Origin of the sequence: Actinomyces sp. SKVG-SVH-4(1), from assembly GCF_048514265.1 — a bacterium.
Classification (GTDB): domain Bacteria; phylum Actinomycetota; class Actinomycetes; order Actinomycetales; family Actinomycetaceae; genus Actinomyces; species Actinomyces oris.
Window position 1 is genome coordinate 8,603 of sequence record NZ_JBGEVE010000007.1, and the last position, 112,460, is coordinate 121,062.

113 protein-coding genes, 1 pseudogene and 1 riboswitch (1 of these 115 cut by a window edge) are annotated in these 112,460 nt (G+C 69.8%); of the genes and pseudogenes, 50 read left to right on the plus strand and 64 right to left on the minus strand.

Features of this window, described 5'->3' with window-relative positions:
* Window positions 1-2,413 (minus strand): NAD-dependent DNA ligase LigA (ligA, locus tag AB7V09_RS07255; protein WP_419143358.1); only part of this gene is annotated, 2,413 nt, incomplete at its 3' end.
* A 42-nt stretch (window positions 2,414-2,455) separates the two neighbouring features.
* On the opposite strand from ligA, the gene AB7V09_RS07260 reads away from it, so the two are divergent.
* Window positions 2,456-6,178: an FtsK/SpoIIIE domain-containing protein gene (locus AB7V09_RS07260; RefSeq protein WP_419143359.1), complete on the plus strand. Its 3,723-nt coding sequence runs from the start codon at window positions 2,456-2,458 to the stop codon at window positions 6,176-6,178.
* Window positions 6,179-6,384: 206 nt separating this feature from the next.
* Window positions 6,385-6,633, plus strand: a complete 249-nt coding sequence (locus AB7V09_RS07265) for a WhiB family transcriptional regulator (RefSeq protein WP_003779481.1) — start codon at window positions 6,385-6,387, stop codon at window positions 6,631-6,633.
* A 98-nt stretch (window positions 6,634-6,731) separates the two neighbouring features.
* Here the strand turns inward: AB7V09_RS07265 and AB7V09_RS07270 are convergent, their stop codons facing one another.
* The gene (locus AB7V09_RS07270; RefSeq protein WP_070511887.1) at window positions 6,732-8,207 is read right to left on the minus strand and encodes a sensor histidine kinase; all 1,476 of its coding nucleotides are present in this window, start codon (window positions 8,205-8,207) and stop codon (window positions 6,732-6,734) included.
* Window positions 8,208-8,383: 176 nt separating this feature from the next.
* On the opposite strand from AB7V09_RS07270, the gene AB7V09_RS07275 reads away from it, so the two are divergent.
* The 5 genes from AB7V09_RS07275 to AB7V09_RS07295 all read left to right on the plus strand — a co-directional run bounded on the left by AB7V09_RS07275 (window position 8,384) and on the right by AB7V09_RS07295 (window position 11,748).
* Entirely contained in the window at window positions 8,384-8,878 is a 495-nt protein-coding gene (locus AB7V09_RS07275; protein ID WP_419143360.1) for a DUF2505 domain-containing protein, read from the plus strand.
* A 175-nt stretch (window positions 8,879-9,053) separates the two neighbouring features.
* Window positions 9,054-9,494: an OsmC family protein gene (locus tag AB7V09_RS07280; RefSeq protein WP_003789729.1), complete on the plus strand. Its 441-nt coding sequence runs from the start codon at window positions 9,054-9,056 to the stop codon at window positions 9,492-9,494.
* A 75-nt stretch (window positions 9,495-9,569) separates the two neighbouring features.
* Window positions 9,570-10,268, plus strand: coding sequence for a hypothetical protein (locus AB7V09_RS07285; RefSeq protein ID WP_009747504.1), 699 nt, complete (start codon window positions 9,570-9,572; stop codon window positions 10,266-10,268).
* On the plus strand, window positions 10,265-11,158 hold the full coding sequence (locus tag AB7V09_RS07290) for a thymidylate synthase (RefSeq protein ID WP_419143361.1): 894 nt from the start codon (window positions 10,265-10,267) through the stop codon (window positions 11,156-11,158). The genes AB7V09_RS07285 and AB7V09_RS07290 overlap by 4 nt, the downstream gene beginning before the upstream one ends.
* The gene (locus AB7V09_RS07295) at window positions 11,155-11,748 is read left to right on the plus strand and encodes a dihydrofolate reductase (RefSeq protein WP_419143362.1); all 594 of its coding nucleotides are present in this window, start codon (window positions 11,155-11,157) and stop codon (window positions 11,746-11,748) included. The genes AB7V09_RS07290 and AB7V09_RS07295 overlap by 4 nt, the downstream gene beginning before the upstream one ends.
* A gap of 40 nt (window positions 11,749-11,788) precedes the next feature.
* On the opposite strand, the gene AB7V09_RS07300 is transcribed toward AB7V09_RS07295, so the two are convergent.
* From AB7V09_RS07300 to AB7V09_RS07330, 7 genes are all read right to left on the minus strand, one after another.
* Window positions 11,789-12,196, minus strand: coding sequence for a winged helix-turn-helix transcriptional regulator (locus AB7V09_RS07300; protein ID WP_081379288.1), 408 nt, complete (start codon window positions 12,194-12,196; stop codon window positions 11,789-11,791).
* A gap of 147 nt (window positions 12,197-12,343) precedes the next feature.
* Window positions 12,344-12,967, minus strand: a complete 624-nt coding sequence (locus AB7V09_RS07305; RefSeq protein ID WP_075415511.1) for an NADPH-dependent F420 reductase — start codon at window positions 12,965-12,967, stop codon at window positions 12,344-12,346.
* Window positions 12,968-13,122: 155 nt separating this feature from the next.
* Window positions 13,123-14,133, minus strand: a complete 1,011-nt coding sequence (locus AB7V09_RS07310) for an ABC transporter substrate-binding protein (RefSeq protein WP_419143363.1) — start codon at window positions 14,131-14,133, stop codon at window positions 13,123-13,125.
* A complete protein-coding gene (locus AB7V09_RS07315) occupies window positions 14,130-14,810 on the minus strand; it encodes an ABC transporter permease (RefSeq protein ID WP_204472551.1) in 681 nt (226 codons plus the stop codon). Before AB7V09_RS07315 ends, AB7V09_RS07310 begins: the two co-directional genes overlap by 4 nt.
* A complete protein-coding gene (locus AB7V09_RS07320; RefSeq protein WP_279013729.1) occupies window positions 14,807-15,511 on the minus strand; it encodes an ABC transporter permease in 705 nt (234 codons plus the stop codon). The genes AB7V09_RS07315 and AB7V09_RS07320 overlap by 4 nt, the downstream gene beginning before the upstream one ends.
* The gene (locus tag AB7V09_RS07325; RefSeq protein ID WP_279013728.1) at window positions 15,508-16,377 is read right to left on the minus strand and encodes an ABC transporter ATP-binding protein; all 870 of its coding nucleotides are present in this window, start codon (window positions 16,375-16,377) and stop codon (window positions 15,508-15,510) included. Before AB7V09_RS07325 ends, AB7V09_RS07320 begins: the two co-directional genes overlap by 4 nt.
* A gap of 256 nt (window positions 16,378-16,633) precedes the next feature.
* Window positions 16,634-17,074, minus strand: a complete 441-nt coding sequence (locus AB7V09_RS07330) for a VOC family protein (RefSeq protein WP_314919672.1) — start codon at window positions 17,072-17,074, stop codon at window positions 16,634-16,636.
* A gap of 209 nt (window positions 17,075-17,283) precedes the next feature.
* Here AB7V09_RS07330 and AB7V09_RS07335 point away from each other — a divergent pair, with 209 nt between their 5' ends.
* Entirely contained in the window at window positions 17,284-18,051 is a 768-nt protein-coding gene (locus AB7V09_RS07335) for a DeoR/GlpR family DNA-binding transcription regulator (RefSeq protein ID WP_314919670.1), read from the plus strand.
* 30 nt (window positions 18,052-18,081) lie between these two features.
* Here the strand turns inward: AB7V09_RS07335 and AB7V09_RS07340 are convergent, their stop codons facing one another.
* From AB7V09_RS07340 to AB7V09_RS07355, 4 genes are all read right to left on the minus strand, one after another.
* Window positions 18,082-18,210: a hypothetical protein gene (locus tag AB7V09_RS07340; RefSeq protein ID WP_314155993.1), complete on the minus strand. Its 129-nt coding sequence runs from the start codon at window positions 18,208-18,210 to the stop codon at window positions 18,082-18,084.
* Window positions 18,211-18,299: 89 nt separating this feature from the next.
* Window positions 18,300-20,126 carry a subtype A tannase gene (locus AB7V09_RS07345; protein WP_419143364.1) on the minus strand — a complete coding sequence of 609 codons (1,827 nt, stop codon included), beginning with the start codon at window positions 20,124-20,126 and terminating at the stop codon, window positions 18,300-18,302.
* A 230-nt stretch (window positions 20,127-20,356) separates the two neighbouring features.
* The gene (gene fumC, locus AB7V09_RS07350; RefSeq protein WP_075404361.1) at window positions 20,357-21,793 is read right to left on the minus strand and encodes a class II fumarate hydratase; all 1,437 of its coding nucleotides are present in this window, start codon (window positions 21,791-21,793) and stop codon (window positions 20,357-20,359) included.
* Between the two features lie 95 nt (window positions 21,794-21,888).
* The gene (locus tag AB7V09_RS07355; protein ID WP_075254116.1) at window positions 21,889-22,482 is read right to left on the minus strand and encodes a TetR/AcrR family transcriptional regulator; all 594 of its coding nucleotides are present in this window, start codon (window positions 22,480-22,482) and stop codon (window positions 21,889-21,891) included.
* 84 nt (window positions 22,483-22,566) lie between these two features.
* Between AB7V09_RS07355 and AB7V09_RS07360 the strand changes: the two genes are divergently transcribed.
* The gene (locus tag AB7V09_RS07360; RefSeq protein ID WP_314155987.1) at window positions 22,567-22,947 is read left to right on the plus strand and encodes a nuclear transport factor 2 family protein; all 381 of its coding nucleotides are present in this window, start codon (window positions 22,567-22,569) and stop codon (window positions 22,945-22,947) included.
* Between the two features lie 39 nt (window positions 22,948-22,986).
* On the opposite strand, the gene AB7V09_RS07365 is transcribed toward AB7V09_RS07360, so the two are convergent.
* Complete coding sequence (locus AB7V09_RS07365; RefSeq protein ID WP_419143365.1) at window positions 22,987-23,871, minus strand: purine-nucleoside phosphorylase; 885 nt, start codon at window positions 23,869-23,871, stop codon at window positions 22,987-22,989.
* The gene (locus AB7V09_RS07370; RefSeq protein ID WP_419143366.1) at window positions 23,868-25,316 is read right to left on the minus strand and encodes a purine-cytosine permease family protein; all 1,449 of its coding nucleotides are present in this window, start codon (window positions 25,314-25,316) and stop codon (window positions 23,868-23,870) included. The genes AB7V09_RS07365 and AB7V09_RS07370 overlap by 4 nt, the downstream gene beginning before the upstream one ends.
* Window positions 25,317-25,576: 260 nt before the next feature.
* Between AB7V09_RS07370 and AB7V09_RS07375 the strand changes: the two genes are divergently transcribed.
* Window positions 25,577-25,765 (plus strand): CsbD family protein, encoded by a 189-nt coding sequence (locus AB7V09_RS07375; protein ID WP_020991836.1) that lies wholly within the window; start codon window positions 25,577-25,579, stop codon window positions 25,763-25,765.
* A 74-nt stretch (window positions 25,766-25,839) separates the two neighbouring features.
* Here the strand turns inward: AB7V09_RS07375 and AB7V09_RS07380 are convergent, their stop codons facing one another.
* The 3 genes from AB7V09_RS07380 to AB7V09_RS07390 form a co-directional block, all read right to left on the minus strand.
* A complete protein-coding gene (locus tag AB7V09_RS07380) occupies window positions 25,840-27,051 on the minus strand; it encodes a hypothetical protein (protein WP_419143367.1) in 1,212 nt (403 codons plus the stop codon).
* Between the two features lie 38 nt (window positions 27,052-27,089).
* On the minus strand, window positions 27,090-27,737 hold the full coding sequence (locus AB7V09_RS07385) for a peptidase (RefSeq protein WP_201444741.1): 648 nt from the start codon (window positions 27,735-27,737) through the stop codon (window positions 27,090-27,092).
* A gap of 167 nt (window positions 27,738-27,904) precedes the next feature.
* Window positions 27,905-28,582, minus strand: a complete 678-nt coding sequence (locus tag AB7V09_RS07390; RefSeq protein ID WP_256694692.1) for a ferritin-like fold-containing protein — start codon at window positions 28,580-28,582, stop codon at window positions 27,905-27,907.
* A gap of 264 nt (window positions 28,583-28,846) precedes the next feature.
* On the opposite strand from AB7V09_RS07390, the gene AB7V09_RS07395 reads away from it, so the two are divergent.
* The gene (locus AB7V09_RS07395; protein WP_419143368.1) at window positions 28,847-30,523 is read left to right on the plus strand and encodes a DEAD/DEAH box helicase; all 1,677 of its coding nucleotides are present in this window, start codon (window positions 28,847-28,849) and stop codon (window positions 30,521-30,523) included.
* Window positions 30,524-30,590: 67 nt separating this feature from the next.
* On the opposite strand, the gene AB7V09_RS07400 is transcribed toward AB7V09_RS07395, so the two are convergent.
* Window positions 30,591-31,220: a MarC family protein gene (locus AB7V09_RS07400; protein WP_279015694.1), complete on the minus strand. Its 630-nt coding sequence runs from the start codon at window positions 31,218-31,220 to the stop codon at window positions 30,591-30,593.
* A gap of 56 nt (window positions 31,221-31,276) precedes the next feature.
* Entirely contained in the window at window positions 31,277-32,122 is an 846-nt protein-coding gene (locus tag AB7V09_RS07405; protein ID WP_419143369.1) for a PHP domain-containing protein, read from the minus strand.
* Window positions 32,123-32,179: 57 nt separating this feature from the next.
* Here AB7V09_RS07405 and AB7V09_RS07410 point away from each other — a divergent pair, with 57 nt between their 5' ends.
* From AB7V09_RS07410 to AB7V09_RS07425, 4 genes are all read left to right on the plus strand, one after another.
* On the plus strand, window positions 32,180-33,280 hold the full coding sequence (locus AB7V09_RS07410) for a Gfo/Idh/MocA family protein (RefSeq protein ID WP_279014419.1): 1,101 nt from the start codon (window positions 32,180-32,182) through the stop codon (window positions 33,278-33,280).
* Window positions 33,281-33,347: 67 nt separating this feature from the next.
* On the plus strand, window positions 33,348-34,973 hold the full coding sequence (locus tag AB7V09_RS07415; protein ID WP_314155976.1) for a Xaa-Pro aminopeptidase: 1,626 nt from the start codon (window positions 33,348-33,350) through the stop codon (window positions 34,971-34,973).
* Window positions 34,974-35,037: 64 nt separating this feature from the next.
* Window positions 35,038-35,409, plus strand: coding sequence for an ArsR/SmtB family transcription factor (locus AB7V09_RS07420; protein ID WP_279014415.1), 372 nt, complete (start codon window positions 35,038-35,040; stop codon window positions 35,407-35,409).
* Entirely contained in the window at window positions 35,406-36,380 is a 975-nt protein-coding gene (locus tag AB7V09_RS07425; RefSeq protein WP_419143370.1) for a cation diffusion facilitator family transporter, read from the plus strand. The genes AB7V09_RS07420 and AB7V09_RS07425 overlap by 4 nt, the downstream gene beginning before the upstream one ends.
* A gap of 6 nt (window positions 36,381-36,386) precedes the next feature.
* Here AB7V09_RS07425 and AB7V09_RS07430 read toward each other — a convergent pair whose 3' ends face one another.
* Window positions 36,387-37,235, minus strand: coding sequence for a sugar phosphate isomerase/epimerase family protein (locus AB7V09_RS07430; protein WP_419143371.1), 849 nt, complete (start codon window positions 37,233-37,235; stop codon window positions 36,387-36,389).
* Between the two features lie 29 nt (window positions 37,236-37,264).
* A complete protein-coding gene (locus AB7V09_RS07435) occupies window positions 37,265-38,071 on the minus strand; it encodes a general stress protein (protein WP_314155970.1) in 807 nt (268 codons plus the stop codon).
* Between the two features lie 80 nt (window positions 38,072-38,151).
* On the opposite strand from AB7V09_RS07435, the gene AB7V09_RS07440 reads away from it, so the two are divergent.
* The 3 genes from AB7V09_RS07440 (at window position 38,152) to AB7V09_RS07450 (ending at window position 41,221) form a co-directional block, all read left to right on the plus strand.
* The gene (locus tag AB7V09_RS07440) at window positions 38,152-39,444 is read left to right on the plus strand and encodes a magnesium transporter MgtE N-terminal domain-containing protein (protein ID WP_003789676.1); all 1,293 of its coding nucleotides are present in this window, start codon (window positions 38,152-38,154) and stop codon (window positions 39,442-39,444) included.
* A complete protein-coding gene (locus tag AB7V09_RS07445) occupies window positions 39,437-40,009 on the plus strand; it encodes a DUF1003 domain-containing protein (RefSeq protein WP_101559366.1) in 573 nt (190 codons plus the stop codon). The genes AB7V09_RS07440 and AB7V09_RS07445 overlap by 8 nt, the downstream gene beginning before the upstream one ends.
* 69 nt (window positions 40,010-40,078) lie before the next feature.
* Window positions 40,079-41,221: an Mrp/NBP35 family ATP-binding protein gene (locus AB7V09_RS07450; protein WP_314919107.1), complete on the plus strand. Its 1,143-nt coding sequence runs from the start codon at window positions 40,079-40,081 to the stop codon at window positions 41,219-41,221.
* A 93-nt stretch (window positions 41,222-41,314) separates the two neighbouring features.
* Here the strand turns inward: AB7V09_RS07450 and AB7V09_RS07455 are convergent, their stop codons facing one another.
* Window positions 41,315-42,259, minus strand: coding sequence for a twin-arginine translocase TatA/TatE family subunit (locus AB7V09_RS07455; protein WP_314155966.1), 945 nt, complete (start codon window positions 42,257-42,259; stop codon window positions 41,315-41,317).
* Window positions 42,260-42,418: 159 nt separating this feature from the next.
* On the opposite strand from AB7V09_RS07455, the gene AB7V09_RS07460 reads away from it, so the two are divergent.
* Window positions 42,419-43,054, plus strand: coding sequence for an O-methyltransferase (locus tag AB7V09_RS07460; protein WP_009406302.1), 636 nt, complete (start codon window positions 42,419-42,421; stop codon window positions 43,052-43,054).
* A gap of 148 nt (window positions 43,055-43,202) precedes the next feature.
* Here AB7V09_RS07460 and AB7V09_RS07465 read toward each other — a convergent pair whose 3' ends face one another.
* Window positions 43,203-43,370, minus strand: a complete 168-nt coding sequence (locus AB7V09_RS07465; RefSeq protein ID WP_009396029.1) for a DUF3117 domain-containing protein — start codon at window positions 43,368-43,370, stop codon at window positions 43,203-43,205.
* A 105-nt stretch (window positions 43,371-43,475) separates the two neighbouring features.
* Window positions 43,476-44,231 (minus strand): TIGR00730 family Rossman fold protein, encoded by a 756-nt coding sequence (locus tag AB7V09_RS07470; RefSeq protein WP_075377752.1) that lies wholly within the window; start codon window positions 44,229-44,231, stop codon window positions 43,476-43,478.
* A 300-nt stretch (window positions 44,232-44,531) separates the two neighbouring features.
* On the opposite strand from AB7V09_RS07470, the gene AB7V09_RS07475 reads away from it, so the two are divergent.
* Complete coding sequence (locus AB7V09_RS07475; protein ID WP_075415487.1) at window positions 44,532-46,271, plus strand: phospho-sugar mutase; 1,740 nt, start codon at window positions 44,532-44,534, stop codon at window positions 46,269-46,271.
* A gap of 69 nt (window positions 46,272-46,340) precedes the next feature.
* Here the strand turns inward: AB7V09_RS07475 and AB7V09_RS07480 are convergent, their stop codons facing one another.
* The 16 genes from AB7V09_RS07480 to AB7V09_RS07555 all read right to left on the minus strand — a co-directional run bounded on the left by AB7V09_RS07480 (window position 46,341) and on the right by AB7V09_RS07555 (window position 62,833).
* The gene (locus AB7V09_RS07480; RefSeq protein ID WP_075415486.1) at window positions 46,341-47,231 is read right to left on the minus strand and encodes a metal ABC transporter permease; all 891 of its coding nucleotides are present in this window, start codon (window positions 47,229-47,231) and stop codon (window positions 46,341-46,343) included.
* The gene (locus tag AB7V09_RS07485; RefSeq protein ID WP_075415485.1) at window positions 47,228-48,286 is read right to left on the minus strand and encodes a metal ABC transporter permease; all 1,059 of its coding nucleotides are present in this window, start codon (window positions 48,284-48,286) and stop codon (window positions 47,228-47,230) included. Before AB7V09_RS07485 ends, AB7V09_RS07480 begins: the two co-directional genes overlap by 4 nt.
* The gene (locus AB7V09_RS07490) at window positions 48,283-49,110 is read right to left on the minus strand and encodes a metal ABC transporter ATP-binding protein (RefSeq protein ID WP_009406025.1); all 828 of its coding nucleotides are present in this window, start codon (window positions 49,108-49,110) and stop codon (window positions 48,283-48,285) included. The genes AB7V09_RS07485 and AB7V09_RS07490 overlap by 4 nt, the downstream gene beginning before the upstream one ends.
* 8 nt (window positions 49,111-49,118) lie before the next feature.
* Window positions 49,119-50,303, minus strand: coding sequence for a metal ABC transporter substrate-binding protein (locus tag AB7V09_RS07495; protein WP_075415483.1), 1,185 nt, complete (start codon window positions 50,301-50,303; stop codon window positions 49,119-49,121).
* 164 nt (window positions 50,304-50,467) lie between these two features.
* On the minus strand, window positions 50,468-51,121 hold the full coding sequence (gene deoC, locus AB7V09_RS07500; RefSeq protein WP_003789650.1) for a deoxyribose-phosphate aldolase: 654 nt from the start codon (window positions 51,119-51,121) through the stop codon (window positions 50,468-50,470).
* 47 nt (window positions 51,122-51,168) lie between these two features.
* Window positions 51,169-51,399 (minus strand): hypothetical protein, encoded by a 231-nt coding sequence (locus AB7V09_RS07505; protein WP_314133084.1) that lies wholly within the window; start codon window positions 51,397-51,399, stop codon window positions 51,169-51,171.
* Between the two features lie 289 nt (window positions 51,400-51,688).
* Window positions 51,689-52,492: a hypothetical protein gene (locus tag AB7V09_RS07510; RefSeq protein ID WP_419143372.1), complete on the minus strand. Its 804-nt coding sequence runs from the start codon at window positions 52,490-52,492 to the stop codon at window positions 51,689-51,691.
* Window positions 52,489-53,835 (minus strand): thymidine phosphorylase, encoded by a 1,347-nt coding sequence (locus tag AB7V09_RS07515; RefSeq protein WP_419143373.1) that lies wholly within the window; start codon window positions 53,833-53,835, stop codon window positions 52,489-52,491. Before AB7V09_RS07515 ends, AB7V09_RS07510 begins: the two co-directional genes overlap by 4 nt.
* A gap of 39 nt (window positions 53,836-53,874) precedes the next feature.
* Window positions 53,875-54,309 carry a cytidine deaminase gene (locus tag AB7V09_RS07520; protein WP_419143374.1) on the minus strand — a complete coding sequence of 145 codons (435 nt, stop codon included), beginning with the start codon at window positions 54,307-54,309 and terminating at the stop codon, window positions 53,875-53,877.
* Entirely contained in the window at window positions 54,306-55,598 is a 1,293-nt protein-coding gene (locus AB7V09_RS07525; protein WP_419143375.1) for an ABC transporter permease, read from the minus strand. The genes AB7V09_RS07520 and AB7V09_RS07525 overlap by 4 nt, the downstream gene beginning before the upstream one ends.
* A gap of 3 nt (window positions 55,599-55,601) precedes the next feature.
* Window positions 55,602-56,921 carry an ABC transporter permease gene (locus tag AB7V09_RS07530; protein WP_419143376.1) on the minus strand — a complete coding sequence of 440 codons (1,320 nt, stop codon included), beginning with the start codon at window positions 56,919-56,921 and terminating at the stop codon, window positions 55,602-55,604.
* Window positions 56,918-58,447 (minus strand): ABC transporter ATP-binding protein, encoded by a 1,530-nt coding sequence (locus AB7V09_RS07535; protein WP_419143377.1) that lies wholly within the window; start codon window positions 58,445-58,447, stop codon window positions 56,918-56,920. The genes AB7V09_RS07530 and AB7V09_RS07535 overlap by 4 nt, the downstream gene beginning before the upstream one ends.
* 57 nt (window positions 58,448-58,504) lie before the next feature.
* The gene (locus tag AB7V09_RS07540) at window positions 58,505-59,605 is read right to left on the minus strand and encodes a BMP family lipoprotein (RefSeq protein ID WP_419143378.1); all 1,101 of its coding nucleotides are present in this window, start codon (window positions 59,603-59,605) and stop codon (window positions 58,505-58,507) included.
* Window positions 59,606-59,843: 238 nt separating this feature from the next.
* On the minus strand, window positions 59,844-61,085 hold the full coding sequence (locus tag AB7V09_RS07545; protein ID WP_390883579.1) for a mannose-1-phosphate guanylyltransferase: 1,242 nt from the start codon (window positions 61,083-61,085) through the stop codon (window positions 59,844-59,846).
* Between the two features lie 66 nt (window positions 61,086-61,151).
* The gene (locus AB7V09_RS07550; protein WP_419143379.1) at window positions 61,152-62,174 is read right to left on the minus strand and encodes a YihY/virulence factor BrkB family protein; all 1,023 of its coding nucleotides are present in this window, start codon (window positions 62,172-62,174) and stop codon (window positions 61,152-61,154) included.
* The gene (locus AB7V09_RS07555) at window positions 62,171-62,833 is read right to left on the minus strand and encodes a 2'-5' RNA ligase family protein (protein WP_075415473.1); all 663 of its coding nucleotides are present in this window, start codon (window positions 62,831-62,833) and stop codon (window positions 62,171-62,173) included. Before AB7V09_RS07555 ends, AB7V09_RS07550 begins: the two co-directional genes overlap by 4 nt.
* Before the next feature lie 313 nt (window positions 62,834-63,146).
* On the opposite strand from AB7V09_RS07555, the gene AB7V09_RS07560 reads away from it, so the two are divergent.
* The 5 genes from AB7V09_RS07560 to AB7V09_RS07580 all read left to right on the plus strand — a co-directional run bounded on the left by AB7V09_RS07560 (window position 63,147) and on the right by AB7V09_RS07580 (window position 68,764).
* Window positions 63,147-63,944, plus strand: coding sequence for a DeoR/GlpR family DNA-binding transcription regulator (locus AB7V09_RS07560; protein WP_075375285.1), 798 nt, complete (start codon window positions 63,147-63,149; stop codon window positions 63,942-63,944).
* A 73-nt stretch (window positions 63,945-64,017) separates the two neighbouring features.
* Window positions 64,018-65,295, plus strand: coding sequence for a galactokinase (gene galK, locus AB7V09_RS07565; protein WP_419143380.1), 1,278 nt, complete (start codon window positions 64,018-64,020; stop codon window positions 65,293-65,295).
* Between the two features lie 180 nt (window positions 65,296-65,475).
* The gene (locus AB7V09_RS07570) at window positions 65,476-66,543 is read left to right on the plus strand and encodes a biotin/lipoyl-binding protein (protein WP_003789614.1); all 1,068 of its coding nucleotides are present in this window, start codon (window positions 65,476-65,478) and stop codon (window positions 66,541-66,543) included.
* Window positions 66,540-67,331, plus strand: coding sequence for an ABC transporter ATP-binding protein (locus AB7V09_RS07575; RefSeq protein ID WP_009406267.1), 792 nt, complete (start codon window positions 66,540-66,542; stop codon window positions 67,329-67,331). The genes AB7V09_RS07570 and AB7V09_RS07575 overlap by 4 nt, the downstream gene beginning before the upstream one ends.
* Complete coding sequence (locus tag AB7V09_RS07580) at window positions 67,328-68,764, plus strand: ABC transporter permease (protein WP_075415471.1); 1,437 nt, start codon at window positions 67,328-67,330, stop codon at window positions 68,762-68,764. The genes AB7V09_RS07575 and AB7V09_RS07580 overlap by 4 nt, the downstream gene beginning before the upstream one ends.
* Before the next feature lie 69 nt (window positions 68,765-68,833).
* Here AB7V09_RS07580 and AB7V09_RS07585 read toward each other — a convergent pair whose 3' ends face one another.
* Window positions 68,834-69,667, minus strand: a complete 834-nt coding sequence (locus tag AB7V09_RS07585) for an exodeoxyribonuclease III (protein WP_279013379.1) — start codon at window positions 69,665-69,667, stop codon at window positions 68,834-68,836.
* Window positions 69,668-69,743: 76 nt separating this feature from the next.
* Here AB7V09_RS07585 and AB7V09_RS07590 point away from each other — a divergent pair, with 76 nt between their 5' ends.
* Window positions 69,744-70,019: an acylphosphatase gene (locus AB7V09_RS07590; RefSeq protein WP_378075015.1), complete on the plus strand. Its 276-nt coding sequence runs from the start codon at window positions 69,744-69,746 to the stop codon at window positions 70,017-70,019.
* 12 nt (window positions 70,020-70,031) lie between these two features.
* On the plus strand, window positions 70,032-70,256 hold the full coding sequence (locus tag AB7V09_RS07595) for a hypothetical protein (RefSeq protein ID WP_075375238.1): 225 nt from the start codon (window positions 70,032-70,034) through the stop codon (window positions 70,254-70,256).
* A 94-nt stretch (window positions 70,257-70,350) separates the two neighbouring features.
* Here AB7V09_RS07595 and AB7V09_RS07600 read toward each other — a convergent pair whose 3' ends face one another.
* Window positions 70,351-71,493: a choice-of-anchor L domain-containing protein gene (locus tag AB7V09_RS07600; RefSeq protein WP_419143381.1), complete on the minus strand. Its 1,143-nt coding sequence runs from the start codon at window positions 71,491-71,493 to the stop codon at window positions 70,351-70,353.
* A gap of 384 nt (window positions 71,494-71,877) precedes the next feature.
* On the opposite strand from AB7V09_RS07600, the gene AB7V09_RS07605 reads away from it, so the two are divergent.
* Window positions 71,878-73,788 (plus strand): glycoside hydrolase family 68 protein, encoded by a 1,911-nt coding sequence (locus AB7V09_RS07605; protein ID WP_279013365.1) that lies wholly within the window; start codon window positions 71,878-71,880, stop codon window positions 73,786-73,788.
* Between the two features lie 102 nt (window positions 73,789-73,890).
* Here AB7V09_RS07605 and AB7V09_RS07610 read toward each other — a convergent pair whose 3' ends face one another.
* The 4 genes from AB7V09_RS07610 to AB7V09_RS07625 all read right to left on the minus strand — a co-directional run bounded on the left by AB7V09_RS07610 (window position 73,891) and on the right by AB7V09_RS07625 (window position 79,350).
* Window positions 73,891-75,633 (minus strand): glycoside hydrolase family 32 protein, encoded by a 1,743-nt coding sequence (locus AB7V09_RS07610; protein ID WP_419143382.1) that lies wholly within the window; start codon window positions 75,631-75,633, stop codon window positions 73,891-73,893.
* A gap of 42 nt (window positions 75,634-75,675) precedes the next feature.
* Window positions 75,676-76,572, minus strand: coding sequence for a bifunctional methylenetetrahydrofolate dehydrogenase/methenyltetrahydrofolate cyclohydrolase (locus AB7V09_RS07615; RefSeq protein ID WP_003789598.1), 897 nt, complete (start codon window positions 76,570-76,572; stop codon window positions 75,676-75,678).
* Entirely contained in the window at window positions 76,569-77,879 is a 1,311-nt protein-coding gene (glyA, locus tag AB7V09_RS07620; protein WP_419143383.1) for a serine hydroxymethyltransferase, read from the minus strand. Before glyA ends, AB7V09_RS07615 begins: the two co-directional genes overlap by 4 nt.
* Before the next feature lie 65 nt (window positions 77,880-77,944).
* Window positions 77,945-78,030, minus strand: a riboswitch (ZMP/ZTP riboswitch).
* Between the two features lie 114 nt (window positions 78,031-78,144).
* Window positions 78,145-79,350 carry a GTP-binding protein gene (locus AB7V09_RS07625; RefSeq protein ID WP_419143384.1) on the minus strand — a complete coding sequence of 402 codons (1,206 nt, stop codon included), beginning with the start codon at window positions 79,348-79,350 and terminating at the stop codon, window positions 78,145-78,147.
* Window positions 79,351-79,405: 55 nt separating this feature from the next.
* Here AB7V09_RS07625 and rpmB point away from each other — a divergent pair, with 55 nt between their 5' ends.
* The 22 genes and pseudogenes from rpmB (at window position 79,406) to AB7V09_RS07735 (ending at window position 96,798) form a co-directional block, all read left to right on the plus strand.
* Window positions 79,406-79,645 carry a 50S ribosomal protein L28 gene (gene rpmB / locus AB7V09_RS07630; RefSeq protein WP_003789593.1) on the plus strand — a complete coding sequence of 80 codons (240 nt, stop codon included), beginning with the start codon at window positions 79,406-79,408 and terminating at the stop codon, window positions 79,643-79,645.
* Window positions 79,642-79,815 (plus strand): 50S ribosomal protein L33, encoded by a 174-nt coding sequence (rpmG, locus tag AB7V09_RS07635; protein WP_003789591.1) that lies wholly within the window; start codon window positions 79,642-79,644, stop codon window positions 79,813-79,815. Before rpmB ends, rpmG begins: the two co-directional genes overlap by 4 nt.
* Window positions 79,815-80,120 carry a 30S ribosomal protein S14 gene (gene rpsN, locus AB7V09_RS07640; protein WP_070660171.1) on the plus strand — a complete coding sequence of 102 codons (306 nt, stop codon included), beginning with the start codon at window positions 79,815-79,817 and terminating at the stop codon, window positions 80,118-80,120. Before rpmG ends, rpsN begins: the two co-directional genes overlap by 1 nt.
* Window positions 80,121-80,265: 145 nt before the next feature.
* Complete coding sequence (locus AB7V09_RS07645) at window positions 80,266-80,517, plus strand: type B 50S ribosomal protein L31 (RefSeq protein ID WP_003789587.1); 252 nt, start codon at window positions 80,266-80,268, stop codon at window positions 80,515-80,517.
* Between the two features lie 73 nt (window positions 80,518-80,590).
* Entirely contained in the window at window positions 80,591-80,713 is a 123-nt protein-coding gene (gene ykgO, locus AB7V09_RS07650; RefSeq protein WP_003782012.1) for a type B 50S ribosomal protein L36, read from the plus strand.
* A 139-nt stretch (window positions 80,714-80,852) separates the two neighbouring features.
* Window positions 80,853-81,278 (plus strand): hypothetical protein, encoded by a 426-nt coding sequence (locus AB7V09_RS07655; RefSeq protein WP_009406036.1) that lies wholly within the window; start codon window positions 80,853-80,855, stop codon window positions 81,276-81,278.
* Window positions 81,279-82,529 carry a glutathionylspermidine synthase family protein gene (locus AB7V09_RS07660; RefSeq protein ID WP_009747537.1) on the plus strand — a complete coding sequence of 417 codons (1,251 nt, stop codon included), beginning with the start codon at window positions 81,279-81,281 and terminating at the stop codon, window positions 82,527-82,529.
* Between the two features lie 12 nt (window positions 82,530-82,541).
* On the plus strand, window positions 82,542-83,915 hold the full coding sequence (locus AB7V09_RS07665) for an APC family permease (RefSeq protein ID WP_139018920.1): 1,374 nt from the start codon (window positions 82,542-82,544) through the stop codon (window positions 83,913-83,915).
* A gap of 75 nt (window positions 83,916-83,990) precedes the next feature.
* Window positions 83,991-84,593, plus strand: a pseudogene (locus AB7V09_RS07670) (formyltetrahydrofolate deformylase); the annotation flags it as partial.
* Between the two features lie 56 nt (window positions 84,594-84,649).
* Complete coding sequence (gene ykgO / locus AB7V09_RS07675) at window positions 84,650-84,772, plus strand: type B 50S ribosomal protein L36 (protein ID WP_003782012.1); 123 nt, start codon at window positions 84,650-84,652, stop codon at window positions 84,770-84,772.
* Window positions 84,773-85,058: 286 nt separating this feature from the next.
* Window positions 85,059-85,373, plus strand: a complete 315-nt coding sequence (locus AB7V09_RS07680) for an urease subunit gamma (RefSeq protein WP_009406366.1) — start codon at window positions 85,059-85,061, stop codon at window positions 85,371-85,373.
* Window positions 85,370-85,681: an urease subunit beta gene (locus tag AB7V09_RS07685; protein ID WP_009405845.1), complete on the plus strand. Its 312-nt coding sequence runs from the start codon at window positions 85,370-85,372 to the stop codon at window positions 85,679-85,681. The genes AB7V09_RS07680 and AB7V09_RS07685 overlap by 4 nt, the downstream gene beginning before the upstream one ends.
* A 17-nt stretch (window positions 85,682-85,698) precedes the next feature.
* A complete protein-coding gene (gene ureC / locus AB7V09_RS07690; RefSeq protein WP_419143385.1) occupies window positions 85,699-87,411 on the plus strand; it encodes an urease subunit alpha in 1,713 nt (570 codons plus the stop codon).
* 21 nt (window positions 87,412-87,432) lie between these two features.
* Window positions 87,433-87,924, plus strand: coding sequence for an urease accessory protein UreE (ureE, locus tag AB7V09_RS07695; RefSeq protein ID WP_003789580.1), 492 nt, complete (start codon window positions 87,433-87,435; stop codon window positions 87,922-87,924).
* On the plus strand, window positions 87,905-88,693 hold the full coding sequence (locus AB7V09_RS07700) for an urease accessory protein UreF (RefSeq protein ID WP_419143386.1): 789 nt from the start codon (window positions 87,905-87,907) through the stop codon (window positions 88,691-88,693). The genes ureE and AB7V09_RS07700 overlap by 20 nt, the downstream gene beginning before the upstream one ends.
* A 34-nt stretch (window positions 88,694-88,727) precedes the next feature.
* Entirely contained in the window at window positions 88,728-89,405 is a 678-nt protein-coding gene (gene ureG, locus AB7V09_RS07705; protein WP_180806239.1) for an urease accessory protein UreG, read from the plus strand.
* Window positions 89,402-90,217, plus strand: coding sequence for an urease accessory protein UreD (locus tag AB7V09_RS07710; protein ID WP_419143387.1), 816 nt, complete (start codon window positions 89,402-89,404; stop codon window positions 90,215-90,217). Before ureG ends, AB7V09_RS07710 begins: the two co-directional genes overlap by 4 nt.
* Before the next feature lie 60 nt (window positions 90,218-90,277).
* Complete coding sequence (locus AB7V09_RS07715) at window positions 90,278-91,213, plus strand: urea transporter (RefSeq protein WP_419143388.1); 936 nt, start codon at window positions 90,278-90,280, stop codon at window positions 91,211-91,213.
* A 4-nt stretch (window positions 91,214-91,217) separates the two neighbouring features.
* Entirely contained in the window at window positions 91,218-92,090 is an 873-nt protein-coding gene (purU, locus tag AB7V09_RS07720) for a formyltetrahydrofolate deformylase (protein ID WP_075254165.1), read from the plus strand.
* A gap of 1,185 nt (window positions 92,091-93,275) precedes the next feature.
* The gene (locus tag AB7V09_RS07725) at window positions 93,276-93,917 is read left to right on the plus strand and encodes a DUF6318 family protein (protein ID WP_419143414.1); all 642 of its coding nucleotides are present in this window, start codon (window positions 93,276-93,278) and stop codon (window positions 93,915-93,917) included.
* Window positions 93,914-94,753 carry a zinc transporter gene (locus AB7V09_RS07730; RefSeq protein WP_419143389.1) on the plus strand — a complete coding sequence of 280 codons (840 nt, stop codon included), beginning with the start codon at window positions 93,914-93,916 and terminating at the stop codon, window positions 94,751-94,753. The genes AB7V09_RS07725 and AB7V09_RS07730 overlap by 4 nt, the downstream gene beginning before the upstream one ends.
* Before the next feature lie 1,520 nt (window positions 94,754-96,273).
* On the plus strand, window positions 96,274-96,798 hold the full coding sequence (locus AB7V09_RS07735; protein ID WP_419143390.1) for a DUF664 domain-containing protein: 525 nt from the start codon (window positions 96,274-96,276) through the stop codon (window positions 96,796-96,798).
* Window positions 96,799-96,915: 117 nt separating this feature from the next.
* On the opposite strand, the gene AB7V09_RS07740 is transcribed toward AB7V09_RS07735, so the two are convergent.
* From AB7V09_RS07740 to AB7V09_RS07820, 17 genes are all read right to left on the minus strand, one after another.
* Window positions 96,916-98,151, minus strand: a complete 1,236-nt coding sequence (locus tag AB7V09_RS07740) for an N-acetylglucosamine-6-phosphate deacetylase (protein ID WP_419143415.1) — start codon at window positions 98,149-98,151, stop codon at window positions 96,916-96,918.
* A 108-nt stretch (window positions 98,152-98,259) separates the two neighbouring features.
* Entirely contained in the window at window positions 98,260-99,516 is a 1,257-nt protein-coding gene (locus AB7V09_RS07745) for a DNA glycosylase AlkZ-like family protein (protein WP_419143391.1), read from the minus strand.
* Between the two features lie 10 nt (window positions 99,517-99,526).
* On the minus strand, window positions 99,527-100,222 hold the full coding sequence (gene nucS / locus AB7V09_RS07750) for an endonuclease NucS (RefSeq protein ID WP_009405946.1): 696 nt from the start codon (window positions 100,220-100,222) through the stop codon (window positions 99,527-99,529).
* 414 nt (window positions 100,223-100,636) lie between these two features.
* Window positions 100,637-101,053, minus strand: a complete 417-nt coding sequence (locus AB7V09_RS07755; protein WP_009406496.1) for a DUF2550 family protein — start codon at window positions 101,051-101,053, stop codon at window positions 100,637-100,639.
* Window positions 101,054-101,056: 3 nt separating this feature from the next.
* Entirely contained in the window at window positions 101,057-101,323 is a 267-nt protein-coding gene (locus AB7V09_RS07760; RefSeq protein ID WP_419143392.1) for a F0F1 ATP synthase subunit epsilon, read from the minus strand.
* Between the two features lie 45 nt (window positions 101,324-101,368).
* Window positions 101,369-102,805, minus strand: a complete 1,437-nt coding sequence (gene atpD, locus AB7V09_RS07765) for a F0F1 ATP synthase subunit beta (RefSeq protein WP_009406285.1) — start codon at window positions 102,803-102,805, stop codon at window positions 101,369-101,371.
* A gap of 93 nt (window positions 102,806-102,898) precedes the next feature.
* Window positions 102,899-103,843, minus strand: coding sequence for a F0F1 ATP synthase subunit gamma (locus tag AB7V09_RS07770; protein ID WP_419143393.1), 945 nt, complete (start codon window positions 103,841-103,843; stop codon window positions 102,899-102,901).
* A gap of 1 nt (window position 103,844) precedes the next feature.
* The gene (gene atpA, locus AB7V09_RS07775; protein ID WP_009406263.1) at window positions 103,845-105,476 is read right to left on the minus strand and encodes a F0F1 ATP synthase subunit alpha; all 1,632 of its coding nucleotides are present in this window, start codon (window positions 105,474-105,476) and stop codon (window positions 103,845-103,847) included.
* 105 nt (window positions 105,477-105,581) lie between these two features.
* Window positions 105,582-106,397, minus strand: coding sequence for a F0F1 ATP synthase subunit delta (locus AB7V09_RS07780; RefSeq protein WP_419143394.1), 816 nt, complete (start codon window positions 106,395-106,397; stop codon window positions 105,582-105,584).
* Entirely contained in the window at window positions 106,394-106,978 is a 585-nt protein-coding gene (locus tag AB7V09_RS07785) for a F0F1 ATP synthase subunit B (protein ID WP_009405854.1), read from the minus strand. Before AB7V09_RS07785 ends, AB7V09_RS07780 begins: the two co-directional genes overlap by 4 nt.
* A complete protein-coding gene (atpE, locus tag AB7V09_RS07790; protein ID WP_009395854.1) occupies window positions 106,978-107,187 on the minus strand; it encodes an ATP synthase F0 subunit C in 210 nt (69 codons plus the stop codon). The genes AB7V09_RS07785 and atpE overlap by 1 nt, the downstream gene beginning before the upstream one ends.
* Before the next feature lie 77 nt (window positions 107,188-107,264).
* Entirely contained in the window at window positions 107,265-108,254 is a 990-nt protein-coding gene (gene atpB / locus AB7V09_RS07795; RefSeq protein WP_009747361.1) for a F0F1 ATP synthase subunit A, read from the minus strand.
* 100 nt (window positions 108,255-108,354) lie between these two features.
* A complete protein-coding gene (locus tag AB7V09_RS07800; RefSeq protein ID WP_009405627.1) occupies window positions 108,355-108,816 on the minus strand; it encodes a hypothetical protein in 462 nt (153 codons plus the stop codon).
* Window positions 108,813-110,063, minus strand: coding sequence for an MraY family glycosyltransferase (locus AB7V09_RS07805; RefSeq protein WP_419143395.1), 1,251 nt, complete (start codon window positions 110,061-110,063; stop codon window positions 108,813-108,815). The genes AB7V09_RS07800 and AB7V09_RS07805 overlap by 4 nt, the downstream gene beginning before the upstream one ends.
* Window positions 110,060-110,830 (minus strand): L-threonylcarbamoyladenylate synthase, encoded by a 771-nt coding sequence (locus AB7V09_RS07810; protein ID WP_419143396.1) that lies wholly within the window; start codon window positions 110,828-110,830, stop codon window positions 110,060-110,062. Before AB7V09_RS07810 ends, AB7V09_RS07805 begins: the two co-directional genes overlap by 4 nt.
* Window positions 110,831-110,967: 137 nt before the next feature.
* Entirely contained in the window at window positions 110,968-111,681 is a 714-nt protein-coding gene (locus tag AB7V09_RS07815) for a response regulator (protein WP_010614650.1), read from the minus strand.
* Between the two features lie 83 nt (window positions 111,682-111,764).
* Window positions 111,765-112,460, minus strand: partial view of a PspC domain-containing protein gene (locus AB7V09_RS07820; RefSeq protein ID WP_419143397.1) — the 3' portion only. 672 nt of this gene lie beyond the right edge of the window; 696 of the gene's 1,368 nt are visible here — the last part of the coding sequence; the start codon falls outside the window, past its right edge; it ends in the stop codon at window positions 111,765-111,767.

A 112,460-nucleotide genomic window follows, 5' to 3' on the forward strand; every position in this document is an offset into this window, starting at 1 on the left:
CCTCCTCGTCAAGGATCGTCAGCCCCAGCTCGCGGGCCTTGGTCTCCTTGGAGCCCGCCTTGTCCCCCACGACGACGAAGCTCGTCTTCTTCGAGACGCTGCCCGAGGCCTTGCCGCCGCGCGAGACGATGGCCTCCTTGGCGCTGTCCCGGGTGAATCCCTCCAGGGAGCCGGTGACGACGACGGTCAGGCCCTCCAAGGTGCGCGCCGGCTCCTCCTGCTCCTCTGAGGCCTCCTCCCGGGTGCGGACCCCGGCGGCCTCCCAGCGGCTGAGGATCTCGCGATGCCAGTCGACCTCACGCCACCGCACCCAGGACTCGGCGATGGTGGGTCCGACGCCGTCGACCTCGGCCAGCTCAGCAATGTCTGCCTGGCACAGGGCCTCCAGGGACCTGAAGCGCGCCGCCAGGGCCCGGGCGGCGGTCGGGCCGACGTGGCGCACGGACAGGGCCACCAGGATGCGCCACAGCGGGCGGCTGCGGGCCTGGCGGAGCTGGGAGAGCATGGCGGTGGCGTTCTTCCCCGGAGCAGTCGCCTTCTTGACCCGCCCGTCGGCGTCGTAGGTCTGCTTGGTCCAGAAGAACCGGCTCAGGCGCCAGTCCCCGGTGGGGACGCCGCGACGGGAGACGGGGCGCCAGACGAAGACCTCGCGCAGGTCGTCCTCGGTCAGGTCGAACAGGGTGGCCTCGCCGGTGAGTACCGGTGTCTGCTCGGTGATCCCCGCCTGCCTCAGGAGCTCCTCAACGGCCTCCACCCGTTGGGAGACGTGGAGGGAGTCGAGCTCGCCGGGCGGGAGGCTAAGCCGTCCGCCTTCGGTCTCCAGGCTCCGCCCCGCCGCGAGCGCGGTCAGGGCCTCGCGGCGTCCGGCGTCGGGTCGGGTCAGGGCGCCGGCGGCCTCGTCCCCCAGCCCTTCGACGTCCAGAGCGCCCCGGGAGCCGATGTGAGCGATCCTCTCGGTGAGCTGGGCGGGGCAGGACCGGGTATTGGGGCAGCGCAGGTCGACGTCGCCGTCCTTGGCCGGCGCCAGCTCGGTGCCGCAGGAGGGGCAGTGCGTCGGCATGACGAAGTCCCGCTCGCTGCCGTCACGCAGGTCCGCGACCGGCCCCAGGATCTCAGGGATGACGTCGCCGGCCTTGCGCACGATGACCATGTCCCCGATGCGCACGCCCTTGCGGGCCACCTCGGTGGCGTTGTGGAGAGTGGCGCGGGCCACCGTCGAGCCGGCGACGAGGACCGGCTCCATCATGCCGAAGGGCGTGACGCGGCCGGTGCGTCCGACCTGGACGGCGATGTCCAGCAGGCGGGTACGGACCTCCTCGGGCGGGTACTTGTAGGCGGTGGCCCAGCGGGGCACTCGGGAGGTGTGGCCCAGGCGGCGCTGAAGGGAGTGGTCGTCGAGCTTGAAGACGATGCCGTCGATCTCGTGGATGAGGTCGTGGCGGTGGGCGGCGTAGCGCTCGATGTAGGCCTCACGCTCGGCGCGCCCCCTCACCACGGCGTTGTAGGGGGACACCGGCAGCCCCCAGCCGGCCAGCAGCTCGTACCACTCGTGCTGCCGGGTGGGGAGGCTCTCCCCTGGTGCGGGGGTGATCGCACCGACTCCGTGGGCGATCATCGCCAGAGGCCGGGAGGCGGTGACAGCGGGGTTCTTCTGGCGCAGCGAGCCGGCGGCCGCATTGCGGGGGTTGGCGAAGACCTGCAGGAGGGGGGCTCCGTCGGCCTGCCGCTGCACGTTGCGGGTGCGGCGCTCCTCGTTGAAGGCCTCGAAGTCCTGGGTGGGGAAGTAGACCTCTCCGCGCACCTCGAGCAGGGAGGGGTGGGCGTCGCCGGCCAGGACGAGGGGGACCGAGGCGATGGTGCGCACGTTACCGGTGACGTCCTCACCGGTGGTGCCGTCGCCGCGGGTCGCGGCCCGGGTGAGGATGCCGTCCTCGTAGGTCAGGGCCACGGCCAGGCCGTCGATCTTGACCTCGGCTGTCATGGCGAGTTCGTCGTCGCCGACCCCGGTCTCGGCGACCATGCGCTCGGCCCACTCCTGGACCTCGTCGAGGGAGAAGACGTCCTGAAGGGAGTACATGCGCTCGTGGTGCGGGGCGGGGGCGAAGTCGGTGACGGCGCGCCCGCCCACGGAGCGGGTCGGTGACCCGGCTCGAGCCAGGAGGGGGTGGGCCGCTTCCAGTCCCTCCAGCTCCCGATAGAGGGTGTCGTAGTCGGCGTCGGACAGGGGGCTCTCGGCATCGATCGCGTTGTAGTAGGCGTCGCGGGCGGCCTCGATGTCACGCACCAGCTCGCTCCAACGCTCCCGGGCGGCGGTGGGGATGGCGCTCAGATCCACGGGGCCACGCTGATCGGAGCGTGCCGAGGAGGGGGCCGGGGCGAGAGCGGATCCGCGGGGCGCGTCGGTGTCAGTCATGGGGTCATCTTCCCCCAACCGGGTTCACACCGGGATCCGCCCGTGTCCACAGTGACCATGAACATCCCCGAACGCCGAGGTTGTCCACACCCGGGGCTGACCGACGGCGACGCGACGGTCCCCAGCGGCGATTCTGGAGCAATGAGCACTCCCACCGCCGTCCCGGACCTCCACTGGCTCCTGCCGGCAGAGGCCTCGGCCTCGTTGCGCCGGCGCTCGGCGGGTGAGGCAGCCGCGGAGGCGGCTCTGGCCGCCTTGGCCGGTCCGTGGCACCTCGCGGTCCTGGACGGTCCTGACCGTGGCCTGGTGATGGCCGTCAGGGACGGCGCTTTTCTGGGCCGGGGCGAGGTTCTCAGTGACCCCTTGGTCTCCCGCCATCATCTGCGCCTGCGCCTTCACGGCGGCCGAGTCCTGGCGCAGGACTGCGGATCGGCCAACGGCTCCTACCGCTACTGGCACCTGGGGCTGTGGCTGCGTATGCGCCGGGAGACGAGGATGAAGGAGGGGACGCTCCTGCGGCTGGGAGACAGCCTGCTCGAGCTGCGCAGGCGCCCCTGCGACCTGGTAGTGGCGGCCCCTGCGACACAGGCCTCGTCAACGGCATGGTTGATGGTGGGCTCACTGGTCTGCGTCCTGGTCATGGGCGGCTCAGCAGTGATCGCGCTCAGGACGGGCAGCCGCGGTGCAATGGGCATGATCATGGTGGCGCCGATGGTCACGATGACGATCATGCGTCTGGTGCCCTTCCTGCAACAACGGCGAGCCCAACGTGCCGGGCGCGCCGGGCGTGCCGGTGGGGCCCGATGGCGCGCTCGCCGGTACCACCGGGGACGCCGACCGGGGTGGAGGCGCAATGAGCCGGACCCTGCCACGATGCTGCTGGCCGTCGCCGCGCGCTCCAGCATGTCTCAGGCCGTCCGGGACTCCCGGTCCGAGGGCTCAACGCCCGCCTCCGCCGCTCAGGAGGTCCTGGCCGCGTGGAGTGCCGCTCGCCGACGACGCTGCGTCCTGACGCTCTGCGACGGCGAGAGCCTGGCCCTGGTGGGCAAGGGCGCCGGCAATGCGCTGCGATGGTGGTGTGCCCAGCTTCTGGCCCGCGACGAGGTCCGGGTGACCGTGTTGGATGCCCCGTCAGGAGCCCTGCCACATGAACGCGCGGGCCGTCGGGACAGTGCGCAAAGTGAGGGATGGGAGATGGCGAGCGGCCGGCTGGGGCTACGCCTCGCCTGGGGCCCGCAGGCCCACCCTCACAGCGCACAGATAGTGACTTGCGCCCACGATAAGGTCCCGCCCCAGGCTCTGAGCACACGGCCCGCTCCGGCCGGGGCGCCGTCGTGCTCACCGACCTGGTGGGAGGCGGTTCAGCACCTGAGCCGCTCCCGGATCACGGAACCGCCCCGGTCGTCGTCCCGGGTCGATGGCGTCCCCGACGTGGTCCCCCTCAAGACGGTCATGCACGACCTCGACGCCCACGAGCTGCGGGAGCAGTGGCAGGAGCAGGCGCACTCGCCGACCCGGGGCGCCCCGGTGCTGTCAGCGGTGCTCGGCGTGGGACCCCAGGGGCCGGTACGTGCCGACCTGGTGGCGGACGGCCCGCACGCCCTGCTGGCCGGGACAACGGGTTCGGGGAAGTCCGAGCTGCTCATCTCGTGGCTGGTGCAGCTGGCACTGAGCCGAGCGCCGGACCGCCTCACCCTGGTCCTGGTCGACTACAAGGGCGGTGCCGCCTTCGGCCCCCTCGCCGGCCTGCCGCACACGGCCGGGGTCCTGACGGATCTGGATCCCGCCGGCACCCAGCGCGCCCTGTCCTCCTTGGAGGCCGAGGTGCGCCGCCGCGAGCGGATCCTGGCCGCCCACGGCGCCAAGGATCTCTCCTGCCTGCCACCGCAGGTCGTCGTCCCCGATCTGGTGGTGGCGGTGGACGAGTTCGCCACCTTGGCCGGCGAGCACGCCGAGGTCCTGGAGTCACTGGTGCGTATCGCCGCCCAGGGGCGCAGCCTGGGCATCCACCTCATTCTGGCCACACAGCGCCCTCAGGGGGCCGTGTCCCCGGCGATTCGGGCCAACACCTCCTTGCGAGTATGCCTGCGGGTGCTCGACGCCGCTGACTCCAGGGACGTCCTGGGGCACGACGGGGCCGCCCGGATCGGTCATCATCCCGGGCGGGTCCTGGTCAGTGGCGCCGGCGGCGCTCAGGAGAGTGCCCCTGACCGGCAAGGTCTCTCCGACGGAGCCAGTGGTGCTCCCAGCCCTGGCAGTCAGGTGCTTCAGGCCCCCTGGTGCGGCTCGACACGTGAGGTCCAGAGGATCGTCGACCTCATCTCACGCGCAGCCCAGGGGCACGCCTCCCCGTGGCGCCCCTGGGCGCCGGCCCTGCCCGCCTCGATCAGCGCGGCCGAGGCGCTCGAGCTGGTTCGGCTCCGGGGCCCCCGGGCACCGGGTGATCGTGAGGAGCAGGGAGCCGATGGGGCACTCGCCCCCACGGAGCCTGCTGACCACGCAGGACTGTCCGCGTGCGAAGACGACCATCTTCTCCTGGCCGTGACCGACCTTCCTCGCCAGCAGAGCCTGGGGCTGTGGCACTGGCGGGTCACACGCCCGCTGCTGGTCCTCGGGGCCTCAAGGTCAGGGCGGTCCACAGTCATCGCCTCAGCCGCGACGGCAGCACTGGGCGCGGGCCGAGGAGTGCACCTGTGCGGCTTCGCTTCCCCGACCTTAGACGCCTCCGGCCAGGCCCCGGACGAGGCCTCACCCATGCGCGAGCTCCTCACCCACCCCGGGGTGGGCACGGTGGTCGGCACGGAGGACCCGCGACGCCTGGCCCGGCTGTGGGGACTCGCCGCCAGCGGGCACCTCGGCACGGACCTGCTGTGCCTCGATAACGTCGACGCACTCATCGCGACCATCGATGAGGTGCTGGGCCCCGGCCAGGGCAACGCCCTGTTGGAGGCCGTTATCCGCACCACGTCCGCAGCGGGTACTCCCCTGCTGCTGACCGCGCCCTTGGTCGCCTCCACCGCCCGGTGGGCCGGTTCCATGGGCCTCAGGCTGGTTCTCGGTGCGGCCACCGGCACACAGGCCGCTCTGGCCGGTCTTCCACGCGGGGTGGTCACCGGCGGCGCCCCGGGGCGCGGCGTCATCCTGGACGGGGCGACGACGACCGCCTGCCAGATCGTGCTCCGTGCGGACTTCCCGGTATCCGCCTCCGAGCGCGACGGCGCCCGCACGCTGCGGCTCGAGCCGCTGCCAACCCGGCTCACCTGGGAGGACGTCCCGGAGGGCACCTGGGCTGTGGGAGGAGACGCGGCGGCACCGGTCACGCTTCCGGCTCACACCAGCGTCCTGGTCGCCGGGCCTCCCGGCTCGGGGCGCTCCACGGCACTGCGGGCTCTGGCCCAGGCGATGGCCTCCGACCCCCTCGTCGTTGACGACCTGGACCTGGCGGACATCGCCACCGCCACTCAGGTGGAGGCCGCGCTAGCGCGCTCCGAGGTGGTCCTGGCCTCCGCCTCGACGGAGAAGGTCGCCACGACCTTCCGTGGCGCGATCTCCACGATGCGTGAGCGTGAGGCACTCGTCGTGCTGTGGCCCGGTATGCGCCCTGCCGATCAGGCCGCCGGCATCTCCTTGCGGACGGTCACCGACCCCAGAGCGATGACGCTGCCCGGTCGTGGGGCACTCGTCTATCGCGGAACGTGTCTGCCCATTCAGATCGTGCTACCCCGGCCCGAAGACAATGATCGTCCTATTGAACACCCTGTTTAACAGGCATTCTCAATGAAGGAAAGTGGTGTTATCTCAACAGCTCAGCATCCTGTGAGGATCACGACAGGGTATCGGCACAGGTCTCATGATCGAGGTCTTGCCCACCGCCCCCCGTCGTGTGAAAGTTGTTCTCGGACGCGGCCGCCGTTCCCTGACAAGTTGGGTCGGCGCCAACCGCATGACCGATGACCTTGTAGGGGGCCCTTATGGACTGGCGCAGCCAAGCCGCATGTCTCACCGTTGACCCGGAGCTCTTCTTCCCCGTGGGGAACACAGGTCCCGCCATTGCCCAGATCGCCAAGGCAAAAGAGGTGTGCGGCCGCTGCGAGGTGGTGGACACCTGCCTGAAGTGGGCACTGGAGAACGGCCAGGACGCCGGCGTCTGGGGAGGCATGAGCGAGGACGAGCGTCGTTCTCTCAAGCGCCGGGCGGCCAGGGCCCGCCGGTCCTCCTGAAAACTGATCGAGTTCTTGACACTGCGGTGTTCGCACGGTTAATCGTGCGAACACCGTTTTGTTGATCCAGTGGTTCTCTACAGCGAGAAAAGGAAAGGTCAGGCTTCAGCCCTGGCAGCCCGCTGATGAAGGCGGGCATGAATGACGACGTCGGTGCCCCCTCCGCTCAGAGGCTCCCAGTCAATGACCCCGCGCAGCTCTCCTCGCACGAGCGTGGTGACGATCCGTGTTCCCAGTCCGGTCATGAGGGTGTCCGGCGCCAGGCCCGCACCGTTGTCCATGACGTGGACCTCGAGCCGGTCCTCGTCACGGTGGGCCGTGACCGTCACGCGGCCGTCGCGGCCATCGAGGCCGTGCTCGACGGCGTTGGTCACGAGCTCGGCCAGCACCGTGGCCAGCGCCTGCGCCGTGTCAGCGTCAACCACCCCGAAGGAGCCCTCCAGCTTGGTGCTGACCTCGCCCGTGGGCGTGGCCACGACCGCGGCCATGCGCAGGATGGAGGAGAAGACCTCGTCGAAGTCCACGTGCTCGTTGACGTTGTGGCTCAGGGCGTCGTGGACGGTGGCGATAGTGGTCACCCGGCGCTCGGCCTCGGACAGGGCCTGACGGGTCTCCTCGTTCGAGGCGCGGCGGGCCTGCATGCGCAGCAGCGCCGAGACGGTCTGCAGGTTGTTCTTGACCCGGTGGTGAACCTCCCGGATGGTGGCGTCCTTATTGAGCAGAACCTGCTCACGCCGACGCACCTCGGTGACGTCACGCACCAGGAGCACCGCCCCGGAACGGCGCCCCTTGAGCGTCAGCGGGATGGAGCGCACAGACAGGAACACTCCCCCGACCTCGACCTCGGTGAGCCAGGCCTGTCTGCCCATGAGGACCACGGCCAGCGTCTCATCGACGGGGGTACGAGCAGGAATGATCGAGGTGACGGCCTCAGCCAGCAGGATCCCCTCCAGCTCGCCCTCAATCCCCAGGCGGTGGAAGCAGGAGCGCCCGTTGGGGCTGACGTAGACGATCCGCCCCTCCTCGTCCAGGCGCAGGACGCCGTCGGCCACGCGCGGCGTGCCGTGGCGGATCGTGGTGCCGGCCCCCTGGATGGGGAACTCGCCCGAGGCGGTCATCTGGCACAGGACCTCGGCGATCTCCTCCATCTCCCGCTCAACGATGCGCCCGCCCCGGATAACACCCACCGAGGTCTCCCGAGTCACGACGGCGATCGGCGTACCGGCGTGAACAACCGGGATGTACTCCTCCTGGACCGCGGCGGTACCGGTCCAGTAGGGCTCAGCCGCGTCCTGGATCTGGGCGGTGGACAGTGACTCCATGGCCATGGCCTCACGCGAGGCCGGCATGCGCCGCCCGACGACGTCCTCGAGGTGAACGGTGGTTCCCCCCGAGGGGCGGGTGTGGCCCGCGGCGATGAAGCGCCCCGCACGGGTACGCACCCACAGGACCAGGTCGGAGGTGGATAGGTCCGCAATCAGCTGCCAGTCAGCCACCAGCTGGTGGATCCAGTCAAGGTCGGCCTCGGCGAGGTCGACTGCGTCTCTCAGGGCGCTAGGCAGAAGATTAGGCACCTCTCAAGGTTATCGGCAGTGAGCGGAACCGGCTCGTTGAGCCGGCTAATTGCCAAGCAGGACACATGTTCGGGAACTGAGCGATCCCGCATTCAACCGCACGAGCACGCCTTGGCTTCCGTCCCCACGGGGGTCGGAACATGCCCCGGACTAGCGAAACATGACAGGATCGCACCATGAGGAAGACCATCACCATCACCTATCCCGCATCTCCAGTACGCACCGCGCAGATGCTCGCCGACCCCGCCTACCAGAAGGCGCGGGTCTCACGGGCCGGGCTCGACAACGCCTCGGTGGACGTCGCCCAGCGCGGCCAGGGCTTCGTGTCCACCATCGCCGGAAGCATCCAGCCCTCCCAGCTGCCCTCGGTCGCCTCGAGGTTCGTGCGCTCGGCGGTGGCCTTCTCCGTGGCCGAGTCCTGGGGCGAGCCGAAGGATGACGGCTCACGCTCCGGCGGCTACGACGTGACGATCAAGAACGCCCCGGTCAAGGTCAGCGCCACCTCCACCATGTCTCCCGCCGGTGAGGCCACCACCGTCACCGTCGACGTCGACCTCAAGGTCACCGTGCCGTTGGTCGGCAAGACCATCGAGGAGAAGGCGATGGGCATGGTGGGCCGAGTCGTGGCGGACGAGGAGCGCCGGGCCGCCGCCTGGCTCGCCGAGCACTGATTCGCGTTTCATCACGCCCCGATCACTCGCGGATCACGCACGGATCACTGACTGTGCGCTGCGTCGCCCAGCGGCGTTATTCCCGTGCTGCGCCCCTGTCCGCCAGTGGCGCAGCACGGGGCTGTACGCCGATTCCACCGCCGAGTCTCGCCCGGTTTCATGGCACGATCAGGCCATGAGCACTTCTAACGCAGCCGCCTCCGCCCCTAACGCCGTGTGGGCCGAGCGCGCGGGCACCCGCCAGTACATCGGTCGCAACTCCTCGGGCGCTGAGGTCCGCATCGGCATGGGCCCGGGCGAGTTCTCCCCCGGTGAGCTGATGAAGATCGCCCTGGCCACCTGCAACACCCTGTCCGCCGATCACCGTCTGGCCAAGGCCCTGGGCGAGGACTTCGAGGCCACCGTGGGCTGCTCGACCGTCAAGAACGACGCCGAGGAACGCTACGAGTCCTTCCAGGTCGAGATCGTCACCGACCTGTCCTCGCTCGACGCCGAGCAGCGCGAGCTGCTCAGCCAGCGGGTCGCCGGCGCCGTCGACCGTCACTGCACCGTGGGCCACACCATCGAGCACGGCGCTTCCTACACAACCACGATCGTCGACCCCAACGAGGACTGAGCCCTCAAGCACTCCGGCCCTTGAACCGGCCGCGCTCCCCGAGGCCCCCTGCGTCACTCAGGTAAGGAGACCACTGTGAACACCTCCCGCTCCGGGCGCTCCACAGCGCTGGAACGTGCCCTCGACAAGGCGATCGCCATCCCGGCCTCCCGCATCGAGGAGCGCGTCGCACGGATGCGCCGGGACCGCCCCGGGGCCGACGCCGCCGAGCTCGTCGAGATGGCCGGCGCCCGCTTCCGGCGGGACGCAGGGTTGTCATCGGGGGCGGTCGGGGCCTCGGCAGCCATCCCGGCCATCAGTACGGGCGCGGCCGCTGCCCTGACGGTCGGCCAGAGCGCCGCCTTCATCGCCTCGGCCGTCACCTACGTTCTGACTGTCGCGGAGATCCAGGGGGTCCACGTCGTCGACACCGAGCGCCGTCGGGCCCTGGTCCTCTCCGCCCTTCTGGGCAAGGAGGGATCCGAGGCGGTTCAGGGCCAGCTGGGTCTGTCCTCAATGTTCTGGGCGGCTCAGCTGCTCATGCAGATGCCCCTGCCATCGGTGAAGTCGATCAACGCCCACCTCATCAAGCGGGTGGCCAAGCGCTCGGCCGCCAAGGGCGGGGCGCTGGCACTGGGGCGCCTTCTCCCCTTCGGGATCGGGGCCGCCATCGGCTGGAAGGGGGGCCGGGCACTGGCCAACCAGGTCATCGAGGGAGCGCAGGCGGCGCTAGGGCCCCAGCTCGCTCTGAGCGACTACGTCGACAGCTCCCACGTCGAGGTGATCGAAGCGTGAGCGGTATCGGCAGCGGCAGCGATCCCTCACCGTCAGCCGCTCAGTACCCGGCCCTGGCGCAGATGGGGCTCGTCCCCCCACCAGGTGTCGACGTCGCCTACGAGAACCTCCTGGCCGAGGTCCTGACCAACGGGACCGCGAAGTCCGACCGCACCGGCACCGGGACGCGTTCACTCTTCGCCCGCCAGCTGCGCTACGACCTGCGCCGCGGCTTCCCGCGCATCACCACGAAGTTCGTGGCCATGAAGGCCGTCAAGGGTGAGCTGCTGTGGTTCTTGCGCGGGGAGACCAACGTGCGCTGGCTCCAGGAACGGGGCATCACCATCTGGGACGAGTGGGCCGACGACTCCGGTGAGCTGGGACCGGTCTACGGCTCGCAGTGGCGCTCCTGGCCCACCCGGGACGGGGGCACGATCGACCAGATCACCGGGCTCATCGACACGCTGCGCACCGACCCGGACTCGCGGCGCATGCTGGTGTCGGCCTGGAACGTCTCCGAGCTGGGGTCCATGGCGCTGGCCCCCTGCCACGCCTTCTTCCAGTGCTACGTGGCCGACGGCCGCCTGAGCCTGCAGATCTACCAGCGCAGCGCCGACCTGTTCCTGGGGGTGCCCTTCAACATCGCCTCTTACGCGCTGCTGGCCCACATGCTCGCCCAGCAGACGGACCTGGAGCCCGGAAAGCTCATCTGGACCGGCGGAGACTGCCACATCTACGACAACCACATCGAGCAGGTCCGCACCCAGCTCTCCCGGGTGCCCAGCGCCCACCCCTTCCCCACGCTGCGCCTGGAGCGGGCCGAGTCCATCGACTCCTACGACATGGACGACATCGACGCCTCCCAGGGCTACGAGCACCACCCCACGATCAAGGCCCCGGTCGCGGTATGAGCGGCCTGGGGATGATCTGGGCCCAGGACGTCACCGGCGTCCTGGGAGCCGACGGCGGCATGCTGTGGCGCGTGCCGGCGGACTTCGCCCACTTCAAGGCCACGACCATGGGCTGCGGGCTGGTTATGGGCCGCACCACCTGGGACTCACTGGGAGGCCGCCCCCTGCCCGGGCGGCGCAAGGTGGTTCTCACCCGTGACCGCTCCTGGCGGGCCGAGGGGGCGGTTCGCGCCGGCTCGCTGCGCGAGGGGCTCTCGCTGGCGTCACGGGGCCTGGCCGCCGAGCTGGGGCACGATCCCCGTGACGGGGATGCTGCGGGGCTGCCCCGCCTGTGGGTCATCGGTGGCGGGAGTGTCTACGAGCAGGCGCTGGCTGACGGCCTGCCCGATGTGCTCGTCGTCAGCGTCCTGGACCTGGATGCCACGCAGCGGGCCCGCGAGCGCGGCCTGCCCGACTCGGCGCTCGTGCGCGCGCCGGGGATCAGCACTCAGGAGTGGGCCATCGATCCGGTCCTCTCCGACCCGCGGGGGCAGTGGCGCCCCACATCCGGGGACGCGCGCTGGCGCGTGGAGACCTGGCGGCACCTGTAGACGCGCTCGAAACGCCCTCGGCGAGCGTTTCAGCGGATGCTCAGTGCTCGGCGTCGTAGCGCGCCCGGGCCTGGCTGACAGCGCCGAGGTGCTCAGTGGCCCAGGCCTCGACGTGAGCCAGCGCCTCCGCCAGCCCCTTGCCTGAGTCGGTGAGCTCGTAGGTCACTCGCGGTGGGATCTCAGGGTACTGATGGCGCTCGATGAGTCCATCACGCTCAAGGCCCCTGAGGGTCTGGGTGAGCATCTTGGTGGAGATACCGTCGACGCGGGTCGATATCTCCTTGAATCGTTGCGGCTGGCCCGCTTCGTGAAGCGCCCCGACGACGAGCACGGTCCACAGGTCGCCGAGCGACTTGAGCAGGCCGCGTGAGGGGCAGCTGCGGCTATAGGGGTCGGGCGCCATCTCCCCCGCCTGCTGCGTGCCGGTCGGCTGCTCAGTGTCGGCCACGTCGTCTCCTCGTGTGCTTGGTCGCTGATCCGTCGTCGGCCACCCACGCGTGTGAGCGGCCGACGACGGGCATAGGCGACAGGTTACCTGCGAACCGGGAGCCTTACTCGAGGCTTACTCGGGGCATACTCGGGGCTCACCCGGGGCTCACTCTGACACGACGGCGAGGCCGCCGGTCCAACCGACCTGCTCCGTGACACCCAGGGCGATGTTCAGTGCCCCGAGCGCCTCCATACGCTCTGCCCGCTTGAGCTCGCCGGCGTCGGCCCACGCCAGTCCGGCGGCCTCGACGAACGAGCGCAGGCCCGCCTTGGCCTCTGCGGAGTCGGAGGCGGCCAGGACAGTGGCCGGGCGAGCGCCGATGGTGCCGCTCGCCAGGACGGCGGCGAAGACAGTGTTGAAGGCCTTGACCACCTGGGCGTCCGGGAGCTTCGCTGCGAGCTCGGCGCTCGCGGAGCTACCGGCCGGGACGAGAGAGTCGAGGGAGGTGAAGTCCAGGGGGTTGGTCGGGTCGACGACGACCTTGCCGGCGAATGCCTGTGCGCCGTAGGTGGCGATGACCTCGTCGATGGCGGCGTAGGGCAGGGCGAGGACGACGATGTCACCGGTCAGGGGTGAACCGATCTGGGCGACGTCGACGCCCGACAGGCCGGTGGCCTTGGAGGCGTCGCGCACCAGGACCTGAGTACTGGCACCGGCCTTGACCGCCAGACCCGCGACCGCCGATCCGATGTTGCCGGCGCCGATGATGGAGATGGAGGGGACGGACATGAGAGCTCCTTGAGCATTAGTTGTTGAACGAACAACTAAACTCTCTCACGCGCACTCACTTTCCGAAAGAGAGTGACTGCATGTAAGAGATCACAACCGTTGTCCGCACGCTCTCCGCCAGCCTGACACACCGGACACCGCGGCCCTCTCGCCGCTCAGAGCAGCTTCTTGGAGGTGAGCCAGTCGGTGGCGATGGTCTTGGAGCTGAGCTTCTCTCCAGTGGAGCGCTGGTTGAGGGAGCGCAGCTCGTCGGGGGTCAGCAGGGCCGAGACCCGGTTGATGGCGGTGGCCGCGATGGCCGGCAGCGAGGCGGAGACCAGCGGGGTGACGTTCTGCGGGAGGATCAGCATCTGAGGGTCGGAGAGGATGACGAGGTCCTTGGCCCCGATGGCGGGATCGGAGGAGTAGATGTCGGCGACGTCGACGGTGCCGTCGGTGAGGGCCTTGACGGTCAGAGGCCCGCCGGAGTCCTCCACCGGCGTGACGGAGGCGTCGACGCCGTAGACGGCCTTGAGGCCCTTGGGGCCGTATGGGCGGGTGGTGAACTCCGAGTTCGCGGCGATCGTGACGGACCGCCCCAGCGAGGCCAGGTCGCCGATGGAGGTCAGGGAGTGGGCCTGGGCGGTGGCCTTGGTGACGGTCAGGGAGTCCTGATCCGTCGCCTCGGCCGGGTTCAGGACGGTCAGCGAGTGCGGCAGGGTCCTCAGCAGGGCGTCCTGGATGGAGGCGGTATCGCCGGCGGCGCGGGAGGGGGTCGCAGTGGCGGTCACGGTGGCGGTCGTGGCAGTCGGGCCGCCTGAGGCGGAGGTCTTGCTGTAGTACTCCAGCAGGTTGCCGCCGTACTCGGGGATGACGTGGATCTTGCCGGCCTCGAGCTCGGGCAGGTAGACCTCCCGCTGGCCGATCTGGTACTGGCGGGTGACGGTCAGGCCCGTCTTCTCCATCATCTGGGCGTAGAGCTCGGCGATGATCTCGTTGGAGTAGTACTGCTGGCTGCCGATGATGATCGGGCCGCCCGAGTAGCCCCCCGAGGCTTGGTCGACGGCGAAGGGATCGGTGTCGGAGCAGGCGCTCAGGGCGATCAGGCCGGTGGTCGCGCCGACGCCGGCCAGCAGGCCGCGTCGCGTCAGCTGCTTGCCGGGGCGCGAGTGGGACGGTGCAGTCATGCTGATTCCTTCCGGTGCTGCCGGGCACCCGGGGGCGTGACCCCCCATTGGATGAGGGCGAAGATGGCCTCGGAGGCCAGGGCCAGGGCGATGACCAGGAGCGCCGAGGAGAGCATCATGACGTAGTCCTGGGTCTTGAGGCCCAGGAACATGAGTCGGCCGAGCCCGCCGGCGCCGGTGTAGGCGGCCAGTGTGGCGGTGGAGATGACCTGGAGGCTGGCCGAGCGCAGCCCACCGACGAGCAGCGGCGCCCCCAGGGGAATCTCGACCCGACCCAGAACCTGCAGCTCACTCATACCGCTGGCCCGGGCGCCGTCGACGGCCATGGCGGAGGCCGCCCGCACCCCGCTCATGGCTCCGGCCAGGACACTGGGCAGTGCCAGAATGACGAAGGCGATCATGGGGGCGCTCAGGCCGACCCCGAGAACGAGGCCGAACAGCGTGATGAGGCCGAGGGTGGGCAGCGAGCGGGCCGTACCGCTGAGCGGTTGCACCCAGGTGCGCCCGCGTCCGGTGTGCCCCACCCACCAACCGGCGGGGACCCCGATGAGGGCGGCGATGAGGACACCGGCCAGGGAGTAGAGGACATGCTGGACCAGCAGTGGGCCGATCCCCATGGCCCCGCTCCAGTGAGCGGGATCGGCGATGTAGGCCAGGGCGGCCAGAACGAACCTCACGCCTTGCCCTCCTGACTGTTCGAGGCGGCTGCGCAGGCTCCGGCAGCGACTGCCCCGGCGTCGCCGGCGCGCTTCCAGGTCCAGGGCAGGCACAGCCGCCCCAGCGCGAGGACGAGCCCGTCCAGGACGAGGGCCAGGGCCGCGGTGGCGACCAGCCCAGTGACGATCTCCGCGGTGATGCCGCGCTGGAAGCCGTCGGTGAACAGCCAGCCGAGGCTGCGCACACCGAGGACCGCCCCGACAGTGGTCAGTGAGATCGTCGAGACCGTCACCACGCGCAGGCCGGTGAGGATCGCAGGGCCTGCCAGCGGCAGCTCGACGGTGAGGAAGCAGCGCAGGCGTCCCATGCCCATGGCGGTGGCGGCGTCCAGGACGCGGGCGTCAACGGCGTCGAGTGCATCGGCGGTGGCCGGCACCAGGAGCGCCAGCCCGTAGAGGGTCAGGGCCACGATGACGTTGAGCGGGTCGCGGATGCCGGTGGCCAGGATGATGGGGAGGATGACGAACAGGGCCAGGGAGGGGACGGCGTAGAGCAGCGAGGAGCCGGTCACCAGCACGGCTCGCAACGGCCGGGCCACGCGGGCCAGCCGGGCGATGGGGATCGCCAGGACGAAGGAGGCGACGATCGCAGGAACCGCCTGGAGCAGGTGGGCCAGGAGGTGCCCGGCGATGGTGGGCAGGTTGGCCAGGACCCAGCTCATGCCCGTTCCTCCGCCTCCGAGGAGGATTCGTCGGCCAGGCGCCCGACGGCGCGGCCGGCCCGGTCCAGGACGATCCGGGACTCGGCGACGTCCGTGAGCTGAAGCTGGCGGGCGGCGTCGTCAAGGCCGAGGAAGCGGGCGACGAAGTCATCGGCCGGGTCGGCCAGCAGCTGGGGACCGCTGCCTCGCTGAGCGACCTGGGCGCCTTCGCGCAGGAGGATGATCTCGTCACCCAGGGCCAGGGCCTCATCGACGTCGTGGGTGACGAAGATGATGGTCTTCCCCAGCTCGGCCTGGATGCGGGCCATCTCGCGCTGGAGGTCGCGGCGCACGAGCGGATCGACGGCGCCGAAGGGCTCGTCCATGAGGAGCACCTCAGGATCGGCGGCCAGTGCCCGGGCCACACCGACCCGCTGGGCCTGGCCGCCGGAGAGCTGGTGGGGGTAGCGCCCCGCCAGGTCGCGGTCGAGGTCGAGCATGTCCATGAGCTCGAGGGCCCGGCACCGGGCGTCGTGGCGGTCGGCGCCCTGGAGGCGGGGTACGAGGGTGATGTTATCGATGACGCGCCGGTGCGGCAGCAGCCCCGCGTTCTGCATGACGTAGCCGATGGAGCGACGCAGGGCCACGGCATCGCGGGTGGCGACGTCCTCGTCATCGATGAGGACCCGTCCGCTGGAGGGCTCCACCATGCGGTTGACCATGCGCAGCAGGGTCGTCTTGCCACAGCCGGACGATCCCAGCAGGACGGTGGTGGTGCCGGCCTCGATACGGGCGGTGAAGGAGTCGACGGCGGGGGAACCTGATTCGGCGCCCCTCCCGGCCGGGTACGACTTGGTAACGGCATCGAAGGTGATGGTGCTGCTCATTGCGGGTGCCAGGTGTCCTCTCATGGCCTTAGGCGGCGCGGCCCGATGGCGTATCGCAACCGTACCAGCCGTCACCTGCCGATCTGCCAGGTGACGGCCTTTCCCAAGGCGATTGGTGCAGGATTGAAAGCAAACACCCAGGTGCTCACCATCGACACGTCGAAGGTATCGACGAGCTGCTCCCTCTCAACACCGCAGCAGTGCGCACCATTCCCGCACCTCATGCCCAGGCTGCGACCCGGGCGGGCTTTCCGGATCAGAAGGACGGGCGCAGGGCGACGTCGTCGGAGTAGTCCGAGGCAACGAGCTCGACACGGTTGCCCTCGGGGTCAAGCACGGTGGCCTCGTAGTATCCGTCGCCGGTCTCGCGAGGCCCGTCGACGACCGGCACACCGGCTTCCGACATGTAGGAAGCCAGGCGATCGACGTCTTCGCGCCCCGGCAGGCCAAAGGAGACGTGAGCCCACCCCAGCCCGGCGGCCTCGCGCCCTTCGGCCAGCTCCGGACGGGTCATGATCTCCAGGCGGGTCCCCCGCTCGTCCGCGGGCGTCTCGGCGAAGTGGAGGATGTGGGTGCGCAGGCCGGTCCTGGGGTTCTCGTAGAGGCCGTTGGCGTGCCCGTCGAACCAATGGGAGTAGAAGTCGCGGGCGCTGTCGAGGTCGGCGACCCAGATGGCGACGTGGTCGAGGTGCGGCATGATCATTCCTTTCCAGACGGCGAAGAATCACTGCCGATGACCAGAGATGATCGTACGATCACTCGTCCAAGCAGCGATTTTTCGGCATTGAATCAACGGATTTCTGGAACTCCGATCCGTTGACACCAACAGTAGAAGACCATACGATCATTGTCATTGCTCGTTCTCCAGCAAAACGATCACCTCGTTGCTACCGATGCGGAGGAAGCATGCGCGACAGTCCCCACGACAGGCGCCGCACAATACTGCGTGCCCTGAGCCCCACGACGGTCCACAGTGTGCAGGCGCTGTCCCGGCTGACCGGGGTCTCGCTCATCACCATCCGCCGGGACCTGGCCGAGCTGGCCCAGGAGGGCCTCGTGACCCGGGTCCACGGCGGGGCTCTGCGTGCACCGCGCCGTGGGGCCGCCCGACCGGCCTCCACGCGTCGCAGGCAGGATGTGGAGATCAAGCGCCGTCTGGCGCAGGCCACTGCCGAGCTCATTGAGGACGGGGAGGCGGTCATCATCGACTCGGGGACCACCTGCGAGATGGTGGCTGAGCAGCTGGCCGGCCGCGACATCCGGGTTCTGTGCCTGTCGCTGGGAGCCGGGGCGGCAGTGGCCTCCGCGCGTGGAGCCGCGGTGACCATCGCGGGTGGCCCGGTGGATCCGGAGTCCCTCTCCCTGTTCTCCGCTGAGGCGGTCGAGGCGGTGCGCGCGTTCCGCGCCGACGTCGCGGTCCTATCCACCTGCGCCGTGTCCACCCGTGAGGGCCTGACCGTCATGGAGTCCGACGACGCGATGGTCAAGCGCGCCATCATGGCCTCCTCCACCCGACGAGTTCTGCCGACCGCACCGAGCAAGATCACCCAGACCAACACCTACCGGTTCGGGCGTATCGAGGACCTCGACGCGCTGCTGACCACGAGTCAGATCGACCCCGACACCCTCGAGGAGCTGCGGGGCGCCGGGGTTGACGTCGTCCTGTGCGACTAACGGCGAACGACCGGGTCGCAGCGGAGCGGCTCAGTCCAGCAGTGCTGCGATGGTGCAGGAGACCGCCAGCAGCGGGAGGATCCCCTGCTTGGCGGCCGCGCCACGGTGGGGCGCCGACGTCAGGGACACAGCGGCCGTCAGCATGAGCGCTCGATTCATGGGACGGATGGAAACCGGTCGGCTCAACCGCCCCATCGCCGTCGTTATTCCCCCGGGATTCCCGGCGCAGTCTCCTGAATGTCCTGCGCTCAGGAGGCCTGCTTGGTCACCCAGGCGATGAAGTTCTCCTCACCGGTGCCGGTCAACTCGGCCATCGTGTGCCCCTGCCCCCAGATGGTGGCGAAGTCGACATTGCCGGCTCCGGCCTGCTGAAGCGCCAGGGCGAGGTTCACCTCAACGGTGGAAGCCGTGTCGCCCTGGGTGATGCCGGTGCGGATGCGCCAGGCCGGGGCAATGGTGGAGCTGCCCCGCCCCTTGGAGTCCTGGGTGAGGTAGTACAGGGGGTCGTACATCGCCACGCGCGTGACCATGTCGGTGCCGACCGAGTCCTTGGCGGCCAGGTCCTTCTCATAGGCGGCGACGCCGTAGTCCTTGTTCCAGCCCGACAGCCCCGAGTACCTGGACTGCCCTTTGGAGATGACCTCGCGGCTCAGGGAGGAGAAGTGCTGCTTGTTCTCCCCCGAGCCCATGACGAGGTTCTCGGTCTGGGCGCGGCCCACGCCGTCAAAGGCCCCCACGTCCTTGGAGGCGTTCTTCTGGGAGGCGACGAAGCCCTGCAGGCCGGTGATCGTCGCGGTCTTCTTGGAGGCGTCGTAGGTGACCCACTGCGAGGAGGAGTTGAGGAAGGCGATGTACTCCTCCACCGTCTTGTAGGTGGTGGACTCGGCGCTGCCCTGACCGCCGCTTCCGGGTTTCCCGCCCTTGGGTGGCGTGCCGCCGGAGTCACTGGGCGGGGTTCCCGACGGCGCCCCGCCGCCACCGCTGGGCTCCATCCCCGCCATCTCGGTGGAGGAGGGCGTGTAGGGGAAGGTGGTGGCCGCCAGGAAGTCGTTGAGGGACTTCTGGATGACCGACACGAGGTGGTCGTAGTAGGAGCCCGACAGGAAGGTGCCCTGGGAGGAGGACTCCAGGGTCAGGGGCTTGCCCTGGGAGTCAGTGAGCTTCAGCCCGTTGAGGTAGGCGGGGAAGGCGGCCGCGAGGTCCTGGGAGTAGGCCCGCGTCCAGGTGCCCTCGGCGCGGGTGCCTGAGGAGGCGAACTGCCCCATGTTCCACTCGTAGGCGGCGTTGGCGCTGTCCAGGCTGGTGATCGGGCACCAGCACATGGCTCCGGCGACGGCGTCGGACAGCGCCTTGCCGCTGGTGTCAGTGGTGGCGGCCCCCAGGACGGCCAGATAGGGGGCGAACAGCTCGCTGTCCCCGGAGGCTCCGGCGACGGCGCTCTGCGCCCCTCCCCCGCTGTGCCCGAAGACGTAGACCTTCGCGGCGTCGCCGGGAACGGCGGCGGAGTTGTAGCGCCGGTAGCGCACGGCGGCCTTGAGGTCGGCGACACCCCAGGGCGCGTTGCCGGAGTAGGTCTGGGAGTTGGAGTCCTTGCCGCGCAGGCCTGCGAGGACGTAGATGAAGCCGGCCTCCATGTAGGCCTTGATGGTGTCGTAGGAGTACTCGGTGGGCGGCTTCTGGGCGGAGTATCCCGGGGTGTTGACCGGGAAGACGGTGGGTGCGGTGGCAGCGGTGAAGCTGCCGACGGTGCCCGAGGCGTTGACGGTGACCGTGTAGGTGCCGTTGCCGTTGTCCTTCCCAGTGAAGTAGGCACCGGGCACGTAGATGCCCAGGGTCTCGTAGTCCGAGGCCTGGGGCGTGGCCACGTAGCGCAGACCCAGCTGGTAGTAGACCTTGTGGTCGGCGTCGTAGCGCCAGGCGGCGGAGTCCAGAGCGAGCTTGGCATCGGTGGGAGCCTGCGACGAGGCCGTGGAGGAGGCCTGCGCGGTGGCCCCTCCGGTGGAGCAGGCTCCCAGGCCCAGGAGTCCGGCCGTGGCGGGCAAGGCGGCAAGGATGGTGCGTCGTGGCAGGTTCATCGTGGTTCCCTCCGGCACGCTCAGTCGCGCGCCTCGCTCGGGTGTCTGCGTACGTGGCTAGCACATCACCTTAAGGCACGGACGATCCCAGGACGGGGCTGTGCCGCTTGTGTGAGTCGGCATCCGCGTGCTGGCGAGCAAGCCAGCATGTGGGCTCGGCTCGTACGACGACGGCGTCGCCCTCACGTGAAGGGCGACGCCGTCGTCGGCTTGAGGGACAGTCCTGAGGCTCAGTCCTCAGCGGCGCTGGGGTGGGTCATGTCCATGGGCACGACCCACTTGTCGAACTCCTCAGCAGTGACGAAGCCGAGCTCGAGGGCGGACTCGCGCAGGGACAGGCCCTTGTGGTGCGCGTTCTTGGCGATCTTGGAGGCCTTGTCGTAGCCGATGTGGCGGTTGAGGGCGGTGACCTGCATGAGGTTGGTCTCCAGGTTGGCCTTGATCCGCTCGGTGTTGGGCTCGATGCCGTAGGCACAGTTGGTGTCGAAGGAGACGCAGGTGTCGCCCAGGAGCTGGATGGACTCCAGAACGCACCAGGCCATAACCGGCTTGAAGACGTTGAGCTGGAAGTTGCCCTGGGATCCGGCGAAGCCGACGGTGGCGTCGTTGCCGAAGACCTTCGTGGCCACCATGGTCATGGCCTCGCACTGGGTCGGGTTGACCTTGCCGGGCATGATCGAGCTGCCGGGCTCGTTCTCCGGGATGATGAGCTCGCCGATGCCGTTGCGGGGGCCGGAGGCGTACCAGCGCACGTCGTTGGCGATCTTCATGAGAGCGTCGCCCAGGACGCGCAGGGCGCCGGAGACCTGAACCAGGGCGTCGTGGGCGCCCAGGGCGGCGAAGAGGTTGTCCGCCTGGGTGAACTCGATGCCGGTCTCCTCGGAGATCTTCTTGGCGCACAGGGCCCCGAACTTCGGGTGGGCGTTGAGGCCGGTGCCGACGGCGGTCCCGCCGATGGCGAGCTCGCGGGCGCGGGAGTCGGCGTAGCGGATGCCGTCGAGGGCGAAGTCGATCTGGGCGACCCAGCCGCTGATGACCTGCCCCAGGGTGATGGGGGTGGCGTCCTGCAGGTGGGTGCGGCCCACCATGACGACGTCGGCGTAGGCCTTGGCCTTGGCGTCCAGGGTGTCGCGCAGCTGCTGGACTCGCGGGTACATGGCGGCCAGCTCGTTGACGACGGCGATGTGCATGGCCGTGGGGAAGGTGTCGTTGGAGGACTGGCCGCGGTTGACGTGGTCGTTGGGGTGAACCGGGGTCTTGGAGCCGCGCTCACCGCCGGCCAGCTCGATGGCGCGGTTGGAGATGACCTCGTTGGAGTTCATGTTGGACTGGGTGCCCGAGCCGGTCTGGAAGACCACGAGAGGGAACTCGGTGTCGAGGTCACCGGCGATGACCTCGTCGCCGGCCTTGGCGATGAGCTCGGCGATGTCGGCAGGCAGCTCGCCGAGCTCGGCGTTGGCCAGGGCGGCGGACTTCTTGAGGATCCCCAGGGCCTTGATCATGGGGCGGCCCCACACGAAGGTCTCGCGGCCGATGTCGAAGTTGTGCAGGCTCCGCTCGGTCTGGGCCCCCCAGTAGCGGTTGGCGTCCACCTCGATGGTGCCCATGGAGTCGGATTCGGTGCGGGTCGTGACAGCCTGGTTGGGCGTCTTTGCATCAGTTGTCATAGGTGCAAGGTTAGGCGCTCGTGCTCGCCGCCGTGCGGGGACGGGCGTCCCAGACACGTCTCAGATCGCTACCGGCCGACACCACCGAAGGCGCATCACACGGGTCGCAGCTGCTCCAGGGCCAGGTCCAGCAGATCCGCAAGATGCTCATTGCCGTCAATGGTCCGGGGCTCATGGAGATGACCGGTGATCTGCAGGGCGGCGAGCCCGTGAAGCAGAACCCAGATGACGGTGGCGATCTCACGGGTGGGGCCGGGTCGTAGCTGCCCGGCTCCCTGGGCCTGGGCAACGAGCTCGCCGACGGCGGCCATGGCGTCGTCAGCGGCCTCCTCCAACCCGGGGTCCGGCTCCGCAATCGGGGCGTCCCCGAAGACCAGCTGGTAGTGATGAGGGCACTCGACTGCGTAGTCGATGTAGGCCCAGCAACCGGCGCGCAGCCGCTGCCGCGCCCCCCGGTGCCGCTCCGCACCGTGACGAATCCGCTCTGCGATCTGCCGCAGGGTCCGGCCCGCCAACGCACGCATGAGCGCGGCCTTGTCCGCGTAGTGACGATAGGGCGCCGAGCGGGACACGCCGGCAGCCTCACCAACGGCACGCAGCGTCACCGCCTCGGGCCCCTTGTCCTCGAGCAGCGTTGCAGCGGCGTCGAGGATGGCGGCGCGCGTCGGACCTGGATCACGAGGGCTCATGACCCAAGCCTACCCACATGTTGACACAGTCAACTTTCCGGTTATGCTGACATTGTCAACTTAATCTGAGGAGAGGAACGACTCATGACCGACACCACCCGTACCGGCGCCGACTTCGACACGAACTACCTGCGCACCTGGACTGAGCCCGACGCCGGTCAGCGCCGTGCGCTCATCGAGCAGATGTGGGCCCCGCACGGGTCGCTGCACATCTCCTCACCCGCCTTGACCGTCACAGGAACAGCCGACATCGCTGAGCACATCAACCGCGTCCACAACGACCGCATTGCAGGTCAGGGCCTGACCTTCAGCTACGACCAGCGCATGGAGTCCGGCGACGCGCTATTGCTGCGCTGGTCAATGACCGCCCCAAGCGGCGACGTCGTCGGGCGCGGAGTCGACACCGTCTTCCGCGACGTCGACGGCAAGGTGACGCGCGCCTATATGTTCATGGGCGTGAACTGACCCGAGCGATCCCCTGCGACTCACCTCGACGTCGGCAGCTCAGGACATCGCCGCCAGCACCGCCTCGATGCCGGCGGCGATCGTCGTGTGCGCGCCGGCCGCGAGCCGGACGACCTCGTCGGGATCGGTGGGCGCCTGGGCGAAGGACAGGTCGGAGACGACGCTCATGCCGGCCACGCGCACCCCGAGCTGATGCAGGGCGATGGCCTCCAGGATGGTGGACATGCCCACGCAGTCGGCACCGGCGAACTCCAGCATTCGCGTCTCCGCCATGGTCTGATACTCCGGCCCGCGCACAGCGGCATAGACGCCTGACCTCTCTGTGACACCGCGCAGGACGTCAGCGAGCTCGTCGTCCCACACACTGCGAACGTCAGTGAAGACCGGGCCGTCGAAGGGTGAGGAGCCGGTGAGGTTGAGGTGGTCGGTGATCGTCATGACCTCGCCGATGTGCCAGCTGCGCAGGCAGCCGCCGGCGTTGACCAGGACGGCCTCACGTACGCCGGCTGCAGCCGCGATACGGGACAGGGCGACCACGGGTCCGGGCCCGTGCCCCTCGTAGAGGTGGGTCCGTCCGCGGGCCACGAGGACGCGCCACTCTCCCCCGACCTCCTGTCCGGTCACCTTCCGGCCACGAGCGACGACATAGGAGTCGAGGCGGTCCTCATGTCCCGGCGCGACCGGGACCATGACCCCGGGCAAGTCGGACAGGCGCATGCTCGCAGCCGGCTCACCCCAGGACGCCAAGGCGTCAGCGGCGCCGGACCCCAGGACCACCAGGAGGTCGTGGCGAGGTGCGCCGGTGCGTCGGGCGATCTGGTGGGCGCCTTCCACGGCCGGGCCCGGGCCTTCTGCGCCGGCAGAGGCACTCAGGGCCTCCAGACGCTCAGGCTCGAGAGCGAAGCCTGTGGCCTTGTCGTTCACGAACGGGCCTCCTGGAGGGCGACCCGGCCTCGGCCGAGGACGAGGTGCCCGAGCACACCGATGAGCAGAGCGGCCAGCACACCGAGGTTGGCTCCGGCCCAGGCCCCGTCGCGGCCCCCGAGAGGCCCGAGCAGGTAGCCCTGCCAGGACAACCAGGAGGCGGCCGAGTTGACGACCAGCCCCCAGCCGACGACGGAACCGGCAGCCACGAGGACGATGGCCTCCCAGTTGACTGAGCCGTAGACGCCGTCGGGCGAGAAGAGGGCCTCCTCGTCGTAGTCCCGCTTGCGCAGAATGACCTCGGCGACCATGACTCCGGCCCAGGCGGCGATGACGACTCCCAGGGTGGTGAGGAACCCCTGGAAGGGGCCGAGGAAGTCATCGGCACCGAAGATGACGGCGATGGTGCCCACGGTCATGATGGTGGCGTCGATGGAAGTGGCCACGTGTCGGCGCACGGGCAGGCCGGTCGCCAGGAGCGACAGGCCCGAGGAGTACAGGTCCATGATGATGCCGCCGGCCAGCCCCAGGATGGCGACGATCGCGAAGGGGATGAGGAACCACGTGGGCAGGATCGTGGTCAGGGCGCCGATGGGGTCGGTGTTGATGGCCTGGCCGAGCTCGGCATCGGAGCCCACCAGGAGGATGCCGAAGAAGACGAGCACCACGCAGGGCAGTGCCGATCCCAGCGTGGTCCAGCCGATGACGCCGGCTGTTGAGGCCTTGCGGGGCAGGTAGCGGGAGTAGTCGGCGGCGGCATTGACCCAACCGAGGCCGAAGCCGGTGGCCACCATGACCAGGGCTCCGATGAAGGCCGCGGGGCCACCCGACGGCAGGGCCAGAATCCTGTGGATACTGATCTGGGGAGCGACGAGGACGAGGTAGATGATGGTGAGGACACCGGTGGCCCAGGTGATCCAGGTCTGGACCCTCATGATCGCCTCGAAGCCGAGGATGCCGGCGCTGGCGGCCAGGCCGACAGTGAGCAGGAAGCCCAGGATCTGGGCACCGACCTGGTTGTGCCAGCCCAGGGCCTGGAACACCGTGGCCGAGGCCAGGGTGGCGGAAACGCACAGGACGGTTTCCCAGCCGACCGTGAGGATCCAGGACAGGGCCGCGGACAGGCGGTTGCCGTTGTAGCCGAAGGCCGCTCGGGATAGTGCCAGGGTGGGGGCGCTGCCTCGTTTGCCCAGGACGGCCACGACGCCGCACAGGAGGAAGGAGACGATGACACCGACGCTTCCAGCAACGACCGCCTGCCAGAAGGACAGCCCGAATCCGAGGACCCAAGCGCCCCAGGACAGTCCCAGCACGGAGATGTTGGCCGCGAACCAGGGCATGAAGAGATCGCTCGGCCGTCCCTTGCGATCAGACTCGGAGATGACGTCAAGACCGGCGTTCTCGACGCGGGTGGCGGCGGGAACGTCCGCGGGTGCACTGCTCATGGGCGATCGACCTCGGTGTCGGTATCAGGAGGCTCTCGAACGAGAGCTGCCTGAAGTCTACGGGCACTGAGATGCGGCGAACGACGCCGGAGAAGAACCGATCCACCGCACCCCGAATAATATAGGGTAAGTCACACATTTTAGGTGATCTCTATAGAAACTCTCACTGAATACCGGGCGCTGTCTCAGATGCACGCATGTATAGTCAAGCCATCTCCACGTCTCCACCTCGTGGAGACTCACTACGGAAAGGAGCTCTCATGAGCGACAACGGAACCTTCGACAGGATCGCCGGCAAGGCCAAGGAGGCCGCAGGCAAGGTCACTGGCAACAAGGAGACCGAGACCGAGGGCAAGCTCCAGCAGGCCGAGGGCAAGATCAAGGAGGTCGCCGAGGACGCCAAGGACGCCATCAAGGGCGCGGTCAACCACCTCAAGGGCGACAAGTAAGCGTCGTCGGAACATACGTCGAGCGCCCAGCCTCCTGAAGGAGGCTGGGCGCTACTGCGTTGCCGATACCGGCGTCAGCTGTTCGCAGGGATCAGGGTCGGCGCCACGTTGACCACGCTCTGCGAGGGGTCGGCCTGCCCCCAGGAGTTGTTCCCCCAGGTCCAGGTCCCCTTGTCAACCGTGGCCCACGTGTCATAGCCGGAGGTGCCGATCTGGGTGGCCCCGTCGATCTTGTCCACCTTCACCAACCCTGAGGGGGTGTCGGAGACAGTTCCGTTGACCTGTCCGTAGCGGTTGGAACCGAAGCACCAGACCGTGCCCTTGGCGAGCGCACAGGTGTGCTCATAACCGGAGACGAGCGCGGTGGGAGCGGCCGGCAGCTTGCCGACCTCCACGGCCTGGTTCACCAGCGCCTCATCAGTCTTCTTGCCGAGCTGGCCGACCTCGTTGGCGCCCCAGGCGTAGACCTTGCCCGAGTCGTCCACGGCCACGGCGAAGCCCTTGCCCACGCTCAGCGCAGAGACCTTGACCTTCTCTAGGCCGGGCACCGCCGTCGGCGAGACACGTGCGCCCTGAGTGTTGGCCTGGGCGTCAGCGCCCCAGCAGGAGACTCCGGTCCCGCCGGAGGAGCAGACGAAGGAACCGCTGCCGGCGCGCAGGGTCGTAGGCTTGTTGGCAGCAGGGGCCGCCGCAGCGGAGGACGACGGAGCCGCCGCGCCCTTACCGGGCCACAGCCAGTGCCCTCCCAGGGCACCCCCCACCAGCCCGAGGGCAAGCACACTGACCGCCACGACCGGGAGGACCCAACCGCGACGCGGAGCACTGCTCGGGTACTGGGAGACATCGCTCTGCGGCGCCTCCATCTCGGTCACCGCGGGCAACGGCTGAAGCCTGTAGCCCTGCGGCTGAGGCTGCGTCGGTGTCGCCATCTGCGGCTGGGGCGGCGCGACCGCAGCCGGCTGCTGAGCAGGCTGAGTCTGCTGAGCCGCCCCGTAGTCCACAGTGCCGCCACGAGCACCGTCGCCCCCGAATACGCCATCAAAGGCCGCGGGCTGTGCAGGCGCCCCGTACACAGGCGCGGGCTCTTGAACGGGCACCTGCTGCTGAGCAGGCGGGTACCCGGCAGGCTGCTGAGGGGAATATCCGGCAGATGCTGCGATCTGTTCGAGCTGCGCACGCTGCTCGGGCGTCCAGGCGTGTCCGGCGGCAAGGGCCTCCTGAGCACGCTCAGGACTGCCGCCGATGAACCACAGCACCCTGTCCCCGTCGAGCATCCGGTCATCCATGGGCCAGACCTCTCCTCAACGTCAAGGACCGATGTGTGTCAGTAGGTCAGCCTACGGCGAGCCATGAGCATGGCGGCACCTGTCGCACCGGTGCCCAGCACCATCCAAGCGGCGGTCGTTCCCGCTCCGGTCTGAGCGAGGGTGGAGCGACCTGCGGTGGCGGTGCCCTGCTGGCCAGAGGCAGCCTGCTCGCGGGGTGCGGCGGCCTGCTCACCGGGAGCCTCCGCAGCGCCCTGGGGGGCGCTCTCCTCGGCCGCCGCAGGGGCACCTCCCTCAGAGGACTGCTCGGGGGCCGGGGCCTGCTGCTCGGGAGCAGCCTGGGAACCGGCAGGATCGCCCTGCTGCTGGTCGCCCTGGTTCGGCTGGGACTGCTCAGCCGGAGCCTCCGGCTTGTTCTCCTGCTGCGCCGCGGCGTTGTTGGCACCCGGAGCCTGAGGTGCCGCCTTGCCCGCGTCCTCCGCGGGGGCGGGAGCAGGCTCGGGGGCGGGGGCAGGCTTGTCGCCATCGGGCTTGGGAGCGGCCGGGGAGGGGGTGTCGGGCTGGGGAGCGTCAGCCTTCGCGCCACCGGACTGCGGCGCCACCTGCTCGGCGGCAGGAGCGGGGTCCGTCTCGGCAGCAGCCGCGCCGACCGGGACGACGGACAGGGCGACGGCCGCGGACGCGGCCATCCATACGCTTCGCTTCATGGGAACTCCTTCAGGATGTGAGAGCCACGACTCTCACATCGGGTGATGAGGATGTGGATGCGGACACCTTACCCAACGCAGCCCGGGTCCTGTCACGCCACCGACACGGGCACTACTCCACTGTTGGGCACTTCACATCTTAGCCGCTCGGACGTGCTGAGAGACGGTCAGACCCTCAGGCCCAGCCCTCTCATGCGCGAGACCGCCCCCTGGGTCAGCACCGAGTGGAGCTGCTCCTGAGCCATCTGCCCGAGGAGCTCGGGGAACTGCCCCAGGAGCCTCTGGAAGGTTCCGATCTCCTCACCGATGACGCGCCGACCCCACAGCCCCAGCCGGGCGGCCAGCTGTGGGTCGGCCGCAATGGCCTCCTCCAGCTCGGCGATGGCGTAGGTGCTGATCGGGTCCTGGCTGAGCTCGTGGACGAGCCCTCTGCGCAAGGGATCCTCCAACGACTCGCTCAGCGCCATCCCGAAGTCGATGAGCAGCCCGAAGGTGATGTAGGTCTTGAGCAGGCGCTCGGCCCAGTCCAGTGGCCGCAGCCGCTCGTCGAAGTCGCCCAGCACGTCGGTGAAGCGCTCGGCCGCCCCCAGGGCGTCGATGCCGTGGGTCGCGGCCAACTCCACCACCCGGTCGAAGGAGGCGACCTCCCAGGCGCTCATGCGCAGCAGGTCGACCCGGGCCGTCATCCGCGGAGCCCGGTCGGCATCCTTGGCGTAGCGGGTGCAGGCCGCCGTCCGGGAGATCGCGACAACGCCGACGACGGACAGCTCGTGAGGACCGACCTGCATCGGGGTGGAGGCGCTGGGCTGAGGTGACGGAGTCGACATCTGGGACATGCCCACCATCGTATCCAGGTCTTGCCGTGCGTGAAGCACAGCCGTGACATCGACCACGCCGACGGCGCACCTCCCCATCCAGACAGGCCATCATCATGTTTTCCCGCTACGCTGACGGCGTCCACGGTTGCCCGGTCGTCAGATGGACTCAGATATGACTCGCGATCGGCTGCCAGATCCGACGGCGCCAACGCCCACGCAGCGCACCCGACCGTGCGCGCGAGCGACAGCCGCGCCGGAGCGGTTCAACCCGATCAGAAGACAAGGAACCTCGTGAGCAACGAGCAGCACGGGGCCGACGCCGTCGAGCCCGACCACAACTCCACAGACGACCAGACCACCATCGAGGGTACCGACGCCGCTGCCGGCGCCACGACCGCCCCGTCCGGGATCATCGAGACGGCCGGCGCCCACGCCCCCGTCCTGGACGAGGCCACTCCCGACATCACCGACGAGGGCGACCAGACCGACCTGAGCCGCAAGACCTTCGCCGACTTCGGTGTCGAGCCGGAGATCTGCGAGGCCCTGGACGCCAAGGGCATCACCCACCCCTTCCCCATCCAGGCCCTCACCCTGCCAGTGGCTCTGGAGGGCCAGGACATCATCGGTCAGGCCAAGACCGGCACCGGCAAGACCCTGGGCTTCGGCATCCCCCTGCTCATGGACACTCTGGGTCCCGGGGAGGAGGGCTGGGACGAGGATCCCGCCTCCGGCAGCCCCCAGGCCCTGGTCATCCTGCCCACCCGTGAGCTGGCCAAGCAGGTCGCCGAGGAGCTGTCCACGGCTGCCGCCAAGCGCACCGTGCGCATCGTCCAGGTCTACGGCGGGCGCGCCTACGAGCCCCAGATCGAGGACCTCGAGCGGGGAGCCGAGGTCGTCGTGGGCACGCCCGGCCGCCTCATCGACCTCATGGAGCGCGGTGTGCTGGACCTGGCTCACGTCACCACCGTCGTCCTGGACGAGGCCGACGAGATGCTGGACCTGGGCTTCCTGCCCGACGTGGAGAAGATCCTGGCCCGCACCCGCACCGACCGACACACGATGCTCTTCAGCGCCACCATGCCCGGGGCCGTGGTCGCCCTGGCGCGCCGCTACATGACCCGCCCCACCCACATTCGCGCCCAGGACCCGGGCGACGAGGGCATGACCGTTCAGACGGTCCAGCAGGTCGTCTACCGCACACACTCGATGAACAAGGTGGAGGTCGTCTCCCGGATCCTCCAGGCCGAGGGGCGCGGGCGCACCATCATCTTCGCGCGCACCAAGCGCACGGCGGCCCGGGTGGCTGACGACCTGCGCGCCCGCGGTTTCGCCACCGGGGCACTGCACGGCGACCTCGGCCAGGGGGCCCGCGAGCAGGCCCTGCGCGCCTTCCGCAACAACAAGGTGGACGTGCTGGTGGCCACCGACGTGGCCGCCCGGGGCATCGACGTCGACGACGTCACCCACGTCATCAACTACCAGTGCCCCGAGGACGAGAAGATCTACGTCCACCGCATCGGGCGCACCGGCCGCGCCGGCAACTCCGGCACGGCGGTCACCTTCGTGGACTGGGACGACGTGCCGCGCTGGCGGATCATCGCCAAGGCTCTGGGCCTGCCCATCGAGGAGCCGGTGGAGACCTACCACACCAGCGAGCACCTGTTCTCCGACCTGTCGATCCCGGAGAAGGTCACCGGACGCCTGCCCCGCCACAAGCGCACCCTGGAGGGGCTCGACGCCGAGGAGATCGAGGACCTGGGTGAGACCGGCAAGCGTGGGCGCAAGCAGTCCGGCCGGCAGGGCGGGCGCTCGGAGCGCGGCCGTGGCCGCGGCGGCAGGGGCGCCAAGGACTCCAAGGGCGGCGAACGCTCCCGGCGCTCTGCTGACGGTGAGGCCAAGCCCCGGCGCAAGCGCACCCGTAAGCGCACGCGCGGCGGCCGCCCGGTTGACGGGACCGCCGGCGAGTAGGACTGACAAGCAGCGGCTGAGACTCACATGGGTCTCAGCCGCTGTCCTACTCCGGGGCGGAGCCGGCTCAGAGGCGGGTCTCCAGGAAGGCGAAGACGCCGTCGGCCATGATCTGGACGGCGATGGCCGCCAGGAGCAGTCCCATGACCCGGGTGAGGATCCGGATGCCGGAGGTGCCCAGCACCCGGTTGAGCCCCAGGGAGAAGCGCAGCGAGGCCCAGATGGCGATGTGCGTGCCGATGATCGCGGCCGTCACGGAGACCCACCCGGCCACCCCGCCCCCGGTGGTGTCCACGGCGACCATCGCCGCGACGATGGCACCGGGCCCGGCCAGCAGGGGCGTGCCCAGGGGCACGAGGGCGGCGTTGGCGGTGACGGCGTCAGGATCGGGGCTCTCATCGACCTTGTCGGTCAGCAGCTCCAGGGCCACCAGGAGCAGCAGCAGTCCGCCGGCCACCTGGAGGGAGGGCACGGAGATCCCCAGGAACTTCAGGATGTAGCGTCCGAAGACCGCGAAGAGCACGATGACGGCGAAGGAGACGACCGTGGCCTGGCGTGCAGAGGCGGCGCGCTCAGGGGGTGTCTGCCGCGAGGTCAGGGACAGGAAGATCGGGATGGCGCCCAACGGGTCCTGGATGACCAGGAGCGTGGTGAAGGTCGTGGCGAAGACCGTGGTGTCGAAGACGGACTGCAGCATGAGGCGTTTCTATCACCGCCGCTGGGCGGGAGTCGGGTGCCGTGGCCGGTCGGCCCTCAGGGGCGGACAAGATCGAGGGCGCCCTCGTCGAGGATCTGTTCCAGCAGCTCGGGCGGCATGAGGTTCTCCCCCAGACGGTTGGGCTTACCGGCGCCGTGGTAGTCCGAGGCCCCCGACAGCCCCAGGCCCAGGCGCTGGGCCAGGAGGCGAACCTGCTCGCGCTGCTCGGGGTCCTGGTCGCGATGGTTCATCTCCAGGGCCGCCAGGCCGGCCTCGGCCATCTGGGCGAAGGTCTCATCGGGCACGAGGCGGCGCTGGCGGGAGGCGGCACGCGGGTGGGCCGCCACCGGGACCCCACCGGCGGCGCGCACCAGGCGGCAGGCCTCCACCGGGTCCAGCGCCCAGTGGTGCACGTAGTAGGGCGAGGAGGTGGCCAGCGGCCCGGCGAAGGCGGCGTTGCGATCGGGGAAGGAGCCGGCCGCCACGAGGGCGTCGGCGATGTGGGGCCGGCCGATCGTGTGGGAGTCGGACGACTGGGTCAGGACGTCCTCCCAGGTGACCGGGTAGTCCTCGCTGAGGCGCTCGACCATCCGCTGGGCCCGGCTGTCGCGCGAGCGGCGGGCGCGGGCGAAGGCGGCCTCCAGCCCGGCGTCGTCGGCCCGGTGCAGGTAGGACAGCAGGTGGAGGGTGACCCCGTCGGCGGCGCAGGAGATCTCGGTGCCGCGCAGCAGGGCGACACCGGCGAACGGGACGGCCCGGGCCGCCTCCTGCCAGCCGGCCATCGTGTCGTGGTCGGTCAGGCCGACGACGTCGAGGCCGGCCTCGGCCGCCTTCTCCATGAGCTCGGCGGGCGAGTCGGTGCCGTCGGAGCAGGCCGAGTGGGTGTGGGGGTCGATGCGCACCGGGACAGTGTAGGTAAGTGCGGGCAGCGCGCAGGGAGGCGTGGAAGACTGGACGGCATGAGCGAGCCGAGCCGTATGAGCAGTACTGTGCCCACCACGCGGCGCACCGACGACGCCCCGGTCCGCTTCGGGGTGATCGGGGCCGGTTTCATCGCCCGCTGGTTCGCCGAGGCCGTCGCCCGCGAGCCGGATGCACAGATCGTGGCCGTCACCTCCGCCCACCGCGAGCGCGCCGCTGCCTTCGCCACCGAGCACGGGATTGCCCATGCCTATGCCTCGCTTGAGGAGATGCTCACCGCCCACGGCCCGGGCTCGCCCGACCCGATCGATGTCATCCATGTGGGTTCCCCCAACTCCCTGCATACGCAGCACGCGATCGCGGCCCTGGAGGCAGGTTTCCACGTGGTGGTGGAGAAGCCCTTCGCCCTGACGCGCTCGCAGGCCGAGGCGATGGTGGAGGCAGCACAGGCGGCCGACCGCTTCCTCATGGAGGGGTGGCTGTCCGCCTTCGAGCCCGGAGTGGCCCGGCTGCGCGAACAGCTGCCGCGGCTGGGGCGGCTGCACCGGGCGGTGCTGTCCAAGGAGCAGTTCTCCTCGCGGATGGAGGTCTACCGCTCCGGTGGCCTGCCGCCGGCCTTCAATCCGGCTCTGGGCGGCGGCTCCCTCATGGACCTGGGCATCTACCCGGTCAACCTGGCCATTCACCTCTTCGGTGAGCCGGACCGGGTGACGGCCACGGGGACGCTGCTGGAGTGCGGTGTCGACGCACGAGGCACGGTGGTCCTGTCATACGACTGCGGTGAGCACGCCGGGCTGGAGGTCGTCTGCCTGCACTCCAAGACCTCCCCGGGGACACAGTCGAGCTTCGCCGGGGACCATGACGTGCTGAGCATTGACGACTGCCAGTGGCCCCGGCGCATTGGGCTGCACGGCCCGGCGGCGGCGACGGGCACGGATGAGGACCTGTCGGTTGAGCGCGGCGCTGAGGCGCCCGGTCACCAGCTCGCCTACGAACTGGCCGAGGTGTGCCGCCTGGTGCGGGCCGGAGCGCGCCAGTCCGATCTGCACCCGTTGAGCCGCTCCGTGGCGGCGGTCGGGGTCCTGCAGGAGGCCCGCCGCCAGGTGGGGGTGCGTTTCCCGGCCGATGAGCAGGACTGAGCCGCCCCCGCGTTCCTGAGTACCCCACCGAGCGCCGGTTGGGGCCCAACAGTGGAATGATGCCCCTATGGCATCGACTTCTCCCGCAGACAACCGCCCGTCCGACGAGACCCCCGCCTCCTCGCAGGAGACCCCCCAGTCCTTGGCGGCGCGAGGCTCCAACCGGTCCCGCCAGCCCGAGAACCAGGCCTTCCGCGACTTCATCGGCTCGGGGTGGGGCCCGCGTCCCGAGGGTCTGCCCTCCCGCAGCGAGGCGGCCCCCTGGGCGGCCGCCCGCCGTGAGGCCCTCGGCAGGCTCTTCCCCGGCGAGCGCCTGGTCCTGCCCGCGGGCGCGCTCAAGGTGCGCAACAACGACTGCGACTACCGGTTCAGGCCCCACAGCGCCTTCGCCCACCTGGCCGGAACCGGCACGGACTTCGAGCCGGATGCCGTGCTCGTCCTGGACCCCCTCACCAAGCCGAGTCAGGACGCCGGTTCCCCGGACAGCTCCGATGACACCGACGACGTCGCCCCGACGCATGAGGCGGTCCTCTACTTCCGGCCCAGGGCCTCGCGATCCAGCCAGGAGTTCTACGGCGACCCCCGCTACGGCGAGCTGTGGGTGGGGGTGCGGCCCTCCCTGGAGGAGGTCGAGGCCTCCACCGGCATGCGCTGCGCCCACATCGACTCCCTGCCCGACGCGCTGGCCAAGGATGCCGGTCCCGACGCGGTGCAGCTGCGCGTCGTGGCCGAGGCCGATGAGTCCGTCACCGCTCTGGTGACCACCACGCGGGAGAAGGTCGGGCTGCAGACCGGCCAGGGCGCCGCGGAGGTGGACGCCGGTCTGGCCGAGGCCGCCAGCGAGCTGCGCCTGGTCAAGGACCCCTGGGAGATCGACCAGCTGCGTGCCGCCGTCGCCGCCACCAAGGCCGGCTTCGACGACCTCATCCGCTCCATCCCCCGGGCCCGCGGCCACTGGCGCGGTGAGCGGGTCCTGGAGGGGGCCTTCGGGGCCAAGGCCCGTGAGGAGGGCAACGGCCTGGGCTATGACACGATCGCCGCGGCCGGCAACCACGCCAACACCCTGCACTGGATCAACAATGACGGCGCCGTCGAGCCCGGCCAGCTGGTCCTGGTGGACGCCGGTGTCGAGGTCGACTCCCTCTACACCGCTGACGTCACTCGCACGATCCCGGTCGATGGTCGCTTCACCGAGGCTCAGCGCCGGATCTATCAGGCGGTTCTCGACGCCGCCGACGCCGCCTTCGCCCGTGCGGGCACCCCGGGCTGCCGCTTCAAGGACGTCCACGCCGCCGCCATGGAGGTGATCGCCGCCCGCCTCGAGGAGTGGGGGATGCTGCCCGAGGGCGTCAGCGCAGCCGACTCCCTGGCCCCCGAAGGCCAGTACCACCGGCGCTGGATGGTGCACGGCACCAGCCACCACCTGGGCCTGGATGTCCACGACTGCGCCCAGGCGCGCCGCGAGATGTACATGGAGGCCGAGCTCAAGCCGGGCATGTGCTTCACCATCGAGCCGGGACTGTACTTCCGCGAGGACGACCTGCTGGTGCCCGCCGAGATGCGTGGCACGGGCGTGCGCATCGAGGACGACGTCGTGGTGCGCGAGGACGGCAGCGTGGAGCGCCTCACTCAGGACGTGCCCCGCACCGTGGAGGAGGTCGAGGCTTGGGTGAGCGGGCTCATCGCCGACTGACTGCCGACTGACTGCTCGGTCACCTCCCTTGCCGCTCATCGCTATTCGTAGATAGCATCGCCGCATGACGATGAAACATGGGCTGCTGCCCGAGGACCGCCCCCAGGACCACGGTGCTGTGCGCGAGGCCTCCACCGTGGCCTCTCTGCTCGATGTCCTGGGGGACGCCACCCGCCTGGCGATCCTGCGCCACCTCCACGGCGGCGAGCACCGGGTGGTGGAGCTGACCGAGCACCTGGGCCTGGCCCAGTCGACCGTCTCCCAGCACCTGGCGATCCTGCGCAGCGCCGGTCTCATCTCCAGTCACTCCCACGGACGGGCCAACGTCAGCCGGATCGAGAATCCCGAGGCCATCGAGCAGGTCCTGGCCGCTGCCGAGTCCTTGGCCGCCGTCATCTCCGCGGACGGAGTGAGCCGGGACAAGGAGCCGCAGTGAGCACCCTAGCCGGCCACGAGCCCGACACCCATTCCCACCACCACTCCCACGGTCGCTCGCACAACCACGGCGCCGGGGCCTCGCGCGGTCGGCTCCTGGTCGCCCTGTGCCTGTCGGCCACGGTCCTGGTGGCCGAGATCGTCACCGCCCTTGTCACCGGATCGCTGGCGCTGCTGGCCGACGCCGGGCACATGCTCACCGACGTCGCCGGCCTGGCCATGGCCCTGACGGCCGCCCAGCTGTCCACGCGTCCGGCCACGGACCGCTCCACCTGGGGCATGCGTCGCGCCGAGGTCATCGGGGCCGCGCTCCAGGCGGGCATGCTCGCCGTCGTCGGGCTCTTCGTGGCCTTCAAGGCGGTTCACAACCTGCTGGTGGCCCCGCAGGTCGAGGCCTCGGGCATGCTCGTCATGGGTGTCATCGGCCTGGCCGCCAACGTCATCGCGCTGCTGGTCCTCTCTGGCGGCCGGGGGCATGACGGACACGGCGAGAACCTCAACATGAGGGCCGCTCTGCTGGAGGTCCTCAATGACGCCCTGGGATCAGTGGGCGTCATCATCGCTGCCGCCGTCGTGGCCCGCACCGGCTGGACGCGGGCTGACGCCGTGGCCTCCCTGCTCATCGCCGTCCTCATCCTGCCCCGGGCGGTGACGCTGCTGCGCTCGGCCCTGGCGGTGCTCATGGACTTCACTCCCCGGGAGCTGGACCTGGCGCAGGTGCGCTCGCACATGCTCGGCATCGACCACGTCGAGGAGGTCCACGACCTGCATGCCTGGACCGTCGCCTCGGGCATGCCGGTGCTGACCGCGCACGTCGTCGTGCGCGACGAGTGCCTGCGCGACGGTCACACCGAGGAGATCCTCGACCGGCTCCAGAGCTGCGTGGCCGAGCACTTCCCGGTCAGGATCCAGCACGCGACCCTCCAGCTCGAGCCCGTCTCGCACCTCGAGCACGAGGTCGACTACTGCTAGGCCGGGTCAGGAACGGCGGTAGCGTTTGCGGGTCGGCTCGGGAATGTGAGCCGGCTCCCCGCCCTCCAGGTGCTCACGGGCGAAGGCCAGCGCGCTGGCGAGGCCCTCGAGACGCTGGGAGGCCGTCATGGACCGGGTGGTCACCTCGACGACGACCTGTCCCCCACCGGCCTCGAAGCCGGTGGCCACCAGGTGCTTGAGGACCCCGGCGCAGTCCTGGTTGCCCTGCCCGGGCAGCAGGTGGTCGTCCAGGGGCCCGGGCACGCCGTCGGTCAGGTGCAGGTGACGCAGCGTGGGCCCCAGCGCGCGGGCCATGGCCAGGGCGTCGGAGCCGGAGGTGGCGGCGTGGGAGATGTCCAGAGTCACTGACTTGTAGCCCTGCCCCACCGGATCCCAGGTGGGCGAGTAGGCCTGGAAGTCGCGCGTGGAGTGGGCGTGGCGTGGCCGCCAGGTGAACATGTTCTCCACCGCCAGGCGGATGCCCGTGGTCGCCTCGCGCTGCGCGACCCCGGCGATGAAGGAGCGCGCGTAGCGGGTCTGCCAGAAGAAGGGCGGGTGCAGCACCACCGTGGGCGCCTCGAGGTAGTGGGCCAGCTCGATGGAGCGGTCCACCTTGTCCCACGGATCGGCGCCGAAGACCCCACGGGTCACCAGCAGCGTGGGGGCGTGGACCGCCAGCACCGGCTGGTCGTGCTTCTCCACCAGGGCCGCCAGCCGGGTGGCGTCCTGGGATGCCTTCTCGCTCCAGACCATGATCTCGACGCCGTCGTAGCCCAGCTCCTGGGCGATGGCGAAGGTGTCGGGAACACTGCCGGGAACCACGCAGGCGGTCGACAGCCCCACCGGAATGCTCATTGTCGCGCTCCCTCGTCCCTCAGTGCTACTCAGCCCTTGTCACCGGAGCCGGTCTCATCGCCGGACTCCTGCGACGACGCCGGGGCCCCCGGCTCCTTGCGACCCTCCGATCGCGAGGGGCGCAGGAAGGGGTCGTAGTCCTCGGCAACGGACGGGGCGCCGGAGGCGGAGCCGGCCGAGGCGGTGGGGGTCCGCTCAGGAGCGTCACTGCCGGGCTGCGGCAGGCGCACCCCGAAGCGGGGCTGCTCGTCGGGGCGCGAGCCGAAGGCGGTGGGCCCGGGGGCCTCCTGTCGCGCACGACGCCGCTCCTGGGAGCGCCGCAGCGCGCCCGTCCCACGCGCGAGGTTGCCCGGGACGTCGGCCAGAGCCTGGCTGGCCTCGTGAATCTCCCGGGCGGCGAGGATCGAGTAGCGCGAGGCCACGACCTGACTGATGGAGGTGAAGTCGCGCCGCCCCCGGGTCAGGGCGTAGCTGAAGAGCTGGAAGACGATCCCCCACAGCACCCCCAGCAGGACGCAAGCCCAGAAGTTGAGCCTGGGACCACTGCTGCCGGCCACCGACATGATGATGCCGAAGAACACCCCGATCCACAGGCCGTTGAGGGCCCCCGACATCGCCGCCCTCCCCCAGCTCATACGCCCGGTGATGCGCTCGACCTGACGCAGGTCGGTTCCGATGATCGCCAGGTGCTGCACCGGAAAGCCCTGGTCCGACAGAGCGTCGACCGCCCTCTGCGCCTCGGGGTAGGTCGCGAAGGAGGCCACCTCCTCCCCCTGGGGCATGACACCACCACTGGACGAGGTCAGGGAGGACAACGGGCTCGGATTGGCACTCATGGGGGCTATCGTCGCACGCGCGGGCACGCGGTACGGACCCATCGACAGGCAATCACGCCTCAGGCGCATAGGCTTGGCTTGTGGAGAACACCAGGACGCGCACGACCAGCAGGGTTTTTGTGGCCCGCCTCATCGGCACCTCCGTCTTCGACCCCTTGGGCGATGAGGTGGGCAAGGTCCATGACGTCGTCGTCCTGCTGCAGATGCGCGGAGAGCCCAGGGCCGTCGGCTTCGTCATCGAGGTCTCCAGCCGGCGCCGCGTCTTCCTGCCCCTGTCGAGGATCACCGCCATCGAGCCCGGGGCCGTCATCACCACGGGCCTGATGAACATCCGCCGCTTCACCCAGCGCCACGTGGAGACCCTGGTCGTCGGCGAGCTGCTGGACCGGGTGGTCACCATGCGCGACGGCTCGGGGAACGTCACGGTGCGCGACGTGGCCATCGAGCGCGACCGCGGCATGGACTGGAAGGTGACCCGCCTGTTCGTCCAGCGTGCCTCCTCGGGTCCGCTGGGCCTGCGGCGAGGGGAGACCTTCACGGTGCGCCCCGACGAGGTCAGCGGCCTGGCCGCCAGCGCCGACCAGCAGGGCGCCACCGCGCTGCTGGCCACCTTGGAGGACCTCAAGCCGGCCGACCTGGCCGACGTCATGCGCGACCTGCCCCAGGACAGCCAGATGCGCGTGGCCGCCGAGCTGACCGATGAGCGCCTGGCCGACGTCCTGGAGGAGCTCGGCAACGAGGACGCCGTCGCCCTCCTGTCCCGCCTGGAGGCCGGGCGCGCCGCCCACGTCCTGGACGCCATGCAGCCCGACGACGCCGCCGACCTGGTCGCCGACCTCCCCCAGCTCAAGGCCGCCGAGCTGCTGGGCCTCATGGAGCCCGAGGAGGCCGAGGACGTGCGCCGCCTCATGGCCTACGACGAGTACACCGCCGGCGGACTCATGACCACCGAGCCGATCATCCTGCCCCCCGAGTCAACAGTGGCGACCTTCCTGGCCCAGTCCCGCAAGGCCGAGATCCCTCCCGCCCTGGCCGCCGTCGGCTTCGTGTGCCGCCCGCCCCTGGAGTCCCCCACCGGCAAGTTCGTGGGCATGATCCACTTCCAGCGGGCCCTGCGCGAGCGCCCTCAGCGCATGGTCGGTTCCATCGTGGACACCGACGTCGACTCCGTGCGCCCCGAGGACTCCATCGGTACCGTCACCCGCCTGCTGGCCACCTACAACCTGACGGCCCTGCCGGTCCTCGACGACGCCGGACGCCTGCTGGGCGCCGTCAGTGTCGACGACGTCCTGGACCACCTCATGCCCGACGACTGGCGCGTGGCCGACGAGGCCGTCACCGACGAGACGATCGAGAGGGGCGCCAATGCCTGACCAGCTCGACCAGCCCTTGCCCGACAGTCGCCTGCGGTGGCTGCGCAGGACGCATCCGGCCCACGCCTCGCGCTCGGACGGCTTCGGCCGCTTCGCCGAGGCCACCGCCCGCTTCATGGGCTCGCCCAAGTTCGTGCTCTACATGTCGATCTTCGTCGCTGTGTGGATCGTGGCGAACCTCATCCTGGCCAAGATGCAGCAGGCCTGGGACCCCTACCCCTTCATCCTGCTCAACCTGGCCTTCTCCACCCAGGCCTCCTACTCGGCCCCCCTCATCATGCTGGCCCAGAACCGACAGGACGACCGCGACCGCGTCACCGCCGAGCAGGACCGCCAGCGCGCCCAGCGCAACCTGGAGGACACCGAGTTCCTCACCCGGGAGATCGCCGCCCTGCGCCTGGCCATGAACGACGTCGCCACCCGCGACTTCGTGCGCAGCGAACTTCGCGACATGCTCAGCGAGATCCTCGCCGAGGAGCGCCTCACCCGTGAGGAGATCGCCGAGTTCCAGGACAGCGGCGATGACGAGCCCGACACCATCCCTGAGCAGCGCACCGCTCAGTGAGGGGCACCCGGCCCTCACGTGGGACTCGCCACCTGTCGTGGCGCTCGACGGCACCCCTAGGATGGGCCCATGACGCAACCGACTCATGACGCCGTCATGGAGGCGCTGGCCAGGGTCATCGACCCCGAGCTGCACCGCCCCATCACCGACCTGGGAATGGTCTCCTCCGTTGACATCGCCGAGGACGGCGTGGTCAGCGTCGAGGTGCTCCTGACCGTGGCCGGGTGCCCCTTGAAGGACACGATCACCGCCGACACTCGACGCGAGGTCGGCACCGTCGAGGGTGTCACCGAGGTGCAGGTGAGCCTGGGCGTCATGAACGATGAGCAGAAGGCCGAGCTGCGGCGCCGCCTGCGCGGTGGGGCCGCCGAACCGGTGGTTCCCTTCACCCAGCCGGGCAACCTCACCCGGGTCTACGCCGTCACCTCCGGCAAGGGCGGGGTCGGCAAGTCCTCGGTGACCGCGAACCTGGCCGCCGCCATGGCCGCCCAGGGCCTGAGCGTGGGCGTGGTCGACGCCGACATCTACGGCTTCTCCATTCCCCGCATGCTGGGGGTGGAGCGGGTGCCCACCCAGCTCGACGGCATGATCGTGCCGCCGGTGGCCCACGGCGTGAAGGTCATCTCCATCGGCATGTTCGTGGAGGACAAGCAGCCGGTCGTCTGGCGCGGCCCCATGCTGCACCGCGCCGTCCAGCAGTTCCTCTCCGACGTGTTCTGGGGTGACCTGGACGTCCTGCTGCTGGACCTGCCGCCCGGCACCGGCGACGTGACGATCTCCGTGGCCCAGCTACTGCCCAACGCCGAGATCCTCGTGGTCACCACCCCGCAGACGGCCGCCGCCGAGGTCGCCGAGCGCACCGGCCTCATCGCCACCCAGACGCACCAGAAGGTGGTGGGCGTCATCGAGAACATGTCCTACATGCCCCAGCCCGACGGCTCGCGCCTGGAGATCTTCGGCTCCGGCGGGGGCGAGATCGTCAGCGCCTCCCTGAGCGAGACCCTCGGCTACGAGGTGCCGCTGCTGGCCCAGCTGCCGCTGGACATCCGTCTGCGCGAGGGCTCCGACACCGGTCTGCCGGCCACCGTGGCCGACGACGGCAAGCCGGCCGCCGACGCCCCTGCGGCCCTGGAGCTGTCCGCCGTGGCCCAGCGCCTGACTCACCGCTCCCGCGGCCTGGCCGGCAAGAGCCTGGGGGTCACCCCGGCCTAATACCGGTCCCGCCGGCTCTCTTACCGAGTCCGGCATTGGTCACATCGCCCGACGGCTCTTTCGCCCGGCTCGATGGGGCGGAGCTCGTACGGGTCAGAAGTCGACGGCGATGCGCGCAGCCTCGGCGCGGGTGCGGGCAGCGGCGTTGGCGGCGCGCACGATGTCACGCGGGGACAGAGGACGCACGCGGGTACGGGAGTCATCACCCGCCGCGGTGGCGTCCCCTGCATCCTCGCCGGAGGCAGCGGCCTGCGGCTCGACCAGGCTTGTCGGGACCTCCACCGGCTCCGGCTCGGCCGGACGCTCGGACTGCTCCGGCTGCTCAGTGCCCTCCGTGTCCTCGGCCTCCCCGGACTGCTCGGGCTCTGTCTTCTCCAGCTCAGTCTCGTCGGCCCCGTCGGCCGACTCGACCAACTCGACCGACTCGACTGACCCAGCCTCAGTCTCGGCCTCGGCGTCATCCTCGACGTCGTCCGCCTGCTGGAGCACTCCCCGCGGCGGAGCGGCAGCTGCCTGCTCAGCGCTCTGCGGGCTCTCAGCGTTCTCGACACCCTCAGTGCTCTCGGAATTCTCGGAGCCCTCGGTGCTCCCGCTGCTCTCAGCCTTCTCGGCATCCTTCTCGGCCAGCCGCTCGTCGCGCTTGGCCTCGATCTGCTTGCTCAGCGACGTGGCCCGATCCTTCTTGACCACGTCGTTGACAGCCTGTGCGGCGTCGTCGGACATCTCCTTGGCGGCTGAGCCGACGGAGCGGAAGGGGTGGGCGAGATCCTCGCGGATGGCGTCGATGTCCTCCCCCAGGGCGTCGCGCACGATCTTGCGCGGGTCGTACTGGCGCGGATCGAGGCTGGACAGGTCCAGGTCGGCCATCTCGGGGCCGACCTCCTCAGCGATCTGGCTGCGCGCGTTATCCAGGAACACCCGGAGCTGACGCACCATCTGCGTGAGCTTGCGGGTGTACTCGGGCAAGCGCTGCGGCCCCACCACGATCACCGCCACCAGGATGATGACGAGGAACTCAGACCCGTTGATGCCGAACACGCCGCTCAGTATAGGGAGTCCCACCGGTCCGAATCCGCCTCGGTTCGCCTACCGGCGGACTCACCCGGGCGAGCGCCCTTCCGCCTATCGGGCCGAACACCTGGAACAATGTGGCTTGAGGGGTGCGCCTGGCACCCCGCAGCAGAAGAAAGGCTCACAGTGAGTGCGGACAAGACGCTGAGCTGGTCCTACACGGAGGACTTCACCGCGGAGGACGAGGCCACCGCCCAGGCCCGCATACGCGGGCTCGAGCTCGGCATCACCCCGGTGTCCTCGGGGACCGGAGCAGCGCTGCGGATGCTGGCCGCCTCAGTGGGAGCCAAGTCCGTGGCCGAGGTCGGCACCGGCACCGGTGTCTCGGGCCTGTGGCTGCTGGGCGGCATGGGCACTGACGGGGTCCTCACCACGATCGATGTCGAGCCCGAGCTCCAGCGCGAGGCGCGTCGCGCCTTCGACGGGGCCGGCTATCCCTCCTCGCGCACCCGCATCATCCAGGGGCGGGCCTCGGACGTCATGCCCCGGATGGCGGCCCGCTCCTACGACATGGTGGTGCTCGACGTCGCCCCGGAGGAGGCGATCCTCCTGGCCTCCAACGCCCTGCGGATGCTGCGCCCCGGCGGGGTTCTGGCCGTCACTCGGGCCCTGTGGAACGACCACGTGGCCGACCCGGCCCGCCGTGACGTCACCACCGTGGCAGCCCGCGAGCTCGGCAAGGCGCTGCGCGCCTCCCGGGCGCTGCTGACCACGCTGCTGCCCGTCGGAGACGGCCTGCTCGTCTCCGTGCGCCAGACCTGACCGTTCACCGCCCAACCGGCCGGAACGACGAAGAGGGCCGGACCCGCATTGGGTCCGGCCCTCTCTCGCGAGGCTGGATGACTCGGCCACCGGATCCTCGACGCCGAGGTCCCAGTGGTACCCGGCTGCCCCCGGGCGCCAGGATCGGTCAGATCTTGGCGTTGGCCAGGGCCTCTCCGAGTGCCTTGACCTCATCGGCCGTGATCTCGAGGACGAGTCGACCACCACCCTCAAGCGGAACCCGCATGATGATGGCGCGGCCTTCCTTGACGACTTCGAGGGGGCCGTCTCCGGTCCGGGGCTTCATGGCAGCCATGTGCTCACCTTTCGTCAGTGCTGCGCGGGCACATCGCCGCGCGACCTGTCATATTCTACGACATTCAAGGTGCAAGGTTCGAGGACGGGCCCGCCATGACGCGATTCACGCCCCCGCCCGGCCGTCGCGCAGCCTGCGGGCCGCACTGACCACGTAGTCCACGGCCGCCTCAGCATCATCGACGACGTGCAGCAGGTCGGGGTCGCTCGCAGAGATCATCCCGCGCTCGATCATCGAGGTGCGCAGCCACTCCAGCAGCCCACCCCAGTAGCCGCTGTCCACCAGGACGATGGGGAAGGAGGAGATCTTCTGAGTCTGGACCAGGGTGAGCGCCTCGAAGAGCTCGTCGAGGGTCCCCATTCCGCCGGGCATGACGACGAATCCGTCGGAGTACTTGACGAACATGGTCTTGCGGGCGAAGAAGTAGCGGAAGTTGACCCCGAGGTCGACGTACTCGTTCATGCCCTGCTCGTGGGGCAGCTCGATACCCAGCCCCACTGAGGTGCCGCCGGCCTCGTGGCAGCCGCGGTTGGCGGCCTCCATCATGCCCGGGCCGCCTCCGGTGATGACGGCGTAGCCGGCGCGCGCCAGCCCCGCCCCCACCTCCATGGCCACCCGGTAGGTGGGATCCTCGGGCTTGGTGCGGGCTGACCCGAAGACGCTGATGGCCGGCCCCAGCTCCGCCAGGGCCCCGAATCCCTCAACGAACTCCGCCTGGATGCGCATGACCCGCCACGGGTCGGCGTGGAGCCAGTCGGCGTCGGCGTCACTGCTCAGCAGTCGCGCGTCGGTGGTCTGGGTGGGGATCTGGGTGCCGCGCAGCACCACTGGTCCCTTGCGGTAGGACTGACGTGAACTCATGCGGCCATGATCCCCTAATCCCGCCGAGACGGCGACGTATTCGGTGCGCAGAAGAAGAGGACACGTGAGGGACAGAAGTCCCAGAAATTCATCCCCGCCACCCACACCTTTCTCACCAGCATCTCATCTCTCAGAACTCTCAAAACAAACCCGAATTATACCGCCAGTTTAATTCAAGACATCTTATCTTCAGGGGCCCTCCGTCACCCTGGTGACTGAATTCTCCTTGTGTTTGGAAACACCAGTGAGGAGCGTCATTGTGAGCGTTTCCAGAAGTTATCGCGCGGTACCGTCGCAGATATGACCCGAGGCCCTGAAGATGTGTACGACGACGTTGCCGTGGACGCGTGGATCCAGGACGATCCGGACCCCGTCACCCGCGCCGAGCTCACTGAGCTGCTGAGCGCCGCCCGTTCTCATGGCGAGCACGCCCAGGCGGCTCGCAGGGCACTCAGCGACGCCTTCAGCGGCACCCTCGCCTTCGGCACGGCCGGCCTGCGAGGTCGTCTGGGCGGGGGCCCCAACCGGATGAACCGGGTCGTCGTCATCCGCGCCGCGGCGGGGCTGTCCGCTTACCTCAAGGACCGTCTCGGTGAGGGCTTCAGCGTCGTCATCGGCTACGACGCCCGCCACAACTCCGAGCAGTTCGCCCTCGATACGGCCGCGGTCGTTACCGGCGCGGGCGGTCGGGCCATTCTCTTCGAGTCGCACTGCCCGACCCCGGTACTCGCCTTCGCGCTGCGGCGCCTGGAGGCCGACGCCGGCGTCATGGTGACGGCCTCGCACAACCCTCCGCAGGACAACGGCTACAAGGTCTACCTGGGCGGGCGGGCCGTGACCGACTCAGGCCAGGGGGCCCAGATCGTTCCCCCCTATGACAGCCAGATCGCTGCGGCGATCGACGCCGTCGGCCCGGTCAGCTCCGTACCCCGCCCGCAGTCGGGCTGGGAGACGGTCGACCCGGAGATCCGGGAGGAGTACATCGAGCGGGCCGCTCAGGCGGCTCGGATGACGGCCCCCGCCCCGGTGAGAATCGTGCTGACGGCGATGCACGGCGTGGGTGGGGCCACGTGCCGGGAGGTGCTCGCGCGAGCCGGGTTCACCGACGTCGTCGAGGTGGCTGAGCAGTTCGAGCCGGATCCGGACTTCCCGACGGTCGCCTTCCCCAACCCGGAGGAGCCCGGGGCGCTCGACCTGGCGCTGGACAAGGCCCGGCAGGTCGAGGCGGACCTGGTGATCGCCAACGATCCCGATGCGGATCGTTGCTCCGCCGCCATCCCGGACGAGGACGCTCCCGGCGGCTGGCGTCAGCTGACGGGCGATGAGGTCGGCGCGCTCCTGGGTGAGCAGGCCGCCGAGCTGGCTGCCTTCGCGGGCAACGGGGTCCTGGCCTGCTCCGTGGTCTCCTCCCGCCTGCTGCGCCGGATCGCCCAGTCCCACGGCTTGGGCTTCCGCCGCACGCTGACGGGCTTCAAGTGGATCAGCCGGGAGCCGGGCCTGGTCTTCGGCTACGAGGAGGCCCTGGGCTACTGCGTCGATCCCGCCGCGGTGCGGGACAAGGACGGCATCTCCGCCTCGGTGCGGCTGGCGGTGCTGACCTCCGTGCTCAAGCAGCAGGGCCGGACCCTGCAGGATCTGCTCAACCGCCTCGCGCGTGACCACGGTCTGCACGCCACGAGCCCGTTGAGCATGCGGGTCGAGGACCTTGAGATCATCACCAGCACCATGGAGCGTCTGCGTTCGGGCGGGGCACCGGCCAAGCTCGCCGGTTCCCCGGTCACCACGACCGTGGATCTGCTCGACGGCGTCTCGGACGGCAACGGCGGTACCCTTCCCCCCACGAACGGCCTGGTGTGGGTGACGGCCTCGGATGACCGAGTGGTCGTGCGCCCCTCGGGAACCGAGCCCAAGCTCAAGTGCTACTGCGAAGTGATTCTGCCGACGAATGACACTCCGGTGGCGCAGGTGCGCGAGGCGGCCGCTGAACGCCTGGAGGCCATCAAGGCCGACCTGCGCGGCATTCTGGGGATCGCCGCCTGAAGCCGGGCTGAACCACCGCAGACCTCGCTTCAACGTCGCCGGGAGCGCCCGCGCAGGATCGGCGCGGGCTCAGCCCCGGTGTGGTAGCGGCACCCGCGCTCGGGCTCCGCTCATCGCGGCCGAGTGGACCAGGGCTGAGACCAGGTAGACCACTCCACAGGCCACGGCGATGACTCCGCCGGCGGACAGGCTCAGCTGCACTGCGATCAACAGCCCGGCCAGGGACGTCGCCGCACCGAGAATCGGGGCGCCGATCAGCAGGTGCCGCATGGTGCGTGTCCACGGCGCCAGCGCGGCCGCGGGCGCGGCGATGAGGGCGATGGGCAGAATCGTGCCGACGGCGGGAACGAGCATCACGATGGTCAGGGTGATCATGACCATGACGGTCCCCTCGGCCCAGGCGGGGTTCAGCCCGCTGGCGCGATACCCCAGCGGGTCGAAGCTGTAGAAGGTGAGGAACCGCCCGGCCACCAGGAGCACGAGGACCGTCAGCGCCAGGACGACGCCGACGGCAATGACATCGACGCGGTTGACGTTGAGCACGGAACCAGCCAGGAAGGAGTCCACCTTGATCGGCAGCGGGGCGAACCACTTGTTGAGGAAGTAGCCCAGGGCGAATCCGAAGGTGAGGACAACGCCGGCGGCAGACTGGGAGGAGATCCCGGGAACCTGGGACAGTCGCCGCATGAGCCAGATCATCGGCAGGCACATGAAGGCGGCTCCCACCAGCACCAGCGCGGACAGAAGGGTGAAGTCGGCGCGCTGGCCGAGGATCGCCCGCGCGAACCAGGCGGCGGTGACCACGCCGACGATCGCGCCCGGGAAGGTCGCGTGAGTGAGTGACTCGGTGAAGAAGATCCGGCGATGGACCAGCGCGAGCGCCCCCACGAGCCCGGCCAGGAGCCCCATGAGAAGGACCTCGACGATGGGCAGCAGGAGGATGTCGAACCCGATTCTCATACCAGGCTCCTCTTGGCCGTCGGGGTCACGACTCTCGCCGAGTCCTCCGGTCCCCCGATGGGATCGGCACTGGCCTTCGCACCTACCGTCGTCGAGGTCGACGCAGCTGCCGCGGACTGCACCGAGCCGGCCCGCAGAGCCGGCCCGCGCAGCCTTTCGCGCGCGGTTGAGACGCCGACGGCGATCAGGAGGATCCCGGTCATCACCAGGGCCACGGTGGCCTGCGGTGAGATCGGCTTGTCGGAGGTCCCGGGCAGGGCCATGAGCAGCATGCCCAGGTACCCCCCGCCCACACCCACGGCGATGGCGACCAGGACCATGGTGCGTACCCGGGAGGCAAGAACGCGCGCCGTCGCACCGGGGATGACGAGGTAGCCGATGACCAGGAGGATCCCCACCGCCGTCGAGGCGGAAACGACCGCGGCAGCGATGGCGGTGTTGAGGATCAGGTCGAGTGCGAGCAGCCTCAGCCCGGAGGCGCGGGCGCCGGTGCGGTCGAAGGCGTAGGCCACCTGCTCCTTCCAGGTCGCCGCAATGAGCAGCAGTGCGACGGAGCACACGATGAGCGCCTGGGCGAGGCGCGCATCAGTGACCTCCAGGAGGCGGCCGAACATGAGGGCCTCGAGCTGGCCGGACATGTCGCCCTTGGCCAGGGACAGTATGAGCCCGACGGAGAAGAAGCTGGTGAGGACGACGGCGGTGCCGGCCTCGGAGGCCTCCCCCCGATGCGAACGGTGCGAGACGATGGTCAGCACCACGGCCGCGGCGACGGCGACGACGGAGGCCGCCGGGATGATCGCGTCGATCCCCCAGTAGACGGCGCCGGCGACGATCCCGGGGAAGACGGCGTGGACCATGGCCTCGGCGCTGAACTCGGCGCTGCGCAGGTTGACGATGACACCGATGACGCCTGCGACGACGCCCAGAAGCACCACCATCACCAGGGGGCGGAAGAGGAAGGGGTACGTCGCCAGCTCGGTGAGCCCGGGGATGTTGAGGACCGCCAGGCGCAGCTGCTCGAGGGCCTGGCTGAAGAGCGTCATCGCCTCACTCATGACGGCTCCTGCGTGCCCGCGCCGGAACGGAGCCCCAGCAGCCGGGTGGTGCCGTGGCCGCCGTAGGCCTCGTCGATGTAGCGGGCCACGAGCACGTCGTCGCGCGGTCCGAAGGCGATCTGCCGTCCGGCCAGGAGGGCCGCCTGCTCGCAGGTCTCCTGGGCCAGAACGAGGTCGTGGGTGGAGATGACCAGGGAGATGCCCTGGTCCTTGAGGTCAGTGATGATGGACAGCAGGGCGTCCCGGTTGGGCTGGTCCAGGCCGTTGAAGGGCTCATCGAGGAGGATGAGGCGGGGCCGGGCGGCCACGCAGCGCGCCACGAGGACGCGCTGCTGCTGGCCGCCGGACAGGGTGCCGAAGCGCCTGTCGGCGCGGTCGGCCAGACCCACGCTGTCAAGGGCCTCCAGCGCCCGACGACGGGCCTCGGCGCCGGGGCGCCGCAGGATGCCGAGCTGGGAGTACATGCCCATCTGGACCACCTCCCGCACGGTGACGGGGAAGGTGGGGTCGAGGTCGCTGAGCTGAGGAACGTATCCGACGGACCCCCGTGGCGCTCTGCCCGGTGCCGCCCCGTTGACACGCACCCGGCCCCTGCTGACGGTCACCATGCCGAGCAGTGCCCGCATGAGTGTCGTCTTGCCCGAGCCGTTGGGACCCACGAGGGCGAGGGCCTGCCCGGCCGGGACCCGACCAGTGACACCGGTGAGCACGGTGGAGGAGCCGTAGGAGAAGGAGGCGTCCTCCAGGGTGACGACCGGTTCGGCAGCAGCGGTCAGGGTGGTCGGGGAGGTCATCGCGGGAGTGCGATCACGGGGGTCTGTCATACGGTTCCTCACTTGACGTCGGAGGCCTTGGGGCTCCACTGGGCGAGGTCGGCAGGAATCTCGGCGACCGTGCCGCCCCAGGCCTTGGTGAGGTTGGAGACGTTGTGGAGGATGGAGCCGATGTAGGTCTCGCCGTCGGATCCGGGAGTCCCCAGGGAGTCGCCGTAGAGGGCCTCGTCGCCGATGACCGCCTTGACTCCGGCGACCTCGGCGACCTTCTGGATGGACTTGGGGTTGTTGGAGTTCTCAGCGAAGATGGCCACGGCTCCGGAGGACTTGACCTTGTCCGCGGTCTGCTGGATCTTGTCTGCGGTGGCGTCCTGCTGGGCGTTGAAGTCGGACAGGGCGGCCCCCTCGAACTTCACGTCGAACTCCTTGCTGAAGTAGCCGAATGCGTCGTGGCTGGTGAACAGGACCCGCTTGTCCTGGGGTACCGAGTTGAGGGAGCCGGCGGCCCATTCGTCGAGTTTCTTGAGCTTGGCGACGTAGGCGTCCACGTGGCTGCGGAAGACGCCGGCCTGGTCGGGAGCGGCCTTCTCCAGGGCGGCACCGATGTTGGTGACCTGGACGATCGCGTTCTTCGGTGAGGTCCACACGTGCGGGTCGAAGCGGAACTCGGGCTCGCTCTCGCCCTCCTCCGGCGGGAAGGGCCACTTGGCGACCTCGACCTTGGCGCTGCCCCGGTCGACCTTGTAGGGCTTGGCCTCCTCCTTCTTCTTCTGGGCGGCCAGGTCATCGATGTCGGCGGCCCCAGCGACCCCGGAGGTCACCACCATGGTGCCCTTGAAGCCGCTGGAGTCGACGGCGGAGTCCAGGAAGTGCTCGAGGTCGACGCCGGAGACGAAGAAGAGATCCGCCTCGGACAGGGCCTTGGACTGGGCCGTGGTCATGTCGTGCTCATGCGCTGAGGCGTTGGGGGCCAGCAGGCAGGTGAGCGTGAGGTGGGACGTGGCCTTGGCTGCGTCGGCTCCGAAGTGCTGGGTCTTGCCGTCCGCTCCGGTGCGGTCGAAGGAGAGATCACTGGAGGCGTCGCCGCTGGCGAGCTGGGTGATGTAGTCGCAGATCTGCGTCGTGGAGGCGACCGCCTTGACCGTTCCCGCGGCGTCGGCCGAGGTCGAGCTGTGGCCACAGGCAGCCAGGGCAGGAGCGGACAGGGCGAGGCAGGCGAACGCCGCGGCGCTGCGGCGACTCATACTGGGGATGGTTCTCATAGAGCCGAGTATAGTTTCGGAGACCCGAAACTTGGCAAGTTGAGGCGATCCTTCCTACTGCATACCGAAGGGGACGACGACGGGCCCGGCTGCTATGCCGGGCCCGTCCGTGAGGTGCGGTGACGTGCGACGACGCACGGTTCCTTTCAGTCCGCCAGCCCCTCCAGGACGGCGGCGCTGGCGGACAGGCCCAGGCGGTTGGCTCCGGCCTCGACCATGGCCAGGGCGTCGGCGGCGGTACGGATGCCGCCGGAGGCCTTGACGCCGAGGCGCTCTCCCACCGTGGCGCGCATGAGGGCGACGGCGTGGGTGGAGGCGCCGCCGGCGGGGTGGAAGCCGGTGGAGGTCTTGACGAAGTCGGCCCCGGCGGCCTCGGCGGCGCGGCAGGTGGAGACGATCTCCTCATCGGTGAGGGCGGCGGACTCGATGATGACCTTGAGGACGGCGCCCCGGCAGGCCTCGCGCACGCCGCGGATGTCGGCCTCGACGGCGTCGGCGTCGCCCTCCTTGACGAGGCGGAGATTGACGACCATGTCGATCTCCTCAGCGCCCTTGGCCAGGGCGTCGGCGGCCTCGGCGGCTTTGACGGAGGTGGCGTGGGCGCCGGAGGGGAAGCCGCAGACGGTGGCCACGTGCAGGTCGTCGGGCACCTCCAGCGGCAGGAGGCTCGGGGAGACGCACACGCTGTAGGTGTTCAGGTCCGCAGCCTCGGCGATGAGCGCGTCAACCTGGGCGGTGGTGGCCTCGGGCTTGAGGAGGGTGTGGTCGATGAGGCGGGCGATCCGGGCGCGCGTGGTCATGGGGGTCCTTCCTGGTGGGCAGTCACGACATCATGTCCCGACCCGTTTCATCCAGGCAACGTCGACGCGGCCCGGCGCAGGACGCGAAGCGCCCACGCCTGCAGGGCGAGAGGGATGAGGAGAACTGCCGGGAGCCATAATCCGCGCAGGCCGTACAGGCCGATGGCGAAGGGAACCGACAGGATCGCCACCGCCCCGAGGACTCCGACGGTGAAGATCATGATCGCCAGGGCTCGTTGAATATCCCGGAGACTCGCATCATGGCTGACAGTCGACATCAGGCACCACCCTCACCGGAACGTAGATCGGTGTGTCTGGTTCTCAACCTCCTGGCCGCGAGCGCCACCGCGCCCACCGAACCCAGGATGGGAAGGGAGAAGGCACACAACAGCACCACAGCGCTACGAACCCCTCTTGCGCTGACAAAGATGTACAACGCTGAGACCATGCCTGCAACGTACAGCAGGATGAGCGCCGCTTCCGGTGCCGACACAGAGAACACGCGCCCGCCTTTCAGGACGGCAGAACCTTTTTCCACCCTTCGAAGCAGAATAATACTCTAGACGGTCAGTTCTCGGGCGCGATGACGGCGAGGACGCGGGGCCAGTTGCCGAGCTCGCGGGGGCCGGGGCGGTGCGGATCGCGCGAAGCGGTCAGATCGAGGGGACGCACGGCGCCGCTGGAGGGCTCGTAGATGTGCGCGCGCCCCTCACCGGGGTCCTCCTGCCCGATGGCACGCCAGGGCAGGGCCAGGACGTAGTGGCGGGGCACGGCCGGGGTGCGTGCCAGGGACGCGCGCAGCCTCGCCCTCGCCGTGGGCTCCCCCTCGACGTCGTCATCGAGAACGAGTGGACCACCGGTGACCAGGATGACCGGGAGTCCACCTGCCAGCACCTCACGGATCGAGGCGACCTCACTGCCCCAGGCAGGGCCGTGGTCGCTCACCCACCTCACCGTGTAACGACGGCGCCCGCCGCCCGGCGTGCAGGTGCTCGCGATCTCGGTCATCTGCCGGGCCACGGACCAGGGCGTGGAGCCGAGCGCCCGCGGCCAGGGCAGGACCCCCAGGCCGCGGACATTCATGACCCGCTGGAGACGCAGCTGCTGGCGGGACAGGACGGAGACCAGCTGCTTGCCCTCCCGGCCGGGTGGCGAGGCGGTCACCTCCTGGGCAAGGTCGCCTGTCACGGCTACGCGCTCGCCAGGCGCCAGGAGCAAGCGGGCGGCCAGGAGGCAGGTGGGCCCGCAGGTGGTGCCGTCAGTCTGGGTCAGGGTGATGGCCTGGCCCGTCTGGGTGAGGCGGCCCACTCGCAGCCGGGAGTTGACGGCTCGGGCGACGATAGCGGGCCCCACCGGCCGGGGCGTGGTCATCCGATGCGCTCCAGGATGACGCCGCGCTCCCGGCGGGCCGCGGCGTCGGCCGCCTCCGGCGATCCGGCCTCGGAGATGACGATGCCGCCGGCGAGCGCCTCCCGGGCGCGGGTGAAGCGCTCGGGGGTGGCGGTGTGCAGGGTGAGCAGTGGTTGGCCGGCGCGCACCTCGTCGCCCGGTTTGGCGTGCATGGTGACGCCGGCGACGGCCTGGACCGGGTCCTCCTTACGGGCCCGCCCGGCCCCGAGGCGCCAGGCGGCCACCCCGACGGCGAGGGCGTCCAAGGCGGTGAGGACCCCGTCGGCCGGGGCGGTGACGGTCTCGGTCTCCGCGGCGAGGGGCAGGGGTGCGTCCGGGTCCCCGCCCTGGCGGGAGATCATGTCGCGCCAGATGTCCATGGCCCGTCCGTCGGCCAGGGCGGTGCGGGCCTGGTCCTCCTCGACAGGTCTGCCTGCGGCGGCGCACATCTCCAGGGCCAGAGCCACGGTGAGGTCGACGACGTCGGCCGGTCCCCCGCCGGCGAGCACCTCGAGGGACTCAGCGACCTCGAGGGCGTTACCGGCGGTGCGCCCGAGCGGGGTGGACATGTCGGTGAGCAGGGCGCGGGTGGTCACGCCGGCGTCGGTACCCAGGGCCACCATGGTGGAGGCGAGCTCGCGGGCCTGGCCGATCTCCTTCATGAAGGCGCCCGAGCCGACCTTGACGTCCAGGACGAGGGCGCCGGTCCCCTCGGCGATCTTCTTGGACATGATCGAGGAGGCGATGAGGGGGACGCAGGAGACGGTGGCGGTGGTGTCGCGCAGGGCGTAGAGGCGCTTGTCGGCGGGGGCCAGGCCCGCCCCGGCGGCGCAGATGACGGCGCCGGGGCCGTCGGCATCGAGCATCGCCAGGATCTCCTCGCCCGTGAGCTCGGCCCGCCAGCCGGGGATGGACTCCAGCTTGTCCAGGGTCCCGCCGGTGTGCCCGAGCCCGCGCCCGGACAGCTGGGGGACGCTCACGCCGAAGACGGCCACGAGCGGCGCCAGCGGCAGGGTGATCTTGTCCCCCACTCCCCCGGTGGAGTGCTTGTCCGCTGTGGGGCGGGGCAGGCCGGAGAAGTCCATGCGCTCCCCGGAGGCGATCATGGCGTCGGTCCAGCGGGCGATCTCGGCCCGGCTCATGCCGCGCAGGTAGATGGCCATGGCCAGGGCACTCATCTGCTCCTCGGCGACGGCCCCGCGGGTGTAGGCATCCACGACCCAGTCGATCTGGGCGTCGGTCAGGGCGGCGCCGTCGCGCTTGGCGGCGATGACGTCGACGGCGTCGAAGGGTTCGACGGCCGGCGGTGCGGCGGGGACGGTCACGGGGCTCTCCTCCATCTGTGGCTGCTGGTCAGCCGGCCCTCAGCTCTGCGGGCCGACGACGCGTTCGACGTCGTCGGCGCAGAAACGGTCGGGCAGGACCTCGTCAATAGTCATCCTCCCTGAGGGCATGGCCAGCACCATACCGTCGGCGGCGTGCTCACTCAGGAGCTGGCGGCAGCGCCCGCACGGCGCCAGGGCCCGGCCATGGGCGTCCACGCAGGCGAAGGCGACCAGGCGCCCTCCCCCGGTGCGGGTCAGCTCGGAGACGAGGCCGCACTCGGCGCACAGGGTGACGCCGTAGCCGGCGTTCTCCACGTTGCATCCCGAGACGAGTCGGCCGTCGTCGACCAGGGCGGCGGCACCGACCTTGAAGCGGGAGTAGGGGGCGTAGGCGTGGGTCATGGCCTCCACGGCGAGCTCGTGCAGGGCCTGCCAGTGGGCGTCGGTCAGATCGGTGGGCACGATGCTGCTCACGGGTAGGGCACCCCCTCGGCGGCCGGCGCACGCACCTTGCCCACGAATCCGGCCACCGCCAGGATCGTGACGATGTAGGGGATCATGGAGATGATGTCCGGTGAGACCGAGCTGCCGATGACCGGCAGGGTCTGGGCCACGGAGGTGGCGAAGCCGAAGAGCAGGGCCGCCCCCAGGGAGCCCAGGGGCCGCCAGGCGCCCAGGATCATGGCGGCCAGGGCGATGTAGCCGTTGCCGGCGGTCATGTCGTTCTCGAAGGACAGGCCCGAGCCGACGGTGAAGAAGGCCCCTCCCAGTCCCGCGAGCGCCCCGGCCAGGGCCAGGTTGGCCACGCGGGTGCGCATGACGTTGATGCCGACGGTGTCGGCGGCCTTGGGGTGCTCACCGCAGGCCCGCAACCTCAGTCCCCACCGGGAGCGGAACAGCATGACGGACAGGACCGCCACGGCCGCGTACATGAGGTAGACGAGGATCGTCTGGCGGAAGAGGACCGGCCCGATGATCGGGATCCGGGACAGCAGCGGCACCGCCAGGGTGGGCAGGCGCAGGGCCCGGTTGAGGCTGGGGCTGGAGGACAGGAAGGTGGAGAACAGGAAGCCGGTGAGCCCGGAGACCAGGACGTTGAGGACGACACCGACGACGATCTGGTTGACCCGGTAGCGCAGGCCGAACAGGGCCAGCAGGAGGGCCACGAGGACTCCGGCCACGGGTGCGGCCAGGATCCCCACCCAGGGGTTGGAGCAGGCCGAGGCGACGACGGCCCCCAGGAAGGCCCCGCCCAGGAGCTGGCCCTCGATGGCGATGTTGATGGTGCCCGAGCGCTCCCCGATGATCCCGGCCAGCGAGCCGTAGACGAGGGGGACGCTCAGTCCCAGCGCGGAGGACAGGATGGTCACCAGGGGGATGACGCCGCGGCTTCCGGCCCCGGCCCAGGCCAGGAAGGCCACGACGAATCCGACGCCGATGAGGACGGCGGCCCAGGTCGGGATCCTGCGGCGGCACCGGGATCGGTCGAAGGCGACGGCGGAGGCCACCGCGACGATCCCGGCAGTGGTGAGGATGACCAGGCGCGCGTTGACCTCGGGGGCCCCGAGCCGGAAGAGGTCGGAGGAGGCGGTCAGGTCGAAGGTCGTCGAGCCGCGGGCCCCCAGAGCCATGAGCCCCTGCAGCAGGAGCACGACGACACCAGTGATCGGGATCTTCAGATCCATGGGCGCCGCCGTCACGGGCACGGAGGCATCCGATGCGGTCGCGGCGTGAGAGTCGGCAGAAGCGGTTGATGCGCTCATGGCTCAGGCCTCCTTCGCGGCGGGAGCGGCTGGGGCTGGGGCCAGCACTGAGGCGGGGGACGGGGCGGTGGCGCCGAGGGTGTCGCGGCGCTCCGGGAGCCGGAAGATGGCCCGGATCAGGGGCGGCGCGGCGATGAACAGCACAATCGTGGACTGCAGGACCAGGACGATCTTGATGTGGGTGCCAGGGGCGGCCTGCATGGCAGTCCCACCGGCGCGCAGCGCCCCGAAGAGCAGGCCGGCCAGCACGGTCCCCAGGGGGCGGGAGCGGCCCAGGAGCGCCACCGTGATGGCGTCGAAGCCGATGGTGCCCACGACGGACTCGTCCATGCTCTTCTGGGTGCCCAGGACCGGCGCGGTGGCGGCCAGCCCGCACAGGGCGCCGGAGATCATCATGACCAGGCTCGTCACCCAGGGCACGCTCATGCCTGCGGTGCGGGCGGCGTCGGCGTTGAGGCCGGTGGCCCGCAGCTGGAAGCCGAGGCGGGAGCGCTCCATGAGCCACCACACGGCCACGGCGACCAGCAGGGCCAGGAGGAAACCGGCATGGAGGCGGAAGGAGTCACCGGCCAGCCAGGGGTACTGAGCGGTATCCGCCACGGTCAGGGACTTGCGGTTACCGGTCTCCCCCTCCCCGTTGAAGGCCTTGAGGCTGAGCACCTGGGACAGCAGGTGGGCGGCGATGGAGTTGAGCATGATCGTCACGATCACCTCGTTGGCACCGGTGCGGGCCTTGAGGACGCCGGCGATGCCACCCCACACCAGTCCCCCCAGGGCGGCCCCGACGACGGCGAGCAGCAGGTGGGCCACCGGGGGCAGGTTCCAGGCGATGCCCACGTAGCAGGCGGTGATCGCCCCGAGGATCATCTGCCCCTGGCCGCCGATGTTGAACAGGCCGGCTCGGAAGGCCACCGCCATGCCGAGCCCGGCGATGATGAGCGGGGTGGCGTTGGTCAGGGTGTCGGTGATGGGGCGGATCATGCGCACACCCGTGGTGGCGCGCCAGTCGAAGACGGCACCGCGCAGCAGGGAGCTGTAGGCCTCGCTCAGGGTGGAGGCGGTGGCGTGGAGGAAGTCGCCGGGACGGTTGAACAGGTAGGTGGCGGTGTAGCGCACCTCGGAGTCGGCCGCGAGGATGAGGATCGAGCTGAGGATCAGGGCGGTCAGGACCGCGAGCAGCCCGACGACGGCCGGTGAGGAGGCGACCTGCCGCAACAGGGCGGCCTGGCCGCTCGGGCCGTGCTTGGTCTGCTCCTCGGTGTGGTCCTCGGACGGGGGCGTCGGGCTCGCTTCGGTGCTGGAGCCGGTGGTGGGGGTGCTCATCGTGTCTGCTCCTGAGGGTCGAGGGCCTGCTCGGCGGGGGTGCCGGCCATCATGAGGCCCAGGGCGTCGCGGGCGGTGTCGGCCGGGACGGTGCCGACGATCCGTCCGCGGTACATGACGGCGATCCGGTCGGCCAGGGCGTAGATCTCGTCGAGCTCGGAGGAGATGATGAGGACGGCGGTGCCGGTGTCGCGCTCGGCGACGATGCGCTGGTGGACGAACTCGATGGAGCCCACGTCCAGGCCGCGGGTGGGCTGGGAGGCGACGAGGACCTTGAGGGGCCGGGAGAGCTCGCGGGCGAGGATGGCCTTCTGCTGGTTGCCTCCCGAGAGGGTGGAGATGGCGTCGCCGACGTCGGTGACGCGCACGTCGAACTCCTCGCGCATCCGGTGGGCGGCGTGGCGCACGCGCGTCGGGGACAGTGACGGGCCCCGCCCCAGGGAGGGGTCGTCGTAGCGGTCCAGGACCATGTTCTCGGCGACGGAGAGCTCGGCGACCATGCCGTCGGTGGTGCGGTCCTCGGGTACGAAGCCCAGTCCGGCTCGCAGGCGGCGGCGCACCGTGTGGCGGGTGACGTCCTGGCCGTCGAAGGCGATGGAGCCGGTGGTGGGCGGACGCAGCCCGAGGATGACCTCGCTCAGCTCGGTCTGTCCGTTGCCCTGGACGCCGGCGATGGCGAGGATCTCGCCGGCGCGCACGTGCAGGTCGATGTCCTGGAGCAGGGCGGCGCCGTCCTCGATGAGGCTGATGCCCTCCAGGGAGAGCCCGTCGTCCCCGGGGTCGGCCGGGGGCTTGTCCACGGTCAGGGAGACGTCGTGGCCGACCATGAGGCCGGCGAGCTCGGCGGCCGAGGCGGTGGGCTCGGCGGTGCCGACGACGCGGCCGCGGCGGATGACGGTGATGGTGTCGGCGACCTCGCGGATCTCGCGCAGCTTGTGGGTGATGAAGACGATGGAGGTGCCCGAGGCCTTGAGCTCGCGCATGATGGCGATGAGCTCGGCGGTCTCCTGCGGGGTGAGCACGGCGGTGGGCTCGTCGAGGATGAGAATCCTGGCGTCTCTGGCCAGGGCCTTGATGATCTCCACGCGCTGCTGGACGCCCACGGGCAGGTCCTCGATGAGGGCATTGGGGTCGACGTCGAAGCCGAAGCGGCGGGAGATCTCGGTGACCTTGGCCGCGGCGGCACCGGCGTCGATGATCCCCAACGGCCCCACCGGCTCGTAGCCCAGGGCGACGGACTCGGCCACGGTGAAGACGGGCACGAGCATGAAGTGCTGGTGGACCATGCCGATGCCGGCGGCCACGGCGTCGCCCGGACCGGAGAAGGTGACCGGCTCGTCGTCGATGAGGATCTCTCCGGCGTCGGGCTGGTGGAGGCCGTAGAGGACGTTCATGAGTGTGGACTTGCCCGCGCCGTTCTCACCCAGCAGGGCGTGGATCTGGCCGGGTTCGACGGTCAGGTCGATGTGATCGTTGGCCACGAGCGGCCCGAAGGCCTTCGTGATCCCGCGCAGCTCAAGCTTCACAACAGACTCGCTTCCGGGTGGCGGTGGAGGCTCGGGGCGCCGGCCCCGGCCGGGCGGTCAGGAGGGGTCGTAGGGGGTGGAGACGTCGAGGGACCCGTCAATGATCTGGCCTCGCAGCTCCTCGAGCCTGGCCTTGACCGGCGCCGGCACCCGGGAGTCAAAGTCGTGGAAGGGTGCGGCGGCCACCCCGTTGTTCTTGAGGGTTCCGATGTAGGGCTCGGAGGAGAATCTCCCCTCGGAGGCGTTCTTGACGGTGTCGAAGACCGAGTTGCCGATCTCCTTGACTACGGAGGTCATGATGATGCTGCCGTCACCGGAGGAGGTGTAGCCGTCGGAGTCGACCCAGATGACGGCGTTGGTGCCCCCGGCGTCGTTCTTCTGGCGCACGGAGGACAGCGTGCCCTGGCCGACGGGGCCGGCCACCGGCATGATGATGTCCGCGCCCTGGGAGATGAACTGCTCGGTGATGGCCTGGCCCTTGGCGGCGTCGGTGAAGTTGCCGACGAAGGAGCCGCCCTTGCCGGTGGTGGTGTCCCAGCCCTTGACCTGGACCTGGGCGCCGGTGTCCTGGTTGTAGCGGGCCACGCCCTTGGCGAAGCCGTCCATGAAGATCTGGACGGTGGGCAGGGGCTTGCCGCCGTAGGTGCCCACGACCCCGGTGCGGGAGGTACCGGCGGCGGCGTATCCGGCCAGGTAGGCGGCCTCGGCCGTCTTGAACAGCAGCGGCTTGGTGTTGGGCAGGGTGGCGGGCTTCCCGTCGGCGCCGATGAAGGAGGCGTCGATGAGGGCGAACTGGATGTCGGGGTTGGCCTTGGCCGACTCGGTCAGGTCGGCGGCGATGTTGAAGCCGACGCCGATGACGAGCTTGCAGTTCTGCTGGATGAGCGCGTAGATGTTGGTGGCATAGTCGGCCGAGTTCTCCGACTGCACGGCGATGGTCTTGACTCCCAGCTCCTTGCCGGCCCGGTCCAGGCCCTTCTTGCCGGACTCGTTGAAGGAGTGGTCATCGAATCCGCCCTCGTCGGAGAGCATGCAGGCGGTGAAGTTCTTGGCGCCCTCGAGGTTGCGGGTGGGCCGCTGGGCCGGTGGCGTCCCGCAGGCGGCCAGGACCAGGGCCACAGCCGCGCCGAGCGTCATCGCGGAGCAGGCCTTCTTCATGGAAACCTCCGTGGTTCTCGCGTGCGACAGGGGACACATTCGAGTGTCAAGGATAGGCGACGACCTCTCATTCTCACACCACCTGTTCCACCGGAATGAGCTCGTGATCGTCGTGGTTTCAATGAGGGGCCCGGCACCGGAGGACTGTCTTGTTCCGGCGCCGGGCCCTCAAGACCTCAGCGGTTCCAGCGGCCCCAGCGAGTTCGACGGCTGCTGCGCCCGCGGTGCAGTGGTTCGGCTAGAGCAGGTCCTCTCGGCCGGCCGCCTTGAGGGCGTCGACGACGCCCTTGACGTCCTGGGCGTACTCGGGGGTGGTGACCAGGAGGGCGTCGGGCGTATCGACGACGACGGTGCCAGGCACCCCCAGGAGCACCACCGTGCGTCCGGAGGCGGAGGCGATGAGGGCGCCGTCGGAGTCGAGGGCCCGGATCTCTGCACGGAGGGTCGCGGGGGCGGCGTCGCCGGCGGCGCCAGTAGACCCGTCGGTGTCGTCGAGCACTCCGGCACCGGTGGCCGGCCCCTGGGTGCGCGGCGGGACGAGGTCGGTCAGGGCGTCGAATCCGCCGACGTCGTTCCAGCCCATGGAAACCGGCACAGTGGCCACTCCCCCGGCGGCGGCCACCGGCTCGGCGATGGCGTGGTCGATGGCGATCTTCTCCAGGGCGGGCCAGCGCTCGGCCAGGACCTCCTCGCGCTCGGGGGCGTCCCAGACGGCGGCGATGGCCTCGATGCCCTGGGCCAGCTGGGGCCTGAGCTCGGCGAGGTGGTCCAGGAGGACGCCGGCGCGGACCACGAACATGCCTGCGTTCCAGCGGTAGTCGCCGGTGGCCAGGTAGGCGGCGGCGGTGTCGGCGTCGGGCTTCTCGGTGAAGCCCAGGACCCGGCGTCCGTCGGGGGCCCCGGGCACGTCGGTGGGGTCGCCGGCGTGGATGTAGCCGAAGGCGGTCGAGGGTCCGGTGGCCTCGATCCCGATGGTGACCACCCAGCCCTGCTCGGCCAGGCGGGCGGCCTGGCGGACGGCGTCGGCGAAGGCGGCCCGGTCGGCCACGGTGTGGTCGGCGGCGAAGGAGCCGACGACGGCGTCTCGTCCGTGTCGGTGGGCGATGACGGCGGCGGCCAGGCCGATGGCCGCCATGGAGTCGCGCGGGGAGGGCTCAGCCAGGAGGTTGTCGCGCGGGATGCTCGGGAGCTGGTCGGCCACGGCGGCGATGTGGGCGACGCCGGTGACGACCGTCGTCGTCGCGGTCACCGGCGCCAGGCGCTCAACGGTGTCCTGCAGGAGGCTGCGGCCGGCCCCGGTGAGGTCGAGGAGGAACTTGGGGCGGTGGCGTCGGCTGAGCGGCCACAGCCGGGTGCCCGCACCGCCTGCGGGAATGATGGCGTGAATGGCCGGGGCTGAGCCGTCGCCGGAAGCCGAGCCACTGGGATGTGCGGCCTGAGTGGGGCCGCCAGGGTTGCCAGGAGTGTCAGTCACCGCCACAGGCTATCGTCCCGGTCGACTGTCCGTTCACCAGGTCGGGCTCACGGCAGCGCCGAGACCCGGCCTTCAGGGGATCGGTACCGGAGGAACGTAGTCGGGGTGCGCTGTCGGGTCCGCCTCGAGGCTGCCGGTGATGGACTGACGGGGCCAGGCCAGGGTCTCGGGCACGGAGAGCGTCACGTAGTTGGGACGCTCGTGGGCGTGGACCTCGTCGGGGTGGCCGACGTCGCGGGGCAGCGGCGGGTTGGCCATCCAGGCCGCCACGAGCAGCACGACGCGGCCGGTCAGGTGCAGCCACAGAATGAGGACGGCGATGGCCGCGAAGGAGGCCAGCAGCGGGTTACGCGTCACCGAGCCGACCGCCCCGGTCCCCACCTGGCGCAGCACGCCCAGGGCGAAGGCGCCCAGCATGCAGCCCTGCAGCAGGTCGCGTCGGGGAGGGCGGATGCCGCACATGGTGATGAGGAATGCCAGGACACCGGTGTCGATGATGAAGGACAGCAGGAGCGTCATCGCCCACGCCCCGGTTCCGGTCAGCGACTGCGGCAGCCCCAGGGAGCGACCGACACTGCCCGATAGCGTCGTCGTCACCACCGAGGCCACGGCGGTCACCAGCACTCCGGCCACGATGACCAGGAAGCCCGCGATATTCGCCAGCTGCCCGACCACCGGCCTCATGACGGGATTGACCAGCCCGAACATGGCCCGCAAGGCGATCTTGAGAGTGCCCATGAGGCTGATGACGGAGTAGATGAAGGCCCCAGCCGCCAGCACCGATCCCAAGTTGAGCGCCGAGGGGAGGGTCAGCTGCTCGACCGAGACCAGCCCCTTGCCGTTGCCGGTGTCGATGACACCGGGCAGCAGTGAGTTGATGGAGTCCACGACAGCCACCCGGACGGTGGGGTACCGACCAAGCATCGCCATGAGAATGCTCACGCCGATGACGAGCACGGCGAAGACGGAGAACATGCCCGTGTAGGCGATTCCTCCGGCCATGAGCGCGCCTCGCGCCGTGCCGTAGCGGATCAGGGCCCGGCCGACCCGCGTGCGCCGCCCGGCCTCCAGCAGTTCCTTGACACGCTCGATCACACCGACACCGCCGGAGTCGTCGGGGGCACCGACACTGCGGGCACAGCAGTGTCGGCGGAGGCGTCAGGGGCCAGGGAGCCCCCGAAGGCGAAGGCGGCCACCACGTCCCAGCCCCCTTCCGAAGCCGAGCACCGGCCACCGCCGTGACGGGCGGACCGACTGCGGTGTCGGTAGAGATGAAGCTCAGTGACGGTGAAGTCCATGGTCAGATCCTCGCCCTTCCTCGCCGCGGTGTCGAGGCCGTCCTCAGCAACCTCGTGAGCCAGGGTCACGTGCGGGTGGAAGGGGAAGCTGAGCGGACGGGCCAGGGGTCCCCGGCGGTCGCGCACCCGCACTTGAAGACGGTCGCACTCCTCGGCGCCGCTGCGCAGCCCGAGGTAGACCACGGGGCTGACGGGCCGGAAGGTGCCGACCTCGTCGAGCCGCACCTCGAAGGGGTTCGTCCCAGCAGCCACGTTGCGCAGGTGGCGCATGACCTCGTCGAGGGAGTCGAGGTCGACGGCCGTGGGCGGCAGCAGCGTGATGTGGGGCGGCACGACCTCGGCCAGAGGATCCCCGGCGGCCTCCCGCACCGCACGGACCTGGGCGGCGTAGTGGGAGGGCAGGGCGATGGCCACACCGATGACGCACTGGTGCGCGCCTGGTGCGGGGATCTGCATGACTCCTGGGCTCCTACGGGATGACTGGTTGACCGGGTTGATGAGGTGTCGGCGTCTGGACGAACGGATGCCCTGAGGGCGACCCGAACACATTACCGTGTCACACCCCCGTTATCCCAGCCGGGAGCGCGGCACGAGCGGGATAAGTGTGCCATGACCGACCGAACGGGTGGAACGGCCGCCACCGCCGCCGCCTGTGCGACTCTGTGCGGGAACGTGCGGACATGGCGTTTTCGACGTCGAGGTCTGGCAGACTGGGCCCATGCAACCCGGCCCCTCAGCCTCCGCCGTCGGATCGCCCCGTCCGGCCCCGATGCTCGCCCGTCAGCGCCAGGAGCACATCCTGGAACGGGTCGCGGCCACCGGCGGGGTCCGGGTGGCCGATATCGTCGAGGAGCTGGGCATCTCGGAGATGACCGTGCGCCGCGACATCACCGAGCTCGTCACCCAGGGGCTGGTCGAGCGCGTCCACGGCGGGGCGGTGGCCGCCGGCCCCACCACCCTCGAGCCGCGATTCACCGCCAAGTCGACCCTCAACCTGGAGGCCAAGCGCCGCATCGGTCAGGCCGCGGCCGCCATGGTCCGCCCCGGGGACTCCCTGGCGCTGTCAGCCGGGACCACCACGCTGGCGCTCGCCCAGGCCCTGACCGAGCTGGAGCACTTCCCCACCCTGACCGTCATCACGAACTCGCTTCCCGCCGCGCAGGTACTCTTCGACGCCGCCGACGCCGCCCGCGCCGAGAACCGCGACGCCCCGACGGTGGTCATCACCGGCGGCGAGCGCACGCCGTCGAACGCCCTGGTGGGACTGGTGGCCATCGACGCACTGAGCACGATGCGTGTGGAGTGGGTCTTCCTGGGCGCCCACGGCTTCACTCCCGAGGCCGGGCTCATGACCCCCAACCTGCAGGAGGCCTCCGCCAACCAGGCGCTGGTCGCCGCCGGACGCACGGTGGTGGCCACGCTGGACTCCTCCAAGTGGGGGGTCCTGGGGCTGCGTTCCTTCTGCGCCACCCGGGACATCGGGGTCCTGGTGACCGAGGCCGAGCCCGACGCCGACGGCGTCGACGCCCTGCAGCAGGCCGGTACCCGCCTGACCATCGCCACCTGACCCGGCCCCACCGCTCCCGCCCCCTTCCTCAGCCTGTCCGCTCACTCACAACAACCCACCACAGGAGAACACGATGACCAACGATGCTCCCGTCTTCGCCCCTGCGCTGAGCCCCCAGGAGGGCGCCGAGGCCGCCACCGCCCTGTTCCGGGAGGTCTTCGGGGCCGAGCCCGACGGCGTCTGGTACGCCCCCGGGCGCGTCAACATCATTGGCGAGCACACTGACTACAACGGCGGCCTGGCTCTGCCCATCGCCCTGCCACACCGGGCGCACCTGGCGCTGCGGCGCCGCGAGGACCGCGTCGTGCGCCTGGTCTCCCCCCAGACCCGGGAGAAGGTCGACGTCATGGACCTCGACACGATCGGTCCGAAGGGAACCCCCGGGGAGGTGGCGCACTGGGCCTCCTACATCGCCGGCGTCGCCTGGTCCCTGGAGCGCGACGGCTTCGAGAACCTGCCCGGCTTCGACGCCGCACTCGTCTCCTGCGTGCCCCTGGGAGGCGGACTGTCCTCCTCGGCGGCCCTGGAGTGCTCGGCCGCCGTCGCCATTGACGAGGTCGCGCACCTGGGCCTGGCCGGGACTGCGCAGGAGCCCGACGACGCCGGGCGCGCCCGCCTGGTGACCAACTGCGTGCGCACGGAGAACGAGATGGCCGGGGCCCCCACCGGCGGCATGGACCAGTCGGCCTCCATGCGCTGCCGCGAGGGTCACGCCCTGGAGCTGGACTGCCGCGACGGCTCGGTGACCCACGTGCCCTTCGACCTGGCCGCCGAGGGCCTGGCCCTCCTGGTCATCGACACCAAGGCCAAGCACTCCCTGGACGACGGCCAGTACGGGGCCAGGCGAGCGGCCTGCGAGCGGGCCGCTGAGATCCTCGGGGTGGAGCTCCTGGCGGACATCGCGATCGAGGACCTGCCCGGCGCCCTGGAGCGCCTCGCGGCCACCGACAGCGACGACGCCGACGAGCTGGTCAAGCGCACTCGCCACGTCGTCACCGAGATCGACCGCACCCGCCGGCTCGTGGCGCTTCTGCAGGACGGGCAGCCCCTGCGCGGAGAGAAGCTCGCCGAGGCGGGCAGGCTCATGGACGCCTCGCACGAGTCACTGCGTGTGGACTACGAGTGCACCTGCCCCGAGCTGGACGTGGCCGTGGAGGCGGCCCGCGCCGCCGGCGCCCACGGGGCGCGCATGACCGGCGGCGGATTCGGCGGCTCGGCGATCGCCCTGGTGGACGCCGACGCCGTCCACGACGTGGCCCGCGCCGTGGCCGAGGCCTACCAGCGCGAGGGCTTCAACCCGCCGGCCTTCCTCGACGCGGTTCCCGCCGCCCCGGCCGGCAGGCTCGCCTGAGCCGCCCAGCGCTCCGCTGGAACCCGCACCTGACGGTGATCAGTCCTCTCCAACCTCGGTTGGAGAGGACTGTCAGCATTCCTCCTTCAGGATGAGGTCAGACAACCGCTCTTGCCGTAGTCTCTGCGCGTATTCATCAGGAGCCCGGGCCCCTACCCGGTTCTGATCCCGCCGCCTTCCATGGAGGACGCCGTGAAGCGCTTCGTCTGGCCCGCCCTCAAAACCCTCATTGCGGTGATCGTCGCCGTCGCTCTGGTGAAGATCGCTTTCTTCCCCTCGCAGGGCGACGGGACGACCGCTGACATCTCCCCGGGCTACGCCGCCGACGTCAAGACCGTCCCCGTGACCAAAGGCAGCATCTCCAACACGGTCTCGGTCAAGGGTCACATCGTTCAGGACGCCACGGTCGAGGTCCAGGCCGACCTGGCCGGCGTGGTGGACTCCGTCGCCGTAGAGAAGGACACCCAGGTCAGTGCCGGTGACCCGCTGCTCTACATCAAGCACTCCGAGTCCCAGCCCCCGGTGACCAAGACCGATGAGAGCGGCAACGTCACCCAGACCCCGACCGAGGACAAGGTCACCTGGTCCACGATCTACGCCCCCGTCAGCGGCACCGTGACCCCCAAGGTCCTCAAGCAGCAGGAGACCGGCGTCGGCGTCGTCGTGGCCACCATCACCCCGGCGACCTACTCGGCCACTGGGACCGTCAGCGCCGCGCAGCAGTACCGGCTCACCAACGCGCCCACTGCCGCGACCCTGACCCTGGAGGGGGGCCCGGCGCCCTTCCAGTGCAACAACCTCAAGGTCGGTACCAAGGCCTCCACCTCCACGACCACCGGTGGGGACGGCTCGACGACGACCACCTCCGGTGACGGCACCAGCGTGGAGATGCGCTGCGCGGTTCCCGGCGACCAGAAGGTCTTCGCCGGTATGCCGGTGACCATCAGCGTTGACGCCGGCAGCGCCTCAGAGGCCCTGATGGTTCCGGTCACCGCTGTGGAGGGCAAGGTCGGCTCGGGCTTCGTGTGGCTGGTACCCGAGTCCGGGGACGCCTCCAAGGCGGTCAAGACCGCTGTGAAGCTGGGGATCACAGACGGTACGAACATCCAGATCACCGCCGGTCTCAAGGCCGACCAGCAGGTCCTGCAGTTCGTCCCCAACAAGGACACGCGCCGCACCGGGACGCCGGACACCTGCGAGCCGGACAACTCCGCCTGCTACGACTCCGAAGGCAAGGAGATCCTGTGAGCGGGCTGCTGGAGCTGCGGGAGATCACCCGTACCTTCACCGTCCCCGACTCCGAGCCCCTGCACATCCTCACGGGAGTCAACCTGAGCGTCTCCCCTGGTGAGCACGTGGCCATCGTGGGACGCTCGGGAACGGGAAAGTCGACTCTGCTCAACATCCTGGGTCTCATCGATAAGCCGACATCGGGCCACTACACGCTCTCAGGCACCGACACCTCCCGGCTCGGGGAGAGTCGCCGCGCCCACCTGCGAGGGCAGACCTTCGGCTTCGTCTTCCAGTCCTTCAACCTCATCCCGGGACTGACCACCACCGAGAACGTGGCGGCACCCCTCCTGTACGACACCGGCAGGGCCTTCTGGACCCGCAGCGCACGGGCCGCCGAGCTGCTGGAGGCCGTGGGCCTGGGTGACAAGGTAGGCTCGCCCATCTCGCGCCTGTCGGGAGGTGAGCAGCAGCGGGTGGCCATCGCCAGGGCGCTGTCGCGCCGCCCCAGCGTCATCCTGGCTGACGAGCCCACCGGCGCCCTCGACGTCGACACCGGCAACTCGGTCATGACGCTCCTGGAGCGCCAGTGCGCCGAGAACGGTGCCGCCCTCATCATCATCACGCACGACCTCGCCGTGGCCGGCCGCGCCCACACCCAGTACCGGCTCGACCACGGCGCCCTGACCCCGATCTCCGTCATGCGTCGCAAGGTCGGCAGCCTGGAGGAGTTCGGTGAGGTCGTCACCACCCCTCCGACATCCCCCTACCCGTCGGCGCCCACCAGCCACGAAGGAGCCTCATGAACGGCATTCTCACCGGATTCTTCGGCGCCATCGTCGAGGCATGGGCCCAGCTGCGCATCGGCAAGCTGAGGGTCCTGCTGTCGCTGGTGGGCGTGGCGGCGGCGGTGGCGGCCATGACCTTCGTCATCGCCCTGGGTCAGGTCTCCGTCGACGCCATCAACAAGGTCAGCGAGAAGTACACCGGCCGCCCGGGCACGGTGACGATCAACGTCAGCCCCACCGGCAAGGGCCTGGACCAGGCCCTCCAGGCCGACGACGCCCCCGAGTCGAGCACCGGCGGCGACTCAGGCGGCACCGGCGGCGACGGTGCGAGCGGTGCCGGTGGTGCGGGCGGTACCGGCGGCGCAGGCAGTGCGGGCGCTGCAGGGGGCGCTGGTAGCGCGGGTGGAGGCTCCACGACCAGCGCTGCGACAGCGGCGAAGATCTCCACGGCGATGAACAGCTTCGTCGAGCGCTACGAGGTCAAGTCCTGGGCGACGACCTACACCTCCAACGTGCGCTTCTCCTTCCCCGACGGCGCTCGGAGCGTGCCCACCCAGACCGTGAGCCTGAGCTACGGGCTCCTGCACCACAAGACCGTCTCCCAGGGACGCTGGTTCACCGCGCAGGATGAGGACGACCTCTCCCCGAGCATGGTCGTCACCCAGGGCTTCCTCGACGCCATGGGGATCCAGCAGCTCACCGAGCCGGTCACCATCACCTCCTTCTCCCCGGTGCAGACCTCCTTCACGATCGTCGGCGTCCTGGAGGCGGAGGACCTCTCCCTCATGGGCTGCAGCGGCGACCCCGAGCGGGACGCGGGCCTGCCGTGCACCCAGCCCGTGACCGCCTTCGCCCTCAACACGCCCTACGAGCACTGGCTGCCCAAGGACGCCGCCCGCCCCGCCCCCACGCTGGAGATCTGGGCCGGTCAGGACGGCGCGAAAGAGGTCGCCAGCCTGGCCAAGAAGGACCTGGACGCGCGCTTCGGTCAGGGCTCGACCCAGGCCGAGGACAACCTCCAGGGCGGCGGCTTCAGCTCCAGCGCGAACACCTTCACCCAGGTGGTCACGGCCGCCGGCGTGTTCGTCATGCTGCTGGGGGCCCTGAGCCTGGTCAACATCTCACTGGTGACCGTGCGTCAACGCATCCACGAGATCGGGGTGCGGCGCTCCTTCGGGGCGACGAGCCGACGCATCTTTTTCTCCATCATGCTGGAGTCGGTGGTGGCCACCGTGGTCGCCGGCGTCGTCGGCATCGGGATCGCCATCGTGGGGATGCGCGTCATGCCGCTGAGCGCCTTCCTCGGCATCCCGGTGACCACGACCCCGCCCTTCCCCATGGTGGCGGCTGTCATCGGCCTGGTCGCGGCCACCGCCGTGGGCGCGCTGGCGGGCATCATCCCGGCGATCGTGGCCACCCGCATCCGGCCGATCGACGCGATCCGCTACTGAGAGGCCGTCGGGGTCGGGCCGAACAGGCACCCGACCCCGACGTGCTCTCCGAAAAGGTCAGCCGCGTCTTCAGCGGTACTCGACGACGAGCGGGGCGTGGTCGGACCAGCGCGAGGCGTAGTCGGGCGCCCGGTCCACGGTGACGCTGTGGGCCCGCTCGGCCAGGGCGGGGGTGAGGACCTGGTAGTCGATCCGCCAGCCGGTGTTGTTGTCGAAGGCCTTACCGCGCTGGGACCACCACGTGTAGGGCCCCTGCTCCTCGTCCCCCACGAGGTGACGCGAGGCGTCCACCCAGCCGGAGGCGAACCAGCCCTCCAGGTGGGCGATCTCCTCGTCCATGACGCCGGCGATCTTGTTGTGGTTGGGCTTCCAGTTCTTGATGTCGCGCTCGGAGCGCACCACGTTGAGGTCCCCGGCCATGACGACCTGGGGCCCACCATCACGGGCGGCGGCCAGGAGCGCAGCCATGCGGGCGTCGACGAGCTCGAGGTGGGCGTACTTCTGGTCCATCTTCTCGGTGCCCAGCTGGCCCGAGTGCAGGTAGGCGGAGATGACGGTGAGCCGCTCGAGACCGTCGAAGCCGGTGAGGCTCAGGTCGGCCTCGAGCCAGCGGCCGGAGTCGACGTCGGGCTCCTCGGTGCCGGGCGCGGCCACGCCGTAGCGCAACTCGCCGAGGGTGGCGGGGCCGCCCTCGCGCACGGCGACGCCCACGCCCGCACGCCCCTTGATGCGGCAGGGCCAGATGGCGGCCTCGTAGCCGGGCAGGAGGTCGACGGCGATCTGCTCGTCGGCCCGGACCTCTTGGAGCAGGAGGATGTCGGGGGCGGAGGCGGCGAGCCACTCCCCCATGCCCTTGCGGGCGGCGGCCCGGATGCCGTTGACGTTGACAGTGGCGATACGCATGGCGGCAAGCCTACGCGCTCGGCCCTGAGCCTGAGACGATAGGGCCATGAGCGACGCCGGTAGGAGTGCCAGCACCGTGAGAACCGTTCACGTCCTGGTCCAGGGCACGGTCCAGGGGGTGGGCTTCCGCTACCACTGCGCCTACACCGCCCAGGAGCTGGGGGTGGTGGGGCAGGTCCGTAACCTGCCCGACGGCGACGTCGAGGTCATGGCTCAGGGCGAGCCGGAGGCCGTGGGCCGGCTGATCGCGTGGCTGAGGCGCGGCCCGCGGTGGGCCTCGGTGCGCCGGCTCACCGTCACCGACCTGCACGCCGGCTGCCTGGATGAGCGCAGGTTCGAGATCACCGGGTGAGAGGATCGGGTCATGGAACCCGACGACGCCCGAGCACCGCGCAGCGCCCGACGAGTCGGCGCGTGGATGGCGGTTATCGTCATCGCCGCCGTCCTGCCCGTGCTGGCTCAGACCTCGCTGCTGTCCCGCGTCAGCACCCTGTTGTGGCTGGCCTCCATGCCGCTGTGCATCCTGGGATGCGCGATGCTGGCCAAGGAGCTGACGGCACGTCGCGACTCCCGGCCGGAAGAGGACTGAGCGCCCAGCAGCGGTGAGCCGCAGAAACAGACTGACGGGGCGGATGAGGCTCTCCTCATCCGCCCCGTCAGCCGTCTGCTGGCCGCAGTTCCTGTCAGCCGGCCTCAGAGCCGGTCAGGCGCCGACGACGCAGCATGAGCGCGACACCGCCGCCGGCCAGGAGCAGCAGGGCGATGCCTCCCAGGAAGAGCGCCTGGGTTCCGGTCAGGGGCAGACCGGCCACCGTCTTCTTGGGGCTCGCGGTGGGCGAGGCGGCGCTGTAGTCGGTCACGCCCGGCTTGCCCTGACCGGGCGGGGTGGTGGAGTCCTTGCCGTTCTTCGCACCGTTGGAGCCGTTGCTGTTGCCGGGGATGTCACAGCTGCCGGCCTTGGCGTTGCAGGGGTCGGTGATCGGCTTGTCGGTGAAGCCCAGTCCCTGGGTGCGCAGGAGGACCGTGGAGTCGAGCTGGCCGTCCTGGGCGTCGGCGATGGCCACGCGCACGTGCACCTTCTGCCCCGGGGTGACGGAGGCCTGGCAGGGCAGGGCGGAGGTGTAGCCGTTGAACTCCACGGGGATCTGCCCCGGTGTGTGTCCCGAGACATTGGCCGTGTAGTAGGCGGCGTTGGAGGACTCGTTGATCGAGGCGGCGCTCACGGCCGTCTGTGTGCCGGGGACGTGGGCGCACTCGGTGCCATTGACCTGGATGCTCAGCGGGTCCTTGTATCCGCGCGACTGCCAGGAGGCGGGGGTGCCCTCGGTGGCGCCGGCGTACTCCTCGGAGCCGAGGCTGTAGTAGAGGACGATGTTTGAGCTGGTGGCGGTGACGTCGAACTCCAGGACGGCCTCGTCGTAGACGTCGGTGCCGGCCACCTTGGCCAGTCCTGCCGGGTCCTCGGCGAGGCCGAAGTCACCGGTGGTGTCCAAGGCGTCATTGGGCCCCAGGACCGCGGAGCGGGTGATGTCGGTGTCGGAGTCGGCAGTGGGATCGGGGTCGACGAGGGAGCCGGTGGACAGGGCGACACCCTCGGTGATGGCGTTGCCGTCACCGGGAAGTCCCTTGACCGTGCCGATCTGGACGTCCTTGCCGGAGACGGATGCGTTGGAGACTGTCGCCTTCGGACCGGCGACCATCTGGGCCAGGGACTGGGCGCTCACCGTGGAGGTGTTGCGCAGGGAGGTGGTGGACTGCCCCGCCGTATTCGGCGCTGTAGCGGCCACCGCCGGGCCGGCCGCACTCAGGGCGAGCGCAGCCAGCAAAGCGATTGTTGAAGCGGATAACCGTCGCAGACGGATGGGAAGAGTATTCACAGGATCTCCGTTAGACACGGGGCCGCCCGGCAGCGGACGACCACCTGAACCGACAGGCTGGGAGACCAGACAGCTCACGGAGAACGGGATCAAGACTAACCGGACGATAAGCCCTTGGCTTGTGGTCTATGTCACCAAATTACCGAGAACCTCAAGAAACCCTGAGAATGCAGGGCCTACGTCTTTGGTGGCAGTGTCCCGATATTGACAGAGCGGTCCAAAGGCCTGTCCCTCCGCCTCCAGGTTCTCCTAAGGTTGGGCCTGGGAGATCACGAACATCGGCTCACGGCGCACTGACACCCTCATCCCTCATGAGTAAGGACAGTACGGACAATGACCGTGACACACACTTCGTTCCGCGCCCGTCGCAGACGACTGGCCGTGGCGCTGACGCTCGGACTCCTGGTAGCCGGGTCCGGCACTACCGCGCTCGCCGATGAGACGCCCTCCCCCAGCGCCTCCCCCACCGCCACCGCTACTGCCGAGGCCTCACCCGAGGCGGGAGCGGCCCAGAAGAACGACCAGTCCCCTGCCGGCCAGGCGCAGGCGAGCCAGAGCCCCACCGAGCAGGGTCAGGCGGGCCAGAGCGACCAGCAGGCCGCCGGTGGGGCCGCGGCCCAGGACGCGAAGGGCTTCAAGGCCGACAACCCCGGATGGGCCAACGCCACCAAGCACACCGGTGCGGCGCACGGGGTCGAGGAGAACTACACCGCCAAGTGGACCCGCGCAGACGCCATGCAGATCCAGCGCGTCTCCAACCCCAATGCGCCGTCGGGCACCAACTCGATGCCCGAGCAGCTCACGATGCCGGAGATCTCCAACGGCTTCCCGGCCACGAGCGACGACGTATGGGTGTGGGACACCTGGACGCTGACTGACGAGGCCGCCCACCAGATCTCCTACAACGGCTGGGAGATCGCCTTCTCCCTGGTGGCCGACCGGCACGCCGGCTACACCTTCGACGACCGCCACACCCACGCGCGTCTGGGCTTCTTCTACCGCAAGGCCGGCACGCAGACCTCCTCGGCCGACGGCGCGAACAGCTCCAACGGCGGGTGGATCTACGGGGGGCACGTCTTCCCCGACGGCGCCTCCGGCTCGATCTTCGAGGACCAGAGCTTCACGGCCCAGACCGAGTGGTCCGGCTCGGCCCGCCTCATGGAGGGCAACAAGATCCGCATGTTCTACACCTCGGTGGCCTTCTACAACACCACCACCGGCGGCAGCGGCGACGGGGGCTACGGTCAGGACGGCAACAACGCGGCCTCCAAGCCCTACGACCCGCGGATCGTACAGTCCGAGGGACGCATCTACGCTGACGAGAACGGCGTGTGGCTCACCGGGTTCCGCACCCAGCACCAGCTGCTCGTCCCGGACGGCAAGTACTACCAGACCCGTGAGCAGAACCCGGGCGTGAACTTCCGCGACCCCTTCACCTTCCGCGACCAGAACAACCCCTCGGACCCCACCGAGTACATGGTCTTCGAGGGCAACTCGGCCTTCGTCCGTGAGCAGCAGTACGTCGACGCCGCGGCCAAGGCCGGTCAGAACACCGCTGTGGCCACCTGCACCGCGGAGGATCTGGGCTACGAGCAGGGCGACCCCAAGGCGGAGACGGTCGAGGCGGTCAACCAGCGCGGCGGCCGCTACCAGCTGGCCAATGTGGGGCTGGCCCGGGCCAAGAACAAGGCGATGACCCAGTGGGAGTACCTGCCTCCGCTGCTGAGCGGCAACTGCGTCAATGACCAGACCGAGCGGCCCCAGATCTACTTCCAGGACGGCAAGTACTACCTGTTCACGATCTCGCACCGGGAGACCTATGCCGACGGGCTCCAGGGCCCCGAGGGCGTCTACGGCTTCGTGGGCGACGGGCTGCGAAGCGACTACAAGCCGCTCAACCAGAACACGGGTATCGCGCTGGGCAACCCCATCAACCTCAACTTCAACCCGGGCAAGCCCTACTCGCCGGACTTCAACCAGAGCCCGTACACCTTCCAGTCCTACTCGCACTACGTCATGCCCGGCGGCCTGGTGGAGTCCTTCATCGACTCCATCGGCGGCAACAAGGACGGCAACCCGGTGCGCGGGGGCTCGCTGGCCCCGACGGTGAAGCTGAACATCTCCGGGGACACCACTTCGGTGGACCGCACCTACGGCACCAACGGCTTGGGGGGCTTCGCGGACATCCCCTCGGACCGGGCCCGCTCCAACGGCGGTGACACCCGCCCGCAGCGGCTGAAGTAGGCGCCGCACTCAGGGCATCACTGCTCGAGCAGGAGGCGGGGCCGTTGGAACAGAAGTTCCGGCGGCCCCGCCTCCTTGTCGTCGAAGCGTCCCGCGGCGTCCTTACAGGGCTGCGGCCAGGGGGGTGAGGCTTCCCGACGTGATGGTGGCCGTGCCTTGGGCTCCCAGGACGATCTCCTGGCAGGAGGGGGCGGTGAAGACCAGGAGGCTGCCGACGGTGGCGCCGTCGTCGACGAAGACCTCGAGGCTGGAGCGGTCCAGGTAGAGGTGCAGACGCACGGTGGAGCCGGTGGGGTGGTACCGCGCCTGACGGCGCAGGGCGAAGTCGGTGGTGGTCCCCTCGTCCTTGCCGTCGACCTGTGTGAGCCCACCGTCGGTGCGGTCGAGGTAGAGGGTGCCGGCCGAGATGTCGACGCCGACGCGCACCTCCTGGGTCTTGCCGTCAACCGTGCCGCGGGCCAGGCCCAGCCAGGCCTCAGAGGCCTGGGAGACGTCCAACGTCAGGTCGATCTCGACCGTGCGTCCCGTGCCCAGAGCCGTCACCGTGTCGGTGGCCTTGAGGCCGGAGAGATCGGTGGCCCGCCCGCGCAGGGCGTCGAGCTCGGGGACGGGTTTCTGCACGAGGGTGCGCTTGCCGCCGATGGTGGTCAGGGACAGCTCGCGCGGGATGCTCATCTCACCGCGCCAGTCCCCGGTGGGCAGGGAGTAGGGGTAGTTCCAGTTGCCCAGCCAGGCCATCCACACGCGGCGGCCCTCAACGTGCTCGAAGCTCTGGGCGGCGTAGAAGTCCTGGCCGACGTCGGTGAAGCGGGTGTCGCGGTCCTCGGGGAAGAAGACGGAGCCGTCGAAGTCGCCGATGAAGTACTGGGCGGTGGAGCCGGCCGTCTCCTCGTTGGCGCCGATCGAGAGGGTCATGACCCAGCGGGTGCGCCCGTCGCTGGAGTCGGTCAGGGGGAAGAGGTCGGGGCACTCCCACACGGCGGCGTGCGAGCCGATGCCCTGGCCGAAGTCGCTGGCGTGGCTCCAAGCCTTGAGGTCGGTGGAGCGAAAGAGGGAGACGTGGTCCCCGGCGGAGACGATCATGATCCAGGCCTTGGAGTCCTCATGCCAGAAGACCTTGGGGTCGCGGAAGTCCTTGCGCCCGTCGTTGGGGATGACGGGGTTACCGGAGAAGCGTCGCCAGCTCCTCCCTCGGTCGGTGGAGTAGGCCAGGGACTGGGCCTCACCGCCCTCGGTGGAGGTGTAGACGGCGACCAGGCCGCCGCCGGTGACCAGGCCGGAGGTGTTGGCCCCGTCGACGACGCAGCTGCCGGACATGGCCAGGCCCTGCGCGTCGTGCTCCAGGGCCGTCCCCTGGCGTTTCCAGCGCACCATGTCCGAGCTGATCGCGTGACCCCAGGTGCCGTCCTGCTGGTGGAAGAGGTGGTACTCGCCCTGGTAGAGGACCAGGCCGTTGGGGTCGGCGAGATTCCCCGTGGCGGGGCTGTAGTGGTAGGCGGGGCGGTAGGCGGCTGAGGCCGGCGAGTCGGTGGCCGTGGGCGTCGGCGAGCTCCGGCGCCCCGTGGTGCAGCGCACCAGGATGGCTCCGCCCACGATGAGGGCGCCGGCGCCGGCCGCTCCGAGGATGAGGGTTCGACGCCGCAGGCCGGTCCTGTGCGGCTGCGGGTCCTGGGGGTCGGTCGCGGTCGGCGAGGGCGACACGGGCGCCGCGTCCGCGGGGGTCGGCGGGCACGCCTCCGGCTGAGTCGGCTCAGGTCCCGAGGAGCTCGGGGAGCCTGCCGACTCAGCCGGATGGGTGGGGTGGTCAGGATGGGAGGGATGGGCGCCGTGGGACTCGTCCGTCATGGCCTCAAGGTTATCGGCCGGTCGGGCGAGCGGCGACGTCCCTCAGAGCGAGCGCTCCGCGGTCTCGACCACGTTGGCCAGCAGCAGGGCGCGAGTCATCGGCCCCACACCGCCGGGGTTGGGCGAGAGCCAGGAGGCCACCTCGTCGACGCCGTCGGCGACGTCACCGGCGATGCGGCCCTTGCCGGTGGCGGGGTCCACCACGCGCGAGACGCCCACGTCCAGGACGACGGCGCCGGGGGCGACCATCTCCGGGGTGATGATGCCCGGGCTGCCGGCCGCCGAGATGACGACATCGGCCCGCCGCACGTGCTCGGCCAGGTCCGTGGTGCCGGTGTGGCAGATGTCCACAGTGGCGTTGACGTCCTTGCGGCCCAGGAGCAGACCGATGGAGCGGCCCACCGTGACCCCGCGGCCGACGACGCACACGTTACGGCCGGCCAGGTCGATGCCGTGGCGCTCCATGAGCTCGATGCAGCCGCGCGGCGTGCAGGGCAGGGGCGAGTCGATGGGCCCCGAGGCCCGCAGCACCAGGCGCCCCAGGTTGGTGGGGTGCAGGCCGTCGGCGTCCTTGGCCGGGTCGACGCGCTCCAGGATCGCGTTGGTGTCCACGCCCGCCGGCAGCGGGAGCTGGACGATGTAGCCGGTGCAGGCGTCATCGGCATTGAGGCGGTCGACGGCGGCGGCCACCTCGGCCTGGGTGGCGGTGGCCGGCAGGTCCTCGCGGATGGAGAGGATGCCGACCTCGGCGCAGTCGGCGTGCTTGCCGGCGACGTACTTGACGCTGCCGGGGTCCTCCCCCACCAGGACCGTGCCCAGGCCGGGGGTGACACCGCGCTCGCGCAGTGCCGTCACGCGTTCCTTGAGCTCGGCCTTGAGGGCGGCGGCCGTGGCCTTGCCGTCCAGGACCCGGGCCGCCCCGTTCCAGGGAGCCCTCACTGGGCCAGCCCCGGGTAGAGGGGGAAGGCGTCGGTCAGGGCGCGCACGCGACCGCGCAGGGCGGCCAGGGTCTCGTCGTCGGCGGTGCCGGCGGCGCCGTGGACGAGGGTGGCGGCGATGATGTCGGCGACCTCGGTGAACTCGGCGTCGCCGAAGCCGCGGGTGGCCAGGGCGGGGGTGCCGATGCGCAGGCCGGAGGTGACGCGCGGGGGACGCGGGTCGAAGGGGACGGCGTTGCGGTTGACCGTGATGCCGGCGGTGTGCAGGAGGTCCTCGGCCTGCTGACCGTCCAGGGAGGAGTCACGCAGGTCCACCAGCACCAGGTGCACGTCGGTGCCACCGGTGACCAGGCTGACGCCGGCGGCCTTGACATCGTCAGCCCCCAGGCGCTCGGCGATGATGGCCGCGCCGCGCACGGTGCGCTCCTGGCGCTCGCGGAACTCCTCGGTGCCGGCGATCTTCATGGCCACGGCCTTGGCGGCGATGACGTGCATGAGGGGGCCGCCCTGCTGGCCGGGGAAGACGGCGGAGTTGAGCTTCTTGCCCCACTGCTCGGCGCGGCTGGACAGGAGCATGCCGGAGCGGGGGCCGCCCAGGGTCTTGTGGACGGTGGTGGACACGACGTCGGCGTGCGGGACGGGGTTGGGGTGCAGGCCGGCGGCGACGAGCCCGGCGAAGTGGGCCATGTCCACCCACAGGGCGGCGCCGACCTCGTCGGCGATGGAGCGGAAGGCGGCGAAGTCGAGGTGGCGGGGGTAGGCGGACCAGCCGGCGATGATGACCGTGGGGCGCTCGCGCAGGGCGGCCTCGCGCACCTGGTCCATCTCGATGCGCATGGTGGTCTCGTCCACGCCGTAGGCGGTGGCGTTGTAGTTCTTGCCGGAGAAGTTGATCTTCATGCCGTGGGTGAGGTGGCCGCCGTGGGCCAGGGACAGGCCCAGGAGGGTGTCGCCGGGGGTGGCCAGGGCGTGGAGGACGGCGGCGTTGGCCTGGGCCCCGGAGTGGGGCTGGACGTTGGCCCACTCGGCGTCGAAGACGGCCTTGGCGCGCTCGATGGCCAGGGACTCGGCGAGGTCGACGACCTCGCAGCCGCCGTAGTAGCGGCGCCCCGGGTAGCCCTCCGCGTACTTGTTGGTCAGGACCGAGCCCTGGCACTCCAGGACGGCCCGGGGAACGAAGTTCTCCGAGGCGATCATCTCCAGGGTCTCGCGCTGGCGGGCGAGCTCGCCGGTGAGGACCCCGGCGATGTCCGGGTCGAGCTCGGCCAGCGGCTGGTTCAGGGACGGGGTGACGGCTTGCGCGGTCATGTCTCTCCTCAGGTGTGGGGCGCACGCTGCGCCATGGCAGGCGGCTGTGCGCGCACTGGTGGGCGATCCGTGGCCCAGGCGGGCGACCCCGGAGTCGTGTTCGTGCCGCTCCCCGGTGGTGATCCACCCGGCGCCAGTCGCGACAGGAACACCCTACCGTGCCGGAGCGGAGCCGTGCCGTCCCCTCGCGCACAGTGCAGGCCAGCGGCTCCCCGTGCCACCTCATGCCTACTTGGGGTGGGGCTCGCACAGCGGCGGCGGGCGCTCAGCCCTCCTGGCCCTCCTGCCCGAACCAGTCGCCCAGGCCGTCGTCGGCGCCGATCCAGGCCAGGGCCTGGGCCATCTCCTCGGGGCGCAGGAGGATCCGGGAGAAGGCGCGGCGCACCTGCTCGCGCATCTCCTCGTCCCCGACGCCGGTGACCACGAGGTGGCAGCGGGGCTCGCCGGCCGTGTCGTCGTCGGCATCGGAGGGGGCGGCCGGGACCTCCGCCCAGGTTCCGGCGTCGCCAACGCTCACGGCGCCTCCGGCGACCTCCCAGGTGCAGACCCGGCCGGGGCGGCTGGGCAGCCAGAAGCAGCCGCGAGCGCACAGGCCCTGACCGGCGAGCTCAACGACGAGGGAGCGCAGACGCTCGGGGTGGAAGGGCAGGGAGGCGCTGAGGTCGAGGGTCCACACGCCGTGCTCGTCGGGGCCGCCCCAGGCGCTGGTGGTGGCGGGGTGGATGCGGCTTAAGGAGGCGGTGACGTCGTGGGTGAGGGCAGTGAGGGTCTCCAGGAGGGGTGCGTCGAGGCCCGGGAGCAGGAGGGCGTCGTGGGGGCGCAGGTGCTCGATGAGGTCGGCCCCGGCCGGGTCCTCCTCGCGCCCCAGGGCCAGGACGAGGTCGGCGTATCCGAGGTTGGTCAGGTGGACGGCGCCCGTGCAGCGGGTGTCGCCGGGGAAGGCGCTCAGCTGGCGGTGCTCGAGGAGCTCGTCCAGGGCGGTGGTGGCGTCCAGGACGTGGGCGGCTCCGGCCAGTCTCACGCCGGTGCCGGTGAGCTCCTCGGCCAGGCCGGGCAGGAGGTGGGCGAGCTCGATGGCCGCCGGTAGGAGGATGACGGTGGTACCGCGCGGGTCCTGGGCGGCGCGGTCCTGGGCGACGGCGGCCAGGACCTCCCGCAGGGAGCAGGTGGGGCAGGTGGAGGGCATGGGGATGTCGAGTCTGACCGGTTCGTCGTCGAAGCCCTCGGCCGAGCTGTGGCTGACAAGCCGGACCAGGTCGTCGTCGGCGGCGCTGCTGTCGGCCTCGTCGTCGGCGGCGAAGTGGAGCCCGGCGCGGATGACGACGGCGTCCTGGCCGGCCAGGGCGAGGTCGACCAGGTCCAGCAGGGCGGGGTCGACGGCGCCGATGACGGCCAGGGTGTGCCGGCCGTCGGCCGGGGAGCCGGGGATGTCAGCGAGGTTGCCGGCAAAGTCATCCGAGGGATCGGTCACGAGGTCCTCCAGCAGAGTTGACGAAACTGAGAATCATTCTTATATCATGCTCGTCATGACCACCTACTGCCAAGTCACGGGGGCCCGGCCTGTCTTCGGTCGGTCCGTCTCCCACTCCCACAAGCGCACGCCCCGGCGCTGGGATCCCAACCTGCAGCGCAAGCGCTACTGGGTGCCGTCCCTGGGGCGCACCGTGCGCCTGACGGTGTCCGCCAAGGGCATCCGCACCATCGACAAGCTGGGCATCGACGTCGTCGTGGCTCAGATGCTCGCCCGAGGGGAGAAGCTGTCATGAGCGGGGCCAAGGGCAAGGACCTGCGGCCGATCATCAAGATGGTCTCCACCGCGGGGACGGGCCACACCTACGTGACCCGCAAGAACCGCCGCAACACCCCTGACCGGCTGGTGCTGCGCAAGTTCGATCCGGTGGTGCGCCGGCACGTGGAGTACAAGGAGTCGCGCTGATGGCCAAGAAGTCCAAGATCGCCGCCGAGCTGCGGCGCCAGCAGGTGGTGGAGCGCTACGCCGAGCGCCGTGCCGAGCTCAAGCGGGCCTCGGTCAACCCTCACCTGAGCCAGGACGAGCGCGATGAGGCGATGGCGGCGCTGCACGCGCTGCCCCGCGACGCCTCCCCCACTCGCCTGCGTCGGCGTGACGCGGTGGACGGTCGTCCGCGCGGGCACCTGCGCGTCACCGGGACCTCCCGGGTGCGCTTCCGCGAGATGGCGCTGCGCGGCGAGCTGCCGGGCATCGTCAAGTCCTCCTGGTAGGCGGGTGCGGGCGGGGTGGGTCTGCGAGCCCGCACCCGCCGGGGCCCACGGCGCAGCACGCTCACAGCCGCTCCCCTCTCAGCACCGCTGCCGGTACTCGTTCACCACATCAGATCTCATATTCACCCCCATCCAAGGAGCTCGTATGCGTCCTGGGATCCACCCCAGCTACCAGCCCATTGTCTTTCGCGACAAGTCCGCAGGCTTCGCCTTCCTGACCCGTTCGACCCTGACGTCGTCGGAGACCATCGAGTGGGAGGACGGCAACACCTACCCGGTCTACGACGTCGAGGTCTCCAGCGCCTCGCACCCGTTCTGGACCGGCCAGGGCCGCATCCTGGACACGGCCGGCCGGGTGGAGAAGTTCGAGCGCCGCTACGGCAAGCGCAAGCGGTAGGCGCTCAGGCGGGGCGCCACCGCCCCCGGTCTCGCGCCGCCCTCACTGGACACGAAGAAGGAAAGGAGCCGACATGAAGGTTCGTGCCTCAATCCGGTCCCTGGCCAAGCAGCCGGGGTCCAAGGTGGTCCGACGCCGCGGCCACACCTACGTCATCAACAAGAAGAACCCCCGCCTCAAGGCCCGCCAGGGCTGAGCGCTCCCCATGGCCCCCGTATGGGGGCCATGGGGAGCGCTGCCGTGCCAGCGCCGTTGTCGAGCGCGGCGCCCGCCCCTAGGCTAGGGCCGTATGGCGTCGGGCTCCCTGTTCCCGCGCGGCGCAGGAAGGACGAGGGATGCACACGAGGATCCAAGGCCAACGGGTCGTGGTCTCCGCCGTCACCGCCGCCGCAGCGGCGCTGTGGATCGGAGGGATCGCCGGCTGCGCCTCCGACAACGGCAACACCGACGCCGACTACGTCAAGGTCTGCAAGGATCCCGCCACGGGGGAGCGCGTCGAGGACAAGAAGTGCGACGACGACACGGGCCCGGCCTCCCACTCCCACTCCCACCCCCACTGGGTCTACATGCCGATCTCGCGCGGCTCCTCGGTGAGCGCGCCCGGGGTCGGGCAGAAGGTGCCCTCGGGGTACAGCGACTCCAAGCCGTCGTCGAGCAGCAAGGTCACCACCTCGGACCGCTCAGGGGGCTCCTACTCGCGGGGCTCGGGCACCCGCCACGGGGGCTTCGGCTCGGGCTCCAAGGGCGGATCGGGGTCCTGAGTGCAGCGCGTCCCATCCTCACCGCGCCCCGGGTGGCGCGACACCATCGCCCACCAGGGCCTCGTCTTCTCCGAGACCACCGACCCCGCCACGGGGATCAGCACGAGCTACTGGAACGAGTTCGCCTGCTACGAGCTGACCATGGACGAGGTCGACCTCCTGGAGCGCACCAGCGAGAACCTCCACATGATGGCCAAGGACGCCGCCGGCTTCCTCGCCGAGGAGTCGCTCAAGCCGGGCTCGCCCTTCAACCTGGGCATCCCGCGAGAGGCCATCGAGTACGCCACGGTCTCCCTCGACCGCGACGACCCCTCGCTCTACTCGCGCTTCGATCTCATCTACTCGGGCAACGACGGGCGGCCGCCCCGGATGCTGGAGTACAACGCGGACACCCCCACGGGGCTGGTGGAGGCCGCCCTCATCCAGTGGTACTGGCACGAGGACGTCCATCTGAAGGCGGGCGTGACCGGCATCGACCAGTGGAACGGCATCCACGAGGAGCTCATCGCCCAGTGGGGCCGCATCGACGACCACCTCGGGCGCCTCCACGGCCTGCGCCCCCACATGTACCACTTCGCCTACACCGACGCCGATGACTCCGGCGAGGACCTCATGACCACGGGCTATCTCATGGACACCGCCATCCAAGCGGGCCTGACCAGCACTCTCGTGGAGATGAAGCAGCTCGGGCTGGACAGGGAGACCGCCCGCTTCACCGATGGGAAGAACAGGCACCTGGAGGCCATCTTCAAGCTCTACCCGTGGGAGGAGATGATGTTCGAGGAGTTCGGCCCCGCGATCTGCGCGCTCAAGCCGGACTACTGGTTCCAGCCCGCCTGGACGATGTTCCTGTCCACCAAGGCGCTCAGCGCGGCGCTGTGGCACCTCTACCCGAACCACCCCAACCTCATCCCCACTTACATGTACCCCGATGAGGCCCGCGCCCGACACGACACGATGGGCATGTCCGAGTACGTCATCAAGCCCCTGCACGCCCGCGAGGGCGCGAACATCGAGCTGCACGGGGAGGGCCGGCACATCGTCCAGCCCGGCGGCTGGGGCATCGAGGGCTATGTCATCCAGGAGTTCTGCAAGCTCCCCGACTTCACCGGCTCCGACCACCTGCACAACCGCCCGGTCCTGGGCACATGGATGGTGGGCGACGAGTGCTACGGCCTGGGCATCCGCGAGTCCGACGGCCCCATCACGGACTACTACTGCCGGTTCGTGCCCAACCGGATCCGCCTCTAGGCGCCGGGAGCAGTGCTGGCACCCGGGTCGACGACGCCGCCGCGCCCTCCGCGCGAGGGCGGGGGCGCGCGTGGGACCGCGGCCGGCAGCGCGCGCTCAGGCCCGGGCGATCCGGGTGGCGGCGCGGCTGGCGGCCCGCGCCTGAGCGTCCTCCAGGGATCCGCGCTCGCCCTGTCGGCCACGGCGCCGTGGTACTCGATCATGGTGACCGCGCCGCTCATCGCCGCGCTGGTCGGCTCGGGCACCGCCGTCGTCTACCTCCTGGCGGCGATCCCCGCCGCCCTCGTGGCCGCGGGCATGAGCGCCAACGACCGGCGCGACCCGCACAAGGGCAGCGTCTACACATGGGTGCGGCGCGCCCTGCCGCGCACCGGGTGGTTCGCGGGCTTCTGCCTGGCCGCCACCGGAGTCATCGCCACCTCCGGCATGGCCTACGTGGCCGCCGACCTTCTCGCCCCCGCAGCGCCGGCGGCGCTCAAGGCGGCCCTGGCGGCGGTGCTCACCGCGCTCGCCGCCCTCATCGACCTCTACGAGTTGCGGCTCATGGCGGCCCTGCAGTACCTCGCCGTCATCGCGGGGCTCGGGGCGACGATCGTCTGCGCCGGGCTCGTGGCCGGGGGCGGGGTGCGCCTGGCGCCCATGACTGGCTCGCCCCTCGACTGGTTCCACGCGGTGCTGCTGGCGGTCTTCGCCTACTGGGGCTTCGACGCGATCTTCGCGCTCACCGATGTCACGGGCGCAGGCGCGCCGCAGCGGGTCACCGCGCTGACGATGCTGGGGCTCATGGGGTTCTTCGCCGTGGGCGGGACGGCGTACAGCGCCGTCGACCCCGCTCCCGTGACGGGGCATCTGGTGGTGCGCGTCGCGGTGGTCTCCTCGGCGATCATGAGCCTGGGCTCCACCCTCGTGCCGACGGCGCGCGGGATCGAGGCGATGGCCGACGCCCGCCAGGTCCCCTCCTGGGCGGGCCGCCTGCGCTCCACCTCCTGGACGACGGCGGTGGTCACGGCCGCCTCGGTCGCCTGGACGGGCCTGCTCTTCGTCTCCGAGGGGCTCTTCACAGACACGGTGGAGGCCCTCAGCGTGCTCGTGGGCCTGTACTTCGCGGCGAGCTCGCTCATCGCCGCGATCCACGCCCGCTCCCGGCGCGAGCGCCGGATCCAGTCGGTGGCGGTGGCCCTCATGGTCGTCATCACGGCGGCGGTGGCGATCCAGATGCTCGATCCGGGCTACGGGACGACGGCGGTCTGTGGCGTCGGCGGGGTGGGGCTCATCGTCGTCGGGCTCAGCGCCCTCGGTGCGGCGGGAGCGCTGCGCTATGGGAGGCCCGACGGCGGGGCGGGCGGAGGCCGCCCCGACTCGGAGGGGCGCCGCGCGGCTGGGTAGGCTGCGCAGTACGACTGCACCCGTGACCGCGACGGCTCCCGCCACGCCGTCGGCGCCCTCCCCCGCCGCCCCGGCATCGTCCACGCAGTCACGGGGGCGCTGGCCCGGCGCGGCGGGAACATCACCGAGTCCTCGCAGTTCGGGGACGAGGAGTCGGGCCTGTTCTTCATGCGGGTCCAGGTGCTCACCACCGTGCCGCGCGTGGAGCTGGAGAAGGACCTGGCCGAACTGGCCGGCGAGTACGAGATGGAGTGGAGCCTCGATGAGGTGGGGCGCGCCATGCGCACCTTCATCATGGTCTCCAAGGAGGGGCACTGCCTGACCGACCTGCTCTTCCGGGCCCGCAGCCAGGGGCTGCCGGTCGACGTCGTCGGCGTGGTGGGCAACCACGAGACGCTGCGGGACGTCGCCGAGTTCTACGGCGTCCCCTTCCACCACATCCCGGTCACCAAGGAGACCAAGGAGGCCGCCGAGGCCGAGCTGCTGGGGCTCGTGGACGAGCTCGGCGTGGAGCTCGTCGTGCTCGCGCGCTACATGCAGATCCTCTCGGAGTCCCTGTGCGAGAAGCTGCGCGGCAACGTCATCAACATCCACCACTCCTTCCTGCCGTCCTTCAAGGGCGCCAAGCCGTACCACCAGGCGCACGCGCGCGGGGTCAAGCTCATCGGCGCCACCGCCCCTCATCCCTGCTCTCGCGCCGCCATCACTGGACACGAAGAAGGAAAGGAGCCGACATGAAGGTTCGTGCCTCGATCCGGTCCCTGGCCAAGCAGCCGGGGTCCAAGGTGGTCCGACGCCGCGGCCACACCTACGTCATCAACAAGAAGAATCCCCGCCTCAAGGCCCGTCAGGGCTGAGGGTGACCACCACCCACGCAGGGCCGGGATGCGTCTCAGCACGCATCCCGGCCCTTCTTTTCCTCAGTATCGACATCAGTCGCCGAGGATCGATGGCACGTCAACCACAATCATCCCTCTCGCGCCATGACGCGGAAAACCACGGGGGCAGGTGCACCCAGAACCTTGCCGCTCAACAACCGGAAATGTTTCTGCAACATGCCAGGCATTGCCTATAAACGTCCGTCGTGCGCGGACAAGCTCGCGCCTATGCGCCCGCTCCGGATCCATCTCTGGGAGAGCCCCAATGCACCTCACCCCTCGTGAGCAGGAGAAGCTACTCATCGTCGTCGCCGCAGACCTAGCGCGAAGACGCAAGGACAGGGGTATCCGGCTCAATCACCCCGAGGCAGTCGCCTACATCACCGCTGAGATCCTCGAGGGGGCCCGCGAAGGGCGCACGGTCACGGATCTCATGGCCTACGGGACCACGCTGCTGACCTACGACGACGTCATGGAGGGAGTCCCCGAGATGATCCGCGCGGTCCAGGTGGAGGCGACCTTCCCCGACGGAACCAAGCTCGTGTCCGTTCACGACCCGATTCGCAGGAGCCTGCCATGATCCCCGGGGAGTACCGACTCGCAGGCGGCACCATCACCATCAACGAGGGCCGCCCCACCCTCCGTCTCGACGTCCTCAACACCGGGGACCGCCCCATTCAGGTCGGTTCGCACTTCCACTTCGCCGAGGTCAACCCCGCGCTGTCCTTCGACCGGCGGGCCGCTCGTGGCTTCCGCCTCGACATTCCAGCCGGAACCGCGGTTCGCTTCGAGCCGGGCGACTCCCGACCAGTCCACCTGGTGGCGCTGGCGGGAGCGCGACGGGTCTTCGGTCTGGCAGGCGAGACGAACGGCCCGGTCGAGGGCTGAGAGCACAGGAGCACATCATGAGCAAGGAACTCAGCCGCCGGCAGCATGCCGCCTTGTACGGCCCCACCACCGGGGACGCCGTCCGTCTGGCCGACACCGACCTCTTCGCCCAGATCGAGCGGGACCTGACCCACCGTGGTGACGAGGCCGTCTTCGGAGGCGGCAAGGTCATCCGTGACGGTATGGGCCACAACGGCCAGCGCACGCGGGACGAGGGCATCCCCGACACCGTCATCACCAACGCGATCATCATCGACTACACCGGCATCTACAAGGCCGACGTTGCCATCCGCGACGGCGTTATCAGCGCTATCGGCGCTGCGGGCAACCCGGACATCATGGACGACGTCGACATCGTCATCGGCGCCTCCACGGAGGTGATCGCCGGAGAGCACCGCATCCTGACGGCCGGGGGCATCGACTCCCACATTCACTTCATCTCCCCCACCCAGGTCGCCACCGCCCTGGCCTCAGGCGTGACCACCATGATCGGCGGAGGGACGGGACCGGCCGACGGCACCAACGCCACCACGATCACTCCCGGGGCCTGGCACCTGGCCCGCATGCTTCAGGCCGTCGAGGACTTCCCCATGAATATCGGCCTGCTGGGCAAGGGCCACGCCTCGGCCCGGGAACCTCTGGCCGAGCAGCTGCGCGCCGGCGCGGTCGGCTTCAAGATCCATGAGGACTGGGGCGCCACGCACGCCGTCATCGACGAGGCCCTCAAGGTCGCCGACGAGTTCGACGTGCAGGTCGCCATCCACACCGACACGCTCAACGAGTGCGGCTTCGTCGAGGACACCCGCCGCGCGATCGGCGGGAGGGTCATCCACACCTTCCACACCGAGGGCGCCGGCGGCGGTCACGCCCCCGACATCATCACCCTGGCGCAGGACCCCAACATCCTGCCGTCCTCGACCAACCCGACGCTGCCCTTCACGCGCAACACCGCTGAGGAGCATCTCGACATGCTCATGGTGTGCCACCACCTCAACCCCGCCATCCCGGAGGACGTCGCCTTCGCCGACTCGCGCATCCGACCGGAGACGATCGCGGCCGAGGACGTGCTGCACGACCTGGGCGTGTTCTCGATGACGTCGTCGGACTCCCAGGCCATGGGGCGCGTCGGCGAGGTCGTCATCCGCACCTGGCAGGTGGCCGACCAGATGAAGAAGGCTCGCGGCAGGCTCGCCGGGGACCCGGAGGGCGGCGACAACCTGCGCATCAAGCGCTACGTGTCGAAGTACACGATCAACCCGGCCCGCACCAACGGGATCGCCGAGGTCGTGGGCAGCGTGGAGGTGGGCAAGTGGGCCGACCTGGTGCTGTGGGAACCCGCCTTCTTCGGGGTCAAGCCGTCCCTGATCCTCAAGGGCGGCCAGATCGCCTCGGCGGTCATGGGCGACGCCAACGCCTCGATCCCCACCCCCGAGCCCACGCTCATGCGCACCATGTTCGGCGGCTACGGGGCGGCGCCGGCGTCGAACTCGATCACCTTCATGTCCCAGGCGGCCATCGATGCGGGAGTGCCCCAGAGCCTGGGGCTGCGCAAGAAGATCTGCCCGGCCCGCGGGGTCAGGCGGCTGACGAAGGCGGACATGGCCTTCAACGACGCCACTCCGGCGCTCACCGTCGATCCCGAGACCTACGAGGTCACCGTCGACGGCGAGAAGGTCACCTGCGAGCCCGCCCACGTCCTGGCCATGGCCCAGCGCTACTTCCTCTTCTGACCCCTCACCCCTGGAGCCTTCATGATTATCGAGTCCATCTCAGGCAATATCCACGACCTGCCCGGCGAGGAGCTGGAGGGCGTGCACGTGGAGAACGTGGTCCTCCCCCTGGCCGACCTCACGAAACGCATCCAACGAGTGCGCTCCGACCACGGCACCGAGCTCGGCATCCGGCTCGCGCCGGGCGCACCGGACCTGCGCGAGGGCGACATCCTGCTTCGCAACGAGCGCGGGATCGTCGTCGTGCGCCTGGAGCCCACCGATGTTCTGGTCATCGCGCCCGCCACGGTGCGCGAGATGGGGGTCGTCGCCCACAACCTGGGCAACCGGCACCTGCCCGCCCAGTTCTTCGGCCCGGAGGAGCCCTTCCCGGACCTTGAGGGGCATGACGGCGTCATGGTCATCCAGTACGACCACACCGCCGAGCACTACCTGGAGCACCTGGGTGTGCGTCACGCGCGGATGGAGCGGTCCATGCCCGTCCCCTTCCGTCATGCCGAGCACACTCACTGACACTCCCGCCCCACAGTGGGGCGAGCCCGCCGGCTGGCAGCTGCCGCTGGCCCAGCTGTGCGACTCCGCGCTGCCCACGGGTGCCTTCTCCCACTCCTTCGGGCTGGAGACCTACATCTGCGAGGGCGTCGTGGACGGTGAGGCCTCCTTCGTGTCCTGGCTGCGCGCGCTCGTGTTCACCCAGCTGACCTTCTCCGAGGGGCTGGGGCTGCGGCTGGCCTTCGAGGCAGTGGCGGCCGATGACTGGGAGGCGATCGCGCACCTCGATGCGCTTCTCGTGGCTCAGGCGGTGCCGATCCAGGTGCGCCGGGCCGGGGTGACGATGGGGCGGAGGATGCTCACCATCGCCCGCCTGGCCCTGGAGGGCACCGACGGCGGCAGGCTGCTGAGCCGATACGCGGCGCTCATCGACACCGGGGTCACCGGGAACGCCGGGGACACCGGGGGCACCAAGGGCAGCGGTGGCTGCCGTTCCCACCCCGCCATCGTGCTGGCGATCGCCGGCTACGCGCTGGGGGCGCCGCCGGCGGCGGTCGCGGCGGCCTACCTCCAGTCCAGCGTCATCTCGCTGACGCAGAACGCTGTACGAGCCATCCCCCTGGGGCAGGACGCCGGTCAGCGCGCCATCGCCTCGGTGCGCGGCGACGTCCGCGCCGCGGTCAGGCGGATCGGGGGCCTCGATGAAATGGACCTGGGGGCCGCCGCACCCGGGATCGAGATCAGCCAGATGCGGCACGAGCGCCAGCGGGCCCGCATGTTCATGTCCTGAAAGACCTTCCTGAAGAGCCAGTGAGGAGATTCTCATGTCAGCAGCAACCAGCCAGCAGCACGCGGACGCGCCCGAGCAGCCGGCGCACCGTTCCCACCCCGGCCCGGTCCGGATCGGGGTGGGCGGCCCGGTGGGGGCGGGCAAGACCCAGCTCATCGAGCGCATCACCCGGGCCATGAGCCAGGAGGTCTCCATGGCCGCCGTCACCAACGACATCTACACGATCGAGGACGCCAAGATCCTCGCAGCCCAGGGGGTCCTGCCGGTGGACCGCATCGTCGGGCTGGAGACCGGGGGCTGCCCGCACACGGCCATCCGTGAGGACACCTCCATGAACGAGGCGGCGATCGCCGAGCTGGTGGAGCGCCACCCGGACCTGGAGGTGGTATTCGTGGAGTCGGGAGGCGACAACCTCTCGGCCACCTTCTCCCCCGAGCTGGTCGACTTCTCCATCTACGTCATCGACGTCGCCCAGGGCGAGAAGATTCCTCGCAAGGCCGGTCAGGGGATGATCAAGTCCGACCTGTTCGTCATCAACAAGACGGACCTGGCCCCTCACGTCGGCGCCGACCTGGCGGTCATGGAGGCCGACTCCAAGGTGTTCCGGGGTGACAAGCCCTTCTGCTTCACCAACCTCAAGACCGACGAGGGCCTGGAGCAGGTCATCGAGTGGATCCACCATGACGTGCTCATGACGGACCTGGAGTCGTGAGCACCACCGGCGAGCTGCACCTGCGGATCGCCCGGGGCGGGGACCGGAGTATCGCCGTCGAGCAGTACCACCGGGGAGCACTGAGGGTTTTCCGCCCGCTGTACCTCGATGAGAGCGGGCAGGTGACCTACTACGTGGTCAATCCCGGAGGCGGGTACCTGGACGGCGACTCCTATCTCACCGAGGTCGAGGTCCTCCAGGGGGCCTCGGCGGTGCTGACGACCCAGGCGGCCACGAAGATCTACCGCACCCCCACCTGCCCGGTCCACCAGGACACCCGGGTGAGCCTGGGGCCCCGGGCCGTGCTGGAGCTCGTTCCCGACCAGGTCATCGCCTACCGGGAGTCCTCCTACCGGCAGACCACCCTGGTTGAGATGGACCCGACGGCGACCTTCATGTCCCTGGAGGTCCTCACCCCCGGATGGGCCCCGGACGGTTCAGCCTTCGGCTACGACTGCCTGCGGATGCGCACTGACATCCGTGTCGGTGGGCGGTGCGCCGTCGTCGACAACCTGCGCCTGGTCCCCGGTGAGGCCGGGCTGGCGGGGCTGGGAGGCCTGGAGGGGCACAGCCACCTGGCCTCCTTCACGGCGCTCGACGCCCGGGTCGATGACGCCCTCGTCAATGAGGTGGCCCAGATGCTGGAGGTCGACGACGTGCGCGGCGCAGTGACGCGGGTGCAGGGACCCGGCTTCATCGCCCGGGCGCTGGGCGATGACACGACTCGTCTGACCGATCTCATGCTCGACATCAGCGAGCTTCTGCGCAGCCGGTGGTTCGGCGCGCCGAGGCTCAACCTGCGCAAGTACTAGCAACAGCCCGCTCGCCTGGGCGGCGGGCACCTCCCGAGTCTCTATCGATCGGAGCCCCTCATGCCTGAGTCACCTGTTCATCAGTCCCACCGCCCGGCTGACGGACCGGGTACCTCGGCCGTCCCGTCGATCGTCTCGTCCGGCGTGGGCGCGCTGGGGCGCGGGGTGGGGCAGATCTTCTTCCAGCCCCGTGCGCTCACCGGATTGCTCATCGTGGCCGGCATCGCCGTCTACTCACCGCTCATGGCTTTTCAGGTGGTCCTCGGGACGACGGTGTCAACGGTGGCGGCCAGGCTGCTGGATCTGCGTGTGCGTGACGGACTCCAGGGCTACAACGGGGCGCTGGTGGGAGCAGCGGCCTGGGCCGCTATGGGGGTTTTCTGGCCGGCGACGCTGGTCACCGTGGTCGGGGCGGCAGCGTGCCCCGCGGTCCACCGCGCCCTGGAGCGCGCCCTCGCCCCGGTCGGGCTCCCGGCGCTCACGGCTCCTTTCTGCATCGTCTCCGGACTGCTGACCGCTCTGCTCAGGGCGATCGATGCGCCGATGGTGCCGGATCCGGCGCCGGTCAGTGGGGCGACGGCCTGGCTGGTCCCGGAGGCGGTGCTGACGGGAGAGTCCCAGGTGGTGCTCGTCGATTCCTGGGTCGGCGGGGTGCTGATCCTGGCAGGGCTGTTCATCGCCGGGTGGAGAGTCGGGGCAGCGGCGCTGCTGGGCAGCGTCGTCGGGACGGCAGCAACGCTGGCGCTCGTTCCCGCCGGCCAGGCGGCGCACGGACTGGGCGGATACTCGCCGTGCCTGACGGCGATCGCGATCGGCGTCGTCCTCCTGCCTCCCGGGAGGCGGGCCTGGGTGCTGGCGGTGGTGGGATCGGTGCTGACCGTCGTCGTGGACCGGGTTTTCACGGAGATCCCGGTGCCGACCTACACCTGGCCCTTCATCGTGACCACCTGGCTGATGCTCGCCGTCGTCAAGTGGCGCGAGCGCCGACTAGGCTGAGGCCATGGCTCATTCCACGGCGCACACCGACTCCGCCGCCCACCTGGTCCTGTCCCTGTCCTGCCCCGACCGCCCGGGGATCGTCCACGCGGTCACCGGGACGCTGGCGCGCCGCGGCGGGAACATCACCGAGTCCAAGCAGTTCGGGGACTCCTCCACCGGCCTGTTCTTCATGCGGGTCCAGGTGCTCACCACCGTGCCGCGCGTGGAGCTGGAGAAGGACCTGGCCGAGCTGGCCGGCGAGTACGAGATGGAGTGGAGCCTCGATGAGGTGGGGCGCGCGATGCGCACCCTCATCATGGTCTCCAAGGAGGGGCACTGCCTGACCGACCTGCTCTTCAGGGCCCGCAGCCAGGGACTGCCGGTCGACGTCGTCGGCGTGGTGGGCAACCACGAGACGCTGCGGGACGTCGCCGAGTTCTACGGGGTGCCCTTCCACCACATCCCGGTCACCAAGGAGACCAAGGAGGCCGCCGAGGCCGAGCTGCTGGGGCTGGTGGACTCCCTCGACGTCGAGCTGGTGGTGCTGGCCCGCTACATGCAGATCCTCTCCCCCGCCCTGTGCGAGCGGCTGCACGGGGGCGTCATCAACATTCACCACTCGTTCCTGCCGTCCTTCAAGGGGGCGCGTCCTTACGCCCAGGCGCACGAGCGCGGGGTCAAGCTCATCGGGGCGACGGCGCACTACGTGACAGCGGACCTCGATGAGGGGCCGATCATTGAGCAGGACGTGACGCGGGCCGGGCACGAGGACTCGGTGTCCGTGCTGCAGGCCAAGGGGCAGGACGTCGAGCGCCGGGTGCTGGCGCAGGCGGTGCGCTGGCACACCGAGCACCGGGTGCTGCTCAACGGGCACCGCACCGTCGTCTTCGCCTGAGCAGGGGCGGGGTGGGGTGGCCCGTCACCGTCCAGATAGAGACCGGACGGTGACGTGGGCGACTCGGATGGCACAAAGTGCCGGAGCGCTGGCGATGCACTTCCCCGTGAGGTTGTGAAAGCGGCTGGTGGAATCTGTACTGTCTCCTCACTGCTGAGGCACTCGCTCGGGCGGGAACCCGGGGCAGGCTGGTGGTCCAGGAGGCGAGGGGGCCGAAGGGATGGGGCGTGACGGGAGTGGTGTCCACAGCGCTGACATTAACCCCGAATCGGGGCTGCACACCCGAGAGAAACCGCAGGATTCCAACGATCCCTGCTGGGTGCACTGACGCCGAGCCCGTTAATGTCAGCACTGTGGACACCAGGCCGCGCAGGAGCGAGAGTCCGTGGGTATTGCAGCAGTGCCCGGCGTCTCCGTCACAAGTCCGCCCGACCGACTTCTGACCGACGTCTGTGCTGGGGCCTGGAGGCTATGACCCGACGCCGGCTCCGCCTTGAGTCTCGCCTCGAGTTGGCCTGCTCCACGAGGGTCGGGATCCACTGAACAAGGGTTGTGCGCACTGCACGAAGGCCCCACCTACCCGAAGTGCACCCGACCCTCGTCCAGTAGCACCCCACCCCTCGTGCAGTGCGTCCAGACGACGCCGTAAGCCACCACACTGACCGGGTCAGCCTCTCTCCGGCAGACTGAAGCAACAGCTCTCCCATCCGGCAGACGCATACCACCGGTGTCTTGAGATGTCATGACATCCGAAACTCTCAGAAGCCATGAGACAACACAGCGGCTGGTGGAATCGTGCGAGGTCAGGTGGCCGAGTGTGAGCACGGTTCACGCAGCCACCATGACTCTCCCTGGTCCCGGTCACGGTCACGGTTGTGGGCTGATGACGCGAGAGGCGCCGCCCTCCTCGGGGAGTCCCGTTTCGGGTTTTCCACAGAGTGTCCTCGGGGCCTGGTTTGGGGACGTTGGGGCAGGTAATGTCAATGCACCGTCTGGACGGGCAGTGTCGCCCGGCCGGGCGGGGTATGGAGTTGTTTCGGTGGCGAGGAGGCTTCCGTGATGAGTACGTCCCTACAATCCGCTGCGCCCGTGGGTGTGCGGCGTCCTGCATCCGGCTCTAGCCAGATCGCCATCTTGGAGCGCCGCCCTGCCGCGCACAGCCGCCGGAGAGGCGTGGCCGGACTGGTGGCGGTGTGTGTGCTGGCGCTGGGGGTGGCGGCCTGCTCGGTGAGGGACGCCAAGGCTGAGGCCAGCGCGAGCGCCAGTGCCAGCGCGTCGGCTGCTGTTGCTCGGGCTGAGAAGGGCATCGCCGACGCCAACGCGAGTGCGACCGCCTCCCGAGAGGCCGCCCTGACCCCTGAGCTGCGAGCCAAGCGAGACGCCGCCCTGGCCGAACCTGCACCGGCCAAGCCCCAGCAGATGAACGAGGAGAGCCCCGAAGGGGCTGCTTCCAGCGTCCGCTACTTCCTCGAGCTCTACCGCTACGCCTTCATGACCGGCAACACCACCGAGTTCGCCGCCATGAGTGACGACCGCTGCAAGTTCTGCAAGTCCACCATCGACGATGCCAACGACATCCACAGCAAAGGAGGATGGGCCGACAAGTGGGACCAGGAAATTGTCAGCATGACTTACTACGATAAGCTCGAAGGATACGAATACAACAGAGTCAAGGTAATCGTCAACTACGGAGCAATGGCCTCCTACTATGGCGACGGGCAAAATCCGACCACCTCTGAACCCTCCGAGGGAAAAGTACTGAATGTCGCAGTCCGATACAGCAATAAACGCTGGATGATAGGTACTGTCGAGGTGGAACACAAGTGAACACAGGATCGCAAGCTATCGTAAGCACTGTTGCGTCGATTCTGATTGTCGCCTCACCCATCACTGTAGCGGGCCACGACAACCAACCTCCACCACAAACAGAAGTAGACTCTAAAAACATCCCCAATGGAACCGAATTCTATGGAGAAGTAACCGAGCAAGTAACCGAAGGAGGATCATCGGATTCTGGTGAGCCTCCGTCTCAGGATCATCCGACTGTGACAGCCTCGGACCCGTCGATGTGGGATGAGCAGCCTCACCACGAGTGCTCACCTAAGAAAAACAAAAATGAGTCGTCAGACTATGCATGCCGCATGTCAGGCGTCAACCGCTCCGTCAAACCCGCCGAGCCCGCCGGCGGCGGTGATCCTCGTACGATCACAATCACCACCCGCGAGGCCGCCACCCTCATCGCTCAAGGCTCGGGTATCACGCGTCAGCCCCCGGGCCCCAAGGTCATCATCTCCAAGGCCTTCATCGTCTACACCAACCCCGCCGTGCGCTACCAGACCACCACCATCCTGGGCACCCCCATCGAGGTCGAGTTCACCCCGGTCTCCTACACCTGGAACTGGGGAGACGGCACCACCACAACCACCACCGACCCAGGCGCCCCCTACCCCCACCAGACCGTGACCCACCACTACCAGCACACCGCCACCGGCGTCACCACCACCCTGACCACCACCTGGACCACGAGGTTCCGCCCCCAAGGCGACACCCAGTGGCGACCCATCGAGGGCACCATCACCACCACCGAGACCTCCACCCCCTACGACCTCGTCCGCATCATCACCTACCTCACCGACGACGCCGAAGAAGCCCAAGGCCACTAACCCCCACACCTCAACACACACCCAGCACCCACTCACACCACAGCCAGCAGCTAATCCCAAGACCCCAACACACCTGGCCGGAGGACTAGGCCTCCATCCCACTCCACAAACGGTGTCACAATCGGCGACTTTATGGGGGTACCCCTGGCCGACGATCGTCGCACTCCGGTGCGTATGCGCTGGCCGGAGCCCTACAGGCCAGGGCACACCAGCCAACGGACGGCCTAAACGTCGCCAAACGTGACACCAAGACCCCACAACACACGGTCGGAGAGCACACCGCCAATTCACACCCTTATCCCACGAACACGCGGACTGACCTACAAATTCACCAGTCGCAGGCAGGAGTCGCGGCCACGTGACATAGGACGTCACATGACGAATCACAGCCCTCCCCTTAGCTATCCAACAGAGAGCAAACGCGCCCGACACCCTTACTCGACGGGATCTCCCGGCGGAGCTTAGGGTGCGTTGAGTAGAAACTCAGCAGCCGACGAAACTGCACGTAACTCATCGGCAGCCCCGAGATCGGAAGATAGTAGCGCCTTCCGCGCGAGTCCTTGATCACGACACACTCTTGGAGGTTGACGACTCCCCGCCCCTCCACCTGAGGTTTCATAGACCAGTCGACGAACGCCCTGTACTGACTATATGGAGAAATAAGTAGCCCTTCGGGAGTCAGCCTCCATGCAGCACTTCCAGGAGCCGATCGAGGCACCCCATTAATGGCCAATAAGACAAAGAACACTGCGGCTGCACCGATAAGCAGTCCATCGGAGTATGGTCGGCGAGGAACGTCGACATACTGACCAACACATATTGCAAGTAAGGCACCCAGGAAAAGCCCGACAAGACAAGCCCATTCACATACTGCCGGAGTTGACGACGGAACGAATTCAACCCCCTCAGTCGACAGCCTCGCCCACAGCCGGTGAGGCCTATCAACATCTTCCAGTACAGAACCCTTCACAACATTCTGCGCCAGAAATATAACGCAAAACGTCAAGAACAGGACGAGAATAGACCATAGAGAGCAGTACCACAGAAATAGTGAGTAAACCACAGAGAGAACACTGCCGTAGAAAAAAAGGCTAACCTCGCGAGCCCGAGCCCGGTCTCCGCGCTCACAGTCGACAATCTGGTCAAACATCACATACATAATATTGACCGCACCACCTTGGCAACACGTAGACCAGAACCTACACCTTCGATCATTGATCGAATTTCGAGCAACTCACCTGCGATCAAGATCATGCGGCACCCAAGAATAGAGCCTCCTCCACCCGCTCCAAAGGAGTCAGCAACATGACGCCGCGTTCAGTTCTCATACAGCAATGCTATCGAGATTACTGACAAAACACTGCAATTCTGAACAGGCGGTCCGTGAACCGAGTCACCTGTATCCAATGCGCCGGCGCGGTGTCGTTGCGGCTCACCTCCCACTGAAACTGGTACAGGCGAGACGGTACCTTGCACCCGGTTCTCCCGATGTGTTCAGACCCGCCACGTAGCCTGACATCATGGCGACTCTTGAGATGCTCATTGACGTCCTGTCCCGATCCCGCGAGCGCTTCGACCGCGCCTTCGATGGTGTCACGCTCGAGCAGGCCAACACCCGGCCCGCCCCGGACCTGGCACCCCGCATCGACTCCCTGACCTGGCTGGCCTGGCACACGGCTCGCGAGCTCGACATTCAGGTCGCGCCCCTGGCGGGCGTCGAACCCGTCTGGGTCACCGGCGGCCACCGCGAGCGCTTCGCCCTGCCCCTGCCCGACGACACCGAGGACTGGCACCACACGCCCGAGCAGGCCGCCCAGGTCGTCGTCGGCGACCTCAGCATCCTCTTCGCCTACCTCGACGACGCCTACACACTCGCCACCATCTACCTGCGCTCCCTTACCCCGGAGGGGCTCGACGACATCGTCGACGAGTCCTGGGACCCGCCCGTCACTCGGGCTGTCCGCCTGGCCTCAGTCATTGACGACGCCGCTCAGCACTCCGGCCAGGCCGTCTACACCCGCCGTCTCCTGGGCCTGCCGGGCTAGACCCACAACCCACCCCGCACCACACGTTCGCCCCGACCTGGCGGTTCAGGTCGGGGCGAACGGCTCCCACATGACAAGAGTCTGCTGGTGCCCGCGTGGGCCGGTGGTGCGGGAGGATCAGGCGGCGGGCTCCACCGCCTCGCCGCGGCGCAGCACGGTGACGGGCCGCAGGTCCGCGTCGGTGACGACGACATCGGCCCACAGGCCCGCCCGCAGCGCCCCCACGGAGGAGTCGCCGAGGATCTGGGCGCCCTGGACGCTGGCGGCGTAGACGGCGTCGACCAGGTCGACTCCCCCCTGCCAGGTGGTGCGCACGACGTCGATGAGGTGGGCGGTCCCCCCGGCGATCGCGCCGCCCTCGGTGAGGCGGGCGACGCCGTCAGCCACGGTGACCGGCTGGGAGCCGAGCACGTAGTCGCCGTCGGCCATGCCGGCCGCCGCCATGGCGTCGGTGACCAGGACGACGTTGTCGCGCCCCAGCGTCTCGAACATGTCCAGGACGATGGCGGGGCTGAGGTGCACGCCGTCGCCGATCATCTCCAGGACGCACTCGCCGCGCTGGGCGGCCGCCAGGAACTCGGGCACGGGCCCGGGCGTGCGGTGGTGCATGGGGCGCATGCCGTTGAACAGGTGGGTGGCTGTCGAGCGCGGGGCGCGGACCGGCTGGCCGGCCTCGAGGCGTTCGGCGATGCGGGCGGCGGCGTCGGCCAGGGCGGCGCGCACGGGGGCGGCCTCGGAGTCGGTGTGCCCGAAGGAGGGCAGCGCCCCTCCTTCGATGAGGGCCGCGTTGACGCCGTCGTCACCGGTGATGCCGGGCTTCTCCGGGGCGATCGTCATGGTGACGACGTGCCCGCCGCCGAGCTCGATGAGCTCGCGGGTCAGGTCGGCGTCGGGGTCGATGATGTAGGTGGGGTCCTGGGCGCCGCAGCGCTCCACCGAGACGAAGGGCCCCTCGAAGTGGATGCCGGCGAGCTCGCCGTCCTCGCACAGCCCCGCCAGGACCCGGGTGCGTGCGCGCAGGACCTCGGGGGCGGCCGTCACGCAGGAGGCCACGAGCGAGGTGGTGCCGAAGCGGCGGTGCTCGAGCACGGAGACCATCGCCTGCTCGGCGGTCTCGGCGTTGGGGAAGGACTCACCGCCCCCACCGTGGCAGTGGACGTCCACCAGGCCCGGCAGGAGGTAGCCCCCCTCGGGTGCGGCCTGAGCCTGCTCGACGACGTCTGCGAAGCCGGCCCGGGCGGCCTGGTCAGCGGGCCCGACCCACGCGATGTGAGCTCCGGACAGGACGACCGCCCCGTCGTCGATGATGTGGTCGGGGGTGACGACGCGGCCCCGCAGTGCGCGGACCTGCATGGCTTCGTTGCTCATGAGTCGGATTCTGTCACCACTTCAGACATCAGACAACCTCCTTCGGGGCGTCTCCTCCCCCACACTGCGCGGGTGGTTTCGGCTCCACTCTGCTCACCCGGCCAGGCGCTGCTCCATGCGGGACACGGCCCGGTTGACGTCGCGCTCCACGCGGGCCGACGGCGCCGCCCCGCCCTTCCACAGCAGGCCCTCACCGACCGGCCGCACGGCGACGAGTCGGCCACGGTCCACCAGGATCGGGCGGAACATGCCGTTGCTCGCCGGGCAGATGAGGCGCTCACCGTCCTCATCGGTGAGGCAGGAGCGGTCCTTGTAGCCCACGTGCAGTTCGTCGAAGGAGCCCAGGAAGTGCGTGGCCTGCGCGGCGCTGCGGTGAGCGGACAGTAGGTCGGGCAGGTCGGCGCGCATGTAGAGCAGGCCGGTCTTCGGGGCCGACTCGCCGGGGCCGAGCGGGCGCAGACCTCCGCGGGCCCCGCCCTCGGCGACCGCGCGCACGAGCGGGACACGCGGCCGGACCGGCTCGCCGGCAGCATCAACCACGGCTGGGGCCTGCTCCTCCCCCAGCTCGACGGCGTCCTCCAGGGCGCGGGCGGCCTGCGTCTTGGGCAGTGTGGTCCAGCGGGCCAGGTCCTCGGCGCTGACCGGGCCGTGGCTGGTCGCGTAGCGGTAGGCGATGTGCACGCAGGCGGCGCGGTGACCGGTCCCGCCGTGGGCGACATCGGCCCCTGCGGGCCCGGAGTCAGCGTCGGGCAGGTCGCGTGCGTCCATGACGAGGTGCTCGTTGCCGGACCGCGGCCCCTGGACGAGGATCCCCTCGCGCTGGAGGCGCACCAGGAGGTGGCGGCGCCGGTAAGCCGAGACATCCTCGCCACGGAAGGCCTCCATGAGGCCCGCCTCCTGCCAGGCCGCCAGCAGCACCGAGCGCATCAGCGGGCCCTGGTCCTCGATGAGGCCCAGGGCCACCTCGGCAGCACGCTCGCACAGGGCGGTATCGACTCCGTAAGCCTTCTCGCTGTTCCGCACCCAGGCGTCGGTGCGGTGCATGAGGGCGGCCCGCAGCCAGTGGTGGTCGGCGGTGGTGGTGATGTGGACGGTGCCGCGCATGGGCCAGGAGCGCACCAGGTCGCCTCGTGCGAAGGCGGCCTCAACGTCGGCCGGGGTGGCGGCCGGGGCGCGCACGAGCAGGGCGTGCGGGACGGCGGAGACCTGCTGGCCCTGGATGGCGAGCTGGCGGGACACTGCCGCGACGACGTCGGGCGCGGCAGTGGCCGGGATGAGGCCCTGGGAGATGATGCGGGCCAGGCTCACCTCGGTCGGCAGCGGCACGGAGGAGGTGCGAGCGGCAGGCACGGCTGACTCCTCAGAACAGGCGGGAGCTCGGGTCGTCCATGCCGCGCATGGCGTCGTAGTCGAGGGTGACGCAGCGGATGCCGCGGTCCTCGGCCAGGACGCGGGCCTGGGGCTTGATCGTCTGGGCGGCGAACACGCCCTGGACGGGGGTCAGCAGCGGGTCGCGGTCGAGGAGCTCGAGGTAGCGGGTGAGCTGCTCGACGCCGTCGATCCCCCCGACGCGCTTGATCTCCACGGCCACGGAGCGGCCCTCGGCGTCCTTGGCCATGATGTCGACCGGGCCGATGGCGGTGGGGAACTCGCGGCGCACCAGGCGGTAGCCGGCGCCCAGGACCTCGATCTGCTCGGCCAGGAGCTCCTGGAGGTGGGCCTCGACGCCGTCCTTGGTGAGCCCGGGGTCCACGCCCAGCTCGTGGCTGACGTCGGAGATGGTCTCGAAGAGGCGGATGACGAGGCGGTCGTCGGTCTTGGTGGCGCTGACCTCCCAGACCTCGCGCACGCCGTCGGCCGCGGCCTCCTCGTCCGGCTCGGTGACGGCCAGTCGGGCCGGGGCGCTCATCCAGTTCAGGGGCTTGTAGGAGCCGCCGTCGGAGTGGATGAGGACCGAGCCGTCGGCCTTGAGCATGAGCACACGGGTGGCCCGGGGCAGGTGGGCGTCCAGGCGGCCGGAGTAGTCGACGGAGCAGGAGGCAATAACGAGGCGCACCCGTCCACCCTAGCGGGGTGGGCCCGGCCTCGGCGCGACACCGGGGCCGGCGGGCCTGAGCATCGTGTCACCCGAGGCGCACCCCTCCACTGTCCATGCACGGCGTGCGCACCGGATCGGACGTCGCGTCTCAGGCGTGACCCGGGGCCTGGGGACACGACGTCAGGCGAAGGCGGCACCCTGCTCCGCCGTCGAGAACGTACTTCGTGATCGAGGACTGCGTTCTCCTCCAGATGACTGGGAGGGGACCTCAGTGGTCTGGAGGAGAACGCAGTCCTCGGCTGAAAGGTACGTCGTCGATCCGGCCAGGAGGCCTCGTCTCCGTCCCGAAGGCCCCGCCCCGGCGGATCCGGCCGCCGGGCTCAACGACCAGCCGCAGCCACAGGGTTCATCGCCGAGCCCCGGCGTCGGGTCTCAGAAGAGCCGGGGCTGCTCGGGGGCGGCGGACTCCACCCAGGCGATCAGCGCCGAGTGGGACTCCTCCATCATGGCCAGGTCGAAGCCCTCGGGGCTGCGGGTGGCGTCCACGCAGTGCACCTCGACGACGCGCCCCTGCTCCCGGCGGCGCCGTGCCTCGGAGAGCTCCAGGTTCAAGCGGCTCCATGAGCGCGACGGCCTGGTGGAGAAGGACACGAGGCGGTACCACTCCAGGGAGTCGAGCCGGAAGGAGGCGACCCCGCTCAGCCAGCGCTGCGCCCCGCGGGGACGCAGGGCGCACTCGAAGGAGCCGACCTGCCCGGCCAGGTAGCGCAAACGCAGCAGGAACCCGCCTGCCAGCAGCACGAGGACGGTGACGGCAATCGCCACGACCATCCACACGTGCTGCCCCATGACTCAGGCCTCCGCGCCCTGCTTCACGTGGTCGGCGGCGATCGTGATGACATCGTGGTCCACGGAGCAGAAGCCGCCGGACACCTCGATACTGTGCATCTCGCCGTCGATGGGACTCAGTCGCACCGGACCGGCCCCCAGGACCGCCACGAGGGGCTGACGACCCGGCAGGATCCCCATCTCCCCGTTGATCAGGGGCACGGAGACCTGCGTCGCCTCACCGGTCCAGGCCTCGCCCGCCGGCGAGACCACCTCAACATGTAAGGCCATGTCCCCCTCCTTTCCTGTGCCCGGTTCTACCCGGATCCTAACGACTCAGGCGTTGAGCTCGGCGGCGCGACGCTCGAGGTCCTCGATGCCACCGATGTTGAAGAACGCCTGCTCCGGCAGGTGGTCGTAGTCACCCTCGCAGATGCGGCGGAAGGCCTCGATGGTCTCCGACAGCGGCACGGTGGAGCCGGCCACGCCGGTGAACTTCTCCGCCATGTAGGTGTTCTGGGACAGGAACTGCTCGATACGGCGGGCGCGGGCCACCGTCACCTTGTCCTCCTCGCCGAGCTCGTCGACACCGAGGATCGCGATGATGTCCTGAAGCTCCTTGTTCTTCTGGAGGATGGACTTCACGCGGGTGGCGACGTCGTAGTGCTCCTGGCCCACGTATCCGGGGGCCAGCAGGCGCGAGGTGGAGGTCAGCGGGTCCACGGCCGGGTAGATGCCTCGCGAGGCGATCTCACGGCTGAGCTCGGTGGTGGCGTCCAGGTGGGCGAAGGTCGTGGCCGGCGCCGGGTCGGTGTAGTCGTCGGCGGGCACGTAGATCGCCTGCAGGGAGGTGATGGAGTGGCCACCGGCGGAGGTGATGCGCTCCTGGAGCTGGCCCATCTCGTCAGCCAGGTTGGGCTGGTAGCCCACGGCCGAGGGCATGCGGCCCAGCAGCGTGGAGACCTCGGAGCCGGCCTGGGTGAAGCGGAAGATGTTGTCGATGAACAGCAGCACGTCCTGGTGCTGGACGTCGCGGAAGTACTCGGCCATCGTCAGGGCGGACAGGGCCACGCGCAGACGCGTGCCCGGCGGCTCGTCCATCTGGCCGAAGACCAGGGCGGTCTTGTCGAACACGCCGGCCTCGTCCATCTCGACGATGAGGTCGTTGCCCTCACGGGTGCGCTCGCCCACGCCGGCGAACACGGAGACACCGCCGTGGTTCTGGGCCACGCGCTGGATCATCTCCTGGATGAGGACGGTCTTGCCCACGCCGGCGCCGCCGAACAGACCGATCTTGCCGCCCTGCACGTAGGGGGTGAGCAGGTCGATGACCTTGATGCCGGTCTCGAACATCTGCTCCTTGGACTCGAGCTGGTCGAAGGCCGGGGGCTGGCGGTGGATGGGCCAGCGCTCGGTGATCTCCAGCTGCTCGCCGGGGCCGAGGTTGAGGACGTCGCCGGTGACATTGAAGACGTGGCCCTTGGTCACGTCGCCCACGGGCACGGAGATCGGCGCTCCGGTGTCGCGCACCTGCGTGCCGCGCACGAGGCCGTCGGTGGGCTTGAGGGAGATCGTGCGCACGATGTTGTCACCCAGGTGCTGGGCGACCTCCAGGGTGATCTCGTGGGGCTCCTCGCCGGCGCTGGTGGCCTGGACGGTCACCTTGAGGGCGTTGTACATCGCCGGGATCGCATCAGGCGGGAACTCGACGTCGACGACGGCGCCGATGATGCGGGTGATGCGTCCCGTCCCGGGGGTGGTGGTGTCAGCCATGTGCGTTCTTCCGTATCTTCCAGAGCTGAGAGGGGTCCTGCTCGGTGAGGTGAGTCTGTGTGGGGTTCTCGACGACGTCGGGGGCTGCCCGGCCTATTCGGACCCCAGGGCGTCGGCACCCGAGACGATCTCCGTGATCTCCTGGGTGATGTCGCCCTGGCGGGCCGCGTTGGCCAGGCGGGTGTAGGTGATGATGAGGTCCTCGGCGTTGTCCGTGGCCGTGTGCATGGCCTGCTGGCGGCTGGCCAGCTCGGAGGCGGCCGACTGCAGCAGGGCGTTGCGGATGCGCGACCCCATGTAGCGGGTCAGGAGGGCGTCGAGCACCTCGGAGGGCCCGGGCTCGAACTCGTAGAGCGGCATGGAGCTGCCGTGCTTGGCCGCCAGCTCCTTCTCCAGGGCCTCGTTGCCGGCGTCGTCGAGCTCGCCGGCCCCTTCGACGTCGACGACCTTGAGCGGCAGCATGCGACGTACCTCGGGGACCTGGGAGACCATCGAGACGTAGCGGGTGAAGACGATGTGGACCTCGGCGACGCCGCCGGCCTCGGCCGGCTGGAGGAAGTAGTCCAGCAGGGTGGTGGCCACCTCCTCGATGGCCTCATCGCAGGGGCGGTCCGACTGCCCGGTCCAGGAGAACTCGATCGGCGTGCCCCGGAAGCCGAAGTAGCTCTGGGCGCGCCGGCCGAAGGTGAAGATCACCGGCTCCTTGCCCTCCTTGACCAGCTCCTCGATGAGGCGGCCGGTCTCGCGCAGGATGGTGGCCGAGTAGGCGCCGGCCATGCCGCGGTCGGAGGTGACCACGAGGATCGCCACACGCTTGGTGTCGGTGCGCTCCTGAGTGATGGGATGCTCGAAGCGGGAGTAGGTTCCCAGCGCGGCCACCGCCTGGCTCAAGGCGTGATCGTAGGGCGAGGCCTCCTGCGCGTTGCGGCGCGCCTGCCCGATCCGGGACGAGGCGATGAGCTCCATCGCCCGGAACACCTTCTGGAGGGTCTGGGTCGATCGAATGCGCTGCTTGTAGACGCGCTGGTTTCCTGCCACGTCAGCCCCTCTTGACCACGAGCTGCTCGGTGGTCCTCTCGGCGGCGGGCTCCTCCTCGGGCTCGGCGACCTGGGCGCCCAGCATCTGCTCACCGGAGGCGAAGGTGCGCCGGAAGGCCTCGACGGCCTTGACCAGGGCCTCCTCGGTCTCGTCAGTGAGCTGGCCGGTGGACTCGATGGTGTCGAGGATGTCGGTGTTGCGCCGCAGGTGGTCCAGGAAGGCGGCCTCGAAGGGCAGGACGTCGGAGACGTCGATGTCGTCGAGGTATCCCTTGGTGCCGGCCCAAACACTGGCGACCTGCTCGGCCACCGGGTAGGGCGTGTACTGGGGCTGCTTGAGCAGCTCCATGAGGCGCTCGCCGCGGGTGAGCTGGGCGCGGGTGGCGGCGTCCAGGTCGGAGGCGAACATGGCGAAGGCCTGCATGGAGCGGTACTGCGCCAGCGTGATCTTGAGGGTTCCGGCGACCTTCTTCATGGCCTTGACCTGGGCGGCGCCGCCCACGCGGGACACGGAGATGCCGACGTCGACGGCGGGGCGCTGGTCGGCGTTGAACAGGTCGGACTGGAGGAAGATCTGCCCGTCGGTGATGGAGATGACGTTGGTGGGGATGTAGGCCGAGACGTCGTTGGCCTTGGTCTCGATGATCGGCAGCCCGGTCATGGAGCCCGCCCCCAGCTCGTCGGAGAGCTTGGAGCAGCGCTCCAGTAGGCGCGAGTGGAGGTAGAAGACGTCACCGGGGTAGGCCTCGCGGCCCGGCGGACGGCGCAGCAGCAGGGAGACGGCGCGGTAGGCCTCTGCCTGCTTGGACAGGTCGTCGAAGACAATGAGGACGTGCTTGCCCTGGTACATCCAGTGCTGGCCGATGGCCGAGCCCGTGTAGGGCGACAGGTACTTGAAGCCGGCCGGGTCGGAGGCCGGGGAGGCCACGATGGTGGTGTACTCCAGGGCGCCGCGCTCCTCCAGGGTGGCGCGCACGGCGGCGATGGTGGAGCCCTTCTGGCCGGTGGCCACGTAGATGCAGCGCACCTGCTTGTTCGGGTCGCCGGACTCCCAGGCCTCCTTCTGGTTGAGGATGGTGTCCAGGGCGATGGCGGTCTTGCCGGTCTGGCGGTCGCCGATGATGAGCTGGCGCTGGCCGCGGCCGATCGGGATCATCGAGTCGATGGCCTTGAGCCCGGTCTGGAGGGGCTCGTGGACGGACTTGCGGGCCATGACGCCGGGGGCCTGGAGCTCCAGGGCGCGGCGCCCCTCGGCCTCGATCTCGCCAAGGCCGTCGATGGGACGGCCCAGCGGGTCGACGACGCGGCCCAGGTAGGCGTCGCCCACGGGGACGGAGAGGACCTCGCCGGTGCGGCGCACGACCTGGCCCTCGTCGATGCCGTCGAAGGAGCCCAGGACGACGACGCCAATCCGGCGCTCCTCGAGGTTCATGGCCAGGCCGGCGGTGCCGTCCTCGAAGGTGAGCAGCTCGTTGGCCATGACGCCGGGCAGGCCCTCGACGTGCGCGATGCCGTCAGCGGCGAAGACGACGTGCCCGACCTCCTCGGCCGCGACCTCGGCGGGCTTGTAGGACTCGGCGAACTCGTTCAGGGCCGAGCGGATCTCCTCGGGCCTGATGGTCAGCTCTGCCATCTCGTCTCCTTGCTGGTTGCGTTCTGGGGGCCGGCGGCGCTGGGCGTGAGCGACGACGGCGCGGGGTGGGGTGGTGAAGTTGTGGGTCGGCGTGCGATCAGCGGGCTAGCCCGCCAGGCGAGTGCGCAGCTCGGCGACGGCGCTGCGCACGGTGCGGTCCATGACGTAGTTCCGCGTCGAGATGCGGGCGCCGCCGATGACCTCGGAGTCGACCTCGCAGTTGAGGTCGATCCTGGTGCCCAGGCGGCGCTCCAGGATGGTGCGCAGGCGCTCCTCCTGGGCCGAGGTCATGGGGATGGCGGTGACGACGTCGACGATGGTGCGTTGACGCATCTCGGCGGCCAGCTCGACGACGCGGCGCAGGTTGCGCAACGGCCCGCCCTCGGCGTGGTGCCGCACGCACCAGTCCACCAGGCTCATGGCGGGGGCGCTGATGTGGGGCGCGAAGACGGCCTCGGCCAAGCGGACCCGGGCCTCGGTGCCGGTGCGGCGTGAGGGGGTCAGGGCCTCGCGCAGCTCGCGGTTGTCGGCGATCTGCTCGTGGACCTCGAAGAGCTGCTGCTCGATCTCCTCCGCCGAGCCGCCCGCGTGGGCGCCGGCGAGGATCGCCTCAATGCCCAGGTCGTGGAGGGCGGAGACCAGGTCGACTGCCTTGGACCAGCGGCCACGGACCATGGCGCTGAGCAGGTCGACGACGCGCTCGTCCACGGTGCCGGTGAAGAGCCTGCGGGCCAGGGCCACCTTGTCCTCGGGCTCGCGGCCCGGGTCGGTCAGCGGAGCGGGCAGCGAGTGGACGGCGACCTGGTGAGCCAGGGCGAGGATCTGGCGACCCAGCTCCTGGCCCTCGACGCCCGCAGCCGTGAGCACCGGGCTCCAGGCCTGGCTCACGGTCTCACGGGTGGCGGCAGTTCCTGTTCTCACCGCGTCGCCTCCGCAGAGGAGGCGACGGCGTCGAGGCCCTCGACCGGCTCCATGGTCTCGAGCTCGTCGAGGAAGCGGTCGATGACCCGCTCAGACAGGGCGGTGTCGCTCAGCTGCTCACCGACGATGCGCTCGGCCAGGGTGGAGGCGAGCATGCCGACGTCGGTGCGCAGCGAGATCTGCGCGGCCTGCTTCTCAGCCAGGATCTGGCGCTGAGCACCCTCGACAATGCCTGCGGCCTCGGCCTGGGCGTCGGTGCGGGCCTTGGCGACGATCTCCTTGGCCTCGCTCTGGGCGTTGTCACGGATGCGGGCGGCCTCTCGGCGGGCATCGTCCACGAGCCGGGCGGCGCGCTTCTCGGCGTCGGCCTGGTCCTGCTTCGCCTTGTCGGCCAGGTCGAGGCCCTCCTGGATGCGCTGGGCGCGCTCGTCCAGGACGGCGTAGAGCCGGGGCAGGGCGTAGCGGCCCACCACCAGGAGGATGAGCAGGAGGACGATCGCCGCCCAGAAGATCTCATGGGCGTGGGGCAGGATGAAGGCCGTGCCTCCGCTCTGCCCGCCCTCGTTGGCCAGGGGAAGCATCACTTGACAACGAACGGGATAACGAAGCCGATGAGGGCCAGGGCCTCGACCATGCCCGCACCGATGATCATGTTGGTGAACAGGCGCCCGGCCACCTCGGGCTGGCGGGCCGTACCCTCCTGGGTCTTGCCAACCATGATGCCGATGCCGATGCCCGGGCCGAGCGTGGCCAGGCCGTAGCCGACGTATGCGAGAGCAGCGGAGGTCATATGTGGTTCCTTCTTTCTGGCGCCGGATGGCGCAGGTGGGAGCGGTGGAAAGAGGCTTGGGCGACGCGCCGCGGCGTCTAGTGGGCCTCGATGGAGAGCTTGATGTAGACGGCACTGAGGATGGTGAAGATGTAGGCCTGCAGGACCGCGACGAAAATCTCGAACAGGGTCATCACGATCATGGACGCGCCGGTCAGGAGGCTGATCGTTGAGGATGCCTGGAGGTGCAGGAGCAGGCTGGTGGTGCCGAAGAAGGTCATGCCGAGCAGCATGTGCCCGGAGACCATGTTGCACAGCAGACGCAGGGTGAGCGTCACCGGCCGCACAATGAAGTTCGAGAGGAACTCGATGGGGGTGATGAGCAGGTACATCACCTTGGGCAGGCCCGGCGGCATGAGCTGGGAGGCGAGGAAGTGCCCGACCCCCTGTTCCCTGATGCCCGCCCCGATGAAGGTGATGTAGGTCAGGGCCGCGAACACCATGGGCACGGCGACCACCGAGGAGGCGGCGATGTTGAGGCCGGGGATGACGCCGGCGAGGTTCATGGCGAGCACGCCCAGGAAGAGGGTTCCCAGCAGCGGGGCGAAGCGGCGGCCGTTCTTGTTGCCCAGAAGCGTGAAGGCCACATTGCTGCGCACGAAGTCGGCGATGATCTCCAGCAGGGCCTGGCCGCGCCCAGGGACGATCTTGATCCGGCTGGCGACCACGCCCACCGTCAGGCACAGGGCAACCCCCATAACGACGCGGACGAGAGTGAGCCGGTTGAACTCCAGGAGAGTCCCCTCACCGAAGATCGCCCCGGGGAAGAAGTCCTCAGCACCGGGCTGCTCAAGCTTGTGGCCCCCCGTGACGGTGAAGGTGGGCACCGCGGTCTTCGCAATCACCGCAACCAGGACGATCAGGAGCACCCAGTACCACAGCGGCTTGACGAACGGCTTGGCGTCAGCCGTCCGCGGCACGGCGACGTCGTCGGCTGCCGTGCCGTTCTCGGTGACGGTGTTGGTGGACAGAAGATCCTCCCAATGTCTCTCACGTTTCGAGGCCTGCCCGACAGGCCTGCTGATCACGGGCCATGCTAGCGCCTCACAGGTGTCTCACGAAGCAAACCAGACGCCCTATCGTGACCCACTCCAGTCACGACGTCTTGAGTCCGCCCCCGCCCTCCGGTCAGGGATGGTCCGCCGAGTCATCCTTCTTCGGCTCCACCGCAAGGATTCGCGCCTGCGCCAGCACGGTCGCCTCGGCGAACATGCCCACCAGGATCGCCACAATGAGTGAGACCCCAATCACTCTCGTGTCGCATCCCAGGGCTCGTCCTCCCAGGAGCCCCACCGCCAGGAGCGCGATCTTCCCCAGATACCCGGCAGCCACCCAGGCCACCACGCTCCCCGTATCGGAGTGGACCATGCGGTCCAGGAACCACCAGCTCGCAGCCAGGAGCAGCGTCGTCGTCCCCACCGCCGCCAGCAGGGTGCCCCACGGCTGGGTCACGGCGCCGCGGGCTCCGCCGATGAGGCACCACAGGACCTCACCGGCCACCATGACCACGGCGGCCACCATGAGAATCCGACGCAGCCGGTCTGAGGCCTCATGCAGTGCGCGGGCGTTCGTGGGGGTCGTCTCGCTCACTGACGTGTCCTTTCAGAGGGTCCGGGTGGTGCCGACAGGGCGATGCCCTGCGGCGCCTGCCCCTCGGCCGGGCGCGTCACCTCACCGGTTCCCGAGACGTTGCGGGAGATGATGATCCGCTGCTCCTGGCGGTCGTGGCGACGGCGCAGCGCCGAGCGCAGGCCGTGGCGCACCCCGGGCATGAGGTCAACGGTGACGACGAAGGCGAACAGCACCGCGAGGGCGAGCCCCGCCAGCACCCAGGGCAGGGGGAAGAAGGCCATGGCGGCCACGGGGAAGGAGGCGACCGCCGCCCACAGGTACATGACCAGCACCGCGCGGCGGTGGGAGTGCCCGGCCGCCAGGAGCCGGTGGTGCATGTGCATGCGGTCGGGGTGGGTGGGGCTCAGCCCCTTCCGGGTGCGGCGCACGATCGCCATGATCATGTCGGTCAGTGGCAGCAGGAGGACCGCCAATGGCAGGAGGATCGGCATGAAGGCGGGCAGCGCTCGCGAGCCGTCGAAGCTGCCGGGGTCGATCTGCCCGGTGACGATGATGGTGGAGGCGGCCGAGACCAGTCCCAGCTGCATCGCCCCGGAGTCGCCCATGAAGATGGTGGCGGGGTTGAAGTTGTGGGGCAGGAAGCCCACGCACACACCGATGAGCGCGGCCACGATGGTGGCGGCCAGGGAGCTGTAGGAGCCCGGGCTCGTGGCGCGGGTCAGGACGTAGGTGTAGAGGAAGAAGGCGGTCGAGCCGATTCCGATGATGCCGGCCGCCAGCCCGTCGAGCCCGTCGACGAAGTTGACGGCGTTGATGGCGGCCACCACAACGATGACGGTGGAGATGAGGGACAGGCGTGAGGAGCCGATCGTCAGCCCGGCCACGGGGAAGGTGAGGAGCTGGACGCCCTGCCAGGCCATGACGCCGGCGGCCAGGATCTGGCCGGCGAGCTTGGTCATCCAGTCCAGCTCCCACAGGTCGTCGACGACGCCGAGCAGGCACACCAGCCCCGCCCCCAGGACCACCGCCCAGGCGCTGGAGTCGATGACGTCGGAGAGGTAGGGGATCGTGGAGGCCACGGAGATCGCGGAGAACAGGCCGAAGAACATGGCCACGCCGCCCAGGCGTGGGATGGGCGTGGAGTGGACGTCGCGGGCCCGCACGGGGGTCAGCGCGTTACCCACCAGGGCGATGTGCCGGATGATCGGCACGGCCACGTAGGTGGTCGCCGCAGCAACGGCCATGACCAGGAGGTAGACCTTCACGCGCCCGCCTCCGTCCTGCCGCGGGCCGCGCCTGCCGTCCCGTCGGACAGGGCGACGCCGGCCACTCGTTCCAGGTCCGCGAGCGCCAGGACCCCCTGGCGCAGGATCCGGGGGGCGTGGGCGTGCTCCCCCGCGAGGGTGACGATGGTGGAGGGAACCGGTCCCGGGGTGGCTCCGCCGTCGAGCAGCAGGATGTCCTCGCGCCAGTCGGCGCCGGCGGCTTCACCGTCCGGCGCGAGCTCTTCGATGTCCCGGACCCGCCCGGGAAAGGCGGCCCGGGCGGAGGCGGCGTCGGTGGCGGGCGGCGCGCCGGTGGGGTTGGCGGAGGTGACAGCCAGCGGGCCGCTGCGGCGCAGGAGGTTCAGGGTGAGCTCGTGGGCGGGCATGCGCACGGCGAGGGTGCCGCCGGTCTCCCCCAGGTCCCAGGTCAGGGTCTCGTCGGCATCCAGGATGAGGGTGAGCGCCCCGGGCCAGAAGGCCTCCATGAGGGCTCGGGCGGCCTCGGGCACCTGGGCGACGAGCCCGATCAGGTCGGCGGGGTCGGCCACGAGGACCGGCGGGGGCATCTGGCGTCCGCGCCCCTTGGCGGCCAGCAGCCGCTCGACGGCCGCGGCGTCGGCGGCGTTGCAGCCGATGCCGTAGACGGTGTCCGTGGGCAGGATGACGAGCCCGCCTGCGCGCAGGTGATCGCAGGCCGGTCGGAGGGGGTCGGGGTGGGGATGAGCGGTGCTCGCGGAGGGCTGCGGGGGGTGGCTCACGTCCCGCATCCTGCCACGGATCGGGTCGGTGGCGGGACAGTGCGGAGGTGTGGGCCCCGACGCGATGCCGGACCGTCATCTGACCGGGGCCCCATCGGCGTATCCCCCGGTCCGCTTCCGGGATGAGCCCGGGACGCCGTCGGGCCCTACACGATGCGGCGGGCCACAGCCCAGCGGGTGAGCTCGTTGCGGTTGGACAGCTGGAGCTTGCGCAGGACCGCGGAGACGTGGGTCTCGACGGTCTTGACCGAGATGAACAGCTCGGAGGCGCACTCCTTGTAGGTGTAGCCGCGGGCGATGAGTCGCATGACCTCCCGCTCGCGCGCCGAGAGGCGGTCGAGCTCGGTGTCGGCCACCGCCACCTCGCCCGCTCCGGCACCGAAGGCGTCCAGGACGAATCCGGCCAGGCGCGGGGAGAAGGCGGCGTCTCCGGCAGCCACGCGCCGCACGGCCTGGGCCAGGTCCTCGGTGGAGATCGCCTTGGTGACGTAGCCGCGGGCGCCGGCCCGGATGACGCCGACGACGTCGTCGCTGGCGTCCGAGACGCTCAGGGCCAGGAAGCGCGTCTCGGGGACGTCGTGGCAGGAGGCGACGACCTCGGCCCCTCCCCCGCCGTTGCCGCCGGGCAGGTGGACGTCGAGCAGGACGACGTCGGGCCGCAGGGCGTGGACGGCGGCGATGGCGCCCTCGACGTCGTCGGCCTCGGCGATGACGTCCAGGTCGGGGGCGTGGGCGGTCAGCTCGGAGCGCACCCCGGAGCGGACCAGGGCGTGGTCGTCGACAACCAGGACCCGCAGGGACGCGCTCGCATCGGCGGGCTGGTGGTGGTCTGTGGTGGTACCGGCGGGCGTGTCAGCCATGGGGTCTTCCTGGTGGTGACGTGGGGTGATCGAGGAGCGAGGGGCCGGGTGCGGCCCAAGGAGACAAAGCAACGATAGACGGCTCAGTGGGCTCGCATGGGGAGAGTCAGTGCCACCTCGGTGCCGGTGGACATGCGGCGCACCCGGGCGCTGCCGCCGTGGCGCTCCATGCGGGCGATGATGGACTGGCGCACGCCGTGGCGGTCCTCGGCGATGGCATCGAGGTCGAAGCCGGGGCCATGGTCGCGCACGAACACCTCCAGGCCCTCCTCGCCGGCCTCGACGTAGAGGGAGACCGGTGGGGCGCCGTGGCGCACCGCGTTGGACAGGGCCTCGCGGGCGGCGGCGACGATGACCTCGGTGTCGCGGTCGGGGGCCCGGTCGCCGACGCACACGGCGTCGACGGCCACGCCGTAGCGGTCCTCGATCTCACCGGCCAGGTCGGTGAAGGCGTCGGCCACGGAGGTGCCCGGTGCGGGGCGGTCGGTGTAGAGCCAGGCGCGCAGCTCGCGCTCCTGGGAGCGGGCCAGGCGGGCCACCGTCTCGGGCTCGTCGGCGCGCTTGCGGATGAGGGTGAGGGTCTGGAGGACGGAGTCGTGCAGGTGGGCGGCGATGTCAGCGCGCTCGGACTCACGGATCTCGGCGGCGCGGGTGTCGGCCAGGGCCCGGTTGGTCCGCAGCCACAGGGGTGCCAGGACCACGCCAATGCCCGCCACGAGCGCCCCTCCGGTGAGGAGCCCGGAGATGAGCTTGTAAGGGGTGCTGTCGGCGGCCACCCA

Excerpts from the sequence above, each read along its gene's own strand:
- AB7V09_RS07265 (WP_003779481.1), top strand. The coding sequence starts at position 6,385 with ATGGACTGGCGCAGCCAAGCCGCATGTCTCACCGTTGACCCGGAGCTC.
- AB7V09_RS07275 (WP_419143360.1), top strand. The coding sequence starts at position 8,384 with ATGAGGAAGACCATCACCATCACCTATCCCGCATCTCCAGTACGCACC.
- AB7V09_RS07280 (WP_003789729.1), top strand. The coding sequence starts at position 9,054 with ATGAGCACTTCTAACGCAGCCGCCTCCGCCCCTAACGCCGTGTGGGCC.
- AB7V09_RS07295 (WP_419143362.1), top strand. The coding sequence starts at position 11,155 with ATGAGCGGCCTGGGGATGATCTGGGCCCAGGACGTCACCGGCGTCCTG.
- AB7V09_RS07305 (WP_075415511.1), bottom strand. The coding sequence starts at position 12,967 with ATGTCCGTCCCCTCCATCTCCATCATCGGCGCCGGCAACATCGGATCG.
- AB7V09_RS07310 (WP_419143363.1), bottom strand. The coding sequence starts at position 14,133 with ATGACTGCACCGTCCCACTCGCGCCCCGGCAAGCAGCTGACGCGACGC.
- AB7V09_RS07320 (WP_279013729.1), bottom strand. The coding sequence starts at position 15,511 with ATGAGCTGGGTCCTGGCCAACCTGCCCACCATCGCCGGGCACCTCCTG.
- AB7V09_RS07325 (WP_279013728.1), bottom strand. The coding sequence starts at position 16,377 with ATGAGCAGCACCATCACCTTCGATGCCGTTACCAAGTCGTACCCGGCC.
- AB7V09_RS07330 (WP_314919672.1), bottom strand. The coding sequence starts at position 17,074 with ATGCCGCACCTCGACCACGTCGCCATCTGGGTCGCCGACCTCGACAGC.
- AB7V09_RS07335 (WP_314919670.1), top strand. The coding sequence starts at position 17,284 with ATGCGCGACAGTCCCCACGACAGGCGCCGCACAATACTGCGTGCCCTG.
- AB7V09_RS07340 (WP_314155993.1), bottom strand. The coding sequence starts at position 18,210 with ATGAATCGAGCGCTCATGCTGACGGCCGCTGTGTCCCTGACGTCGGCG.
- AB7V09_RS07345 (WP_419143364.1), bottom strand. The coding sequence starts at position 20,126 with ATGAACCTGCCACGACGCACCATCCTTGCCGCCTTGCCCGCCACGGCC.
- fumC (WP_075404361.1), bottom strand. The coding sequence starts at position 21,793 with ATGACAACTGATGCAAAGACGCCCAACCAGGCTGTCACGACCCGCACC.
- AB7V09_RS07355 (WP_075254116.1), bottom strand. The coding sequence starts at position 22,482 with ATGAGCCCTCGTGATCCAGGTCCGACGCGCGCCGCCATCCTCGACGCC.
- AB7V09_RS07360 (WP_314155987.1), top strand. The coding sequence starts at position 22,567 with ATGACCGACACCACCCGTACCGGCGCCGACTTCGACACGAACTACCTG.
- AB7V09_RS07370 (WP_419143366.1), bottom strand. The coding sequence starts at position 25,316 with ATGAGCAGTGCACCCGCGGACGTTCCCGCCGCCACCCGCGTCGAGAAC.
- AB7V09_RS07375 (WP_020991836.1), top strand. The coding sequence starts at position 25,577 with ATGAGCGACAACGGAACCTTCGACAGGATCGCCGGCAAGGCCAAGGAG.
- AB7V09_RS07380 (WP_419143367.1), bottom strand. The coding sequence starts at position 27,051 with ATGGATGACCGGATGCTCGACGGGGACAGGGTGCTGTGGTTCATCGGC.
- AB7V09_RS07385 (WP_201444741.1), bottom strand. The coding sequence starts at position 27,737 with ATGAAGCGAAGCGTATGGATGGCCGCGTCCGCGGCCGTCGCCCTGTCC.
- AB7V09_RS07390 (WP_256694692.1), bottom strand. The coding sequence starts at position 28,582 with ATGGTGGGCATGTCCCAGATGTCGACTCCGTCACCTCAGCCCAGCGCC.
- AB7V09_RS07400 (WP_279015694.1), bottom strand. The coding sequence starts at position 31,220 with ATGCTGCAGTCCGTCTTCGACACCACGGTCTTCGCCACGACCTTCACC.
- AB7V09_RS07410 (WP_279014419.1), top strand. The coding sequence starts at position 32,180 with ATGAGCGAGCCGAGCCGTATGAGCAGTACTGTGCCCACCACGCGGCGC.
- AB7V09_RS07415 (WP_314155976.1), top strand. The coding sequence starts at position 33,348 with ATGGCATCGACTTCTCCCGCAGACAACCGCCCGTCCGACGAGACCCCC.
- AB7V09_RS07420 (WP_279014415.1), top strand. The coding sequence starts at position 35,038 with ATGACGATGAAACATGGGCTGCTGCCCGAGGACCGCCCCCAGGACCAC.
- AB7V09_RS07430 (WP_419143371.1), bottom strand. The coding sequence starts at position 37,235 with ATGAGCATTCCGGTGGGGCTGTCGACCGCCTGCGTGGTTCCCGGCAGT.
- AB7V09_RS07435 (WP_314155970.1), bottom strand. The coding sequence starts at position 38,071 with ATGAGTGCCAATCCGAGCCCGTTGTCCTCCCTGACCTCGTCCAGTGGT.
- AB7V09_RS07445 (WP_101559366.1), top strand. The coding sequence starts at position 39,437 with ATGCCTGACCAGCTCGACCAGCCCTTGCCCGACAGTCGCCTGCGGTGG.
- AB7V09_RS07450 (WP_314919107.1), top strand. The coding sequence starts at position 40,079 with ATGACGCAACCGACTCATGACGCCGTCATGGAGGCGCTGGCCAGGGTC.
- AB7V09_RS07465 (WP_009396029.1), bottom strand. The coding sequence starts at position 43,370 with ATGGCTGCCATGAAGCCCCGGACCGGAGACGGCCCCCTCGAAGTCGTC.
- AB7V09_RS07470 (WP_075377752.1), bottom strand. The coding sequence starts at position 44,231 with ATGAGTTCACGTCAGTCCTACCGCAAGGGACCAGTGGTGCTGCGCGGC.
- AB7V09_RS07475 (WP_075415487.1), top strand. The coding sequence starts at position 44,532 with ATGACCCGAGGCCCTGAAGATGTGTACGACGACGTTGCCGTGGACGCG.
- AB7V09_RS07480 (WP_075415486.1), bottom strand. The coding sequence starts at position 47,231 with ATGAGAATCGGGTTCGACATCCTCCTGCTGCCCATCGTCGAGGTCCTT.
- AB7V09_RS07485 (WP_075415485.1), bottom strand. The coding sequence starts at position 48,286 with ATGAGTGAGGCGATGACGCTCTTCAGCCAGGCCCTCGAGCAGCTGCGC.
- AB7V09_RS07490 (WP_009406025.1), bottom strand. The coding sequence starts at position 49,110 with ATGACAGACCCCCGTGATCGCACTCCCGCGATGACCTCCCCGACCACC.
- AB7V09_RS07495 (WP_075415483.1), bottom strand. The coding sequence starts at position 50,303 with ATGAGTCGCCGCAGCGCCGCGGCGTTCGCCTGCCTCGCCCTGTCCGCT.
- deoC (WP_003789650.1), bottom strand. The coding sequence starts at position 51,121 with ATGACCACGCGCGCCCGGATCGCCCGCCTCATCGACCACACCCTCCTC.
- AB7V09_RS07505 (WP_314133084.1), bottom strand. The coding sequence starts at position 51,399 with ATGTCGACTGTCAGCCATGATGCGAGTCTCCGGGATATTCAACGAGCC.
- AB7V09_RS07510 (WP_419143372.1), bottom strand. The coding sequence starts at position 52,492 with ATGACCACGCCCCGGCCGGTGGGGCCCGCTATCGTCGCCCGAGCCGTC.
- AB7V09_RS07525 (WP_419143375.1), bottom strand. The coding sequence starts at position 55,598 with ATGAGCGCATCAACCGCTTCTGCCGACTCTCACGCCGCGACCGCATCG.
- AB7V09_RS07530 (WP_419143376.1), bottom strand. The coding sequence starts at position 56,921 with ATGAGCACCCCCACCACCGGCTCCAGCACCGAAGCGAGCCCGACGCCC.
- AB7V09_RS07540 (WP_419143378.1), bottom strand. The coding sequence starts at position 59,605 with ATGAAGAAGGCCTGCTCCGCGATGACGCTCGGCGCGGCTGTGGCCCTG.
- AB7V09_RS07555 (WP_075415473.1), bottom strand. The coding sequence starts at position 62,833 with ATGCAGATCCCCGCACCAGGCGCGCACCAGTGCGTCATCGGTGTGGCC.
- AB7V09_RS07560 (WP_075375285.1), top strand. The coding sequence starts at position 63,147 with ATGCTCGCCCGTCAGCGCCAGGAGCACATCCTGGAACGGGTCGCGGCC.
- galK (WP_419143380.1), top strand. The coding sequence starts at position 64,018 with ATGACCAACGATGCTCCCGTCTTCGCCCCTGCGCTGAGCCCCCAGGAG.
- AB7V09_RS07570 (WP_003789614.1), top strand. The coding sequence starts at position 65,476 with ATGGAGGACGCCGTGAAGCGCTTCGTCTGGCCCGCCCTCAAAACCCTC.
- AB7V09_RS07580 (WP_075415471.1), top strand. The coding sequence starts at position 67,328 with ATGAACGGCATTCTCACCGGATTCTTCGGCGCCATCGTCGAGGCATGG.
- AB7V09_RS07585 (WP_279013379.1), bottom strand. The coding sequence starts at position 69,667 with ATGCGTATCGCCACTGTCAACGTCAACGGCATCCGGGCCGCCGCCCGC.
- AB7V09_RS07595 (WP_075375238.1), top strand. The coding sequence starts at position 70,032 with ATGGAACCCGACGACGCCCGAGCACCGCGCAGCGCCCGACGAGTCGGC.
- AB7V09_RS07605 (WP_279013365.1), top strand. The coding sequence starts at position 71,878 with ATGACCGTGACACACACTTCGTTCCGCGCCCGTCGCAGACGACTGGCC.
- AB7V09_RS07610 (WP_419143382.1), bottom strand. The coding sequence starts at position 75,633 with ATGACGGACGAGTCCCACGGCGCCCATCCCTCCCATCCTGACCACCCC.
- glyA (WP_419143383.1), bottom strand. The coding sequence starts at position 77,879 with ATGACCGCGCAAGCCGTCACCCCGTCCCTGAACCAGCCGCTGGCCGAG.
- rpmB (WP_003789593.1), top strand. The coding sequence starts at position 79,406 with ATGACCACCTACTGCCAAGTCACGGGGGCCCGGCCTGTCTTCGGTCGG.
- rpmG (WP_003789591.1), top strand. The coding sequence starts at position 79,642 with ATGAGCGGGGCCAAGGGCAAGGACCTGCGGCCGATCATCAAGATGGTC.
- rpsN (WP_070660171.1), top strand. The coding sequence starts at position 79,815 with ATGGCCAAGAAGTCCAAGATCGCCGCCGAGCTGCGGCGCCAGCAGGTG.
- AB7V09_RS07645 (WP_003789587.1), top strand. The coding sequence starts at position 80,266 with ATGCGTCCTGGGATCCACCCCAGCTACCAGCCCATTGTCTTTCGCGAC.
- ykgO (WP_003782012.1), top strand. The coding sequence starts at position 80,591 with ATGAAGGTTCGTGCCTCAATCCGGTCCCTGGCCAAGCAGCCGGGGTCC.
- AB7V09_RS07655 (WP_009406036.1), top strand. The coding sequence starts at position 80,853 with ATGCACACGAGGATCCAAGGCCAACGGGTCGTGGTCTCCGCCGTCACC.
- ykgO (WP_003782012.1), top strand. The coding sequence starts at position 84,650 with ATGAAGGTTCGTGCCTCGATCCGGTCCCTGGCCAAGCAGCCGGGGTCC.
- AB7V09_RS07680 (WP_009406366.1), top strand. The coding sequence starts at position 85,059 with ATGCACCTCACCCCTCGTGAGCAGGAGAAGCTACTCATCGTCGTCGCC.
- AB7V09_RS07685 (WP_009405845.1), top strand. The coding sequence starts at position 85,370 with ATGATCCCCGGGGAGTACCGACTCGCAGGCGGCACCATCACCATCAAC.
- ureC (WP_419143385.1), top strand. The coding sequence starts at position 85,699 with ATGAGCAAGGAACTCAGCCGCCGGCAGCATGCCGCCTTGTACGGCCCC.
- ureE (WP_003789580.1), top strand. The coding sequence starts at position 87,433 with ATGATTATCGAGTCCATCTCAGGCAATATCCACGACCTGCCCGGCGAG.
- AB7V09_RS07700 (WP_419143386.1), top strand. The coding sequence starts at position 87,905 with ATGCCGAGCACACTCACTGACACTCCCGCCCCACAGTGGGGCGAGCCC.
- ureG (WP_180806239.1), top strand. The coding sequence starts at position 88,728 with ATGTCAGCAGCAACCAGCCAGCAGCACGCGGACGCGCCCGAGCAGCCG.
- AB7V09_RS07715 (WP_419143388.1), top strand. The coding sequence starts at position 90,278 with ATGCCTGAGTCACCTGTTCATCAGTCCCACCGCCCGGCTGACGGACCG.
- purU (WP_075254165.1), top strand. The coding sequence starts at position 91,218 with ATGGCTCATTCCACGGCGCACACCGACTCCGCCGCCCACCTGGTCCTG.
- AB7V09_RS07735 (WP_419143390.1), top strand. The coding sequence starts at position 96,274 with ATGGCGACTCTTGAGATGCTCATTGACGTCCTGTCCCGATCCCGCGAG.
- AB7V09_RS07740 (WP_419143415.1), bottom strand. The coding sequence starts at position 98,151 with ATGCAGGTCCGCGCACTGCGGGGCCGCGTCGTCACCCCCGACCACATC.
- AB7V09_RS07755 (WP_009406496.1), bottom strand. The coding sequence starts at position 101,053 with ATGGGGCAGCACGTGTGGATGGTCGTGGCGATTGCCGTCACCGTCCTC.
- AB7V09_RS07760 (WP_419143392.1), bottom strand. The coding sequence starts at position 101,323 with ATGGCCTTACATGTTGAGGTGGTCTCGCCGGCGGGCGAGGCCTGGACC.
- atpD (WP_009406285.1), bottom strand. The coding sequence starts at position 102,805 with ATGGCTGACACCACCACCCCCGGGACGGGACGCATCACCCGCATCATC.
- atpA (WP_009406263.1), bottom strand. The coding sequence starts at position 105,476 with ATGGCAGAGCTGACCATCAGGCCCGAGGAGATCCGCTCGGCCCTGAAC.
- AB7V09_RS07785 (WP_009405854.1), bottom strand. The coding sequence starts at position 106,978 with ATGCTTCCCCTGGCCAACGAGGGCGGGCAGAGCGGAGGCACGGCCTTC.
- atpE (WP_009395854.1), bottom strand. The coding sequence starts at position 107,187 with ATGACCTCCGCTGCTCTCGCATACGTCGGCTACGGCCTGGCCACGCTC.
- AB7V09_RS07810 (WP_419143396.1), bottom strand. The coding sequence starts at position 110,830 with ATGCGGGACGTGAGCCACCCCCCGCAGCCCTCCGCGAGCACCGCTCAT.
- AB7V09_RS07815 (WP_010614650.1), bottom strand. The coding sequence starts at position 111,681 with ATGGCTGACACGCCCGCCGGTACCACCACAGACCACCACCAGCCCGCC.